Raw genomic sequence first — 115,343 nt, 5'->3', positions numbered from 1 at the left:
AACGATTACAGGTTTGACTTTGCTGGTCTGCGTTCCAAGTTACAGCAGAGATTTCCTTGACCTCTTCAAGCAATCGAAAGTCGGCGCTGTTGGCCTCATCGCGTTGAGCAAGACATTGTTCAGCGTCAGCGAAGCCATCACGCTTTACGCGACCCTCCTGGCGCCGGTCGCATTGGTTCTTCTCGTAAATTCGTTCCAGCCTCTTTTCGTCTTTGCGCTCGGTATCGTGTTGACACTGTTTTTTCCTCACGTGGCCAGGGAATCGCTAGGCCGCATGAGGATGCTACAAAAGGGCGTGGGAATTTGCCTCATGCTCGTCGGTGGTTACTTGATCAGCAGATAACATCTTACCGAGTTAACGATGCCGCTCGACTGCTTCTGGCGTGCAAAAGCGGACATTGGCCAAGCGGCTGGCTGCCAGACATCAACCGCCGCGACCGCGACGTCCGTTCACTCGCCGAATCGGAATCCGATCGACAAGTCTTCGCCAAGCTGAGCCCTTCGAAGGCCGTGGCAGGCTCGGCCGAAATCAACTGCATCACAATTGGCGAAATCCTCCGAGCAATTATGCCCGCCGAATGTCCCATTTCCGAAACTCGGCCCATGCCCAGTCCTAAAAACATCATGCCCTAGTCTTCGTCCGGCTCGCGCACGACCGGCGGTTCGTCGGCGCGGTCCTCTTCCTCTTCGTCCTCATCCTCTTCGTCTTCAGGATCTCGGGGCGGCATCGTGTTGCCTATGATCACGAAGGGACTCCGGTCGATCAACCTGGTGGCAAATTGCTCGGGGATATGTGGGGTCGTGCTGTTGCTCCTCGGGTGTGGACCCTGACGGATTTTACCCCTCTCATCCGGCTTCCGCGTGAGGGGTAGCGCCGCACCGTTTGCAGGGCATGCCATCGATGGTCCGCCTGCGGCCGCTCATATTCGTGATGCGAGCTAAGGGGCGGGCATCTTGGTTACGCCGCCAAAGCGATGACCCTCAACTCTAGTCGGAAGGATGGGACCTTGTCTATGCGGCGCAGACGATGTCCCATCTCACGACGGGCCATCCCCATGAATGACCCCAAAGCCAAAGCATTTGGTGGTAGTATGGAGATAAGGAACTGGGGAAACAGACCCCCAATGGCTCTAGATCAGACCAAACGCAAGCTCGCGGCTATTCTCGCCGCCGATATTGCCGGCTATAGCCGGCTGATGGGTGCGGACGAAGAGGGCACGCTCGCCCGCCTCAAGGTGCTTCGCCGCGAGCTGATTGATCCAAAGAACAAGCAACATCGCGGCCGCATCGTGAAAACGACCGGTGATGGAATTCTGATTGAGTTTCCAAGCGTGGTGGATGCAGTTCGCTGCGCGATCGAGGTTCAGCAAGGCATGGTCGAACGCAATGCCGACGTACCGCTGGAGAAACGAATTGAGTTTCGCGTCGGGGTTAATCTTGGGGACGTGATGATCGAAGGCCGAGACCTCTATGGCGATGGCGTGAACATCGCGGCGCGACTTGAGGCGCTGGCCGAACCCGGCGGCATATGTATCTCACGCACAGTCCTCAGTCACGCCCGCGATAAGGTGTCGTTCGACGTCGAGGACGCGGGCGAGCAAACGCTGAAGAATATCGCCCGGCCTGTCCACGTTTACCGTATCATCGATCCCAGCCAGCGGCCCGCGACGCGCAAACCTGAGGTTCCGGCGCTCGCATTGCCCGACAAACCGTCCGTCGCCGTGTTGCCATTTACCAATATGAGTGGCGATCCCGAGCAAGAGTTCGTCTCCGACGGGGTCGCCGAGGATGTGATCACGGCACTATCGCACTATCCCTCGCTGTTCGTCATCGCCCGGAACTCGTCCTTCACCTACAAGGGGCGCGCCGTCGATGTGAAACAGGTCGGACGCGAGCTCGGCGTGCGCTATGTGCTCGAAGGTAGCGTGCGCAAGGCCGGCAATCGGATCCGCGTCACTGCGCAATTGATAGAGGCGGGAACCAGCAACCACATGTGGGCCGAGCGCTACGACCGCGATCTCGCCGATATTTTCGCGATGCAGGACGAACTCACCGAAGCGTTGACGACCGCCCTGGCACCGGCCATTGCAGACGCCGAGCTGCGGCGCGCGATGCGCAAGCCACCGGAGAGCCTTGATGCCTGGGCGGCCTATCAGCGCGGTCTGTGGCATCTGAGCAAAGCTACCCTAGACGGCGATGCGACGGCAGAGGGTTTTTTTAAGCAGGCAATCGAGCTCGACCCGACCTTCGCCGGCGGCTACAGCGCGCTCGCCTTGTATCAGCTGCAAGCGGCCGCGATCTACCAGAAGCTGGATCTGCCAAGCGCGCAACGCTCGGCCGAGGCCTTGGCCCGTCGCGCGGTCGCGCTCGATGGCGCCGATGCAGAATCCCGTTCATGCCTTGGCTGGGCCCTGCAAGCGCGCGGCGACGCCGACGGTGCGTTGGCGGAGATCGAGCGAGCTCTCTCAATGAGTCCAAATCTGGCCATCGCGCATGGCCACAGGGGCGCGACGCTGATCTTTGCGGGACAGCCAAGGGAAGGGATCACGGCTCTCGAAACCTGTATTAGGCTCGATCCCCGCGATCCGTATCTGGCAGTACGTTTGTTGCACGTTGCGTGCGGACTATATTTCTGCAGCGAATACGAGGCTTCGATCGAAGCCGCGAAACGCCTGATCCGGTCGTTTCCCGATTTTCCGATGATCTACCGCTGGCCCGCGGCGGCGCTGGGCCAACTTGGGCGCACAACGGAAGCAAAGGATGCATTGGAGAAAGCCGTCTCGCGCGCACCGGGGGCATTCGACATGTATGTCCGCAAGAGAGCACCGTGGTTTCGGCCGGAGGACCACGCCCATCTCGTCGAGGGTTTGCGCAAGGCCGGCTGGAAGGGTTGAGGCCGCATTGAAGTCCGTCGCCTTACCCGATCCGGACGGCCCGTGATTTACGGGCGAATGTCCGATATGGGCGCGGCGGGTTCAACTGATCGCTGCAACACATTCCGCGAACTTCTCAGCTGGGGTTTGATATAGCAAGGTCTTTCGGGGCCTTTCATTGAGCTGCCTTGCTATCGCACTGAGTTTGGCTTGGCTATGATGACGCCTGTCGGCGGCGACTACGCCCTCATTGTCGCTAACCGTACTCGAGTTTTACGATTTACTTAGCGTTTGCTGCTGCCACCCTCCGTTGCTCGGCTCTTCCTATCCGCCATGTGATTCAAATACGCCAAGATCAGGTCGAGTTCCTCATCGCTCAGGTCCTCTTCGGCAAAGCTGGGCATCCGCTGCTCGGGCCAAACCCGCACCGAGCGTGGATCTCGGATCAGCGCGCGCAAACCGGCATCGGTGAAGTACTCGGTTGGGTTCATCGGCAGATTCAGATCGGGGCCAGCCGACGCCGATCCTGCGTGGTTCATCGTGTGGCATGTGAAGCATTTGTTCACGAAGAGGGTTTGCCCGTCTCGTGCCGGATGGAGGGCAGGGAGCATGGGATCAACCGCGAGCGAGGGCCACCGCTTGGCTGGCGCGTCTTGCACCGATAAACTGACAAGTTGGTAGGGCCACATCATGGTTGGGACGGATGACGCTTGATCGCCGAGCCATACGACATAGAAGGCGCCTGCGCTCTTATCCTTACCTGGAATTGGCGGCCACGGCCTGTCGGCGGCTTCGATTGCCATATACGCGACGATGCCGTCTTTGGCGTAGACCAGATCGCGAGGGAGTTGCGTCACGAAGCCGTCTTGCGCTACCGCTTCCACCACGGCATCGGGCGGAATGGCAACTCCTTCAAGCAACTTCGCGAGCGCCACGGCTCGATACGTCCGAGGAGTACGGTATGCGACATCACGCGACGTGGTGATTTCGACGACATCCGTGCGGGCAAGCAGCGCGTCCCGATCGAAGATTTGGACGCCGCGATGGGCTGACACCGTCAAAGTCGGACCGGTTGCCCAAACCGATGTTGGCATTGTGAAAGCAACCAGCGAGAAAGCTAGCGTGACAGCGAGCCCGATCGTTGTAGGCATATCCGAAACATACCTCGGAAGCGGCAATGGTAGATGCACAATGCGACTATCGCAGAGTTACACCTATTCCCAACTCCTCCAGCAGCGAAGCCCATCTCTTCGAAAAAATCTCGTCTCATGTGGGCCACTGCGTAAGGGCTCTTGACCAAAAACGTGCCGTTGCAGCTTTGTCAGCTATATCGCGACGATCGTCGAGGTAGCCGTTGACGACAAGGGCAAGCTCACCGTGCCGCGGGTCGATACCGCCATCGATTGCGGAACCTATGTCAATCCGGATCGGATCCAGTCGCAGATCGAGGGCGCCGCCATCATGGGCCTGAGCCTCGCCAAATATGGCGAGATCACCTTCAAGGACGGCAAGGTGCAACAGGGCAATTTCGACGATTTCCCGTTGCTTCGGATCGACGAATCCCCGGCCGTGACGAACGTCTACATCGTACCTGCCGGCCCGGACACGCCGCCGAGCGGCGTCGGCGAGCCCGGTGTGCCGCCCTTTGCGCCGGCGCTGATCAACGCGATCTTCGCCGCGACCGGCAAGCGCATCCGCGCGTTGCCGATCGGCAAGCAATAGGAGGCGTAAGGGGAACGTTAGACCGAACGGGCCGTTTTCCTTGACCTGAGAGGAGATCAGATCGATGAAACCCAACTCAACGGCGCTCGCGGCGTCGCTGCTGTCGAGCGTGCTTCTCTTGAATGCTCAGGCGGCGACCGCTCAAACCACGTCGCCGCCGAGCACAACCGCAACGCGGCCGGCGACGACACCGCCCGGGCAAACCTCCATGCCAAACGAAAGCCCGCCGGCCACGACAACTCAGACCACCGGCGAAGCCAGTCGCGATCCCGTGGTGAAGAAAATGAACGAAGACGAGAAACAGAAGGTCGAGACCAAGGGCAAGTAGCTCCAGCACTGGAAGCCAGGAGCAAGAAAGGGGCGGCGAACAATCGCTGGCCGCCCTTTCTCATCTCTGGTCAATACCAAGCCGGCGCAACGCCTACCAATCATTTCTTGACGGCGAACACCCAAACCACGCCGCCCTGCGGCACGTTGTTTTCCACCCCGACGTTCTGGGTGGCAAGCGCATCCTGGATGCGTTGCGCGTCGACGCCCCAGCCGGACTGGATCGCAATGTATTGCGTGCCGTCGACCTCATAGGAAACCGGCATGCCCATGATGCCGGAGTTGGTCTTCTGCTCCCACAATAGTTCGCCGCTCTTGGCGTCGAAGGCGCGAAAGTAGCGATCATTGGTCCCACCGACAAAGACGAGATCGCCCGCGGTCGCCAGTACCGAACCGAACAATTGCGACTTCGGGAAGTTGTGCGACCAGACTTTCTTGCCGGTTGCGGGATCCCAAGCCTGTAGTTCGCCGATGTGTTTGGCGCCGGGACGGAGCGTCAGACCGATGTCCTCGGGCTTGGTGCCAAGCCAGAGTTTGCCTGGAACCAGCGGCACCTTCTCGCCAGAGAAGCCGCCGCAGGTGTTCTCGTTGGCCGGCACATAGACATATTTCGTCTTCTCGCTGTAGGCCGCCGACGGCCAGTCCTTGCCACCCTACAGTGACGGCAAAACTCGATCCGCTTGCCGACCACCGGCTTGTGCGCGGGGTCGACAATCGGCTTGCCGGTCTCGGGCTCAATGCCTTTCCAGACATCGGTGTGAACATAGGGCCAGCCGGTTACGTAGCTGATCTTGTCCGGCTTGCGCTCCAGGATCCAGAAGATCGCGTTCAGTCCCGGATGGATCAGGCTCTTGACGTGTAACCTCGGCGCTTGGCGGTAAGGTAATAAACCCCGCGTCAGGAAGGCGAGATTACGCTCAGTCGTGCTATACCTCCAGGAGTCTCAGCGCGGCCTTTCACCGCTGCTTGGCGTCCCCGTCGAGGTGCCGGTGGCTGAGCCCGCTGTCAGCGGAGCAGTGTCAGTCCGCCCAGGGGGGTGAGCGGAAGCGCCCGGCTTTTCCTGCTCGCCGACATAGCCTGACTCACCGGACTGGCGGGTCTTGGCGCCCTTGTCCGCCTCCTCCTGCATCTGCTGCATCTGCGGGTTCGGTGTCGTCTGCTGCTGCGCCTGCGCCGGCAGCGCGATCATGGTTCCGCTTGCGATAAGCATCGCAACGATTGTGGTTCGCATGGAAATCCTCCCCATCGTAGCGTCACTTACCCGAATAACGCGCCGGCTCGCGATGGTTCCTAGTTCATCCTCCTATTTTCAAGACAAGGGGATGCGGTAAGGCGCGCAGCCGCGCCGCTAGTGAGATACGCAACATAGAAGGCACAAGGCGCCGATTCGCGTAAACATGATCCCAGCGCCGAACGGCCTTAAGATCGCCTACGCCGCTGGCTACTACGGTCCCCTTGCCCGCGGCGCGTTTCGGTCATTAGGTCAATTTGGACGAGGTTTTTGTCGGCCGCGAAGGCGGCCGGTCGCTCAGGGACGCGAAATGAGCAACGGCTGCACGTTTCGCCGCCTGCCATTAGGGGATTCGACGGCTCGAAGCGCTCGCGCACTTCTCGCTTTTTGACGAGCGAACGCGCAACAACAAAGGCGTCCTTCAGGCTCTTGGCTTGCCGGAATGCTATATTGAAAAACGCGTTGCCGAAATAGGTCCATTTGGCTTTGTCCCGGCAGCCGAACGAGATGGTCGGAATCGGCCGCGGTGATTACCAGCGTATCCCCGGAATAGCAGGCCGAGATGACCACCACCTTGTATCGCATGCCGGTCCGCGCCAGCATGTAGGCGAGATTAGACGGCGTGAGCGTTTGCGTAAGCCGCCCCGCTTTGACTGCAAGGCCGGTGCGGGAGCCGTGCGAGGTGAGAATCAAAAACAGAATGTCGTTGTCGGCGTCCATCCCGTTGGCCGCCGCTTGCAAGGACATGGCCAGGCCTTCAATCGTGGCACCTCCGCCTTTCTTCGAATTGTATTGCACGTTGATCGGGGCACCTCCGAAACGGTCCGCTACGACCCGTGCTGCGCCGGCCGCCTCGCTTCTAAATACGCCCTGATCGCCGAAAAGGCCGAAGGACACCACGCGACAAATAGGGCGTGCGTGGATCAGCTCGGATCAGCCGCGGCGTTCGACATCAATGCCCGCCCGGTCAGCGCTGGACGGTCCAGGGCGACATTGTCACCGCAGAACCAGGAAGTGGACCACCGCAGTCACGGAGCATCAATGGCACGGACAGCGTCAATCCTTTTCCCGCCCATCTCCCTTCACGAAAAGGTCGTCCGGACGATGTGTTCGGACAGGAATTAGATCCGGAGTAGCTATCGACTAACTCGCGCTATCGTCGGCGACGCGCTCTGGTTCGCGCCGCTTTCTTGGCGGCGGCAGAGCGGCCAGCAGCGCCTTTTGTCTTTACGGCTTTCTTGGCTGCGGCAGAACGAGCAGAGGCGGTGCGGCGCGAGGCGGCACGCCGCGTTTGCTTGGAGAGCGCCGCGCGCGACGCCGTGCTGCGCGGTTCGCTCTTAAGGACCCGTGACACGGCGCGCGAGACGCGCGGCCGGCGTCGGGGCTTTCGCTTGCCCTGGCCTGCCTCATACGCGTACTCGGCACTTTTGCGGGTGCTCGCCTTGGCCTTGCCTCTCCGTGGCGGGCGAAGAGCAACGCCCGCACGCCTCGCTTTGGATAGGCCAATGGCAATGGCCTGCTGCGGCGATCTCGCCCCATGTTCGCCGCGGCGAACCTTGCGGATCTCCTCATGCACAAATTCGCCCGCCTGAGTGGTGGTTGACTTGCCCGCGCGCTTGTCCTTCCGGGCCTTCTTCACCGTTCGTCGCTCTGGCATGACTATTCCTCCATCGTGCTCCTCAAGAGTAACGCCGTACCTCGCAAAAGGTCCCTGAATGCTGTTTGCGGGGTGTGAACGCCGCGGCCGCGCCATGGCTAACTTGCCGCAAGGTGCCGATCGGAAGAACATCGAGCAACTCTGGCCGATCCCCGGCAGAATCGGCAGCGCGATCTTGCGCGCACTATTTCTAGCCTTCCAGTCAACGCTTCACGAGATGCTCAGCGAGCTCCGTCCAGGACGCGCGGATCTTGTACTCTACGTTCCACTACCACTAATCGCAGACGCCAAGGGTGTCCTGTCAACCACTTTGAAACTGCTAATAAATCTTGCTTCCTCAATTCAAAGGCCACCGTCTGATCCACGGATAGAGTAGGGCGGAGCGGCACTCCTCTTTTTTGGGTAGGTGGCAGGTGGCCCGGTGCACGACGGTTCCGGACGACACGCGCCGGGCCATTCCGCCGCGCTGTCGTCTACTGCACTGATTACAGGTGCAGCCACTCGATCGAAATGGACCCCGATTGTTGGCCCGACAACCTTCGACTGTCTGGAGCAGTTCGTCTGCAAGGCGTGCGGCAAGCGCGGCGCCGACATCCGGCCCCCTATGGCGCAGCTCCGATGGGCCTTGCTTAAGCCTGCAGTCGCAAAGCCCTTCGCCGTCGGGCTAACAACTCGAAACGAACAAGAATAACTGTGCAAGCGGCTAGCGCGGCCAAGGCCATCAAAAGAACCGTCGTGAGCATGGGAAATCTCCAGCCCGATGATTCGCAATTTCCTAAACTGTGAATTATCTCGGCCGAATGTTTAAGAAAAAGTTAACGCCCCGTCTTCCTGGCGAGCGCAAGCTGAAGAGAGACCAATGACCGTTTTTGTCTGCGTCAACACAAGCAAGCAGGTTGGCGACGCCGATTACGTCAAGGTCTTCGCCACCATGGACGCCGCCGAGAAATGGTTTGAGGAAAACGATCTCGAAGGCGTCGTTTTCGAATATGAGGTCCAGGAATGAACGTACCGGCCGCCTGACCGCATACGCGATGGCTTGTGATCCTGGTGCTGGCAATTGTCTGGCAGGCACTGGGGTCGCTGTAGGACCGCCAACTGAGGTAAGCCTTACTTCTCCTGATCCTCTAGCAAGTTTCCCAATGAGGTAGGGGGTTGCAGTCCGGGCGATCTCAGCCACTCATTGATGTGAGCGGCCGTCTCAGCCTGGCGAGCCCGCCGTAGAAGTAGGTCCCGGGCCGTGCCGTGCGGGAGCTTATCTGCTGCCTCTTTAAAGCGTCGGGCCTCTTCCGCCAGTCGCTCTTCAAACGTCTTCTCATGATTGATGCGTCCCCGTTTTCCCATGGCGCTGCCTCCCTATGAGGCCATTTAAAATTCCCCGCCCTTCGTCCGTCTGTCCGGTATCAGACTGTACGTCGAGGTTCGGGAAAAACCGGAACGGGAGCAGCCGGAGTGCGTTTTAGATACGCGCCGGCTCTGCCGCCTGGCGCATTGGAATGATGGCCCGAGCCATCAGCCCCCTGCTGGGGCCGTTTCTTTTCTCAAACGAAAGCCCGGCTGTTGGGCCGGGCGATTCGCAAACATTCCGAACGTGATAAAACGCGAACATCTTAGATCGGAATAGAACAAACGTCGGTTCGCTTTGTCACCCAGGGATCGGAATTTGGCCCCGTAAGATTACGGATCAGGGGCATAGGTTAGCCGTCCACGCGCGCTCAAAGGAACGGCCCCAGCGGGGAAGACTGGGGCCGTCAGGTGCGTACCTCAGGGCAATTGGGATCAAAGGCACACACGCCACAAGCGGGAACAAGTGGCAGGCTCCCTCCCTTCGCTGTGCGGAGATGCCCGTCAGCGTGAACCGCCGGCGAGTAGAGCAAAGGAACGATATTCACGGCGCAATTTACCCCTGCACTCAAGCCAACGAGGAGCCGCCATGATGATCCGCTTTGCTTGCTTTGGGGCCTTCTTTGTAGCTTTCGCTCTTACTGGGCCAGCCTCGGCTACGGGGGGATGCGGCGTTGGTTGTCGCAGCACGTCACAGGGAGCGTGCGTTCGCGACGGGTGGCAGGAAGGTTTGCCGGTTCGGAACGAGTGCCCGGCCACATCCCGCCCAACTCCCCCCTGCGGCCCATATCACCGATGGAGTCGGCAATCCATGTCGTGCATTGTGCGTTGAACTGCCCGGTTAGCGGCCTGGCCCTCGTCTGTCCGGCTACCGACAAAAGCCAGACTCGCCAGCGTGAACGGCTCCGCGAGAGAGGGGCACGGGACCGAAGCTCCGCGGGTTCGATAATCGTGTTCTTACGGGTCGATATTGGCCAACAACTTGCGATGGTTGCTTCAACTGTTCGGCAACTAATCTCCAGATGTGCCGAACTAAGTCATTCGGAGCACCCAAATGAGTATGCAGCCTCGTTTTGAGACAGCGCGCGAAACTGCAGTGATCAGTAAGATACTGACTGATCTTGTCCGCACCGTTCAACTGATCGAATGCGAGATCGCCGCCCAAGAAGAGCGCGCTAGCGTTTCCAACCGGTCTGATGTCAAGTATCCAATGCTGGCAAGGACCCTGATCGAGCGGCGCGATAATCTCAAGATTACCATTGACGCTCTTGAACAGCGTCTCGCTGAGCGAGCGCCGTACGAACAAGCAACGGCAGCTTAGGCCGGCCACCGGGGTTCTACGGCATTGCGCATCCCATCCGACGCGTGGTTGTGTCTCTCCGCAAATTAAACCATGGGGGACTGGGAATGAAGCAGATCATTTTGGCCGCGGCTTTGACGCTGGCCGCGACCGCCGCCCAGGCGCAGCTTTACGGCACCGGCTCAAATTCTCGCAGCCACACCGTGTCTCCATACGTCAACAGCCAAGGCACCTATGTCGGCGGCTCGCGCGCGACCAATCCGAACAACACGCAGATGGATAACTACGGCACGCGCGGGAATGTGAATCCCTACACCGGCGCTGTCGGTACGCGCATGCCGCGGTACTGACACAGATCTCGGGGCGAAACATGCGAACCTGGGTCGCGTGGTTCCTGGCCATAGCGCCCTTCTTCATCGTTGAGTTTGTCGCTTCGCTAATCGGCGGGGCGCTCGGCGTTCCGACGTCGTTGGATGTTGCTCCATACACCGTCCATTATGGACGCGGCGCTGAGGCCGAAAGTAGCTCGATCACGACGGCCTATGGCTGGGGCATCCACGTACTTGCCCTTCTTGCCGCAACAGGGGTCTGGCATCTGGTCATGGGCAAAGAACTCTCGGCTTCGGCGCGCGCGCAGTTCAAAGGCGTCCTGCTGGGTGCTGTCATCACGACGGCAGGAGGCATCCCGCTAGACGCCCCGCTGCACAATTGCAGATTTCCATCGCCTCACCGCGGCGATGAAGCGGGCCAACCTTGACCCGAGCAAAGCCGAGGACGTCAACACCTTCCTGCAGAGCGCCTATTCCAATAGCAGCGCGCGCGACGTCCTATCGAAGCTGATGACGCAGCGCGAGCAGTACGAGGGCAAGGCGGCTCAGTTCGGTCGCGCCCCCGGTCTGGCCGCTGCCGGTCCGCTGATGGCCAAGGACCCATTCGTCGCCTATGAGGCGGTATTCGCGCAGCTTCGGACGCTCGCCGGCCAGGCGCCGATCATGGACGCCACCGCCGCCGGTTTGAATAAAATATCTTCCGGCATTGTCGGCTTGAACGCTGCGATCAATGAAGGCGCGCAGGAAGGCGGGTGGCTAAATCGTTTCGGCAAGGAAGCCGAAGAGCGCTGGGCGACCACAAAGCGGGAGGCATCGAGCGCTTGGGACACCCTGCAGAAGTTGGACAGGGCGACGGCCATCAATCCGAAATATTTGGGGCTTGGCCGGAACGGCATCTTCAATCCCTACGGTAGCATGTACCCAGAGGCTGAAGATCCGATGGGTTCGGCTTACTCGCGCCGTCAGTTTCGCAGCAAGGAATACTGGGAGGGCTTGGGTCGCGAGGGGGCGTCGGCCGAGAGCGCAGCTAGGCTGAGGCGGGAAGCTGAGCGGTTCGATGCGGCGAAGCCGTTTGTGGTTCCGGGCCTAAGCAAGACGATGACCTACGGGACCGGGGTTAGCGGCGGCGACGAGACAGTCTCGGTGTCGGGAGAAGTGCACGGCGAGGTCAAGCAACTCATTGAGATCACGGCGTCTCAGTACTTCGAGACACTGGTGCAGAACGCGCAAAACGCAATCAAGCTCGCGGGCCAGATCACCAGCAACGGCGTCGGCTCGACCGGCAAGTCGAGCCCGGACGCTGCGGCGCCGGCGACGCCAGCACAGCCCACAGCACCATGAGCAAGAGGCCATATGTTCTGGAAACAGCGACAATTACGCATCGAAGCCCTTGAAGATCGTCTGGATCAGGTCGTGATCCCCAATGCGCGGGTGAGATCTTGCGTCATATCGGCACTTGCTGCAAGACGTCCCCGATCGGGCCGGGAGGGACGAAGACCGGCGGCTGGAACGGTGCCTCGTGAATCGCCAGCAAACCGAGAACCGATACCGCGGCCAGCGTGAAGATGAACAGCGCAGCGATCTGTGGTCGCGGTCCTTCCAGATGCACGACGGAAATTGCCAATTGGGTGACGAGCGCAAGCATCAGGACCGCTGCCCACTTCGACACAGCGGTGCGATCATCGCTGAGCTCGATGCGGTCTTCGTGAGCATTCCGTATCCTCAGCACCATGTCCAGCAGCGCCTTTCGGACATCGGCGTCCTTCGAGACGCCGGTCTGCGCCACTTCTCGCAGCAGGTCGTTCATCGCCGCATCTGTCGTTGCAGACCTCTGCTGCCGCGCCAGTCGAGGCCACTCGTCTTCGACAACGGCGGTCACATAAGCGCGAATCGCAGAGCGCAAGCGACTGTTATCGGCTCCGCTTGCGGCACTTAGGCTGTAAAGTGCGACGAGCGTGTTGCTTTCGATGAGGACGATACGATCGGCCTGCTTGTTGCGATCCCATATGTCGTTCGACAGGAACGCGAGCAGCAGTCCGAAGATGATAGCAGTCGACCCAAAGAACGGGGCAACCACCCCTTTGAAGCTCTGGATGCGTCCGCTGAGCGGTGACCGGAAAGTCAGCCATACCATCAGGGCTGCCGTCGCGAGGTAGAACGCGAATAGGCTCAGGAAGAGCACGGCGACAGGAAGTTCGAGCCACACTATGAACCAGCTTTGCATCACGGCTCCTGGGAACGCTTGCCCCTTAGCACACTAGCGCGTCGGCGGCTTACAGCAATTGCCCAGCGAAGCGCTCTCGATTGCTTTCGTCACCACGAGACCGGCAAGCTCTGCGCCGTGTCCCTGAAGATAAGTAAATGCGCGGGCTCGGTCAAAAGTCACTTATAGGCCTAGTCCGCCCACCAGACCCTCTGGGCCAGCAAGGGCCGCACAGGAGCGTCATGTACGCCGTGGGATAGCAGACCCAGACAGCAGCAGAAGCAGCCTCAGCCTGAGGGAGAGGCTTAGGGGGCCTCTTGGTCGGCGGGCGCGGCTTGCCGCCGACGGGACGACAGCGTATTCGACCGGCGCGACTGTTGAGGCGAGCAACAACTCGTCTGCGCCCGCGACCATTATCGCTGCATTATGCTCATACTGCGGGCGGCGGAACGCAGGCACTCACCGGCACGGCGGCGACTTCGATAGGGCTGAGGTCGACACTTTCTGGAAGCACTGCGCTTGGCGCCGTAGCCGCACTGGAGGTCGGTGTTCGCGCCGACTTGACCAAGCAGTCGTCCCCGACATCTGCGCCTATCCTCATCTCGGGCACTGCAACGGCGTTCAACACGAACACGACGCCGAAGACCGCCACCGGCATAGTCGTGCAGAACGGCGACGTCCTCCTCGCCCACGCGATGATGGAGGCCTCCGGCGGGGCCACACTGAACATTGCAACTACGGCAGGCAGCACTGGGACTTGGACGCTGAGGGCCGACGTCCCTGGCTTTACGGACACCGCACAGCCGTACTTGCGGACATGGTCGCGACCACCGCCACCGCGCCCGGGACCATTTCCAGCCGCATGCAGGCGGATATCTCGCGCACGGCGAAGCTGAACATCTCGGGCATCTGGGATGAGCCGACGACGTCACGCACGCCGCACGCGCGCGGCGCCCTGCAGGACGACAACGCACACAACTGGAACGCCTCCTATCCGTCGGCGAATTTCGATGACGGTCTGGTCGCCGGCGTGCGCAAGGGTGACGTGCTCACCCGCAAGCTGGACGGGGCTGTCTATGAAGTGGTGCGGGTGGTGCCGAACGGCTTCGGGCGCACCACGCTGCAACTGTCGAAGCGCAAGCGAACGCCTTGAGGGTCAGGCGTCTTCTGCACATTGCCGAGTTCACGGGGGCAACCTATCTCAAGGATCGAGCGTCGAGTCTTGGCGGGCCTGCGCTCAACAGCCTAGCCGACGCCGGACGAACGCGCGGCTAGGCTGCACTTTGTCGAGGACGATTGGCAATGAGGACGCTTGCGGCAATTTGTGCTGACGTGGGTGTCGAGATCCTACCAACCACGGCAACGGTACGAGCGGGGCAGACTACAGCGCGGTCGACGCTCCAACAGATCTTCGAGGATCGCGGCGAGGGGCACGTTATCCAACTGTTGCGGACCTTCACTGAGACGGAAAACCACCGCGCCCGCATCGACACATTCGCGCTCCACGCTATTTCAGATATCATGGTCGCCTATCCATCATGGGCCGACTCTGGCCTGCGATGGTTCGATGTCTTTGATCGCGTGGATATCGCAGCGGCGCAACGCCAGGCGAAATTGAACAGGGGTGTCGTGCCGCAGCGCTATGGGGTAGCTGCCGCGATCTTTCCTGCACTCCAGAGCGAATTCGCACCCTCCGCACCTGTGAAGCCAAATAGGAAGGCGCTGGCTGCCGCGGCCCGGGCTGCGCAGGACGCGGCTCGGTTGGCGCATGTAGAGCGTCGGCTCGAGCTGGGCCGCAAGCTAGCGGCGCTGCGGGATGCCACGCCGAACAACAAGCGCTTCGGGCGGGCAGTTCGCGAGCAATTTGACCTTCACGATTCTCTGGAGGTCGCCGAGATGATGCGGATCTCGCGGCGCTACGGCGAACGGCCGGAGATTTTCCGCAAAGTGGGCTGGCGCGGCCTTGTGGAGTTGGCTTCCTCGGCAACATCAGAGGCACAGCGCCGGGAGCTCGAGGCGAGAATATTGGCCGGCGAGCGCGTCAACGGTGCAGAGATAATCCGCCCTAGCGCGACAATTGGAGTTCGCACGCCGCGGAGCGCTAGCGCCGACGCCGCGTGTCGAGCAAAAATACCTGGGCGCATGTTGCCCTAGGCCTCGCTCCGATGTGCGTGCGCGTGCGGATGAAGGGAGCGACGGTTCCAATGTCGACCACAATACATAGCCACCGACTTAGCTGTGGACAGCCGGAACATTTTGCTTGACCGTTACGGCGTTCGATAGCCCCGCAACAGTTTGGAGCGTTGTAAAATGAGTTTTAGTGACGAACTGCTCGCATCGAAGTTTGACGGCATTGAACGCGATATTGGAGACATAATCCAAACCAACAATCGCGCATTACCTTCAATCCATATCGTTCCGAAAGACGACCATCCGCTTCCGAAAGGCCCGTTGCCCGACTACGTCGAACACAAGGAGGGCGTCAATCAGGTCGGCAGACTATCCGCCGAAGTGGTCGTTCGCGAATACGATGCGGCCGTAAAGGAGATCGAATCGCTCGGTGCCGAACTGATAGAGGCTGCCAAGAAGTGCGAGGCCACGGTTGCTGGCGTTCATGCGATGGTCAGCGAGATCAAGGCATTGGCGGCAAGCTATCGCGAGGAAGGCAAGCGCTACTTCTTGCAGATCGAGGAGTGTTCGCTGACCACATCCGAAGTTCGCACGGTCTGCGAAGCGCTCAAGAAGAAAATATCTAAGAGCGTTATCGACGCCTAGTTGTCGGGCGTTTTGGCTGACCGCGACGTCCATCGTCGTGGTCCCGGTTAGCGGTCCAGGAAACGGCCCCAGTCTGCTGAAAGAGAGGCTGGGGCCGCCACTTTCTCCCGGCTTGGCTCCACGATCCGCCGGGAGCGATGGAATCGACTCTCACCGAGATTGGAGGTTCCGAAGGATGGCCCAGCACAGGGCTGGCGGGCTCAACCATTCGCCGCGCTATGTTCACTATTGGGCAGACGTTGCCATCTTTTCCCGCTTCTATTGGCCCACCAGATGGGTACCCACTACTCCATCTGGCAATTTCAAATGGGAATACTTTGGAGGGGCCTCAGCGCACGCCGCGCGCTGGGCCATTTTTATTCACGATAGACATCTCTTATGACGGGCTAAGCGGTCAGGATCGTCCGCCATCCTCATTAAATTTTCTTCAGTGCATTGAGGCTGAGCATCTCTCCCATATCTCTGAAGTTTCTTCGTGAGCAATAATTCAAATGGTTTCATGATCGCCCGGGTGCGTCATGCGGAATGAGTGGGAATCAATGTCGATTGAGGAACTGTTCGAACTGCACCAACAGATGCAGTCAGTTCTCCGCGAAAAACTGCTCGCCAAATGGGCATCGCTAGAAGATCGATTTCATCAGCTCAACCAGCCGCGAAGCGATGCAGCAAGCGCGAAGCCCACTCGACGGGTGAAGCCGTCGACCTAACTAAACCGCCAATCGAGATTCGGTGTACGAAGCGGTGTCGCTCGGTGAAGGTCGGGGACGCCTTTGCGCCGTTGGCGCTTGCAGCGCCTCTGCAATATGGACCGCTTCTCTGAGCTTTTGAAGTTCGGCCATGCGGTGGGAAAGATCGAGGTCTATCTGCGAGAGACACTGCTCCTTTGAAATAAACTGATCCATCTTAATCCTCCTACCAACGCACCTACTCAGGACTTTGCAGGTTATAGGTCTGCCCGCTTTGTTACACATGGCGGGACATGTTCAGTCAGAAGATTTGCGGACAGGGTGGAGTAGGCTTCAATGCCTGGCTGAAGAGAAGGCATTTAAAAAACCCCTCACTAACTATTACTCATCGTTCATTGTGAAGAGGGGCGACGGCGGCTTCAACAGGATTCATCTAATTTGCGAGCCGCACCCGGAGTCTTACGGGCCGTTTTCACTCCAGAACCTCATACTCAAAGGCCACGCCTTTCGGGTCGTTCTCCTTGAACCAGGCTTCGGCAACATCTTGGCTCGCAAAAACCTTGACGTGATCAACGTCGCCAACTTCCTTGCTGGTATCGACGTATATCCAGACCGTCGTCATTGATCCCTCTTCAGCTTGCGCTTGCCCCAATGATGACTCTTGCGATCGGGATCAAAGACCCGCTCGACGTGACGGTTCAACGCCCGCATGACGCCGATCCGGGCCAACATCGTCGGGCCGCCGCTTCAGCAACGAGGATTAGCGCCTCCATTGCCGCTTGCCATTCCGGCGCCGAGTGCTCGGCCTTCGGCAGATTCATGATGTAGGTAGCGGCATCCTTCAACGTCAGGAGCCGGCGGCCATTCGGAAACGGTATTGGATCCTCAAACGAGGCGGACCAGGGCAATAAATTGTTCTCGAGCAATGATCTTGTGTGTTCCGTCCCATGACAGCCCATCGGTAGCGGCTTGTCACGTAGTTCACGTTTTGTACTATCGTGACCATGAAAGGCACCGGCGAGGTCGAAATCCTGTTCAGGCGGCTTCGGCTGTACGACGCGCTTGGGCGCCGCGCCGAACGGTCTCTACCGGATCATCCAGAGAGCATTGAAAGAACGCTATGGGACTAGAGCACGTGCGTTCCGAAATCGAGCACATGCGCGCCCATGTCGGAAGGCAGCGTAAGGAGATACTGCTGCTTCAACGCGCCGGCATCTCGACTGCGTCGGCCGAGTTATTGCTAACGAGGATGCTCGCGAAGATCGAAGTGCTGTGCGCCGAGCGGGACCGGCTGAAGAAAGAGCAGGGTGGGCCGACGAAAGGTCGCGTGCTGGGCGGCCGGATTTGGTGATGGCAGAGCTGCTCAAATGGTACGACGAGAAGGCGGACAACTCGCCGTGGATCAACGCGCTCGCTGAAGTGCGTCACCGCGCGACCCTCGAGGGTTGGTGCTACCAGCACGTCCAAGCGATCACGGTCGCGATCGATCAGTACGCGGAGAAGGCGCTGGGCAACCGCGACTACTTCCTCAACAAGCCCTACAGCATCGGCGGACCCAGAAAAGCCGGCGACGCGCCGTAACCTGCTCCAAAACGACGCGCCCAATTTCGCCAAGAATCGGCCAACCTGAATTCGCCATTTCGGGGGTGACCGCAGTGGCGAGGGGCCCGGCGTGTGCGTCCGGAAGCGTCGCGCGCCGACCCGCTTAGTAGCTGCGCGGATCACCAGCACGTCACTAGCGCATTGACCATGGCCAAGCCGATGACGGTTGCGGTTTTTCCGCTTGCGGCCGGGACGGGGTTGTCGCCGGCTTTTGCGTCTGGGCGACATTGGCCGTCTGCCGCGGGCGCGGCAATGGTATTTTGGGCATCACTTTTGGCTCTTCGGGGCTCACCTTTGGCTGTTCAGGTATCACGTCGGGCTTTGAAGCATCGGCGATGACGCGGCCAAGTTGTTCCTGGCTTGCGTTGAGCCGCTCGGTAAGCGTCCGGCTTTCGCGCGCCATCTGGAGCTGGGTCGCCTTGATCTCGTCGTTCATACTGTTGTTGCGTGCCAATTCTTGCTGGCTAGCCTTGAGTTGGCTTGCGACATTTTCATTGTCGCGGACCAATTGTTCTTGCTTGACCTTGAGCTGTTCGACCGCTCGCCTCAAGGCAGCGAGATCGTGCGTCATCGGTTGGAGCTGCTGCGCCAGTTCGGAAGACACGACGACAGCAGTCGGCGCGGCGCCTGTCGGCCCGATGGCTTGCGGCGTGGGCTGTGTCAGAGGTGCTGGGGCGGGGAGGCCTACCATCGCGTTATGAGCGGAGGACGACCACCACCAAGCAGCGCCACCAATGGATGCGGTTAACAGGGAGCTGGCGAAAGCCACATGGCGCCAACCCGCCGATCGCGAGGCCCGAGACGTCTTCATGGTGGTAGGCGGGGCCGGTGGACTCACTCCCGCTTCGCTTAGCAGCTTCGAAAAACAGCTCTCGATCTGCCCTTCCGCAAACTTGTTATCCGGCGTGGAAACCATTTGGTGCTCCGTAACCAAGCTCTTCCCACAATGAGCATGCAACTGCACGTCGCGTCGTTATCAGCTCACCCAGACTGCCGCTTACGTCTCTTGAAGCCGTCTTCTGTAAACAGTGACGTGGATCAGCACCGCCAAAACGGCCATGAACATAATGGCCACCGTCATCATGCTTCGGAGGGTTATTACTGATTGTGCTTCTATCGGCGTCGCCCTGTTCCGCAATTCTTCATCTGGCCAGCGATCCATGATTGTCAGGATGGGCTCTGCTGGCATAGCCGCCATGATGTTTGCCCAAGAGCGCAAATGATCCGGCGTCAGCGTTCGTTGAGATGTTGGCGCTGGGCTTGCATCCACCAGTTCCTGTGGCAACTCCGGTTTTGGCTTGGTCCAGGGATTGCCCGGCATCGACGCCTGCGCATCCAGCAAATTGTGTTCGCTCGCTGGCTTTCGGGATGCCGCTTGGGTTGGAGTCGTCGGCCAATGCAACAACGATTTTGAAAGCATCGGCTTGCCTTCGTACCAGCATTTTCGGCCGTCGATCAGACGATAGGACCAATACGACCGCGCATTTGCTGGCCGTTCTGTGCTGCATTGTTTCGCATGGGTAGGCGATACCGAGAAGAGCGGAATCATCAGAACGGCAAGGACATCAGCGAGAACAATCAATCGAAACCTGTTCATCCAAACACCTACGCAAATAATGAAATAAAATGCCGTAACATCAGTAGCTTAGGTGTCCAATTGGGACATAAGTTAGGCAGTTTTCCACAGCTTGTGCACAGGGCTGGCCGTCAGATTAATCGCACTGAGAAGGAAGCGGGCCTTCCCCTAGGGACAGACGCGGCCTCTTTGCTATTGGGAGTAGACGGAACAACTGGGGGCCGGCCCCGGCTTGTGTCGTCCGGAAGCGATCACGCGCCGGGCTGCCTAGTGCCCGGACGCATAGGGAGTGGCGGGATGCGTTAATCCGCTCCCCGCGGCCTGGCTGGCGATCCTGGACGGCATCGATGTGCCGGCGCCGGGGCGCTCGTGTTCGGGGCAGGGAGGCCGTGCTACTCGGGTGAAGTCTAAGCGGGGTTATTTGGTCAGGTGCGCAAGCATGGCCTCACAGGCGTTCTCGGCTTCGGCAAACGTCTTAAAGGGTGATCCGCCTACCCTGATGGCAGGCCTGTTGAAATTGATCGGGCGCCAAGAAGCTTCAAAGCCAGGCTTCCCGTGGAGTCCACGGCCACTGCTACTCTCATTACTGATTACAAATGAGAAGCCGCGCTCGCTCGCGCTCCATATCTCTAGCTCCTGCGTCGCGGGAGCAATGCGGCTGAAGTGCATGGCGCCACCCACGATCCAGCGAGCCAAAACGGCCCCAGGGCATACCTCTGGGGCCGCAAACCTGTAAGCAGGTTTTCTTCCGGCCAGGGGGCTTTGGGGCATCGGCCGGAAGCTGGATTCGACGCGTCGCCGAGCCCCCGGTTCCAGCGATTGCAACATTTTCCCAATGGCTGCGGCGGTAGCTTGTGTGACCTGGGTCAGGGTGCAGAAGCCGTCGCTGATTCGACTACGGCGGCGGCTTTCTGTTTGCGCGCTACCGGGAATCCGAACTAGGCTGCCGCCATTGGCTCAAACGGAGTGCGGACGTGGCTACAGCTGTTGTGAAGTGGTTCAATCCGACCAAGGGGTACGGGTTCATCCAGCCGGACAACGGCGGTAAGGATGTCTTCGTGCATATTTCCGCGGTGGAGAAGGCCGGTTTTACCGGACTCGCTGAGGGTGCGAAGGTCAGCTACGAGGTCGTCAGGGACCGCGGCAAGGAGTCGGCCGGAAATTTGCGGATCGGCTGAGCCCAACAGCCCGCCGGTCAGCGCCGGGGCGGGCACTCGGCTCATTGCTCCTGCTCAGGGCGCACAAGCCGTATCTTTTTTGAGGTCAAGGCCCGGTCGATCGCGCGCTCGGCTTCTGCCACCGCCTCCGATTTGGTCGCGGCTTGGCCTGTTCGGGGGTTCGCTTCAATCGAGACCGCCCATTTCCATAATCGCCGTCCAATCCCTTGAACGACGGTGTAATCGACGTCCCGGTATCGCATTACGTTTGAATTACGGCGGGCTCTCTTTGTTCCATGTTGATTATGGTGCCGGTCTGAAAGCTCGAAGAAGCGCGCAACGCCAGGAAAGGCGCGGTGAGGAAACGATCCCAAGTGAAGACGAAGTTGGCTGGCGAGACGGCATGGACCAAGCGCAGCAAAAAGTCCGGAGAGTTTATGGCGCTGAAAAAACAAGCGAAGAACAAAAGCGGCGCGAGAAAATTCAAGGGCGTGCGGTCGAGAAGAAGGCCGGGAAAAAGAAGAAGGCGCGAGCTGGCGGCCGGCATTAAACCTGTCGAACCGAAACGGCCCCGGCGGGGGAGGTGACCGAGGCCGCTGTCACGGGAGTGTGCCAGGGGTGGACCGGCACGGGGATTGAATGCGCAATGTGCTAAGGCCGTTCCGCCTTCTTCCGACTCCAAATTCAATTGTTAGAGTCGGATACCAGACGGAACGCTGGATCCGTTTGCTAGCCTCGGCGTTCTCAGTGAACACAAAGGTCTACGACCCTAATTGAAGGACCCCTAATCGAGAGAGGTAGTCATGCAGCGCTGCGTCCGCTCCAAAGCTCACTCTTTTGAAGATCGAATCGCAGCCGAAAAAGCCAGAATCGAAGAGCAGCTGGCTGGCACTCCGCAAGGGCCTGAGCATGAAGCGCTTGCTACGAAGGTCAGGCAATTAGACACAGCGAGCCGCATCAACGATTGGCTGCGGTCGCCTGGGCTGCAATCGCCGAGGTGAGGAAGGCGCACCCATGCACGCCTATCGAGCTTACATGATCGGCTGGAACGGCCATATCGTCCGTCGCGTGGACATTGAATGCGACGATGACGAAGCAGCTAAAGAGCGCGCCAAATTGCTCGTGGACGGTCACGACATAGAGCTGTGGGACGGTGGGCGGAAGATCGCGGAGTTCAAGATGGCGCACTAAGGTGGTCAGGAAGGTCGGCAGCAGCCGAAAGCGGCGCGAGCGTCCGCTCAGGAACGTGAACTAAGGGTGGTGTGTTGAAGCGAATGGCTGGTGGGTTGAAGCGATGTCGCACCGTGTCCCCCCAGGGTGCGATACCTCAGCCCAAGGAGGGTCCCGGCTCTATCGCTGGGACCCTTCTCCTGTTCAAGCAAACAGCTCAGCGCCGGCCCGCGTGAAGGTCACGAAGGTTCCTGACTCATGCAGCTTGATCCAACCGCGCTCGATCGCGAGTTTGAGGCCCGCGCCGTACTCGGCCGGGCTGCCGCGGTCACGGAAGAGAAACGGCTCGTTGACTTTCTCGATGTGGATGCGCCCTTGTATCGGCTCGACCGCATTGGCGCACCGGAGGTCTGCACTGATGGAGCTGAAGGCAGGCGAGGGATGATCTCATCTGCGGCCTGCCGAGCGCTGCCCCTCCTGAACGACCTTCACTTTGAGAGAACCATCTTCGGCATATGCTCCGAGCATTTTCTCGTTGAGCGTGGCTTGAAGAGTGGCCGTCTCTCCTGCGCCCGGAACTTCGGTAATTTTCATTGGCAGCGCGGCGCGTCCCTGAATGATATTGCTCAGGCCATGCATTATCGCAAGTTGAGCTTGTTCAAGTTCTACCCGGCCCTTCGGATAATAAATGCCGCGACGTAGCTCTTCGGTGGAGAAAGTATAGCCGAGTGCGGTTGACATCGCGGACAGCAAATCCACCAATCGATCGGCGACCCGGTCGTTCCACGCGCGCACCACGTTCAAATCTTGATTGTCGGCGGGTGGACCGTTTCCCAATTCGCCGAACAGTGCTCGCCATGCATCTATCACTTTACGATCTGACCCGCCGACTACCACCGCCGGCGTCGACACCTCTCCCGGCGCCGATTCCTTTCCCAAGCCGCAGCACTAACCGCTGGAAGCGCCGCCCTCGCGACGGCTCTCTCGGTGCCAGGAACGGCGGCAGCCGCTGTGCAAGCCCCTGATCCGATCTTGGCGGCCATCGAAGTGCACAAGGCGGCACACGCCAAATTGGTCTCTTGGGTTGACCGCCACTGCAAACTTGAGAATGAGCTTCCTGAGGAACGACGTTGCTCCAGCATCACCGCCTGGGAGGAGGAGATCGTGGAGACCGACGATCCAAGGTGGATCGAGGCCGAACGGCAGGTTGGCCTGTCCGGGGATGCCGAGGTCGAGGCAGCGTACGCACTGATCGAGGCGATCCCCACCACACGGCTTGGGACGCTGGCCTTGCTTAAGCACGCTGTAAGCCACGACACAGATGGCCATGCCTGGCCGATGAGTGGCGCGAGGGTTTGCTCGAGAACCTCTCCGACGTGCTCCCGACACTCTGGCAAGAGGGGAGGATCTGATGGACACGAACGACATCAGCGACGCCGGAAGACAAACCCCCTTCCATATCGCCAGCGACATGGAAGACGATGTACAATCCCTCATCGACTACGGAAGGGTCATTGCTCGCCTGGCTGATACATTGACGGACGACGATTCGGGCATGATCGCGAGACTCGGCTGGCAAGTCGTCAGCCTCGCTAAAGCCGTAGAACATCGGCGGGGCTTGCTTTTTCGCGTCCTCCATCCCAACCGCGCCGAACTCGATGCGGAGGCCAAAGCGCAATCCGATATAGGGTGAAGGATTGTGCGATAGCCGACCGCTGCCGCTACATACTTGAGCCCGGCCTAACCGCCGGGCTTCTTCATGGAGGCAGACCGCAACTATTGTTAGGATGTTCCGCCGCGACAAACCCGGCGATTCCGATCGATTTATCGTGGCTACGGCAGCCACCCGCTGCCCACCTAGCGGCGCTGTCAAATCGACCCGAATGGAAGCGCAAACTCTGCGCCAGCCGCGCCGTTCTCGCCGTGCGCGGGGCCATCAGGCGCCCGGCCGGGCTTTTATGGGCACCAGGCGACGGCGCTTTTGGGTGAACAGCGACTTCGAGCGCACCAAGGCCCGCCAGTTCGGGCTGACTTGCCACTTATCGACGTTCAGATAACTTCGGTGCAGCGGAGTGTCCCATGAATTGGCGATCTGCGGCAAGGAAGGCAAGCCTATGGATCGTCGGGTCTCTCGGCGTCGGTACATTGATTGCCAAAGCCATTGAAAAGTGGGGGAACCAAACCGGGTATCTCGACGACCCTACAAAGGGTCTCCAGTGGGCGCTCGCCAAAGCTGCTGCAGTCACGGATCACTGGTTCTTCTATCCAGCTTTGACTTTCCTGATCGGATTGGCGATCGGCTTGTGGGTTGATGCGTTGTTTCGCAGCAGAAGCGCCGAAAGGGAAGCGGAGCTTGCACTGCTGGGATACGATCTGAGGGAATTCTCAGACTTCATTGTTGAGCGCGCTGGGCAGATTAACCAACGATGGCCGACGTGCATAAGTGACCGCATGCCAGACCTGCAAGCCTTACTAAATCGGGCGCGTGGCGCCGGGCTACCCGCTCCACCGCCAGAGGTCATGCAGCTAAGCGACGATGGCGAGCACTTTGCCGGTTACCTCCGGGACGTGGGCACCTTTCTGATCAACAATCAGTTTGCGGGAGCGAAGAACGTCGCCCTTCATTGGAATGCAGAGATCGAAAAATACGCCGCCAGCCGTCCGGGCGGCGGCGTTTGACTTCCTGGAGAACGCACAATCAAACGAACTTGCCAAAGCCCGGGCCAATAACGCGTGAATCATCCGTAGTCCTACGGTAGCAAATTGCAGCGCACGCGCACACAATCGCCCCAAATCAAGACAACCTTGACTAGAGCGAGGCCGTCACGGTGACTTATGACAACTCTGGAAGCCGTTGCATTCGGTGCCATGCTGACTTGGACGCCATCGCTCATCATCCTGGCGGCGTCGTGGGACGTCGCGAGCTCGACGGGATGGAATAGCCGGTCACACTTTGCCCAATTCCGTGCGTCGGGCCTCTATGGAAATCGACGCGCGCCAGATACAATCGTGAGTCGTTACATCTCATGATCGTGGGGGCGCGTCATGCAGAGCGAGTGGGAATCAATGACGACCGATGATCTGTTCGCGCTGCGCGAACAGATGCACGATGTGCTCAGCGCGAAGTTGAAGGCTAAGAAGATCGAGCTCGAACGTCGGTTGAAACAACTCAATCAGCAGTCAAAACTAATCGAAACGGTGAAGCCTGGCCTGCCAGGGTGACCTTCGGACACTTCGGCCTCGCTTGGACGCTTCTGCCGCTCGGATCGATTCTTTGAGCTTCTGATTTTCCGTCTTTCGATTGAGAAGATCGGCCGTGGTCTGCAAAAGACGCTGCTCGAAATCGTGGAAAGACTGTTCCATCTGAAATACTCCCTGCCTACAAGACAAATTTTGGTTTCAAATAATCGTAGCTCGGCAAGCAATCATCGTGCCGCGGGCCCCCTGCTAGCACCGTATTTCTACGGTGCCACTATAGGCCGGGTTTGTTACAGGACGTTTTCAACATGTTCGGAAAACGGTTTCGTCGGGCCCGCTTCTAACTTCGGGAATAGTCCATCCGAAGCGGGGTTGACTGGGGTAATGCTAGGCCAGTTGGCGCGTAACTCCACCATGTGGGACAGGGTAGACCGGTTTCGTAGAGAGGCTCAGGATTGCAAGGATCGGGCCGCAGGAGCACGGGACCCGATCGATGGAGATGCGTGGTTGAAGCTTGCTGAGGACTGGCTCGTGCTCGCCAGAGTTAGCGAAGCCGGCGAGCAAAATCCGCCGGCCGTTAACGTCCGCCTTGCATCCGAGTAACGGCAACAAGAAGCTCGGGGCGTTCTAATACTTCGACCAACTTATCGAGGGCTCGGCTTAACTGCCGGGCGTTTTCTTGTTTCCAGGACCGTAGCCACGCTCATGAAGGTAGGAGCGCAGGATCTTGCGGATCGCTTCCGTCCGCGTCAGGCCGACACCTTGGCCGCGTTGATCGGATATGAAGGCATCGAGATCGACATCTCGAACGTCGAAAAACAGATTCTCCAGCCCGGTCACCCCCGCTTGGAGCCGTTTTGACATTTGGATTAGGCCTTCCTCGCTGAGCTTGATTCCCTCTTTCAGCTCGGCGAGTTCGCTTTTGATTGTGGTCTCATCAGGCTCGCCGTCGCGCGCAATATGTATCGCCAACGCGGTGACGACCTCGGCGTTCATCGACTTGCCACGACGCGCGGCCACTTGAGCGAGGTGCTTCCGCATCCCCGCCGGTAGCCGGACAAAGATTTTGTCAGATTCCCTATTTGTGGATGTATCGGTCCGCTTTTTTACTCTGGCCGCCATAGTTTCCCCAGTGCCAGGCGGCTGGCTGATGTCTCTGACCCTGTCCCGCCCGGCATTGTCGCCCCGTGATGCTTCCATCCCGCGGTTTGCCTTAAGGCGGAATGAGGCGGCGGCGTCGGTTGGCGTCTCGCCGACGACTTTTGACGAATGGGTGAAGGGCGGGAGGATGCCGGTCGGGCACAAGGTTGGTGGCGTTGTGCTGTGGGATGTGGGCGAGGTCCGGGAGGCCTGGGAGAGATTGCGCGACAGCGAACCGGCTGAAAACAACCCGTTCGATGGAGTTGTCGCGTGATCAAGACCCGTCTCCGGTACTGCGTGTTTGACCCGGACCGAAGAGGCAATCCGCGCTACTACATCCGTAAGCCGGGCTCCAAGAAGATAAGAATCCGCGAGATCTTTGAGGACAGCAACGGGAACATCAGGCCGGAATTCATGCAGGCATATTTCGCGGCGCTCGAGAGCGTCTCGAATGTGCCGCGATCGCTACAGGCCCCGCCGCGTGAAAAGACATTCTATTGGTTAGTTGATCAGTACTACCGCTCTGAAGAGTTCAAGCGCTTCGATATTTTGACGCAGAACGACAAGCGAGGGGTGCTCAATCGCTTTTGCGAGAGCGCCGGCAATCACCCGTATGACGCCTACCGAACAGAGGATGTGGAGCGAAGCCGAGACAAACGAAGCGCGACCCCGGGTGCTGCCGACAAGCTTGTGAAGTATTTACGACCCCTTTTCAAATGGTCAGTTCGCAAAAAATACGCCAAAAGCAATCCCGCGATTGGGGTCGAGAAAATCAACGAAACCGTTGGTTGGCGCACATGGACTGCCGGAGAAGTCACAACCTACCGAGCACACCATAAAATAGGCTCTAAGGCGCGGCTTGCGCTGGAGATTATGCTCAACATCGGAGCGCGCCGCTCTGATGCATGTAGGGTAGGCCGTCAGCACGAACACGGAGATTATCTGGAGTTCGTTGCTTGGAAGGGCCGCAATAGAGAGAAAACACGGAAGACAATTGTTGCGAAGTTCACGCCTGAGCTGCGTGCTTCTCTCGCCGAGACGCCTGTTGGAGATCTCTCATATCTTGTGAACGACCTGGGGCGTCCATTCACCATTTCCGGCTTCGGCAACAAGATGCGCGAATGGTGTGATGCTGCTGGTCTACACCGGTGCAGTTCGCACGGCCTTCGCAAAGCTAGCGCTGTAACGATGGCAGAAAGCGGGGCCACCGCACCGGAGATGTGCGCCTTGTTCGGCTGGTCGAAACTAGAGACCGCCGAGGTTTACATTCGCGAGGCGAGAAAGCGCGTGATGGTCGACAACGCTTTCGCTCGTCTCGACGAGCATAGGAATCGCAAAAGTGTCTCACTCGGAGGGCTAAAATCAAACGATGAGACAAAACGGAGAAATACGCGTGAGAAATCAAAGCGCAAATAGCCGGATGGTGGGCCCGGCAGGACTCGAACCTGCAACCAGACCGTATGAGCGGCAGGAGAACGAACACGATAGCTGATTTTGCTGCATTTTTATTCCCGCTTGATCGTGTTCGTTGCGCTTTGGTAAAGTCGTTTCTGGTGCGAAGCTGATGCGGTGCGCTCTAAACACCAAGCTGCTGTTAAAACAGTCGAGCTGACAGGTACTCAGAGTGGTGACCCTTGCCTTCGGGGGCAACGCTAAGCGACCGAAATTTGAGATAGTTACGTGTCCCAGCAACAACCGAAGAGCCTTGGTCGAAGCCGATTTTCTGTATGAAGTGCCAACCCCGGAATAACCCCGGCTACGCCAGGAACGAACGGACACAACCAGGGTCGAATGAAGTTAAAACTCCCGACTTTTCAACATTATATGGGCCGATAACCGGGTTCGGGACGCAGGGGTCGCAGGTTCGAATCCTGCCACTCCGACCATTTACGCTTGCCATTCATTTTTCAGGACTTTTTCTGATTGCTGGCGGTTCCCGAGTCAACCGCCGATTCCCCTCCGGAAGCCGGACACAGGTCTGCGTTCCCGCGGCGCATGGCGTCCGGGCTTTTCCAGTGCCACCCTCGAAATCGGAGGGTGCAGGGAATGCCCGGTGCAGCAAATTAGATTTTTCGCGCAATGGATCCTTCAGCGTTTGGCTGAGAGATGAGCCTTGATGACCGCGACCATCCGATCCGAGGGGGTGCCCGGCGGGAAGAACCCGAGATACTTGCCGTCGCGATCCATCAGATAGATGAAACCCGAATGATCGATGGTGTATTCTGCGGCGCCTTCGACCGGGACCTTGGCGTAAAAGACCCGATACAAGCGCGCAGCGTCGCGAATCTGCGCAGCATCGCCTGTCAGGCCGAGCAGGCGCGGGTGAAAGGACGGCACATAGTCGGCGAGATGCGCAGGCGTATCGCGGTCGGGATCGACAGTGACGAACAACGGCTGCACCGCGTCGCCGCCGGGGCCAAGTTTGTCGACGGCCTGCCCGATCGCCATCAGATCGGTCGGGCAGACGTCCGGACAGAAGCTGAACCCGAAATAGACAAGCATCAGCTTGCCAAGGAAATCGGCGTCCGTACGAGGCTTGCCGGTGTGATCGATGAGAGTGAAGGGGCCGCCGATCGGCTCCTTGCCCCACATCACTGCATCCATCAACTCGCCGGCGCTGCGTTCGCTCTGCGCGTGCACCACGGGCACTGCACCGAGCAGTCCCGCGGCTACGACCAAGCCGACAAGCACCCGACTGTTCGTCATGCGCCCATTGTCAAGCGGACGCCGGTTGTCGAAACCAGAAGCTTGTCCGGTAGCTGCGCGCGCACGGCGCGAGCGAAGTTGTCGCCGCTACAATGCATCGGGATAATCACGTCCGGTTCGAGCTTCTTGATCTCGGCGACAACTTGATTGAGATAGTCCTCGGGTGCCGGCCCGAGATGGAAGCCACCGACGATAGCATGGATCTTCTGCACGCCGGAGACTTCCTGTGCCTGCCGGACCGAATTGACGATGCCGACGTGACCGCAGGAGCTGATCACCACGAGCCCGCGGTCTTTTACATTGAAACAGGTCGCGTGCTCGTGGATGTGCTCGTCCGGAACGATCTTGCCCAGCATCTCCGCCGGCAGGTAGTGGCTCGCGTCACAGCCGAGACCGTCCTTCACAGCAAATCCGACGTGCGTATTCGGCAACACTCTTTCGATGCCCGACCTCTTGATCTTACCCGTCGTGAAAGCGTGGTCGGCGACAACCGTCGGGTTTTCCGCCAGAACGACTGATACCTTGTTCGCAGCCAGCTCGCGGCGATCGAGCGCACCAAATTCGGCAAGTGCACCGGGTGCGCCGCTATAGCGCTGGCAGAAATTGTCCTCCCCGCCGGCATAGAGTTTCACATCGGCTAGCAACGCGCTGCGGTATTTCTGCAGGAAGCCGATGAGGCCGCCGTAGTGATCGAAGTGGCCATGGCTCACGACCATTGCATTGATCTTGCCGGGATCAGCGCCGGTCAGTTCGATATTGTTGAGCAGAGCTTCCGGCGTATAGCCGAAGTCGAGCAGGATAGTACGCTGCTCGTTGCCGCGCTGTGACTGCAGGTACAGAGACAAACCCCATTGATTGTGTAGTGCGCGACGATAATCCTGCTGCCGTGGTGCCGGCTCGATCGAGACGTTCCCCACCTTGCCCGGGCGCTCGAAAATATTCTGGCTTCCATCGATCAGCACCCGGATCGAGAGTTTGTCCACCACGGGAATGTCGATCGCGGCTGCTTTGGCGATTTCGATGCAGGTAAAGCTACCGGCGGCGACGGCTCCCCCAATGGCCGCACAACCCCTCAGAAAATCGCGGCGTTTGAACTGCTCGATCATCGATCCCTCCCTGCAATGGAGCCAAGCGGTATCCTTGGCTGGATGACTCCAAAACTGGCGAAGTATGAAGTATAGAGAGCGCAAAATCGCGCCCTCAAATCCAATCAATGAATGAGTAGTGCTTGCCCGCCGAAGGCACTGGTGCTGCGCTCAACTGCAGAACTCCGGCACGTCCCATTGGCAGGTCATCGAAGACTACGCCAATTTCGGTGCAGCCAAAAGAGCAGCTTCACTTCCGCTATCGCACTTGGCGTCGTTTCGCTGCGATGCGGAATTTGGTCCGCTATCGGGCGACGCATTTCGGACATCGAGTAGCAATCAAGCTCGATTTATGGGTACGCGCCTAAAAGTGCCTGAACCGGCAATTGGAAACGTCTGAGTAACAAATTCAGTACCATTCCAATAGTACACCTAGACGTTGAAAGAACTCGGTGCATTGGAAAGGGTCTTGAACGTGAAGATGTGCGTTCCGCCGGTCCTACACGCTAAACTTATGATCACTCGTGCTAACTACCTCCCGGTGTAAGCGAGAGGTCAAGCATATGCTATCCTTAGGTGCAATTTCTTTTTGGGCCGCGGCTCTTTTCGTTGGCGCGTTAGGGATTGTTTGCAGTGAACTCTGGCGGCATGGCTACTCTTCATTAGAAGCAGCCAGAGTTGGCGGCTATCTCTTGTTCCTTATAAACGTTGCCATCGCAGTCTTCGGAATTTGGAAGCAGCAACGCTTAGCGTGGACCGCCTATCTCATTATCACGCTGGTGCTGATGTTATTGATAGGCGAGCCGACGCCGGTCTCGGCAATGTGGACCATGGCAAAGCTTCTCTAGCCGCCCCGGCGCGACAGCCCATAGCGCGCCGCCATCGACGTCAGACCCCACCGAGCCTGCTCTTCGGGCTCGCTAGACTAAGTTCGAAGGACAACGGCGCACAGCGCGAGCCTTCGATGCCGCTACGCCCGCACCACAAGGGAAACGGCGAAGCCGGACCTCTTCGTGCAGTCTCGTGCTGAACTCAGCGCTAGCGTGGCGTGCGGCTGGTCTCGGAACCCTGGCCGCCACCTGTACCAGCGCCTGAACCGGTCGTCGTCTGGCTGCTACTCGAGTCGGGACGCCCGGGCGGATGCGCGGACGCGCCCGAACTTTCCTGTTGCCCCACAAGGCCGGATTCTCCGGAGTCGCGAGTCTTGATGCCTTTATCCGCTTCTTCCTGCATCTGCTTGTCGGATTGCATCTGTTGTTGGCCGGGCGCCGTCGACTGCTGAGCCTGTGCCGGCGCGGCGATGGCAACGCCAATCGCGGCCGTCATGGTGAGCATTGAGGTTCGCATAAGCTATCCTTCCTATTGTTCCTCTCCGCACACAACGCGCGAGGCAGCGATCGTTTCCCGAGAGAGTTTTAAAGGAGGAGAGCGCAGGGACAGCGATCCTGCCCTGTGCGAACGAAAGTTCGCCGCCCTTTATTGCGTGTGGTTGCCAGTTCTGCGGTGCCCACGCAGCCTCTGCGATTATTGTGCGAGTTGCGCCAATCCTTTCCAATCGAAGGCGATTCCGTGGCCGGGCCGGGTCGGCGCTAATGCCATGCCCTGATCGAGGACGAGCGGGTGCTCGATATATCGATCGAGCCCAAATCCGTGCGCCTCGAGATAGGAACGATTTGGGCAGGCCGCGAGAAGGTGGACTGTGACGTCGTGTGCGCCGTGGCTGGTGACCGGAAGATTGAACGCTTCTGCAAGCCGCGCGATCTTCATGAATGCCGTGACGCCGCCGCAATTGGTGACGTCGGGCTCGGGATAGGACACCGCGCCGGCCGCGATATAGTTCTTGAATTCCCAGAGCGAGCGCAGGTTTTCGCCGGCCGCGATCGGCACGCCGCCGGCAGCCATGATGCGGGCGTGACCGGCGATGTCATCGGGAATGATCGGCTCTTCGAGCCAGGTGAGGTCGTAGGGCTGCAGGGCGCGCGCGGCGCGGATGGCTTCCTCGACCGTCCATTTCATGTTGGCATCCGCCATCAGCGGAAAGCCGCTGCCGAGATGTTTGCGCATCGCCTGCACGCGCGCGACGTCGGATGCGAGATCCGGGCGGCCCACCTTCATCTTGATGGCGCGAAAGCCCTTGGCAAGATTATCGTCGGTTTGCTTGAGAAGCGCCTCGACGGAGAGATCGAGGTCGATGCCGCCGGCGTAACAGGGCACGCGGGCGTCGAAGCCGCCGAGCAGACCAAACAGCGGCAGATTGGCGCGGCGCGCCTTCAGGTCCCACAGGGCGATATCGAGCGCCGAGAGCGCAAGCACGGGCGGCCCGCCGCGCCCGCCATAATGCAGGCCCCACCAGATATGATGCCAGATGGCTTCGGTGTCGTCGGCGTGCCGGCCCTCGATCAGTTCGGGGATTTCCCGCCTGAGAATATCGGCAATCGCGCCGCCATTGCGGCCGACGGTGTAGGTATAGCCCGTGCCTTCAGCCCCATCTGAATCGCGAACGCGGCAGGTCACCAATTCGAAGGCTGCGATTTCGCCATGTGTGCTGTCGGAGAGGGTAACCGTCAGCGGGATCCGATAGAGCCCAGTCTCGACCGTTTTGATTGTTGTCATTGGTTTCCACCCGCGTTTCTTCGTGCATGTTCGGTTGGGCGCGCCAATAGGTCGACTTGGCTCCCTTCCTCTTCCGCCCACTTTACCGCGGTCCCCTTTAATGCACTACGTCCGGCACAGCGGCATGCGTTGCGACTGACCGGCTTCGCAGACCTTAAGTTTGTGTAATCTCGTTGCGGCCAGGTGCGGCTGAACCATCTAAGTGACAGGCGGGAGCGTTAAAACCTGCCCTTCAACTGTACCCAGCGGCCCTGCTCAGAAAGGTGAGCTGGGTCCTTTTGAAATATCCAACGTTAGGCCCTGCCTCAGTGGCTCAGAGGCGCCGATGATGTCTACCCCTCAATCTCGAACTGCCCGCTGGTCGGAAGCAGACGACAAGCTCTTGCGTGCGATGTCTGAGGCCGGAAAGAGCCTCACGCTGATGACGGTCAAACTCAACAGGCCGATGGCGTCCATCAAGGCGCGCGCCGCAGACTTGGGAATTGCCATTCCCGGAACCGAGATTGGAAAGCGCAGGCACAGAAAGTCTGCCTGACACAACGTGCGAGCTTCTTCCTCGCCAGCTCTAATCGAAGTGAACCCGATGCCATCCTGAAACGTTAGGTCAGATGCCCAACCAGCGAAGACTTACGTGGAGAGCGTCCAGGCCTACCTAGAGCGGAAGCACAGGGAACTCAGGCTGATAAATGACTGCCTGAGACACCCCTTGCCGTTGACCTGTCCGCGGTCGGTCGGCGAAGTTATCAGGCACAAGTTTCAGCTCGCCGCTGCCCTTAAGGCAGAGCACGCTCAGCATGATTGGAACGTCACCGAGACGGCTTGGGCACATCCCGGCCAACGGCGCATCGGCCCGTTCGAATTCAGATACGACTACCAGCGCGCCGATCTCGACGTGCGCGGCCCCTCGTTCTACGAGCTCGACTGCGGCGCGACCGATACCATCTATACTGCTTCCGGTATGGCTGCGATCTCGGCGCTGCTGCTGGCTTCTGCCCGCGTGATCGGAGAGGCGGATATTCTGGCTCTGCCCGGCGCCTACGGTGAGACGCAGGAGTTCATTGAAAACTACGCCGATCGTTTGCGGATGATTACGCTGAACCGCCCCTCGGAAGAGGCGGTCGGTCCAAGATCGGCGTCGTCGCGGATTATGCTGCTGGATTCCTGCGCATCCGCTTCCGCGTTTGATGCCGGGCTTCACTGCACGAACGCGGCGCCTGATCTCTCGATTTTCGATACCACCTGTTTCTCCAGCGGGTCAGGCCGTATCCGGAGGGTGTTGGGACGTGCTCGCGAATTGGCTATCCCCATCGTCATGGTGCGTAGCCATACGAAGCTGGATTCGCTCGGCGCGGAATATGGTCGACTTGGGTCCGTGGCTTTCGTCGACTGGGAAAAGAACGTAGCCGGCGGATCGAAACTCAAGCAGCTTCCGGCTGAAACACGAAATGCTGTTCGGCTACTGGGCGGCGCGGCGCTGCCAGCGCATTTCCCTCCCTATATCGGCACACCGTCATATCGCGAGCTGACGAACAAACGGATCGCAGCCATGCTGCGCAACAGCCGCCGCGCCAGCCGATATTTTGCGACTGCGCTCTCAGGCTTGACTGCTGAACTCCATTTCGCCCATGGCCTTTATGTCACCGTCAGCAGTCAGCAACCGCTTGATGAGGCAACAGCTAGACGGGCGGCTGCCGAAATGAGCAGCGACCTGGCGCGAACGGGTTTGCCAATCCAGCACGCGGGAAGCTTCGGCTTTGATTTTGCCGCGACAGAATGGTTCCGTAATCCCACAACTGACCGCTATAGCGTCCGCATCGCGGCATCAGATCTTCCCACTGCGATCTGGGATGATCTTACTGAAGCGATCGCCAAGTGGTGGTCGGCGCACCAGCGCAAGATAGAAGAATTCTAGATCCCGGCCGTCATTCCCAGTCGGCCGAGGCCCGGGAGCTTCAACGCGGGCCGGCGAATGTCGAGTCCCACCACCGCGCCGAGGAAATTGAATTCCAAACCTTCGACCCAGCCGACGGTGAGACCGAGATAACCCCCGAGGGAAGCGTATACCCCGGTGCCGGACGGGGTCAGCCCGAACCACTCACCTCGATAAGGGTAGTCCTTTCCAATGGCGGTCGGCGGCAGGACAGTCTTGAGTTCGGGAACTGCATCAAGCGCCGCTTGGACAAAGGTATTGGAGTTCGGTCCCGGCCATGCATTGTAGTCGCCGTGCGCACTGAACTTGTAGTTCTCGATGACGTGACGGATCTTGGGAATTAGACGGCTAGCTTCAGGACCGTCGACGGCGGCAATGGTTTCCGGGACGGCGCCAAACCACCGTGCATCGGCGGTGAATCCGTTGGTGCGAATAGGCGCGCCCCAGGCAGTATAATCGTAACGCGTGTATGTAGCTGCATTCTGCTCCTTGACGACGATCCAGGTGTGGATGGCGAATATCGCCTTCCATCGAACCGTGCGCGCACCGTAAACCCGGATTACTGCGTCAGGATGGTGGGATGGCAACGGCAAGAGGCCAGCGCTGGAGCGGTCTGCAGTTTGCCAATTTCCTCGGGATTCGCCAAACCAGTAGCGCCCGGCCGACACGCCGACCGGAAAAAAGACCAACGCCAGAAAGATTGCGACTGATTTGAGCAAAGCAAACGCGAGGGCATGAAGTGGGGACGGCTCTCATATAGTTCGCGTTGTCGTTGGCGCCAGATCACCCCAGCCTTTTTGATATTGCACAAAGTCGTACGCAACGACGCGCCTTCTCTCGGTCCGAACGCCGCGAATAGGCCTCAATATATTGCCGATCAATTCTGACACGAAGCTGACCAACGGTCTCAACGATGTGCGCGCCCGCGAAATACATTTGTCACAAATCTGCAAGCGCATCTTCGCTCGCGCTGTGTGTCAAGCGCGGGAACCAAAAGCGCATGTCGCGATTACTCCACGCTTGCGCAACTTGGGCTTGAGCTGCTCGAAAATACTTTCATGCCTGCTGACGAATGATCTTAGTCTCTCCACGATTGATAGACAGATTCATCGAGCGACGATGTCGCTTTCTGAGATCGGCTGTCATCGTGATCGTCCGTAACGCCGCACTGCCATTCGATCCGGTCTTCGCAATCCGGCGTTCGGCTGAGCGGGCCTGCATTGTTTCCGGTGGGAGCTGCGCCGAATGCTGATCGAAACTTCAGCGCCGCGGATCTTGTATCAAGCTGCGAAACCCCAAATTCTGATCGCCGACGATGATCCGCAGAATTTGATGGCGCTCGACGCGATCCTGGCGGCTCCTGACCGCGAGGTCGTCCAGGCGCGATCCGGATCTGAGGTGCTGCGCCGCGCGCGCCAGAATGATTTTGCGGCTGTTGTTCTTGATATGCGCATGCCTGATCTTGACGGGCTTCAAGTGGCCGCGCGGATGAAGGCGGATCAACGCACTTCGCGGATTCCTGTTGTTTTTCTCGCGGCTTACGATCCCGACGAACTACAGATCGCGAGCGGCGGTGCCGCCGGCGCAATTGACTATGTCTTCAAGCCGGTCAATCCAGAACTTCTCCGCGCGAAGATCGACATCCTCGTCGATCTCTTTCGAAAGACCGAGGAAATACGCCGGCTTGCCGACCAGGAAAAACGGTTGCTCCTGGAGAATTTGCGCTTTCAGAAGGAAAGGCTCGCTGCCGAGCAGCGGCTGCGTCACCGCGAGGAGCATCAATCGCTTGTGCTGCAGTCGTTGCCGATTGCGCTTTACACGGCAAGCAGCGGCCCCGGTTTGCGACGGCTGCGCTTCACCAACGATAGCATCCGGCGTCTGTCGGGCTTCTCGAGTTCGGATTTCCTGAGACAGCCGAATCTGTGGGAAGCCAGACTCAACCCCGAAGAACACGGGCGGGTGATCCAAGCTTTTGCGAACATCGAAAAGGCCGGCTCCGCGAGCATCGAATACCGCTGGCGTTGCGCGGACGGGACAGAAAAGCACGTCTTTGACCATGCCGTCCTGAGCGAGAGGGACGGCCGCCGCGAGCTCCTTGGGTTCTGGCTTGATGTCAGCGACAGGAAGTCCCTTGAGACGGATCTGCTTCACGCAAGCAAGCTGGAGGCCGTCGGCCGCCTGACCGGAGGCATCGTCCACGACTTCAGGAACATGCTGAGTGTGGTGATCGGCAATCTTGACCTGCTTCATCTGCTCATTCGCGACAACAGCGGCGCCTGCCGCCGCCTCCACTCGGCGCTCGAAGGGGCGCAGACCTGCGCCGAACTGACCGGCCGCCTGCTTGCCTTCGTGCGCCGCCGGGCAATCGAGACCGACGTCGTCGATGTGATCGAGACCGTCGAATCGATCGTGGATCTGCTGACATGCGCTCTCGGCGCCAACATTCGTATCCGCACCAACTATGACAGGGATTGCTGGCCCGTTTTCGTCGACCGGCCGCAGCTCGAAGCCGCGATCGTCAATCTGGCGATCAACGCGCGCGATGCGATGCCCAATGGGGGACAGCTCGGCATTTGTGTGGAGAATATTCGTCATGCGACCGATCACCGAGGTCAGGAGGCGTCGCAGTCGCGCGAATATGTACGTATCACGGTGAGCGATACCGGTGTCGGCATGTCGGCCGAGATCGCGGCGAAAATTTTCGAGCCGTTCTTCACCACGAAGAACGTCGGCAAGGGAAGCGGCCTGGGCCTCAGCATGGTCAGGCACTTCGCCCGGCAGTCGAACGGCGACGTCACAGCGAAAAGCACTCCTGGAACCGGAACTCAAATCCGTCTCGATCTTCCGCGGGCGCAATTGGAGGCTCCGCCGGAAATCGAGCAGACTCTGTTTGATCTATCCGCATGACAGCCACCCGGTCCGAGCATGCCGAACGGGTTCGCCGCGGTGTCTTCATTAGAACGTCACCTAAAAAAGGTTCAACGCTCCTGAAATGCTGAGTGCGCACGTTCGGGGAACCCGCTCAGAAGCAACGATACGCACCGTCCTCCAAGTGCGGCGTGTTCAGTTGCAACTGAGTGCAGGGTTGTCGAACCGATGCGGCACGCAGATGCCTTGGGAGGACAAGAGATGCGGGTGCTCCTGGTCGAGGACGAGCCGAAGGTCGCCGCTGTAATTTCCGATATCCTGAAATTCAACGGCTTCACTGCGGATTCGGTCGGCACCCTGGAGGACGCATCCGAATCCGTCGCGGTAGTCACCTATGACGCGATCCTTCTGGATCGCAAATTGCCTGACGGCGATGGACTCCATTGGCTTCGCCACCGGCGGCGGTCGGGATGGCCGGTGCCTGCGCTGATCCTGACAGCCGAAATGGACAGCGTCGACGACCGCGTCGAAGGCCTGAACGCGGGTGCAGACGACTACATCTTGAAGCCCGTCAACATGGAAGAGCTGATCGCGCGACTGCGCGCCGTGCTGCGGCGGCCTACCACCGCGTTGGGACCGGTGATGCGCGCGGGCAATGTCGAGTTCGATCCCGGCGGAAGGCAGGTGTGGGTCAACGGCACATCGGTCAAGGTGCCGCGGCGCGAGATCTGTCTGCTGGAGGTGCTGATGCGCCGGTTCGGGCGCGTCGTTCCAAAGTCCGCGCTGGAAGAGAGTCTGTTCAGCTATGACAATGAAGTCTCTTCCAATGCGCTGGAAGTCGGCATTTACCGGCTGAGGAGCCACCTCTCGAAGTCGGGAGCGACGGTTTCGATCAGAACGGACCGCGGCATCGGCTACATTCTCGAGCTTGCACGATCAAGTGTTTCCGACACGAAGCCTGCGAGCGGCAAGAGCTCCGAGGTCTCTCGCGCCTGATGTAACAGAATCGTTTCGTTCAGGTGGCGCGAGCATGGCGGCTGAAGGGCGGATTGATGAACGTGTGTTCTGTCGACCACACGTTGTTTCGTTTAGCGCATCTGAAGCACGTCGCGTGATGACGGCACATCGCCGGGTCATTAAGGTCAGGACGTGCAATCCGAAACTCCACGCGCGCTCATTCGCGTCGAAGTTCTGGAACGCATGCGGGGGCTCGAAGCTCATCCGAGCACCAGAAGTTGCAATCGCGCTTACGACGCCCAGTGAAGCGTGAATCTCGAAAAGGCCGGCGACAAGTGCTGATGAAGCTTCGACCATCAAGAGCCCGGACATTGTTGCTCTGCGCTCTTCTTGGCGCTTGCGGCAGCGAAACGTTGGCGGCCGAACAGCCATCGGTGCGCATGGTTCCCTTGCGCAAGCCGGCCGCGCAAGACCAGATGCCCGTCGTCTCCGAGCGTGGCCAGATTCGCCTGGATGTGTCGCGCGGGCAGACGATACGGCTTTCGCAGACCGCGAAGACGATGTTCATTGCCGATCCCGCCATCGCTGATATCCAGGCGCCGTCCAACGACGCGGCCTTTGTCTTCGGCAAGAAGGCCGGTCGAACGAGCTTCTTCGCGCTCGACGACAATCAGCAGGCGATCGCCGAATACGAAGTCATCGTGACCCAGCCGATCAAGGATTTGCGCGAAATGCTCCGCAGCGAGGTCGGCGATTATGCGATCCAAGTGTCCTACACGCCGAATGGTGCGGTACTAAGCGGCACCGTGCCCAATGCCGCTCTGGCGGAGAGTGCAAAATCCATCACGACGCAGTTCCTGGGGCCGGGAGCCATAATCACCAACAAGCTGCGCGTTGCCGGCGCATTACAGGTGAATCTCCAGGTCCGGGTCGCGGAAGTCGCCAGAAATGTCGCCAAGGAGTTCGGATTTAATATCAATGCGACCGCGGAGACAGGCAGTTTCCGTTTTGGCTTTGTGAATGGCCGGTCTGCCGTCGGTCCGGCGGGACAAATCATCCGATCGCCGACGGGAGCCGGCTCCGCATTTTTGGGATTTGGCGCTGGCGGCACCAATATCTCCGCCGTGCTGGACGCACTCGCAGCCGAAGGTTTGGTCGCCATTTTGGCGGAGCCAAACCTCACGGCGGTCTCCGGAGAGCCTGCAAGCTTTCTCGCAGGCGGCGAGTTTCCGATACCGGTCGCGCAGGGGCTGGACCGCTTCAGCGTCGAGTTCAAGCGCTTCGGCGTCAGTCTTGATTTCGTCCCGACGGTTCTTGCAGGTGAAATGATCAGCATTCGCGTGAAGCCGGAAGTCAGCGACATTTCCAGTCGCGGCCAGGTTCAGATCAATGGCTTTACCATTCCCGCGCTTGCGACGCGGCGCGCAGACACGGTCGTTGAACTCGCCAGCGGGCAAAGCTTTGCGATCGGAGGCTTGATCCGCAAGGGCTTCAGCACCGACATCTCGGCATTCCCCTGGCTGGGCGATATCCCAGTGCTTGGCGCGCTGTTCCGGTCGAGCAACTTCCAGAAGGACGAGACCGAACTCGTCATCATCGTCACGCCTTACATCGTGCGGGCGGCAGTCAGCGCGACGCAAACGCAGGCGCCGACCGATCGCGTCGCGCCGCCGTCCGATGTCGACCGCGTTTTTCTGAACAGGGTTGCGTCACCGCCGCCAGGGCGGCAGGCGCCCAAAGCCAAGGTGACGCGGCCGCTCCAGGATGGGTTTATTCTCGAATGACAAAGAGAACCAGGATGCGCATGACCATCATGTTCTTCGCAGTTGGCCTGTTTGCGCCGCAGCCCGCCGCCTGCCAGACCTATATCGAAACGCCGCCGGCCGTCCTGGTCGCACCCGCATCGCACGTCCTTCTGCTTTCCAGCGGCTCGGGCGGCGCCCTGACGTCGGCAGACCGGCGCCGTCTGGAAGACTTCATATACACTGCGAGCCATGGCCGGCTCGATGCGATCCATGTGGACGTCATCGGGATCGATCCGCGCGCACGTTACGCGGTGACGCGAAGCGCAATCCGGATGGGCGTCGCGCCCTTCAAGGTGAAGGAAATCTACGCGCCCGCCGACGAGCGCCACCGCTTCGCGATCCGCGTCGTCGCGGTGCGCTACACTGCACTTGCGCCGGGATGTCCTTCGCTGCAGATCACGGCGTCGCCCAACGACAATCACTTCGAGCCGACGCTCGGCTGCTCGAATCTTGCGAACCTTGCCGCCACCGTCAATGACCCGAAGGATCTGCTCGTAAGTACCGCGGTGCCGCCGTCCGACGGCGAGCGTGCGGCCATCCCGGTGACGCGCCATCGCGGCTTCAGCGGCAACGCCGCGCTCTCGCCACAGACGGGACGCGGAGCAACGGTCATCAGCGTGCCCCCTGCCAACCCCGCGACGCCGGCAGGTGGCGCAGGCACTGCGCCCGCGCAGTAGAGCGCCATCTAGACGAGGCCGGCGGCCAGCATGGCGCGCGCGACGCGTTCGAATTGCTGGCTTGCGATCGCGCTACCGAGCCGCGGCTTGCGCCGCAGGCTGCGGGCAAGCGCCGCTTCCGCGACAACGGGAATGCGGGCTGACACTGCAATGTCCAGAAGCGATAGGGCGGCTGCGCCTCTTGCGCGGCAGACCACGATCGGCACGGATGTTTCGCCCCTGATATAGCGAAGGCCGACCACCACGCTTTCGCCGCGCACGAACAGTGTGGCATGGCGTGGGCCTATCGGAGGCTCCCGGGCCTGCTCCTCGCGGTGACGCCGGCGCGTGCTGCGCACCAGAGGGTTGCCTTCCTGATCCTGCCGCTCGCGCTTGCTCTCCGTGATCGTCATGCGCATCTCGCGCAGGAACAGCCAGCGCTGAAGCAGAATGTCGACCAGGCCGGTCGCGAGGAGGAAGGCAATGCCGATGCCGAGCAGCAGTTGCGCCATGCTGCCGAACACGAAGCCGATGCAGCCTTCGCCGCAGATCGGTAGCCGAACCAACGTGTTCAGCGTGCCCGCCACGACGATGACCAACGTGGTTCCGAGCAGGACGCCCTTGACGACGGTCTTCGCAAGCTCGATCCAGTTCTTGAGACCGAAGATGCGCTTGAATCCAGTGAACGGATTGATGTGCTCCAGACTTGGCGTCATCGGCGCAAGAGAGAACAGAAACCCTCGATTGATGGCGATGTTGGCCAGCATCGCCGCAGCGACGGTGACCGCCAGTAGCGGCAGGACCGTGCGCCAGCACAGCGCGATCAGAGCTGCCCCCAGTTGCGGCAGCGCCACCTGGAACGGCTGGTTTTGCATATCGATGGCGAGCAGCAGGGCTTCTCGCCAAAGGCCGACGATATTTCCCGAAAACGACCACAAATATGCGATCGCCGCCACCGCGCCTACCGCGCTGACGAAGTCGTGGCTGTGGGATATCTGTCCTTTCTCGCGCGCGTCCTGAAGCTTCTTCGCCGAGGCCGGCAGCGATTTCTGTTCGCTGGTGTCGCTCATTGCAGAAACCGCTCGAGCTGGCTCTTGATGCCGTGCGTTCCTGCAAGCTCGCCGCGCATATAGTCCATGAGGTAGGTCGCGTAGATGCCGATGAACACCACGAACACGACGTTCTTCAGGGTGGGCGGCAGATCGTAGGCGTTCAGTTGCGGGGCGGAACGGCTGATCAGCATCACCGAAAGGTCCAGGAGCAGGAACAGCGCGATGACCGGGCCGCCGACCAGCAGCGCGTATCCGAGGATGTGATCGAGCGTCTTGGCAATCGAAAGGGCGCTGTCGAGGGTGAGCCTCGGCGTAAAACTCGTCACCGGCCAGATCGCGTAGCTGTCGTAGAGGGTGCCGGCCAGGATGCGCATGCCATCCGCGGTGACGAAGACGGCGATGGCGCTGATGCCGAGAAAAATGCTCAGCGACGACGCTTGCGATCGCGTTGCGGGGTCGCTGGCGTCCTCGTTGGTCACGCCGCGCTGTTCGTCGATCAATTCGCCCACCGCCTGAATGGCCCAGAACGGCACGCCGAATATGAAGCCGATCAGCGTACCGACCAGCAGTTCCTTCATTGCGATCAGCACAAGCTGGGCGCTCTGGTGCGGTCCCAGCGCGGCGATGCTCTCGGTCGCGTGCCACATCACGGGAAGGCCCAGGGCGAGCGCAAAGCCCATACGGACGACGCCGCCGAGCTCCGCCTTTGTGAACACGGGGAATACCAGCGCAACACCCATGGTCCGCATGGCGGCGATGCCAAGCCCCAGCAACGCACTCAACGCCACGTCGATGAACTGCTGAAAATCCGCCGATGAAAGCGCTGACGTCATCGCGGCCGATTATCCGTCATGAACGTGTGGTGAGTGCTGGAAACTCCGTAAACAGGCGCCGGGCGTGATCGATCAGCGGACCAGCAAGCAGCGGAGAAAGCAGGCCGAGAACGGCGACGACGACGAGCAGCTTGACGGTTTGCGGCAAGGTCTGATCCTGGATTTGCGTGGCGGCCTGCAGGATCCCGACGATCAGCCCGGCCACCAGTGCCGCCAGCAGCGGCGGCAGCGTCAGCACGAGAAACAGGCTGAGCGACGTGCTCATATGCGTTAGAATGCTGGCTTCTTCCATGATGATGCTCTCCCGCTACTGCGCGTAACTCAAGACCAGCCCGTGTATCAGCCGCGACCAACCGTCGATCGCGATGAACAGGAACAGCTTGAACGGAACTGAAATCACCGTCGGCGAGACCAGCGACATGCCCATCGCCATCAGGATCGTCGTTACTACGAGATCGATGGTGATGAACGGAAGATAGAGCAGGAAACCGATCTCGAACGCGCGCTTGAGCTCGGCGAGCAGAAAGGAGGGGGCAAGAATCGAGAGCTCGTCCTCGGTGGCGCGATTGCGCATATCTGCCGGCCATACGCGTTCGGTGGCGGAAAGAAAGAATTGCCGCTCCTCCGGCCTGGTAAAACGCTTCAGATAGTCCCGCACCGGCTCCTGGGCGCGCTTCACCGCAACGCCCCAATCGTCGAAGGTCCTGTACTGCAGGGTCGGGTCGTTGAGTTGCACGTATACCTGCTCGATGATGGGTGAGCTGATATACATGGTGAGAATCAGCGCCGCGCCGTACAGAACGATGTTCGGCGGCACTTGCTGGACGCCGAGCGCGTTACGGACGAGGAACAGCACGACCGAGATCTTCAGGAACGAGGTCGTCGTCACAACGACGAACACCAGCAATCCCAAACCGAAGGTGATTGCGATAAGCGCGAGGATGCCGGGCTGTATGTCAGCCATGGTCGAACAGGCGAATGAGGCGAACGCCCAGACCGTCGCCGACACGCACGATCTCGCCGCGGCCGATGCGGCGTCCGTTGGCGACGATGTCGACCGGATCATTCGGCGATCGCCCGAGTGGAAATACATAGCCAGGCGCTATCATGCGGAGTTGCTCAAGTTCGACCGTCTGACGGCCCAGCTCGAAGGTCAGCTGAATTTCGAGATCGCCAAGATCATCCGTCTCGACGACGCGGGGTGCGCCTTTGCCCTCCATTGCATTGATCTCCTGAATGGACTTGCTGTGCTGAAGCGCGGATCGGACGCGCGCCCCGGTTTCGTCCAGGCGTGCGATCGCCCGATATCGATGGCCAAACATGAGGGCGGCCTCACCGCGCTCGAATGGAAACTCGTCCGGTATCAGCACGTCGCCATGGTGCAGGTCCTGCAGCGTGCTCAGGGGTAGCCGCACCGCGCCCGCACAGAGAATCGCGACGACCGGCACGAATGTCTCCGCGAGCGGCAATCGCGCCGGTGCGGCATGTTGCAGGACTCTTACGAAGTCTTCGAGGGCCGGGCCGTCCAGTTCAAGCCCAAGCTCGAAAGGAACGCCGTCCAGGGCGCCGTGGAAGACAAGCCGGTGCAACTGCGGACCAGGCGTCGTGAGATCGCGCGACGCGCGGCGGGACGATGACTGAAGCCTGAAGGACGCGCCGGTCGCAATCTCGATCTTCTCGAACAACGGGGCGAGCGCAAGCTCGACGAGCATGGACAAGGTCGGCTCGTCCGGAGGATCGTCGGAAAGCCCCGGCTGAATCCGGTCCAGGAGACGGCGCACGGTGGCGTATGCAAGCGTGGCCTTTGCGCTGGATTGGCCCCAGTAGCAGCTCGCTTCGAAGCAATCACTGTCGGCCGGGACGATTTCCGTCGCGTAAGCGGGGGACAGGTCGATGTCGATCGGCAGACCTTCGATCGACGCTTTGAACGGCGCGCGCCGGACGGAACAGGCGTTCAGGACAGCCAGGTCCGACGGCTCGCACAGCATTCGCGGCTGCCATGGCGCGACGTCGGCGTCGTGCGGCTGTTCTTTATGGGACGCACGCGCGCCATAGGCGTCCATCACGGCCGTTCGCTCCGGCCGCCGGGGTTGTTCGCATGCCGGATGCTGCCTTGCTCATCCGTATCCAGCTCGTCGATCAGCTCCATGTGAGAGCGGACGGCATTCTCGAGCTTTTCCTGCAGCAGGCGCGTTTTCCTGACTTCGCGAAATCGCGCGCGATGCTCGGCGGCGGATCGGAGCAGCGCCTGTTCGCAAAGTACGAGCTTGGCGCTCGCCGTCTCGGCAAGGCGGTTCGCGCCCGCCACGGCTTCGGCCAGCCGGGCCAGTTCATCGTGCCTGCGATACAGCATCTCGATCGTAACGCTCGCGCTGCCTGCGAGATCGCGGTAGTAACGCCGTTCGCCGCGGCTTCGATCGTTCTCCGCGCAGGCAAGCGCGACCGCCGCCGCCTCACTTGCCTCGCGCGCCCTGTCGCGCGCCGCGGCATCCGCCTGCATGAGGCGGCAGGCCTGCTGCTCGCGCAGCGCGCGATAGCGCGACAGCGCGTGCACGTTTGTCATGCTCATGAGGCGAGGCGCGCCATCCATCGTCTGGTTTCCTCGAAGGTTGTCCGCTCGTCAGCCGGCTGCCGAAGGAACGATCTGATGTCGTCGATCTTGGCGACGGCTTCGTCGGCAACTTTGTCAGCGCCTTGCCTGTACTCGCCGACCTGGATCAGAAATTCGATCTCGGCGTAGCGGGCGAGCAGGGCGCGCAGCCGCCCCGCTTCGATGCCATGTTCGCGGGAGATCACCGCCTCCATCAGCCGGCTGCGGCTTGCGAGAATGTCGATGGCCGGAAAATGGCCGGAACTCGCGAGCGCGCGCGATAGAACAATGTGGCCGTCGAGAATGCCCCGCGTCTCTTCCGCGATCGGGTCGCCGGTGCCGTCGCCTTCGACGAGCACCGTATAGAAAGCCGTCACCGAGCCGCGCTCACCCATGCCGGCGCGCTCGATCAATTGCGGCAGGGTCGCGAAGATCGACGGCGGGAAACCGCGACGGGTGGGCGGCTCGCCTGCAGCCAGACCGATTTCGCGCGCCGCACGCGCAAAGCGGGTGATGCTGTCGATCAGCAGCAGAACGCGACGCCCGTCGTCGCGGAAATGCTCGGCAATTGCGGTCGCGACATACGCCGCCTTGAGCCGTTCGATCGGTGACCTGTCCGACGTGGCGACGACGAGGACGGCCCGCTTCAGTCCGTCTTCGCCGAGTTGCCGCGCAATGAACTCCCGCACCTCGCGCCCGCGTTCGCCGATCAAGCCGATGACCACGACATCGGCCTCGGCATTCTTGACGATCTGGGCGAGCAGCCAGGACTTGCCGCTTCCCGGTTCTCCGTAGATGCCGACACGCTGGCCTTCGCCGCAGCTAAGCAGGCCGTCGATGGCACGTAATCCAACGCGGAATGAGCGATCGATCAGTTGCCGCGACAGCGGATTGGGCGCCGGACCATGCAGGGAACGCACGCTTTCGCGGCGGTTAATCGCTGCGCCACCGTCGAGCGCACGCCCGAGGCTGTCGATAACGCGCCCAAGAAGGGCATCGCCGACCGGTGTCGTCATGCTCCGGCCGGTCGGTATCACCTCGCTGCGCATCGACAGCCCATGCAGCTCGCCGATCGGCGTGAGCAGGACGCCGTTGCCGGTGAAGCCCACGACCTCGGCGGTGATCGAATGCCCGGCCTGCGCATCCGCTATCGTGCACAATTCGCCGATGCGGACGTTGGGCACGACCGCGTGGACGAGCGTGCCGACCGCCTTGGTGACGCGGCCCCTGACCGGTCGCGTGTCGATCTGCTTGACCGCGTCATGCAGCCTCGGCAGTTGCGACGCGAAGCGAATCGATAGCCGTTCCTCTGTCATGAGGCGCGTTGCCAATTGGCGCCGGCGATCTCGATCGCGCTCAGCCGTTGCTGCAGGTCGTTCCGCAGCGCCCGGCTCTGCGCGGCAAGGCCGACGTCGATGTTGCCGCTCTGGGTCACGATCTGGCAGTCGCCGGGCTTGATGCCGGCGTCAGCCTCCACGCGCAGCAGGCGGGCGTCACAGGAGCCATCTTCGTCAAGCGACCGGCGCAGCGGCTCCACCATCTCCGGCGCGACGCGCAGGCGTATATCGGTTCCCACCAGCGTCGTTACTGCCTGTCGGACGGCGCGCGTCACGAACTCGGTCTCGTCGAACGCGCCGAGAATGCGCTCGACAATGACGATGATCATGGACGGAACGGTGCGCTCGAGTTCATTGAGATAACGCGCGGCTTCGCCGGCCAGATTGGTCGCGACTTGCGCGGCCTCGCTGGCACCGGCCTCGCGACCCTCAAGAAATCCCCGCTGCTTCTCCTGCTCGTATGCAGCCTGGGCCAGTTCTTGCATCGACTTCAGATACTGGTGTGCGGCATCGACCGCGCCTGTTGCCTCGCGCCAATGATTGAACTCCTCGGCTCGCACGACCGGGCCGCATGGTTTCAACTTGGGACGTGCCGGCGGCTCATTCGGAGGCATTCGTCGACCCGTCGAGTTCTGACAACACAGGATCCATCAGGCCAAGCGCCAGTTTCTGCTCCGCGTCGCTCCATTCGGGATACGAGGCGCTTTCGGGCGGAAGCCGAACATGCAGTTGCTGTCGCATTGGCGGCGGGAAGGACGAAAACCAGACGTGGAGGCACGCATAGCCATCGCGTGCGATGCGTTCAGCCAAAATGCCGGGTGCAACGGAACGCAGCGCAGGCACGACGCCGTCGCGGCGCAACCCGAATGCATGGGATCGCTGCCCGATTTGAGCGATCAGATCGGCGACGTCGCGGCCGCGGATCATTTGGCGAAGGGACTGGGCATGCCAGGCCGCGCCGGCGAACGACGATGCTTCCTTCAGATCGGCCAGGAACAGACGCTCGAATGTCGCTCGCCGCTCCGCAAGGGCGGTCGCATTGTCTGCCGGCACATCGTTTGAGCCGCCGGCTTGCTGCTGGATCAGCAACGGCGCAATTCGGTCATGCAGGCGCGCGCAGCTTTGCAGGCGGCGGACAACGGGCATGGAAAGCCGGCTATCGAGCGTATCAGCCAGTCTGCGCGGGTGGGCGGCGAGGACCATCCTCGTGGCATCATACGAAGGCAATTCCCTGGATTCGGAGCGTAGGGTCGATGTGGTCGACATGGAGTCCTCTGCCGGAAGCGCCAACCTCAGGCAGCGCGCTGCGTAACCGTCCGATCGGCGTCACGATCATTCGGGGAGAGACGATTGATTCTTGGCGGGTCATTTCGGGCCGCGCCGGGCACCGGTGACAAACCGCCGGGCGCATGCCGTTCGTGGCGGCGACCGAGCCAGAACGCCAGGGCGCCGGTCAAGAGCAGCGCGGGGAGGGCCGCGAGGGAAAGATAGAGCGCCTGAGACGAACCACCGGCCGTCCGTGGCGCCATCAGCCCGGCTGGAGTTGCTGCGCCAACCGTCCCTGGCGCGGCGGGCTCGATGGAAGGACGTTCCACCGGAACGAGCACCACCGATACCTTCTCGTAGGACAGCCCTTCGATGCTGTTCGCCACCAGCATCTTGACATGCGGAAGCAATGATTTCAGCGGCGCGCGCGAGTCATGACGAATGAACACTGATGCAGATGATGGCGTCGCATCCTGGCGTAACAGATCGTTCTTCGGAAGGACCACATGAATTCTGGCCGATAGAACGCCGTCGATATCGGAGATCGTCCGCGACAGTTCTTCGCTCAGCGCGTAGATAAAGCGCGCGCGTTCCTCCGTCGGTGACGAAATCAGGCCGCTGCTCTTGAAGACCTCTCCCATGTTGGTGAACGTCCTGCGCGGCAGGCCGTTCGCCTTGAGGAGCTCGATCGCTTGCGGTAGTTGGCGTTCCTCGACGCTGATCTGGCTGGTTCCGTCCTTGGCGAACGAGCGCTCGGCAGCGACGCCGTATTTGTGCAGGAGCGCAATCATGTCGTTTGCTTCACGCTCGTCCAGTTTGGAGTAAAGCTCCGTCTGGCATCCCGCCAGCGCGCAGAGCACGAGCGCGAGCGCAGCGAGTTTCACCATTTTATGGACGGCGATCATGTGCGTCTCCGCTTGAGATCTGGGAAGTCCCGGCGGCAGCTCACGCCGAGGACATCAGTTTGTTCATTGAGGTGGTGAAGGCGCCAGTGCTCTTGGTCATCAGGCCGACTTGAATGGACTGTTGATAGACCTGCTCGAAGTTGCGAAGCATGACGTTGAAGGCATCGGTCGAGTTGGCGGCTCCATTCAGCGGCGCGGCAGCGGGGCCGCGCGGTAGTCCGGCGCCGGCGAGCGCAACTGCCGGGGAGTCGGTTGCGGAATGTGCATTGGGCGTGCGCAGCCGCTGATCACCGCGATAGAGCGTTTCCAGCCGGTCCAGCACGTGGTGCCCCACGTCGTCCTGCGGATTTTTCGGCAACGAGGTGAGCTGATACTCGCGTACCGCCGCCACGCGTGTAGCCTCGTGCCTGCTTTCCTGCGCGCGCGCCGATGCGTGCGATGTCGCCACGTTGTTCGCGTCCGACGATGCGTTTGCGAGCACGCGGGAAAATGCGCCGGCGGCATCGCCGGTTGGCGCGGCGCTGCCGGACATGGGCACCGTGTTGGAAACCGCGCCGTTGATGGCCGTCAGCGGATCAAGGGTCATGTGTCGGCTCGGCCTGACGTCTTAAGGATTGTCTTCGTATCGCTCACGATGCGGGAAAGGCTATTGAGGCTAGCTGACCGGAAAGTGACGAAGTCATCGGCCGCTGTTCGGCCGCTCATGCCATCGAATCGACGCATGTCATCGATTCGATATGTACGTCGGATAACGATCAGACGACGAGCTTGCGTAAACGACGGACATATGACGCCAACAGCAGCCCTCGAGCAGAGTTCCAGCGCCTCGCGTCACAGGGCAGGCCGTTTTGTTGCTGCTGGTCTTGCTGTTGCAGGTTTGGGCGCATCGGCGACGCTTCTGTTGCCTTCGGCGACGCTTGCGGCGCAGCTCAAACTGCCCGACACCACCTATACCTACACGATTATCAATCAGGATTTGTCGGCCGCACTTCAGGAGTTCGGCAGCAACCTCAATATTAAGGTCAATGTGAGCCAGGAGGTCCGCAGCCGTATTCAAGGCCGGCTTCCCGATCTCCCGCCGCTGGCCTTCCTGAACCGGCTCGCCTCGCTTTATAATCTCGAGTGGTACTTCGACGGACAGGTGCTGCACGTCACCTCCGCCCGCGAGTCGCAAAGCAGACTGCTTGTTCCGGGCCCGGTACCGTTTGAACGACTTGCTTCCACGCTTGCGGCGTTCGACGTCGCCGACGAGCGATATGCCGTGCGGCCGGCTCCGAACACCCAACTGGTGCTGGTGACCGGGCCGCCGCGATTTGTGGCCCTGGTCGAGCAAACGCTCAACGGATTGATCGCCGAGGAGCAGGCGCGCCCAAAGCCGGCCGAAGCGCGCGTGGGGCCGCCGCCGCTTCCGCATGATACGGTCTTGACCGTTTTTCGCGGCTCTCAGACGACGATCCTTCGCAACGGACGACTGGAAGCTGGCTTCGGCTCGAACGAACCCCCCGATGCGTCGGCCGGACGCGAGCAGCCTGGCGGACGTGACGGCGATCCCAATACGCCCGGCCGGCGCGAAAATTCGCGCTAAACTTCTGTCCGCGCGTTATCTATCTCTCCTTCCTCAAAAAGTCGACCTCTCGTCAGCTTCCTGAAAGCTGACGCCCATAGCGTCATGCCAGATGAGCGAAGGAGAATTCGTCATGGGTGTACTCGGAGCGATTGGACAGATCGCGGGCGGTATTTTCGGTGGCCCGGTCGGCAGCATGGTCGGCGGCGCCGTCGGTGGCGCGATCGACGGCAACGGCGGCGGTGGCGGCGAGGCTTCGCAAGCCTTTGAGGCGGAGCTGCAGAAGGCCATCGGGATGATGTCGGTGCAGCCGCTCATGGATATCATGGACATGGGCCGGGAAGCGCTGGAGGAAGAAGAGGATTCATAGGGTTAGGGCGTCGTTCGCAAAAGAACATGCGCTCGGACAGGTGCAATTCGAACGGCAGGATGCCTTCGGAGCACAAGGCGTCAGGTTGCCGCGTGGCAACCTGGTGGCGTTGCGCTGGCTATAGACATCGATCGAAGCCATGGCGTGACGAAGACGCGAAGACATCAAGGACCAACGACAGGAGATTGAACTATGGGCGGAATACTTGGTGCTGTCGGCAACGTTGTGAACACGGCTGCAGGTGCAGTCGCTGGCGGCGGTAACGGCGGTGGCGGAGCGGCCGGCGGCGACTTCCAGGGGATGATGGACCAGCTCAAGCAAACGTATCAGGAATCGATGCAGAAGAGCATGGAACTGCGTCGCCTGCAGGTCGATCAGAACACGCAGAAGAAGGTGGCCGACGAACGCGTTCAGTAATCATCGGCTTCAACATCGCGGTGCGCGCGTCACTGCGCGCACCGCGCACGCGTCTCTTTCCCGTCGCGGAACGGCCGTGCAGAACGCAGCCTTGCAGAACGCCTGGCTTCCAGCCAAGAAAATTCGGAGCGAACGATGTCATTGCCGTCCAATTGCCTGACGATGTCAATTGAGTCCGGGCTGTATGCCGGTTCGTCACACGAATTCGCGCCGGGGCGTTATACGATCGGGAGCTCGGTGGACGCCGACATCGTGCTGATGGAGGCGGATGTCGAGCCGATTCATGCCCTGATCGATGCCACCGGACCCGAAATTCAGGTCGAGGCGCTGGCCGGCAGGATTTCGGTCGGCGCGCAGAAACATCTCGCAACCGGCGCGCGGCAGATCGTTGCGACGCCGCTGCGGATCAACATCGGCGCCGTGCAGTTGCATTTCAGCCGTGCCGACGATTCGAGCCCGCAATCGCGAAGCGGTTTGCTCGGCGCCTCGATGCCGCGGTCGCGTCTAGTGATGGGTGCGGGACTGGTCGGCATCGTCTCGATCGGTCTGATGATGCACTCGATGGCGGACGTGCCGATCTCGCAAACGACGGGTGCGTTTCACGGCGGCGTGCGGCAGGTGTTGCTCGCATCGACGGCGAACGTGCCTGACATCTCACCGGCTGAAGTCGCCAGGGAAGCTGTGCCGCGTGAGCGGGAAGGCAGCGCAAACGTTCCCGATCTCGCATCCGATAGGGTCAAGGCCGCAGCCGACGCCATGCGAGCGGAAGTCGAGCGCATCGGCATTCTGAATGTCCTGATCGAGCCTGGCATCGGGATCGTCGCAGCGACCGGGACGATCGATCCGAAAGCCGCGGCGCAGTGGCAGACCGTTCAAAGGTGGTTTGACGAACGCTTTGAAGGCGACATCACGCTGGTGAACGGCGTCAGCATCAAGACGGAAAAAGTGCCGGTGTCGTTGTCCATCGAAGGCGTGTGGCGCGGAGATCATCCCCACCTTCTGATCAGAGGCCAGAAATACCTCGAGGGCGCCATGCTCGATGGCGGGTGGGCGATCGAACGCATCGAGGCCGAGAAAGTGCTGCTGCGGCGCGAGGGGAAGCTTGTCGCCGTTCGCTACTGATGTGATGCACACCTTGACCGGAACCGGGTGCGGACGATGCCCAAGCTGACCAGCCTGCCACCTGGTGTACGCCTCGACGCGGCGATCGAACGAACGCTCGCCGCGCCAGGTCTTGATGGCGTCACCCGCCGGCATCTGGACGAAGCGCAAACCATTGTCTCGCGAGCCGATCAGTCCGGCGCCGTTTCCGGTTTCGCGGGCCGGAATCTGGTCGACGCGTTGATGACGTTCGTGATGCCGCGGTTGCGCAATCCCCACGTGCTGCAGGCCGAGCGCTATCGCATGTTGCTCGAGCAGTTGCAGTCCGACCTGGCCGGCAGTGCGGACGATCGAATCGTTCGCGAGGGGGTGTTGACCATCCGGCGCGAACTCAAGCGGCTGGCGCAGTTGCGCCAGAACAGCAACAGCCTGGTCGAAGGTTAGCCTGCGATGCGCGGCGTGATGCGGAAGCCAGACCCCTCCGATGATCCGCTGCAGCAGCGATCCGGCGCGATAGTCGGAGCCGATCAGCGGGATCTGCTCTGCGCGCTTTCCTATGTCTACGTGGTGTGCGGACAGTGCCGCCGCGCGCTTGCCCTGCTGCGCCTCGTCGAGCGGGCACGGCCGGACGATGTCGAAGCGATCAGGCTGTTGGCGTACGCGCATCTTGCAAACAAGGACGGGGCGGCCGCGCTCGCGGCAATCGATCGGCTGGAGACGCTGGACCCCGATCCGGCGTCAGAAGCGCCGCTTCTGCTGCTGCGAAGCCACGCGCTGCGTCTTGAGGGGCAGACGGCCGACGCACGCCTGCGGTTCGATCAGTTTGTGTTCGCCCGGTCGCAAGGAGGCCGCGCATGATGGAAAGATTGAAGACATTGATCGCGCGGGCTCCAGGCAGCCCGGATCTGATGATCGCGCTGGTGCTCGTGCTCACCGTCGCCATGATGATCTTGCCGATGCCATTGCTGCTGGTCGATCTATTGATCGGCTTCAACCTCGGATTTGCAGTGCTGCTGCTGATGGTGTCGCTCTATGTGCTGAGTCCGCTCGAGTTCTCCACATTGCCGGGCATCATCCTGCTGTCGACGGTTTTCCGGCTGGCGCTTACCATCACCACGACGCGCCTCATTCTCACCCAGGCCAATGCAGGCGACATCGTCCGAACATTTGGCGAGTTTGTCATCGCCGGCAGTGTTCTCGTCGGTCTGGTGGTCTTCCTGATTGTCACGGTCGTGCAGTTCATCGTGATCGCGAAGGGCGCGGAGCGCGTCGCCGAAGTGGGCGCGCGCTTCATTCTCGATGCCTTGCCGGGAAAGCAGATGGCGATCGACGCCGAACTGCGAAACGGCGACATCGACCAGACCGAGGCGAGGCGCCGGCGCGGCCGCCTCGAGCAGGAAAGCCAGCTCTACGGCGCGATGGACGGCGCAATGAAGTTCGTCAAGGGCGACGCCATCGCCGGGCTGGTCGTCATTGTGGTGAACCTGATCGGCGGCATCGCGGTCGGCACCTTGAGCCGCGACATGCCGTTCGTGCAGGCCGTGCGCGAGTATGCGTTGCTGACGATCGGCGATGCGCTGATCTCACAGATTCCCGCCTTGATGCTTTCGATTACCGCGGCGACCGTCGTCACGCGGGTCACCGGCGATAGCAAGCTGGATCTCGGACGCGATATCGCCGGTCAGCTTTCCGCAGACCGGCGCGCGCTACGGCTCGCTGCGATCGTCCTGCTTGCCATGGGCCTGGTCCCCGGATTTCCGACCGCGGTATTCGTGGTGCTGGCACTCGCATTCGGCGCGGCAAGCCTGGTGGCAGGAACGAGATCGAATGCGGGCGACGAAGATGCTGCGATCTCCAGGGACGGCATGGGGGCAGGAGCCGATGCGCGCGCGGGCACCCCACAGCGCATGCGTGAGATACGCCAGGCCGCGCCGGCAGAAGCGCCGCCGGTCGTCATACTGCTGTCGGATAATCTGCGCCCCATCGCAGAGACTCAGAACTTGCGGAAGAAGATTGATGAGTCGCGTGCCAGTCTGGCCGATACGCTGGGCATTCTGATGCCGGACGTCGGCATCGTTTTCGATTCCTCGCTTGGCCCATCACGATTTCGCATCGAGGTGGAAGGTGTGCCGGTTGAAGAAGCTTACGCTGATCCGCAGCGATTACTGTTGTGTGACGATCCCGTGAATTTGGAACTCGCCGGCATCCCGGCGCAGACAGATGGCGATGCCAAATCTTCCGGGCAGATCTGGATCGATACCGCACACGAAAGCTCGCTGATGGCGGCCGGCATCGGTTACCAGAACTGCACGGATGTCGTTGCCGTCCGTGCGCGGGAAGTGCTTGCGCGCAATGCTGCCCGATTTATCGGCATTCAGGAAACCAGGGCGCTGCTCACGCGGCTGGAAGGCCGGTATGGCGATCTTGTGAAGGAAGTGATGCGGACGACGCCGGTACAGAGGATGGCCGATGTGCTGCGGCGCCTGGTCGACGAGGGCGTTTCGGTTAGCAATCCACGGCTGGTTCTCGAAGCGCTCGCCGAATGGGGCGAAAGGGAAGCGAATGTCGTGCTTCTGACGGAATACGTGCGCGCTGCGCTCAAGCGACAGATCTGTCATAAATATGCCAATGCCCACAGGATCGTGCCTGCTTACCTGATCGAGCGTGCTGCAGAGGACACTATTCGTGGCGCAGTTCGCGATACCGCCGTGGGCCCCTATCTCGTTCTCGATGACAAAGTGTCGGAAGGGCTGCTGGACAGGGTTCGCCGCATCGGAGCGAATGCGCATTCGGATCACAATCGGCCGGTGATTTTAACGTCGATGGATATCCGCCGCTTCGTGCGCGGATTTCTCATACGCAACGGTCTGGACATTCCGGTGCTTTCGTATCAAGAGTTGGCAGGCGACTTTACCATTCAACCGATCGGTACGATCGGGCTCGCTGGCAGCTTTGGTTCCGATTCGGCTCCGCGATCTGGATCGTTTCCGCAAGGTGTCGTCCCGGCCGTCGGCTGACCGCATGGCTGGATAGCCATGAGGTGCGCGTTGAGTAACGGTCCGCAGCCGTCGGGATTGCGCGCGGCATCGAAGTGGCTGCGCTCGCTCGCAGCACCGTTGCTTGCGCTCGGTGTAGGCGCCTGCGCAGGAGCGCAACTCGGCACTGTCGCCGGATCGGCAGACCCTCCGACTGCCAGCGCTGATCTCGACACCGCGGCGCTGACGCGGCTGGCGGAGGCGGCCGAAAGCAACGGCAACGCGCTCAACGCTGCAAATATCTATCGCCGGATTGCGGAACGCCAGCCGTCCGCAGCACAGCCCAAGATCGATCTCGGGCGCGCGCTGATGCGCAATGGTGACTTCGACGGGGCAGACGCCGCGTTTCGCCAGGCGCTTGCGATAGCCCCCGGCAATGTCGATGGTCAGGTCGGCCTCGCGCAAGTTTTGCTCGCGCGACAGCAGCATGCGGAAGCCCTCGCTGCGTTCGGCGCCATTCTCGAACAGCATCCAAAAAACATCAAAGCGCTCAACGGCGCCGGAATTGCATTGGACGCTGTCGGTCGGCACGCCGAGGCGCAGGAACACTACAATCGCGCTCTCGCGGTTGCGCCTGAAGATCGCGCGGCGCGCAACAATCTTGCGCTCTCGAAGACGCTGGGGAGCCCGAACGTCCGGTAGTTCGTCCGGCCCTCTGGTGTCAGTTTCGCATCAGCTTTGAACGCTAGCTTTCGTGCGACTGTCACGGTCGCCGGTCCGTGCCTATCGATCGGCAAGCCCGGCCGTGGCGTAAATTGATCGACACTCCGCGCACACACGGAGGCAGTATGTCGCCACGAGCCAGTGCCGTCGCAGCCGATCGGCGCGATGTACCGCAGAATGAAACTCGACCGGAAGCGTCAGGCGCGGCGTTTCAAAACGCCATCGACGCGGCGCGGGTGTCCTCAGAAGAATCGATACCGCCTGTCAATGCGGGCGATACACCGATCCGGAGCGCCAACGACAATGCCGCAGATGTCGCAGCGGCGGCGCGGGACGTCTCGCCGCAGCGGCAGCAACAAATTGCAGATTGGGTCGAGCGGCAGTCGGACCCCAGTGGAGGCTTCCTCGGGATCGGTCAGACGGCGACGACCGAGAAGGTCATCGGTGCGCTGCGCGGCCAGTCCGAGCTCGGAGCGCTCGACCAGCAACAGCAACGATTGCTGATGGACCGCATGCTCGATCGTTGGACTGCGGGCCGCGGCGAGGGGCCGGGCAGTGCTTCCCGTCTTTCGCGCTCTCTGGACGACGCGCCTGAGCTGCGGTCGGTCGTTGCCGAGCGCACGGCGCTGGAGGCGGCCGAGCTCGCGCGCGACCCCGCGATCGCCACCGCACAATCCGGCGAGCAGTGGCAGCGCCGAATGACGGCTGCGTCCTACGCCGTCTCCGCCATCACCGCCGTGTCGGGCCCGGCGGGTGGCGCGCCCGCGGATCTCGAGCCGCTGCGGAACATGCTGAACGGGCTGCGGCCTGAGGATGCGGCCGGCTTCGCGCGTGCGCTCTCGACCGATGCATCGGTTGGCTTCGCCGGACAGATGACCGCGTCGATGCGCGAGCGCGCATTGTCGGCGCTCAATCAGGGACCTCAGTCGGAAGCGGCGAGCGCGTTCGTGCAGAATGCGTTCGCCGGAACATCGGCGGCCGACTACAGCAGCATGCCGACCCTGCGCCCGGCGATGGCGCATGCGCTCGCACGCGAGTGGCATCCCGATGATCTGGCCCGGCAGCGTGCAGAGGCTGGGCGGCTTGGCGGCATTCTCGAGACACGGCAGGGGCGTCAACTGCTGGGCTCGCAGGGCGCCGACAAGGCGCCGCTTGCGGCACGCGTGAACGCACTCGCGACCATCCGCATGAATCCGGCGATCACCGCCGACACGTTGCGGCAGACCGACGATCCCTGGACCAATCGCGCGATCGTCGAACCGCAGGCACAGGCGTCCGCCCAACGCCTGCTTTCCACGCGTGGCGACGCGCCACAGCGCCTGCGCGGAACGGATCTGGACAACACCATCGGTTTTGCGATGGGCATGCCGCCGGTGCTGCCGCCGGGCACAAGCTTTGCGCAAGCTCAGGCCGGCGCCTCGCGAGGCGAACTCTCGCTCTATGCCAGCGGCGAACATGCTGCGGCGGTTCGGGCCGTCACCGACCAAATTCGCGCAGTCGGGGGCGCCGACGCACAGGTGACGGTTCTGCCGGTCACCTATTCGAGCGCGGAGACCGGCCCGGTTCAACTGCCGCTCTTTCGTGTTGCCGGCGCGGATGGGCGCGAGCGTTTCGTCGACAATGTCGGACGCGCCTACGATAGTTTCGATGATTGGCGGGAGAACAACCAGCTTCCGCCGGGATCGACGACCTATCCATCCGGCGGACATCTGACCGCCCGTCCTGATGGAAGTGTCGCGCTCGAGCATGGCAACACACCGAAGACCGTCGATAGTTTTGGTGAGCACTTCAGCCAGGTGGTCGACAAGGTCGCGCTGGTTGGCGGTATCGTCGCCGGCGGCGTTCTGATCGTCGGCACCGGCGGCCTCGCAACGCCGATCGTGATCGGAGCTGGCGCGGTTGCCGTTGGCGCCGGCGCGTGGGGTGCATACCGCAGCGGCAGTGAGCTTGCAGACCGCGCCGATCATGGCCAGTCGATCGATCCCTTCAGCGACGAGACAGCACGCGGGCTGTGGCTGAATGTCGGGGCAAGTGCGTTGTCGATTGGCGCATTCGGCAGTGCCGCCCGACTGGCCCAGCTGGGGCGCGCCGGCCGGGCGATCGCGCCGGTTGAATCATCGCTTCATGGTTACGTGCAGGCGGGCGCGGCGATCGTCGATACCGCGGCGATCGCCAACGAGAGCATCTATCTGTCGCGCCACTGGAACGGGATGTCGGGCGAACAGCGCGCCCAATCGCTGTTGTCCATGGGGTTCTGGGCTGCCGGCACCGGTGCTGCCATGCGCGCCGGCGGCTTGCGGCCGGGCGACATGTTCAACCCCATTGCCGTGCGTGACGGGCTGCTGCGCAACTTCGCGCCGCAAGTCGCTCCCGACGGCTCTCTGCAGGGGAATGCGGTTCAGATCGATTACGATCCGGCGACGGGCGCGGTCCGGGGCATCAGGCATTCTCCGCAGGCAACGGCGGCCGATATCGAACTGCATGTCGCGACCGCGCAAAACATTCAGCGAAGCCTCACGCTCGAGGGCCAGCTCCGAACTTTCTTTACCCAGCATGGTGAGCCCCGGGCCGGCACGGTCGGCTGGGCAGCGCGGATCGATATCAGCAAGATCCGCGAGCGAATGGAGATGCGATCGCGCGAGCTGGCCGATCCTGGCCTCACCGCCCAGCGACGGGCTGACATCGTCCGTGCGAACGCCTTCGATCAGCAGCACCTGGATCAGTTGGCCGAAGATGTCAGCTCGTTCGTGCGCGATCCCGGCCGCGCGGTGATCGAAGCACGAAACACACGCAGCCAGCCCGGCGAGCGCCCACGCATCGTGCTCGAGCCGGGGAACAAGGCCGACGGCTGGAACCAGGCGCTGAACGGCGAACTCGTCCCCAACACCGACTATGTCGTGGGACGCTACACCTATACGACGGATGAGGCCGGCCGGGTGGTCGAAGCCGGGGGGCGGGTCCGCCTGAACCGCCACGACCGCAACACGCATCAGCAGGGCAAAGCGGCGGAGGTCGGCGGTATCAAGGACGCCGTTGACGGCGACCAGGGCGGACACCTGTTCGCGGCGATGTTCGACGGCCCCGGCGAGCAGATCAACTATCACCCGATGACGCGTGAGTTGAATGGAGGCGGCGGCGACTGGTATAATATGGAGCAGGAGTGGCGGACCGCGCTTGAGCAGAACAGGACGGTCGATGCGCGAATCCGTGCCGAATTCGATGGCGATTCGAAACGGCCGGCGGCGTTCCGGGTGACGTTCTGGATCGACGGCAAGAAGCACACGCGCTTCTTCGAGAATGCGTCCGAATAGACTAGACGACACCGACGGGAGCAGATGCGATGGCTGAATTGAATACCGTCGAGGAAATCTACGAATTCGTGGCGAACGCGCTGGCGGCCGCGGTCGACGAGCCGTGGAAGGAAATACGGCTGCAGGCCGAAGTCTGGAAGACATCAACGGGATTTACCGGTGACTTCACGCGCGATCCTGAGGAGCGCGGCGTTGCCGATCTGGACGTCGATCGTCTCGACTATGCGGTCGCCAAAGCCATCAAGAAGCTGCAGACGATCATGACTTCTAGCGCGCACGAGCCGTGGAACAAGGCAACGTTTCGGGTGACGCCGGACGGCGAATTTTTCGTGAATTTTGTATACGACGCCGAGCTGTCGGCGCGTCTGGACGAAGCGGCCCTACGGGCGCGCCAACAATGAGCGCGTGAGCCCTGTAGCGGCGGGCGGCAGTTGCCGGCTCCGTCGGACGTTGCAGCGGCGCGACAGCCATATAATTTCAATTGCGCTCAATCGCGCTGCGCCGAGCGTCACGTCGGCGCGAGGTCCGCCGCGTGTTTCCGTGCTGGCTGGCGGCGCCCGCCGAAATCCGTATCCCCGTCAGGTTCTCGAAAGCTTGCATGCCTATCGTACGACCATGAGCCGGCGTGCAGTACGTTAACACTGCCCACGCTTTCAAGGTTCATCGATCCAATTGATCCGCGGCCTGCACGGAACGGCAGGTCGGGTAGGAACCACGTTCGGTCGTTTTTGCGATTGACCAATCACGGGATGCGAAGGAGCAAGCAAATGATCACAGACGTTGCACAGCATATGATCGGGAACGCCGATCGCCTCAGGCAACTTGCGGGCGGAGGTGTCCAGCAGAACGAGCAGCAGGACGTGGCGTCGATCTTCTCGAATATCCTGAAGAGCGCCGGCCAGTCCGGCGATCAATGGAGCGATGGCGAGCGCGTTCGATTGATCACGGGAGCGCTCGATTTCGTGTCGGCGGGCCAGGATCCGAATGCGCAGGGTTCGGCGCTCCAGAGCTTCTCCGGCCTCGTGCGCAGGCTGGCCAGCGACGATGTCCTGGGTCGCGGCGGGCGTCGGCCGGATGATCATTGCGGCTGCAATGGCAGCGGCGGGGCCGAACCGACCGAGCCGACCACGCCTCCGAGCTCCGGCGGCTCGTGCGGCGGCTCATCCGGCGAGCCTTTCAAGGTCAACGGCAACACGGTCGACACCGGCCGCTACTGCATCACCGCCAGCAACGAACATAAGGGCCAGCTTGAAGTCACTGACAAGCAGACCGGCAAGAAGTTCAAGGTCTGGGGTGATCCCCACATCGAGACTGGCGACGGTGATAAGACCGACTTCCATAAGAAGGCCGCAACGTTCGAATTGCCCGACGGCACCAAGATCACGATCGATCCGACAAATGGCGAAGGCAAGACCTATATCGAAAAGGTCGCCATTACGCGCGGCGATCAGGCTGCCGAAATGACCGGCTTCCGCGGCGATCTGAAGACCGAGCTGAAGTCCGGACAAGGACAGGCGCTCGATCAGCAGTATGAAGACGGCACCGTCATGAAGACGAAGAACGGCGAGATCGATGATCTCGTGCTGCCGAACGGCCAGGAGATCACCGGAAACAATATCAAGGACATCGACGGCTTTGCAGGGACCGGACCGACCCAGGGCGCTGGTACTGACGATCAGATACTGCAGAATCTCAACGGTGTGATCGACGGGTTGAACCTCTCGCCGCAGGAAAAGGAAGCGCTCAAGACGGTAGTGTCGCTGCTCGGCCGTGTGATGAACGGTGCCGGCAGCGTCGGCGGCGGCCAGCAGCCGCAGCCCATCGCGGCCCCGCGGGCCGACGAGGGAGGTGAGGCTGCCCCGACCCAGCAGCAGGACGGCGCAGGCGGTGGTCCGTTCGACCAGATCATGAGTGCGCTCTCGTCGTTGATCGGTCGCCTCAACCTGCCGCAGAACGAAAAGGATGCCTTGAGCACGGTCGTTTCGCTGCTTGGGCGTCTGCTCGGCGGAGCGGGCGGTGGAGAGCACGACGTTCCGCAGGCGGCGTAATTTCGCCCGACTGATGTGAAGTGATTGGCCCTGACGGTCTGTTCCGTCAGGGCCAGCGCCGTTTCTTTGAATGCGTTTCTGTGAGGGGCGTGATGGTTTTGCGGCGCTCGATTCGTGCGTGTCTTAGTGTATGTCTTGCGCTCGCGCTGATAGCACCAGCCACGGCCGAGCCTTTGCGCGATGAAAGCACCGGGCTGGCGATCGATCCTCCTGAAGGCTACATCGCCCGCACCATCGCTCCGACGCCAACCTTTGTTGTGCGGTTCGAGGTCAAGAAGCCTTCCGACCGCGACACGGGCTGTCAGGTCGCGTTCACGCCGCTTCCGCAAAACGCTGAACTCAAGCAAAGCGACATCAACGACATCGTCGAAGGGCCGCGCTGGATCGATCTCGCGCGGGCGGCGGTAGCCATCAACTATGATGTGTCCGCCACTGAACGTTTCAATGTCAACGGGATTGGCGGCCTTGCGATGATCGGAGATTTCAAGTCGCGTCCCGGTCTGCCGGCGCGGGCGCACGACGTTCGAACCCTGTTCATGCTGGTCGAGACGCCGAAGGGGCGAACGACCACGATCTGCGTGGGCGAAAAGCAGAACTTCGACGCGCGACGGGTTGAATTTGAACTGGTCGCGCGCTCGGCCTCGCCGCCGCGTTGACCGTGCCGCGGGCGTATTCCCGACGTCAGCTTGTCATCAGCTTCATTGGCCAAAAATCCGCTGATTGATCGGCATCGGCCGAATGTCGATGCCGGCAGATGCCGCTGCGTCCTAGTGCCCTAATTTTGGTTGAAGACCGGAGCGAAATCGATGTCTGGTGCGAGTCCTGCACGAAGTGTCGCGGAAAAGCAGCGAACGCCTCCTGAGCAAGCTACTGCAGATGATCGACGGGCAGCTCCGGCAAACACCAACCAGGTGCAACCGGGCGCCACCCGCAACGACCGCGTCGCAGCTAGCGGGCAACCGGATCCAGAGTTCGACGCCGCCCTGCAGAAGACACAGCGGGAGCGCAGCCGCGTCGATGGAAATCCGCAGCGCGTTCGAGGAAACGAGATCCCGCATGAGGTGAAGCCTGGCGACACGCTTTACGGGATTTCGCAGGAATATCGCGCCCCGTTCTCAGATGTTCTGAAGGCCAACAGGCAGTTTCGCGATCCCGACCGCATCAAGCCCGGCGATGTCGCCTTCGTGCCGAATGCAGATCCGCGCGTGATAGACGCGCGCGAACAGGTGGCTGGCGCCCATCGCGCGGAGGAAAACGTAGCGTCACTGGAACGGTTGGCGCGCGATCCCAATTCCACGCCGTCGGCGCGCAAGCTTGCGAGCATCGAACTGGAGGGTGCGCGCGGCGAGGTGTCGAAGCGCTGGGGCGACATTCAGCGCTCGGTGGAGAATGAGTTACGCGAGGCAGGGCGCAACGCGGCGCTTCCGGACGTCGCGACAGGTCCCGCGCTCGATGAAATACGCGGCCGGGTTCCCGACGATCCGAAGTATCAGGAGACGGTGGAGAGCGCGCGCACAGCGGTCGACAAGGAATGGCGGCAGGCCGGAACGACCCAGGCCGAAGTGAATGGACTGGTCCGCGATGCGCAGGCGGCCGACCGCTCGGTCGCGTCGTTGGAAGCTGTGGCGCATGATCCGAATGCAACGCCGGGCGAGCGAAAGCTTGCCAACATGGAATTGCAGGAGGTGCGCAGCGCCGCAGGCACGGCGTGGGGCAACGTCCGAACGGAGGTCGAGGGGCAGCTTCGCCTCATCGGGACCGGCAAGCCTTATCCCGAGGAGGCCGTCCGCCCGCAGATCGACGCGCTCAAGCGAAGCCTGCCCGATGATCCGAGGGTTGGAGAAACGATTGACGCCGCCTACCGCAACGTGACCGATGATTGGCGCAAACAAGGTTGGACGCGCGACACGCTCGGCACTATCGTGGACAAGTATGGCGCGGTCGCGCAGGCGCAGCGCGACGTCGATGCGGCGCGGAGCGCCGGCCCTGCCGGGCAGGCACAGCTTGCTGGCCTCGAACAGAATCTCGCAACACAGCGGTCGGCGCTGCGCGAGGAGATCGAGCGGCAGCTCGACAGTGTGGCCGGGCAAGTGCCGCCTGAGCAGCGCGAAATGGCCATCGGTGCGCGCGCCGCCTTGATCCAGGAGCACGGTCCGGACGACGCAGCATTCAAGGAGATCGTCGACCAGGCGACCTACAACAAGACCGTGCAGCCTGGTGTCGACGCCGTACGTAACGCTTACCAGACGCGCGGCGCGAAGGCGGCAGCCGAGGCATTGCGTCAGCAGACGGAAAACGTCTCGCCGGAGACCGCGGAGCGGATCGTCGCGGCAAGCCTGCCGACGATCGACAGCGTCGCCGCCGACATGCAGCGCAGCCTCACGGAAGGCGGTCCGATCGCGTATCAGGACGTCGCCGGCGTCTACAAGGATATCGCCACGGCGACGGACTACGCCGCGCGCGGCAACGATGGTGCTGACGTGACGAGGCAGATCGCCGACATCATGGTGCGGCACCTGCCGAGCGAGAAATTCCAGCCGCACGTCCAGGACAGTCCGGCATATCCGCTGCCGGCCTACCAGGAAGCCGTGATGCAATCGGTCAGCGACGGCACCGGCGCGACGCTGGCGCTGGAGATGGCAACGCAGCTCAAGGACGCCGGCCGGACCGGCGAGGCCGATAGCCTGCTCAGTGCTACCCAGGTCGGGGTCGAGGTCCTTAAAGGCAGGATCGAAGCCGACGTAAAAGCCTTCGGCGATGCGACGGCTGAGGTGAGTCGCCTGCGCGCCGACTGGTCGGGCACGATGTCGCCGGAGCAGCTCGATCGCGCCACCGTCGAATACGTCGCCAACCGGCCGGATCTGCTGCCCAATTTCGATCGCACATACAACGCGGTCGATGGGCTTGGCTATGGCGCGGTGCGCACCAGCATGGCGTTGAACAACGCATTGCCGCGGCTGCAGGGCCTGCCGACCACGGAGCGGCTGACCGAGACACGCAACGAGTTCGTCGGCAGCAAGGAAGCGCAGTTCGCGATGGGGCTGAGCGACAAGGGCAGCAAGGAGGTGCTGCGCATCGTGCTCGGACAGGAGGCGGGAACGTTGTCACCGTCAGCCTCGCCGAACTCATCGGTCAGCGGCACCAGGGGCTTCGTCAAGGAACTTGGCAATGCGTTGATGACTTCGCAGCCGTCCTCGTCAAGCGCGGTCGTCGATCTCGGCGCCGGCACAAGCGCCGCCATTCCATCGGCGGGATCGACAACTTCGAATACCGTCCGCGACATTTTCGGAACGGGCCAGGACGTCAAGCTCGATCCGAAGAAGGCATCCGCCTTCCTTGGCAGCATGAACGGCCTCGGTGCTGCCTTCAACGGCTATCAGGCGGCGCTGGCCTGGGACAAGTTCGCGAAGGATCCCGGCCATCTGCTCAACATGACCAAGGCGGTCTACTATTCGATCGGCACGGGCAAGGAGACGGCCGAACTGCTTGCCGTCGGCGCCCAGCGCGGCTGGCTCGGTTTGGGCGCCGTCCCGGGCGCCGAGCGCCTCTCGACATCCATCCTCGCGAAGGCAAACCGCACCGGGCTTGCGCTCGAGCCGGGATGGGTCAAGTTCAGCACTTACTTCAAGATCGGCGGCGGATTGATCGACAGCGCCTTCGCCATCGATGCGGCCGCCCGCGGCGACTGGATTGCCTCGGGCCTCTATACGACGAGCGCCGGCGGCGGCTTCCTGATGGCGGCCGGCTCGGTCGCCTCGAGCGGCGGCTGGCTTGCGACCTGGGGTGGCCCGGTGGGTGCGGGCCTAGTGCTCGCATCCGCAACCGGTCTCTATTTATACAACGACTCAAAGGACAAGGCCCGGTTCGAAGGGCCGAGCCGCGAATTCCTCGAGGCGGCCGGTTATCGGCCCGAGATCGCCGCGGCGCTGTCCGACTACAGCAACAATGATGGCGGCAGTGCCGGGCCCGCCCTTGCGGCCACCGCTAGGCAGTTCGGCGTGAAGCCCGAGCAGTTGATGGAGCGGCTCAATCGCATGGATCCCGAGAAGGTGCGCGACCTCGTCGACCAGGCGCACACGGTCGATCAGGATGATTCGGGCCGCTTCCCGCTGACAGCCTCCAACGATCGCAATGTGTGGGCGCCTCCGGGCAAAGATCCGGAGTTCGGCGGCAGCTACCTTTATGACCCGCAGGATCACCGTTTCCGGGGTGAGTATCGTGCCGCGCCGGGAAGCTGGTACCCGGCACGAATGGAGGATCCCAATCCACGAAGCATGACGGCGCTCCGCGACTATGCACGGGTGCTGTTCGGTGAGGCGATTCTGGGCTGAGCGTGAATCGGCCGTCTTGAGTCGTCAGGTCGATGTCAGGTCAACGCGCTATTCAATGCACAAGAGCTGGTGGCGTAGCCACCTGCGGGTTCGTCGAAGCGGCGAACAGCGTTAGCAACTGGCGGATTAGACAATGGCGAAGGTCATCGACAGGCCTCTCGCCGCCCGCGCGCAGCGGCCGGCGAAGAAGGAAGAAAGCAGCGACGCACAGGCTTGGTCGGAGAGCTTGCAGCGCGCGACCCAGCCAGAGCCCTCTCGCGTTGACGCTTCCCGCGTTGACCGCGCATCGGCAGCCCAAAACGGGCCGGCCAGGTCCAATGCCGCCAACGACAACATCATCGAACACCGCGCCAAGGAAGGCGACTCGCTCTGGAGCATTTCGCGCCAGTACGACCGTCCCTTTCCCGACGTGCTCAAGGCCAATCCGCAGTTCCGCGATCCGGACGTGATCCGTCCGGGCGAGACCGTGCGCGTGCCGCTAGGTTCGCCGCCGCAACCAAGCGCGCCGCATCCCACCAGCACGCCGAGCGTGCCGCCTCCCACCGGCGCCCCAAGTGTGCCACCCGCCACCGGGGCGCCGAGTGCACCGCCTCCTGGCGGCGCGCCAAACGCCCAGCCCGCGTCGGGCCCGGGCGTGCCGTGCGGCATCGATGCGAGCGCCGGCGCAGCCTGTGCAGTAAATGCAACCACGCCCTGCGGCTTCGATGTGGGTATCGGCACCGCCTGCGGCGCGAACGCATCGCCCTGCGTGGGCAAGCTCAGCGAAGGCACTGTGTGCGGAGCCAAGGGAGGCGGCTGTGCCGCCGTTGCGGGGATTGGCACGGTTTGCGGCGCCGATCTTACCGCGTGTGGTGCGGCGGCGGGCGGCGCAGCGGGGTGCGGCGCGAAGGCGAGCGCCTGTGCGGCGAATGCCAGGGCCGGCGCGGTCTGCGCCGTCAACTACGCGACCTGCGGCGCCAAGTTTACGGAAGGAAAAGCCTGTGGCATCGACGGAAGCTACTGCGGCTCAAAGTACAGCGGGCCGAAGCTCTGCGGGGTCGATGGCAACCTTGCCTGCGGCGCCAAGGGCAGCGCCGGCGTGTGCGGGACGGATGGGAACGTCTGCGGGACCGACGGCACTATCCAGGCCTGCGCTGCCGACGGTGATGTTTGCGGAACCAACGTCGGGGCGGACGCCTGCGGTGTTGATGGCAATGCCTGCGGCACAGATGCGACCGTCGAAGCCTGCGCGGCTGATGGCAATGCTTGCGGCGTCGACGGCGGCGTGGATGCCTGCGTCGCGGACGGCAATGTGTGCGGCGCAGATGCGACCGTCGAAGCTTGCGGAGCTGACGGCAATGTTTGCGGCGCTGATGCGGGCGCCGAAGCCTGCGCGGCGGACAGCAACGCTTGCGGTGCCGATGCGGCCGTCGAAGCGTGCGCTGCAGACAGCGCCGCCTGCGCGGCCAACGCGGTCGCTGAGGCCTGCGCAGCGGATGCCGATGCCTGTGCAGCCAATGCGTCTGCCGACGCCTGTGCCGCCGATGCCGATGCCTGCGCGGCCAACGCGACGGTCGACGCCTGCGGGGCCGATGCGGATGCCTGCGCTGCCAAGGCCGGCGCCGACGCCTGCGGTGTCGATACCGGTGTCTGCGCCGCCAATCTCGGCGGCGTCTGCGGCGTCGATGCGCCGGTGCTCGATCCAATTTCGTTCTGCGCGGTGAACGTCATCCCGGTGTTGCCGTCATGCTGATGATCGACATGCGCAACTCTACCGCGCGCATCACCATGCGCGAGATCACGGCGGCGGGCCGCCGCTACGCGTCGAGCCCGATCGCGCTCGCGAGCTTCATGGCGGGCGTGCGGCTTACACCGGAGGTGCTGCTGGAAGGAGCATGGCGTAGCTCGGCTGGAGCGGCGGGAAACTTCGCGTTCTTCCGCAATCTCATGCTCGGATTGCTGCCGCAGCTCTACGACGTACGCCATCTGGAGGCGCTGGGCGGCCGCTTCGCCCTGCGTGTGACGGGAATCGGCCGCCATGGAGATTTCACCACCATGGCCGTCAACAGGCGCGTGGTCACGCTGACCGGGTTGCCGCTCGATGAGGCCTCCGGCGCCGCCATCGCCGATGCCTCGGTCCGAGCGGACGTGTTTCTCGCGTTGTGGAACGACATGCTTGCCGATCTGGCGGAAACGACACTGGCGCACATCGCGGCGGCACGATCCGCCCCGTCGCGGACGCGCTAAGCAGGACGGGACAGTTCATGCCAGATTTCGAATGCCAGGTTTCCCAGGACGGTGAGCAGCAGGTCGCGTTGCTGGCGCAGGATTCCGCGCGAGCCGGCGCACTGGAGGTGGCGGCCCGGCAGGCGCTGTCGACCGTTCATGGCCGCCAGCGAGAGGCAACGGCGAGCCGCTACAAAGTCTCTCGCTACGACATTCCGGTCAAGCTTGCCGATGGCGCCGCGCTGCTTTTCAATTCGCGGACACGGTCGCTCATCCTGCTGTCCGATGGCGAGGCCGAGATCTATCGCGGGCTTGCCGAACGATCGGCCTTCTCAGGCGGACAGGTCAGCGACCGATTGTTGCTCGAAGCGCTCGTCGGCGGCGGCCACGTCGTGGGCGCGATGGTCGACGAGCTCGCCGTCGTGCGCGACAGCTACGAAGCGACACGGGGCGCCAAAGGCAGCCTCACGCTCACGATTGCGCCGACCATGGCCTGCAATTTCGCCTGCGGGTACTGCTTCCAGGGCCTGAACAAGCCGACCACGAAGATGAAGCCTGACGTTCAGAACGCCATCGTCGATTTCGTCAAGGCGAAAAAGGACCTCAAGTCGCTGAGTGTCGTCTGGTACGGTGGCGAGCCCCTGATGGGCAAGGATTCGATCTTTCGCCTGTCAGATCTGCTGATTTCCTACTGCGATAAGCACAAGATTGCCTACAGCGCCGGAATCGTCTCCAACGCCTGGTTCCTGAACGGCGAAATGGCCGCTCAGCTCTACACCCGCAGAGTCCGTTGGGTGCAAGTGACCGTCGATGGCGATCGCGGGACGCACGACAAGATGCGGCCCCTGACGTCAGGGCACGGCACCTTCGACCGCATCCTCGACAATATCGCCGAGGCGCTGGACCAGACCGCGATCTCGATCAATGCGCGCGTCAATGTCGGTCAAAGCAACGTCGACAATGTGAATGCCATGCTCGATTGTTTCGTCGAGCGCAATTTCGCCAAGCGCGGCAATTTCAGCGTCTACTTCGCACCGATCGAGGCTTCGACGCCTGAAAGCGGCAGCGCCTACGAGGAGAGACTCTCCCGCGCGGAATTCAACCGCAAGGTCCTCGCTCTGGAGGAGCGCGCGAGGCGTCTCGGCTTCGCGTCCATCCAGGCGCCGTCGAGTGGCTTCGCCGGGATGTGCGTGGCCGCCTCGAATGGCGGTTACGTCGTGTCGGGCGAGGGGGACGTGCATAAATGCTGGGAGACGGCGCACGATCCCAGCAAGCGGACCGGCAGCATCTTCGAGCCGGATAAGCTGCACGACAGCGTCAACGCCAGCCTGTGGTCGCAATGGACGCCCTTCGACAATCCGGTTTGCGCTTCGTGCAAGATCTTGCCGATGTGCGGCGGCTTCTGTGCACACCGTTTCATCTACAGCAATCCGGCCGAAGCCGCGCTGCCCTGTCCAAGCTGGAAATGGAACACGGCCGAATACATCTTCAGTCGCGCCAAGGATCTCGGCGTGGTCTCGGCCGACAAATGGCTCCCTGAGGAAGCAACCGTCGAGGCCAAGCAATCCGGCGAGCGTCATTCGCTTGATACGCTGCAGGCAGCGCAAGTGCGCGTGCTGGAGAAGGTGAGCGTGCTGCACGGACGGCAGATCGACAGCGCGATGCTGTTTGCCGGCGAACCGGCGCTGGAGGCTGTGCCTTCGCACGCGCCGACCGAGGCAGACCGGGCGCTGGAAAGCACAGAGCCGTGAACGCGATCCCTCCGGCCAGCGCCTTCGATCTGACCGCCGACAGGTTCGACAGCCTTGTCTCCAACAGCTTTGCCGCCAGCAAAGAGAGCCGCCACGTGCGCGACCGCCTGATTGCGCAGGTCGACGGGGGACGCCTCGACCACATGCTTTTGCGCGCGCGCAGCGGCGTGGTCGTGTCTGACGCGGTCAACCGGAAAGCCGCGCTGAACATTATTGATTTCGCCTTTGAGCCGATCGTGATGCAAAACATGTCGACGGATCAGGCGATGAGATATTTAGGGGCGGTGGAGAACACGCTCCATGTTCGCGAGGCGGGCGGGCTCGACTGCTCTGGTCCGCTTTGGGTCGACACGATCCACCATGTCTGCGTCTTCTCTGTGCTGTTTCAGCTTGCGGCATTCCTTGGCAAGAACCGGAAGTTCAGCCAAGTGGTCCTTTTGCATCAGGGTCAACGGCCGGAGCCTCGGCTGCGCATCATCGCCGACCTGCTGCGCCGAGCGCACGGCGTTGTTTTGGTGCCGCTTCCGCTCCAGGGAAACTGGTTCGCGCGCCTCGGGCGCCTGACGACGCCGGACACCGTCATCTACTATCTGACCGACATGCCGCCGGAGGCGTTCCCGCAGGCGGCGCGAAAAGAGCGGGGCCGATCGCGTCTTCTGCTCACCCATGGGCCGGGGCCGGCGCTTCAGGTCGAAACGATCTCCGGCTCGCAGAGCTTTGCCCGTCGGCTCGGAGCGCCGCGCATCGTGCTCGACTATCCGTCGACGGACAGCCTGCGCATCCGGCCGATCGGCGCGGACGAGGCCGCTGTGTCCCTCTGTCCGCTTGAGGATTGGGTGTTCTGGCCGCTGCTTGGGACAGCACGACAGCGGGCCGCGGCACACAATGACTTCGTATCCAGTTGAAGGGGAAATCGTCGGATATGCAGCGAGAGGCACAGGCACTCGTCGATGAATGGGCGCAGACATTCAACACAGGAAGGGTCGCCGATCTGGCCCGCTTCTACACGGCGGATGCGCGGATCGTGCCGCCCGGGCGATCAACCCTGGTCGGCGCTGAAGCGATCTGCATGTTCTTCGCCGACATTCGCGCACAAGGCTTTCGCGACTATGCCGTAGAGGTTGGTGACGTGTTCGCAAAGGACGCGTCTCTGGTCGTGTCGGGCCGATGGGAACTTCGGGGACCCGATGCAGGCGGTCTGCAGCTCTACAAGGGCAACTGGATGAACCTGCTCGCGCACGGGAGTACAGCCCGCCTCATCGCCGTCCACATGTGGAACTGATCCAGGTCCGATTTGAGCGACGGGGCGGGCCTCCACATTCAGGAGTCAGGGGCGATGTCCAGGGAGATCCCGGAATGACTTTGATGCGGTGTCCGGATTGTGGCCGGGAGATCAGCGACCATGCGACGGCCTGCCCCGGATGCGGCAGGCCATTACAGGAACGCGGTCCCGCTGCGAGCGGGGAGTGGGCAGGGCGGCCGCCTTACTTCTACGAGTACAAGTCTCAGATCATTCTGTTCGGCCTGCCGCTCGTCCACGTCATCTTCGGCCCGACATGGCTCATCGGCTTCAAGCCTGCCCGCGGCATTATTGCGGTGGGCAATATCGCCATCGGCTTCATCGCGTTCGGCGGCGTCGCGATGGGTCTCGCGGCATTCGGCGGCATCAGCCTCGGCCTCGTATGCGCAGGTGGAATGGCGCTGGGGCTGGGGCTGGGCGCGGGCGGAATCGCAACAGGCTATTGGGCTCTAGGCGGCATCGCGATCGGCGTCTACGCGCTCGGAGGGCTCGGGATCGGCGCTCACACCCTGCAGAACGACCCCGATATGCTCCGCTTCCTCAGCGCCCCGTTCGGCCGAGGATCGAGCTAGCAGGGCTGCGCTCTCAAGAACACCAGCAGGCGTCTGCTCGCGAGCGCGCTGACAAATTTCTTCAGGCATATCAGCGGTACGCCTCGGCGGACACGCCGCCAGAGGTCTGCGTTGGACAACGCATAATGGTTAATAAACCGTCACCTCGCTGTAATTTACGCCAGTCTATATTCCCGCCGCTGGATGCCCCACGTCCCCTCTTTTCAATGCTGCGCGAGCCCTTCGTGCCGCTGCGGCAGGTCTTTGTCTTTTTTGCAATGGAGATCATAAATGGCTCTCGGCCCGGGTTCGATTGCTTTCGTCGGTTTCAACGCGGACGGTCAGGACAACATCGCGTTTGTCGCGCTGGAGGCAATTGCTGCAGGAACGGCAATCTACTTCTCCGACAACGAGTGGGATGGTTCGGCCTTCAACACGGGTGAAAGCTATACGCGCTGGACCGCGACCGCCGACGTCGAAGCCGGCACCGTAATCAGCATCGATAACTTCACGAACAACGCCAGCAATCCGATTTCGACCAACCGCTCCGATCTGGGCACCGTCGGCACGGTAACGGTGAGCGGCAGCTCCAACCGCGGGTTCTCCAATGGAGGCGAGACCGTTTACGCTTATCTCGCGCCTGCCGCCACGCCAAATCTGCCGACAGTATTTCTCGCTGCCGTCGCCAGCAACGGGTTCACCGACGCTACGACTACAGGACTTCTTACAAATACCGGGCTTGCAGCCGGTACAACGGCGCTTCAGTTGACTGGCGGCATCGATCTCGCCGTCTTCAACGGTTTGCGCAACAACCAGGCGAGCTTTGCCGACTATCTGCCAATCATCAATAATCCGGCAAATTTCACCCAGCTGAACAACAGCGGCGACGATAGTCCAGGCAACATTCCGTTCTCTGCGGTGGATTTCACCACCGAGGTCGGCACGCCGCCGCAAACGGTCGCCTTCGCCACCGGTTCTGTCCCGATCTCCCATGTGGAAGGCAACACCGGAACGACGGCCTTCACTTTCACTGTAGAGCGCACCGGCGGCACGACCGGTGACGTCAGCTTTAGCGGCCAACTGACCTCGGCAGCGGCCAATGCCGCTGATTTCAATGGGGCTGCGGCTGTCCCGTTCACGTTCAACGGAACGATACCCGCCGGCCAGGCTTCGGCAACCGTGACTGTCCAGATCAATGGCGACACAACGGTCGAGCCTGACGAGAGTTTTACGCTGACGTTGCAGACGGCGACCAACAATGCGGCGGTTTCCACCTCGCTCGGCGCCCAGACCACCGCAATCGGTACGATTCAGAACGACGACGCGCCCACAGGCAATGTGATCGGCGGCATCACGATCCTGGACCAGGCGCAGTCGCTGCAGGGGTCGGCCACGACGCCGAATGCAACCAACCCAGTTCAGCTCGTGCGGCTCGACAATTTCACGCCGGCCGCCGGCACCAATGCCGAAGTGGTATCGTTCGATCCTTCGACCGGTCGCGCCTACGTGCTCAACACCGCTGGCAATCAAATCGACATTGTGGCCATCAGCGCCAGCGGCGCGGTGAGTCTCGTTTCCTCGATCGACTTGACCGCCCTCGACGGCTTTGGCGGAGCAAACTCGGTCGCGATCAAGAATGGTGTTCTCGCCGTCGCCTACGCCAGCGATCTGCCGGGCACCAACGGCTCTGTCGCATTGTTCGGCGCAAACGGCGCGCTCATCAATACCGTGGAAGTGGGCGCTGGCCCCGACCAGATCGTGTTTAACGCCGATGGATCCAAGTTGCTGGTAGCGAACGAAGCCGAGCCGGTGTCGATCACGCTCCCCGGAGGCGGGTCGCAGCTCGTAAACCCGGAAGGCAGCGTGTCCATCATCAATCTTTCGGGTGGCACCGCCAACGCAACCGTGTCCAACACGATTTCGTTCGAAGGCCTCGACGGCTTCGAGGCGGTGCTGAAGCAGGCAGGCGTTGCGCTGCTCAACGGCCAGTCTGCATCCGCGGACATCGAACCGGAATACATCACGGTATCGCCGGATGGAACCCGCGCCTATGTGACATTGCAGGAGGTCAACGCAGTCGCCGTGATCGATCTCACCGACGCCGGCGCGACCAAGCCGCTGGCGATTTTGCCGCTCGGCGGCATCGATCGCAACCTGGCCGGCAACGCCTTCGACGGTATCGACCGTGGCGGGATCAATATTCAGAATGCCGACGTGATCGGCCTGCTTCAGCCTGATGCGATCGCGAGCTTTGCTATCGGGGGCGAGACCTATTTCGTTACTGCCAACGAGGGCGATGCGCGGGTGGGACTTGATGACGAGTCCAATCTCGCACAGGTGACGCTTGATCCGACGGCCTATCCGAATGCGGCGGCACTCCAGGACAGCACCACCGGCCTTGGCCGGCTTCGTGTCCGTTCCGACCTCGGTGACACCGACGGTGACGGCGACATCGACCAGGTCTTCGCATACGGCGGCCGTGGCATTTCGATCTTCAAGCAGAACGCCGACGGCACCATCACCAAGGTTCGCGAGACTGGCGGTGAGTTCGAGGCGATCATTGCACGCGATTTTGCGACGCGCTTCAACATCGACACGGCTGAGGGCGGTGCCGTCGACAATCGTTCTGACAACAAGGGTTCGGAGCCGGAGGGCGTCGATATCGGCGTCATCAATGGGCGTACTTACGCCTTCGTCGGCCTCGAGCGCGTTGGCGGTGTCATGGTCTATGATGTCACCGATCCGGCCAATGCGTCGTATGTCGGCTACCAGCCGCCGCTGGCTGGCGAGGGTAATGCGCCCGAAATGACGAAGTTCATCAGCGCCGCAGACAGCCCGACCGGTACGGCGCTCGTGCTTACCGCCAACGAAGGCAACTCAAGCGCCGGATATGCGGGCGCAGGGCTGACCGTCTATGCGGCCCTGCCGCAAAACTACACCCAGGAGATTCGTGTCGCCTCGTCCTCGACCAGCGTGTCGCAGGTGGAAGGCAACACCGGCACCACCGCGTTCACCTTCACCATCGAGCGCACCAATGGCACCATCGGCGCAGTCGATGTGACACTGCAATTGGCGGCGGGTGCGAGCAACGGCGCCAACGCGCAGGATTTCGCGGGTGTCATGAACCTGCCGAGCAACGTCACTGTCACCATTCCGGCCGGTCAGGCGTCGGCGACGGTCACGATCAACGTAGCCGGCGATACCGCATTCGAAGCGAGCGAGAACTTCACGGCCACCATCACTGGTGCGACGACGACGCAAGCGGGCGTTACCGCCGCGGTAAGCGCCACCCAGGCGGTCGCGACCGGCACGATCCAGAACGACGATGTGGCGCATATCTACGACGTCCAGGGCGCTGGGCACCGCTCGGAATTCGTGGGCCAGCAGGTGACCGTCCGCGGCATCGTCACCGCGATCGACGCGTCCGGCACGGAGAATGGCAGCAACAACCCGGTCGGCTATTATATTCAGGATGCGGTCGGCGACGGCGACTACCGGACCTCGGATGCTGTCTTCGTTTTCCTGGGTACGGGTGCCGACGTGACGATCCCAAGCGGCATCGTTGTTGGTGCGGAAGTGCAATTGACCGCAACCGTCAGCGAGTTCGCTGGCACGAACCAGCTTTCGGTGACGCAGCTCAATCCAGTGGCAGGCACGACGAGCGTGCTGTCGACCGGCAATGCACTGCCGACGGCCGTCCGCGTGGGCGATGTCGATAACCTCACAACCGGCCTCGAGCGCAAGCCGGCCCTGGTGTCGCTCGGTGACGATGATGTCGATACCGCTCCCCCGGCTGGCACATATGACCCGGTCAATCAAGGATCGGATTTCTGGGAATCCCTGGAAGGTATGCGCGTCACGCTTGAAGATGTGCGGGTTACCAGTCCCTTCCACTCGAACTTTGACGAGCAGTTCGTCACCCCGAACGTCGGCGCCAACTCCTCAAGCAATTCGCGTGGCGGCCTGACCATCAGCGACACCACACCCGGAACGACGCAGCCGGCCGACAAGGTGTTCGACTTCAATCCAGAGCGCATTCAGTTGGATGACGAGGCAGGCGTGGCGCTGCCCACCGGCCTTCAGACCGGCGATCGCCTGGGTGATGTGACCGGCGTCGTCAACTACGCGAACGGCCAGTACGAGGTCAACACGACCGAGGCCTATGGTCCGGTGACGGCCGCGAACCTGGAAAAGGAAACCACAACCATCGTGGAGAACCTGGACCGGATTCGCGTTGCGACCTTCAACGTGGAAAACCTGGCGCCGGTTGGCCAGCCGGTGGATGGTGTACCGACGCCGCAAAGCAAGTTCGACGGTCTTGCGGCCGCCATCGTCGGCAACCTCAAGGCGCCCGAGATCATTGCGCTCCAGGAGGTGCTGGACAATGACGGTGCTACCAGCTCGAGCATCACAAGCGCTTCGCAGACCTTGTCGCAACTCATCGACGCCATTGTTGCTGCCGGTGGACCGCGTTATGTGGCTATTGATTCACCGCCGATCGACAACATCGGCGGCATTCCGACCGGCAATCAGCGTGTGGCCTATCTGTATGACCCGCTGGCGGTTTCGCCGACCGCGCGCAATGGCCTGACGGACATTGTCAGCGACGCTGATGGCGTGAAGGTACAACAGTTCGCGAGCGCCAACCAGATCGGGCAGGGCAATACCGACTTCACCGCCACGCGTAAGTCGCTGCCGATGGAATGGTCGCCCGTTGGTTACACCGACGATCAGGGCGGCACATTCTGGACTGTCAACAACCACCTCTCCTCGAAGGGCGGTTCAGCGCCGCTTTACACCACGTTGCTGGACCTGCCGCTTTACGCCGACCCGATCAACGGATCCGCGCAACAGACCGGCACTTCGAACGAGCGTGAAGGGCAGGCCGAAACGATCAACGCGTTCGTCGATGGGCTACTGACCAACGCGTCGGCGACCGACGACCGTATTGTCGTGTTGGGTGATCTCAACGACTTTCAGTTCTTCCCGGTGGTTGATCTCATCACGGGACAGCTCACTCGCACCACCGCGGGCCCGGATGGGACTCCCAGCATCTTCGCGCCCGGCACCGCTGTGCTTTCGGAACTGATCAGCAAGCTCCCTGAAAACGAGCGCTATTCCTACAATTTCGACGGCAACGCGCAGGCGCTGGACCACATCCTGGTTTCCAACAACCTGTTTGACAGCGCTCAGTTCGATATCGTGCATATCAATTCGGAGTTCATCGACCAGCTCTCCGATCACGATCCGTCGGTGTCGTCGCTGGTGATGTCCCGTTCAGCTGCGATCGCAACCTCAGGCAACGACGTGTTCGACCAGGCCGCATATACGGCGAAGTTCGGCGTGCGCGGCAGCCTCGCCGGCAACGACACGATCGACGGCCTTGGCGGCGATGATCGCATTGCCGGTGGTAGCGGCAATGATGCCATTAACGGTGGCAGCAACGGCGCGGCGGGTGACGTTGCGGTGTTCACCGGTGCGCGCAGCAACTACACGGTCACTGTGCAGGGTGGCTCGTTCGTCATCACCGATACCCGCGCGGGCTCTTCAGACGGCATCGATACCATCACCAACGTCGAGAGGTTCGAATTCGCGGACCGGACGCTCACGGCCGCTGAGTTGACCGATGCAACGGGGCCCGTGCTCACCGCTGCGACGCCGGCGGACAATGCGACTGCGGTCGCGGCTGGAAACAACATAGTGCTCACCTTCGACGAAGCCGTCGCGGCGGGTACCGGAAACATCGTCATCAGCAACGGTGCGGGAGACACGCGGACGATTGCGATTGGCGATGCGTCGCAGGTCACGATCTCCGGCAATACCGTCACCATCAATCCGACGGCCGATCTGGCTGCCGGTGCGACCTATGATGTCACGCTGGCGTCGGGCGTGATCACCGACGTCGCCGGCAACGCTTTCACGGGCCTCGCGCAGAACGATCTCGACTTTACCGTCGCGGCGCCGCTGACCTACAAGCTGCAGATCCTTCACGCGTCGGATTTCGAGGCAGGCCTGAAGGCGATCGACGATGCGCCGCGCTTCGCAGCCATCGTGGACCGGCTCGAGGATACGTTTGCCAACTCGATCACCCTGGCGTCGGGCGACAATTACATTCCGAGCCCGTTCTTCAATGCAGCCAGTGATCCGGCGCTGGCGTCGTTCTTCCCGCCGAGCATCGGCCGGGCCGATATCCGCATCCTGAACTCGATCGGAATCGAGGCCTCCGTCATCGGCAACCACGAGTTCGATCCAGGGCCGCGCGATGTGCAGAATCTCATCCGCCCCGCCGCGGATCCCGACGGGGCCGGTCCGCTGAGCGGCTACGAAGGAACCCAGTTTGCCTATCTCGCCGCCAACCTGAACTTTGCCGGCGAGCCCGACCTGGCGCCCAACGCCCAGACCACGCCGCTGACTGAAGCGACGTTTGGTGTCGGCGCAAGCGGTGGCCGCCGGATCGCGCCGTCTACCATTCTTGAGGAGAACGGCGAGAAGATCGGCGTTGTCGGCGTCACGACCCCGGTGTTCGAAGACATCACGACGCCGGGCGGGGTCCGGATCGTGGGCCCGCGCACCCTGGAAACCGATGCCGACTTCATCGCGCTTGCAGCGATTATCCAGCCGGCGATCGATGCCGTCATCGCTCAAGGCGTGAACAAGGTCATCATCGTTTCGCAGTTGCAGGAGCTGAAGAACGAGCAGAAGCTCATTACCTTCCTGAAGGGCGTCGACGTTGTGATCGGCGGCGGCTCGAACACGCTGCTCTCCGACAGCAACGACGTTCTCCGTCCGGGCGATGTCAGCGAAGGCGAATACGCCCAGATCATCACCAACGCGGAAGGCAAGAACACGGTTCTCGTCAACACCGACGGCAACTACAAGTATGTCGGTCGGCTGGTGCTCGAGTTCGATGCCAACGGCGACATCATTCCCGGCAGCCTCGACCCGAGCATCAACGGCGCTTATGCCACCGACGATGCGGGCCTGGCCCGTGTTTATGAAGGCTCCGGCATCGATCCGTTCGCCGAGGGCTCGCGTGGTGACACGGTGCGCGATATCACCACCGTGATCGACGGCATCATTACCCAGAAGGATGCCGTTACCTTCGGCCGCACCGATGTATACCTTGAAGGCCGACGTGGCGAGGTGCGCTCGCAGGAAACCAACCTCGGTAACCTCTCCGCCGATGCCAACCTGTGGTACGCCAAGTCCGGCTACGACGACACCGTTCAGATCTCGATCAAGAACGGCGGCGGCATCCGCGACTCAATTGGGTCGATCAGCTCCGAGGGCGACGGCGCGGAACTGCCGCCGGCTGCGAATCCGGAAGTTGGCAAGGAAGCGGGTGAGGTCAGCCAGCTCGACATCGAGAACTCGCTGCGCTTCAACAACCCGCTCAGCCTTGTCACATTGACGCCGCAGCAACTGCTTGAGGCTCTTGAAAACGGTGTTTCCAATCCGGGCGGTATCTTCGCCCAGGTCGGTGGCCTCCGGTTCAGCTATGATCTGACGCGCCCTGCGGGGGATCGGGTTCGCTCGGTCACGCTGGTCGATGAAAATGAGCATGTGATCGCGGTTATTGTCGCCGACGGTGAGGTGGTTGCGGATGCGCCTGCGGCGATCCGCATGGTGACGCTGAGCTTCCTGATCGGCGGAGCAAATCCCAACGCTCCGGGCGGGTTCAACCGGCCCGACGGCTTCCGGTTTGCCGAGTACATCGCGGCCAACCCGGCGTTTGCCAATCGCGTCGACCTGTCTCCGGATAATTTGCCGGCAGACGACGTGGCGGCCCGTACCGGCGCCGGCAGGTTCACCGACGACGGCTTCGAGCAGGACGCACTGGCCGAATATCTCGCGGCGAACTTCTCGGATACCCCGTTCGGGCAGGCGGATACGGCTCCGGCCCAGGATCAGCGCATCCAGAATCTGGTCGCAAACGGTGGCAACGACACCGTTCTGCCGATCATGGGAACCGACGGTGAGGACGACCTCTCCGGTACCGCCGCGAAAGACTCGATCTTTGCCAAGAACGGCGACGATCGCGTTCGTAGCCTCGGCGGCGACGATCTCGTGCTCGGCGGCGGCGGTGACGACGTCATCGAAGGTGGCGACGGCAATGACCGTCTCGAGGGCGGCGAGGGCAATGACTTCGTCTTCGGCGACGCGGGTAATGATACCGTGCTGGGCGGTGCCGGCGATGATCGCCTTCGCGGCAATGACGGCAACGACATGCTGGCCGGCGGCATTGGCGACGATAATGTTAACGGCGGCGCGGGCTCGGATGCTTATGCCTACAAGCTGGGCGACGGCTCCGACATCATTGCCGAAGCGGCCAATACCCCGGCCGATACCGATACGCTGGCGCTGGTTGACATCAATGCTGCGGACGTCACGTTCCGCCGGTTTGGTAACGACACCCGGATCGAGCTGTCCAACGGCAGCGTGATCACGTTGAAGGATCAGCGCGCAGGCGGCGGCGTCGAGAAGGTGACCTTCGCCAACGGTCAGGAGCTCGATCGGAGCGGCATCAACAGCGCGATCGTCAATCGCGGGCCGGTGGCAGTCGACGACACGGCAGCAACCGTTGCGGAAGATGCGGCAGCGTTCGTCATCCCGCTCGCCGACATACTCGGCAACGATACCGATGCCGATCTTGACGCGCTCTCCATCACGGCTCTCGCCAATATCGTGGGCGGCACGGCCGAAATCGTAGTCGGTGGCATCCGGTTCACGCCGGCTGCCAACTTCAACGGTGCCGCTTCGTTCGAATACACCCTCAGCGACGGCAACGGTGGTTCGGATATCGGCAAGGTCAGTTTCACGGTGACAGCCGTGAACGATGCGCCGGTGCCGACCACGCCGGTTGCGGTTCAGACCAACGAGGATACTCAGCTCGTTGGCCAGATCGCAGTGACCGACGCCGAAGGCGACACGCTGAGCTACGCGGTCAGTACTGCCGCCCAGCACGGCACGGTCAGCGTCAATGCGCAGGGCCAGTACACCTACACGCCGGCTCTGAACTTCAATGGCAGCGACAGCTTCATCATCAAGGTCAGCGACGGCATTGCGCCGCCGGTTGACGTCGTGGTGAACATGACGGTTGCACCGGTGAACGACGCGCCGACGGCGATCTCGCCGGTTGCCGCGAACACGAACGAGGATACCCAACTGGTCGGCCAGATCGTCGCAAGCGATGTGGACGGCGACGCGCTGAGTTACCAGGCTGGTACTGCCCAGCACGGCACGGTCAGCGTCAACGCGCAGGGCCAGTACATCTACACGCCGGATCTGAATTTCAACGGCAGCGACAGCTTCATCATCAAGGTCAGCGACGGCATTGCGCCGCCGGTTGACGCGGTGGTGAACGTGACGGTCGCCCCGGTGAACGACGCGCCGGTCACGGTGGACGATGCCGCAACCGTCGGCGAGAACCAGTCGAAGGCCTTCGCCCTCACGGCGAACGACTCCGACGTCGAGGATGGCGTTCCGCCAACCTTGACCGCCTTTGAGGTGACGGGGGTATCTGGCATCAATCTGAGCAACGCGAACGCGCAGTCCGCTTTCACGATCAACCAAGGCGGCCAGCTGCAGTTTACGCCGGGCAACCTGTTCGATGGCTTGAATACGGGCGAAAGCGCCACCATCTCGATCAGCTACACGGCGCGAGATGCCGCCAACGCTCCATCGACCGGAAACTTCACGCTGACCGTCGCCGGCGAGACCGACGCCAACGTGATCAACGGCACAAACGGCAGCAACCTGCTATTTGGTACTGAAGGCGTCGATCTCATCAACGCAGGTGGCTCGACTGACTTTGTCTTCGCCCAAGGCGGCGACGACGTCGTCAATGCCGGGACCGGCAATGATTTCGTGTTTGGCGGCGCTGGCAAGGACATCCTGCGTGGTGAAGCTGGCCGGGATATCCTGTTCGGTGAGAACGGAAACGATACGCTGGCTGGCGGCCGGGGCAATGATCAGCTCTACGGCGGTCTGGGTAACGATGCCTTCGTGTTCCAGCGAGGGGACGGACGCGATCTCGTGTTCGACTTCCAGTCTGGTGCCGGCTCGGATGACGTCATTCAGCTAGATGCCGCTGCATTTGCCGATTTTAATGCGCTGATGCAGTCGGGCGCGGTGTCGAACACCCAGATCGGTGCGGAGATCGAGTACAGCGACGGGTCCAGCATCACGCTCGTCGGGGTCAACAAGGCCACGCTCACGGTGGACGATTTCCGCTTCGCCTGACGTCCATCGCGGGTTTGATCCTTTAAATGGGGGCGCACGCGCCCCCATTTTGTATTGTCAGATATCTGTAACAATTCTCGGCTACCGCCAAAGTGGGATGAGTGAGCGCAGCCATTGACAGCCAGTCGGCAACGATCCGGAGGTGCCCGCGGGGAGCTGGATACCGCGCTCGCGCTTTGTCGCTCGGCGTTCCTGGCCATCGCCGGCTTCAGCGCTATCCTCAACATTCTGGCGCTGACGGGCTCCATGTTCATGATGGAGGTCTATGATCGCGTTCTGCCCAGCCGGAGCGTGCCGACGCTGCTGGGTCTGCTTGCGCTGGTGCTCACCCTCTACGTCTTTCAAGGCTTGATGGACGCCCTGCGCGGCAGGCTGCTCGTTCGGGTCGGCATCCGCGTCGACCAGGCCATGTCGGATCGCGTCTATGCGACGGTGATGCGTTTGCCGATCCAGGCGCCAAAGCGCGGCGAGTCGATCCAGCCGCTGCGCGATCTGGATTCAGTGCGCGCTTATCTGTCAGGCGCTGGACCAACTGCGTTCTTCGATCTACCCTGGGTGCCTCTCTATCTCGCGATCTGTTTTGCCTTCCATTTCTGGATCGGCGTCACGGTGCTGGCGGGCGCGCTGATCCTGGTTTCGCTGACGCTGCTGTCGGAGCTGCTTGGCAGGCAGTCGACGCTGGACGCCAATCGTATTGGCAACCAGCGCGCACGCTTGGCAGAGACGAGCCGTCGAAACGCCGAGGCTTTGACCGCGCTCGGCATGGTCAGATGGATTTCCCGCCGCTGGCAGTCATTGAACCGGCAATTCCTCACAGGCCATGCCGATTCGAGCGATCTCGCCGCGGGCCTTGGCGCCATGGGACGGACGTTCCGAATGATGCTGCAGTCCGGCGTGCTTGCCGTCGGCGCCTATCTTGTGATCAACCAGCAGGCCACCGCCGGCGTCATTATTGCGTCGTCGATTCTATCGGCGCGGGCGCTCGCACCTGTCGATCTTGCGATTTCCCACTGGCGCAGCTTCGTCGGCGCCAGGCAGGCTCGCGCGCGTCTGAACAAGCTGCTCGTGCTACTGCCCGAACAGAGAAACCCGACGTCACTGCCAAAGCCGCAACGCGGACTCACTGTCGATAATGTCAGTGCGGCGCCGCCGGATGTCCAGCGTGCGGTCGTGCACGAGGTGACCTTCTCCCTGAAGGCCGGCAATGGGCTCGGCGTGATCGGTCCGAGCGCATCGGGGAAGTCGTCGCTTGCCCGGGTTCTGGTCGGTCTGTGGACGCCGGCGCGCGGCGCCGTCCGGCTTGACGGCGCAACGCTTGACCAATGGGTGCCCGACGAACTCGGGCGCCATATCGGCTACCTGCCGCAGGACGTCGAACTGATCGAAGGGACAGTTGCGGAGAACATTTCACGATTTGACCCCAACGCCTCGTCGGACGCGATCATCGCTGCGGCGAAGGCTGCGGGAGTCAACGAGCTCGTGCTTTCGCTGCCGCAAGGCTACGACACCGAGATCGGCGAACAGGGCTCCTCACTATCGGCCGGACAGCAACAACGCATCGCGCTGGCACGTGCGCTTTATGGCGATCCGTTTCTGGTGGTGCTCGACGAGCCGAATTCCAACCTTGACGTCGAAGGCGACGAAGCATTGACAAAGGCCATTCTCGGCGCGCGGGCGCGGGGCGCGATCGTCGTCGTGGTAGCGCACCGGCCGAGTGCGTTGTCCGGGGTCGATCACGTGCTCGCGCTGAATGGCGGGCGACAGCAGGCCTTCGGCCCCAAAGACGAAGTGCTGGCAAAGGTGCTACGGCGTGACAGCGTCGTCAGCGCACCCAAAGTTGTCGCGGGCGCTCAAGGGTAAGGCGATGTCCGACGCGGATTTAATTGACGCGCGCCCGTCGATCAGGCGCCATATCGTGGCGGGCTTGGCTGCCATCATGCTCATTGCCGGCGGAATTGGCGGATGGGCGGCAACCACCGAAATCTCGGGCGCCTTGATCGCTGCGGGGAGCGTTGTCGTCGAGTCGAATGCCAAGAAGGTTCAACATCCAACCGGCGGCGTCGTTGGCGAAATCGCAGTGACCAATGGGATGAACGTGACGGCCGGGGATATCCTGATCCGTCTCGACCAAACGATGACGCGGGCAAATCTGCAGATCGTGTCAAGGACCCTGGACGAGATGACGGCGCGGCGTGCGCGGTTGCGGGCCGAACGCGATGGCGCATCGGAGGTGCCATGGCCCTCTCCGTTCAGCGGCAGACGGCACGAAGAAGGTGTTGTCGAGCTGATGGCCGACGAGCAGCGCCTTTTCGAACTGCGCAGCACGACGCGGCTCGGCCAAAAACGACAGTTGCGCGAGCGGATCGCTCAGCTCAACGAGGAAGCCAACGGGATCATTGCGCAGCAAGCGGCGAAAGCCCAGGAGCTTGTTCTGGTCAATAATGAACTGGAAGGAGTGCGGCAGCTCTGGTCCAAGCAGCTCATCCAGATGAACCGGCTGACGGCGCTCGAGCGCGAAGCGGCGCGGCTTGATGGCGAGCGGGCGCAGCTAATCGCGGCGGCGGCGCAGGGCCGAGGAAAAATATCCGAGATCGAACTTCAGATTACCCAGATCGATCGCGAATTGGCGAGCGAAGTCGGCCGCGAAATGCGCGAGATCGACGGCAAGGCAGGTGAATACGCCGAGCGGAAAGTGGCGGCCGAAGATCAGTTGCGGCGAATCGACATCCGGGCCCCGATTTCGGGCACCGTCCACGAAATGAACGTCCACACGGTCGGCGGTGTGGTTAGCGCTGGCGAGCAGTTGATGCTGATCGTGCCCGCATCCGATCGCTTGACGGTCGAGGCGAGGGTGACGCCGCAAGACATCGATCAGGTGCGGGTCGGCCAGGCTTCTGCATTGCGATTTTCCGCCTTTAGCCAACGCACGACCCCGGAAATCAACGGAGTCGTCAGCCGGGTTTCGGCCGACGTGACGACCGAGCAGCGCACCGGCCTGACCTATTATACGGCGCGCATTGCCATCGGGCCCGACGAACTCGCTCGCCTCGGCGATGTCAGGCTTGTGCCCGGCATGCCGGTCGAAGTGTTTATCAAGACGGCAGATCGGACGGTTGGTTCCTACCTGACCAAGCCGCTATTCGACCAGGTTGCCCGCGCATTTCGCGAACGATAGCAGAACGTGGGGTGAATCGAGAAGTCCAGGAAAATCTCACGAGCCGACTTTTCGTGCCGAGTTGACCGCTTGAATGTCCGCGGCGGGCTGAAGTCGGTTTCGCCTTGCTGCGGCCCTAGAGAGCAGCGATAGCAAACGCATTGAAAACCGGATCGGGGCTATCAGGATATGCGAGCATTCCGGCAAAAATCTATTGCACGGTTTATCGTTATCGCACTCTTCGCGTGCATGGTTGGGTCGCCTTGCCAAGCCAACCCCCAGGAAATGTTGACCCTGATGCGCCGTATTACGGCGCTCGCTCAGGAAGGGCGATACGGCGAAGCGATAGCCCTGGCAAGAAAGCTTGCAACTGAAGCTGAAAGAACCTCGGGTCGGCAGTCAGTTTTAACGGCAACGACCCTTGTTGTGCTTGCTCAGACTCTGCAGGCCCAAGGCGAAATGGCCGAAGCCGAAAGGGTGTTAAGAAGAGCCCTCGCCATCCGCGAGAAGGCGCTTGGCTCCAATCACCCCGATGTTGCCGCTGTCTTATCTACGCTTGGCCAGATAGCGCTTAACCAAAACCGGCTGAAAGACGCCGAACGCGACACTTTGCGCGCGATAGCCATCGATGAAAGCGCTCTCGGCCAAGACAACCTGAATACGGCGTTGGCGCGTATGCAGCTCGGCAATCTTCGTCACCGTCAATTGAGAGAGGCGGAGGCGCTCGATATCTTTAGCCGCGCACTGGAAGTCTTCAAAAATGCACCGGGCCAAGCAGATATCATGGTCCCGGTTGCCCTCAACAACATCGCAGAAGTTTATAAGACGCAAGGCCGATTGCAACTTGCCGAGGAGCGATTTCTTGAAGCGCTTGGCCTTCAGGAAAAGCGACATGGCCGCGATAATCTTTATCTGACGTCAACGCTGAACAATCTTGGAGAGCTCAGGCGCCTGCAGGGACGGCTCCAGGAGGCGGAGCAGTTAGCGCGGCGGACGTTGGTTATCAGAGAAAAAGCACTGGGGCCCGATCATGCCGATGTCGCCGCCAGCCTTAACAACCTTGCGCTCGTTTTCTCAAGACAAGGTAGAGCTCCGGAAGCCGAAGGTCTGCTTGTTCGTGCGCTTGCCATCCAGGAAAAGGCTTTCGGACCGGATCACCCCAATATAGCGATTGCGCTAAACAACCTCGCTGATGCAAAGGCCCACTCCGGCCGAAAGAAAGAAGCTGAAGGGCTGTTTCGCAGGTCGCTGGCTATTCGCGAAAGAAGCCTCGGTCCGAACCACCTTGATGTCGCCGTCTCCCTCGACAATCTTGTGGTGCTGCTTGGCGACGATGAGCATTACAGCGAAGCGGAAGGGCTGGCGCGCCGCTCTCTGGCCATACGCGAGGAAGCGCTCGGTAAGCTCCACCCGTTGGTGGCAAGCAGCCTCAACAATCTGGCTGTTGTCCTGGACAGTGTCGGACGACCAAAGGACGCTGAACCGCTCCTGAAACGAGCGCTGGACATTCGCGTAAGTGCGCTTGGCGAGGTGCACCCGGACGTCGCCAACAGTTTCAACAATCTCGGCGCACATTATCTGGATTCAAAGGATTGGCAGCAAGCCCACGATGCGTTTGCTCGCGCTTCATCGATTTTGATCGGCCGCAATGCCAAGGAATCAAGCGAGGGACAGACAGCAGCGGATCTCAAGGTCCATGGCGCCACGAATCCATTCCCCGGAGCCATCATTGCCGCCTACCAGCTAGCGGAGACGTCCGACAGCCAAAGAGCGATCGCGTTGCGATCCCAGGCTTTCGAAGCTGCGCAGTGGATTAGTGACGAACAGGCGGCACGCGCCATTACGGGAATGTCCGCCCGGATTGCGGCGGGCAGCGGCGATCTATCGGCGCGCGTTCGTGAGCGGCAGGACTTAAGCGAACAGGCGCTTGCCATCGATAGATTGCTCATCTCGGTCATTTCACAGCCGAATGCCGCGCGCAACCAGCAGACGGAGCAGGCGCTTCGAGCCCAGGCATCTGACGTTGCGAACCAGATAAGAGGGCTTGATCGCTTGATCGCTACCCAATTCCCTGATTACGCCGGGCTCGTTGCCAAGATGCCCGTTTCCATCGAAGAGGTTCAAAGGCGGCTGAACCCGAATGAGGCATTGTTACTGTTTGCCACGACTTCACGCTCCACCTTCGTCTGGACAGTCACGCGCGCAGGCGTCCGTTGGCACGCCGCGTCGATCGGCGCAAAGCAACTGGCAGAAACGATCAATATTCTGCGCTGCGGTCTTGACGCGGAAGCGTGGACCGAAACGTCCCACGCTTGCGCCGAAAAGCTTGGCCGCGATCGTGCGCCGGCTGCCGGTGATCAATTGCCGTTCGATCTGGACCGGGCGTTCGGGCTTTATCAGGCGCTTCTTGAACCGGTCGCAAAGGACATTGAAGGCAAGGAGCTTATTCTTGTTCCATCTGGCCCGCTGGCCACGCTGCCGTTCCAGGTTCTGCTGACCGAGAGGCCGGCGCCGAACACCGGCCGGCAGGATCTTGCCAAAGCACCCTGGCTGGTCAAACGCTTTGCAACGACCGTATTGCCGTCCGTCTCCAGCCTCAAAAGGCTACGTCAAGTCGCTCAAAGGAGTAAGGCGCCGAAGCCGTTCATCGGCTTCGGAAACCCGCTGCTGAGCGGAAATGCCCGGAGCGCTTTCGATGTCGACCGCGCCGCGCAGGCCCGCCTTCGTCAGAGTTGCGCCCCAAGCCCGGAGCCGCGAACGAACCAAGTAGCTCAAAGAGAGCGACGTTCGGTCGTTGCTCTTTCAGGCGGCACGGCCGATGTTGAGCAACTCAAGCACCTTGCGCCGTTGCCCGAAACCGCCATCGAACTATGCCTGGTGGCGAACAGTTTTTCGCCCATCAAGGGTGATGTTTATCTCGGCAAGGAGGCGACCGAAGCCGCGATAAAATCGCTCAGCGAAAGCGGCCGACTGGAACAATATCGTATGCTCCACTTTGCAACACACGGAGCGCTTTCGGGTCAGGTGCGTGGCTCTATCGAGCCAGGACTGGTCCTGACACCACCGGCGACCGCCACACCGGCCGATGACGGCTATCTCTCCACATCGGAGATTTCGGGACTCAAGCTCAACGCCGACTGGGTCGTGCTTTCAGCCTGCAACACGGCCGGCAGCGAAGCGTCAAATTCGGAAGCATTCTCCGGCCTTGCAAGAGCGTTTTTCTACGCCGGCACGCGCGCCCTGCTGGTCTCCCACTGGCCGGTCAATTCGGAAGCCGCCGTCACCATCACCACTGGTGCAACCAGTGCGATGACGGCACATCCCGGTATAGGCCCCGCCGAGGCGCTTCGCCGCTCGATCTCGGCCTTGACGGCTAGGGGCAGCGAGAATGCGCATCCCAGTGTTTGGGCGCCTTTTGTGCTGGTCGGAAACGGCAGCCCATAGCGTGCGAGCTTACGCCTGCTGTTGCCTCTCGTTGGCCCACGAATGAAAGGGGGCGTGCTGTTAGCGGGCGCAGGTGATCACGCGCCCGGCATGCGCGTCAGGCGTGCTTGTCGAGGCGGCGCTTGAGCAGGGTCAGATGTTGCAGCAGGTCCGACTGCGCGACATGTGACAGTTCCCCGATCAGGGCGATCACCCATTCCTCATGCCGGCGCGCCATGCGGCCGAATTCCTTTGCGCCTTCCTGCGACAGGCGCAGACGGAACGTGCGGCGGTCCTCGGAATCGACCTCGCGATGGATCATGCCGTCGGCTTCCAGCTTCTGCACCAGCGCGGTGATCGCGCCGTTTGAGACCATCAGGAGTTCCGAGACCTCGGACATGGTCGCGCCCGCGGGTTTGCGCGCGAGTTGCGCCAGCAGATCGAAGCGGGCCAGCGTAGTATTGAACTCCTTGCGCAGCCGCGCGTTCAGCGCCTTCTCGATCCGGGTGGCGCAGGAGAGCAGCCGCAGCCAGATGCGCAATTCGAGATGCGCGCCGTCGGATTCGTGCGCCGGCTCGGCCGGTCGCGACGGTTGCACGCGCGCCCCCTTCGGGGATCTGGCCTTTCGTTTGACTGTGGCATCCATGGCTGGGATCTCACCGGGCTAGATGGAAATCGATCCGATGCTGGCTCCGCCGCAGACATACAGCGTTTGCCCGGTGATGAAGTCGGCATCCGGTGAACAGAAGAAACTGACCGCGCGCGCGACGTCAGTGGATCTGCCGAGGCGGCCGAGGGGGATCAACTGCGCCAGCTTTTTCGCGCGTTCGGATTCCGGCGACATCACGCTCTCGAACATCTCGGTATCTCCGATTGGGCCGGGGGCTACGACATTGACGGTGATACCGAAGGGGGCAAGCTCCAGCGCCCAGGTCCGCGCCATGCCGATGATGCCGGCCTTGGTGGCCGAATAGACCGTGCGTGTGGCAGCCCCCAGCGCGGCGCGGGAGGACAGCAGCACGATGCGGCCGAAGCGCGCCTGCTTCATGCCCGGCAGCGCCGCCTGTGCCAGCGCAATCGCGGCGCCGAAATGCAACTGGGCCAATGCGCCGACATCCTCGTCGGCGACTTCTTCCAGCGGCTTGGGGCGGATCGCGCCGGCATTGTGAACGACGTGGGTGATCGCAACCTTCGCGGCGATCTCAGACGCCACCTGTCGCGTCGCAGCCGCGTCGAGCAGGTCGACCTCGCGCGAGGAGAGCTTCGGATGGCTCCAGTCGGGCTTTCGCCGTGACAGCGAGATCACGTCATATCCCTCGGCGAGGAGACCGCGCGCGATCGCAGCGCCGATGCCGGTATTGCCGCCGCTCACGATCGCCGTGTGATGGACCACGCTCATTCTCCGTCACATAAAGAGCTGGATGTTGCCGAAGGCAGCATCGCAATTGATCAGGTCGACGCGCTTGAGCTTGATGCGCAGCTTGCCGTCCTCGACGCTCAAATGATGCGTGACCCAGGCCGCATAGAGCGCCTGCTCGTCCAGGCGGGTCTCCACATAATGTATCGGCGTCCAGGTCACGTAGCGGTTGGCGGCGGTGTCGCGCGAATCCACCTGCGGCGTCTGCAGGACGTGGTGGCAGCGACTCTTCGGCTTCTGGCTGAAGGTCCGCGCGCCCTTGAGCCGCTCGACCCGGATCGAGAGCAGCAGCTTGTCCTCGTACATCAGCGAGCACGTCAGCCGCGGATCGGTCTGATTCCATTCCAGCGGCATCCAGTAGAAGGCGTCGTCAGCGTACAGTTCGAGCCATTCGTCGAAACGCTGCTGGTCGATCAGGCGCGCCTCGCGGACGACGAAGTCGATCAACTCCTGGTCGGTGGGAACCGCATTCTTGAGGGGAGCCTCCGCGAGCATGCTCATGTCACATCCCCATCGTCATGAACTTGGTCCACGCCCGGAACTGGTGGCGCATCGGCCACTCGCTGGTCCCATTGATCGCCACGTTGGTCTGTTCGGCTTCGTCGGGGCTGTAGAGGCGCTGGAGGTTCACCCATTCGTTGCCGTTCGAATGCAGGCCTTCCTGCGCGCGTTCATACATTTCGAGGTCGTCGTGTCCGACGATGGAAGTCGGCGCATTGATCAGCCGGTTGTACATCAGCGTGCGCTCGAGCAGCATGTCGGGTGCATCGACGAGCTGGAACGTCCAGGACTCGACCAGCGTCTTGTTCGCCGCGATCGGCTTGAAGTGCCGCAACAACTGGATCGGTCCCTTGATCATGATGTTGGGGAAGTAGACCGTGTTGTGCCGGTTCTCGTCCAGGATCGCCTTGGCGCGTTTCTCGCCATAGGCGGCTTTCATCTTCTCGAAATAGCCAGGCACTGCCGAATAGTCGGAATGAATTGAGTGATGCACGCCGGTATGACCGTGGCCGTTGTCCCAGATCCGGATGCCCATGTTCTCGAAGAACTCATACGGGCTCATGAAGGGGGCGATGATCTCGACGGCCATCGGCTTCCTGGTGCCGGGCGGCGCCTTCTTCCAGACTTCGACCACGGTCCCGGCGGAGGATTCGTGTGCCACCATCGGATGGCAGGTGTCGGTCTGGTTTTCGACCAGCATCTTCCAATTGCAATTGTGCATGTAGCGCAACACGCCCCCGGCGACCTTGAGCTGGCCGACGGGCGAGCGGTCGATCATGTTGTCGAAGCTCGACAGGCTTTCGCCAAAGAACTCCTCGAAGTCGAGGCCGCCACCGTTGATCTTGGCGAACACGAAACCGCGATAGTTTCTGATATGGCGCACCGGCGCCATTCCGGTCGCGGCGTGGCTCTGCTCGAAGCCGGTGTTCTCGTAACCCTTCTTCAAGGGGATCGCGAGGAGCGAGCCGTCGGTCCTGAAACTCCAGGCATGATAGGGGCAGCGGAAAAACTTTCCGGCATTACCGCAGGTCTCGGACGTGATGCGCGTGCCCTTATGCGGGCAGCGATTGTGCAGTACCTTTACCGTCCCGTCAGTGTGGCGGACCAGCAGGATCGGCTGCGTGCCGATCGTGGTGCCAAAATAATCGCCGGCATTCGGCACCTGGCTGTCGTGGCCGACATAGACCCAGCTATTCGGGAACATATGCTCCATCTCGAGCTGGAAAACTTCCTCGCTGACATAGACGTCCCGGTGAACCTCCTGGTCGCGGATCAGGGCGCGAATGGCCGCGACGTTGCCGGCATATCGGATCATGCGTTCCTCCATCACAGGTCGAGCACGAGTCTCTTGGTTTTCGCGCGCGAAACACAGATCTGCATCACCTTGTTCGACGCCCTCTCGCTTTCGCTCAAGATGTAGTCGCGATGATCGGGAATGCCCGAGATCACCGTGGTCTGGCAGATCCCACAATCGCCTCGCTTGCAGTCGTGCATTGGGTCTTCGCCGGCCTCGAGCAGTACGTCCAGGATAGTCTTGCCGGCGGGAATTTCATAAATGCGCCCGCTGCTCTTGAGTTCGACCTCGAAGGCGGAGTCTCCGGACTTCTCCTCGGGCGCAGTGAAGATTTCGAAATGCAGCCGTCCCTGCGGCCAGTTCAGCCGCTTCGCCAGCGCGATGGCTGCTTCGATCATCGGCAGTGGTCCGCAAAGATAGAGCGGCACTTCCGGCGCGAGCCGCGTCATCAGGGCCTCGAGGTCGAAGAAGCGGCCGACCTCGTCGTCGGCGTGGATGGCCGCGCTTGCGCTGGTCAGCCGCTCGATGTCGCCGAGGAAAGCGAGTTCGCTGCGGCTGCGGCCGGCGTAGTAGAACGAGAACGGCCGCTTCCCCGCGCAGAGTTCGCAGGCCATCGTGAGCAGCGGCGTCACGCCGATGCCGCCCGCGACGAGCGCGACTTCGCCTGCGCCGGCGCGAAGCGGAAAATTGTTCGCCGGCGGCGAGATCGTCAGGCGATCGCCGGTCTTGAGACCGTGCATATAGCTGGAGCCGCCGTGGCTCTTGCTTTCCTGCAGCACGGCGATGCGATAGGCGGCCGGATGTTCGGCGGCCGCGCGCGGTGAATTCGTCTCGATCAGCGAATAGGAGCGCCGGCCGACATCGGGCAGATGGACGTCGATATGGGCGCCCGCGGCCCAACCCGGCATCGGCGCGCCGTTGGGGCGAGCCAGCACGAATTCGCGGATGCGCGGCGTGACCGCCTCGGCCTTCGACACCACGACTTCGAACTGGTCCATCCTCAGGCGTCCTCGAACAGGGTCTCGACGGTGCGCAGCGCGCCGTCGAGCTCAGTGCCATCGGCGTCCTTGAGCGCCACCTTGATCAGCCGCTGCACCCATTCGGCGGCGTCCGGCCGGCCGGCCAGGCGCTCGGACGCCTGCATGACCTTGTCGAACTTCGATTCGCCGCGGGAATGCGTGTCCGAATAGCCGCCGACGAGACGGCGCGCCTCGCACACGGCGGTCGCGAGCGCGGGATCATCAGCGGCGAATTTTCTGACACGCTGCGCCCAATCGTCGAGATGGCGCATCTCGCGAGCATGCCGCAGGGTGCCGCGACGGAATCGCCGCAAGCCTGCCACGCAGTACAGCAGCAGGAACGACGACGGCGCAGTGGTGCGCAGTTTCCGTCCGCGATCAATAAGCCGGGCGAGCCGCTCGCTGCGCTCGACCTTTTCACCGAGACGCGGCGGCAAGAGTCCCGCCATTTCCTCGATCCGCGGATGGAAAAATTCGGTGATCGCGAGAACCTGTTCGTCACTGGCCCGCACCTCGCGGCGCACCCGGTCGAATCGCCCCGCGCGCGTCTTGAGGTCCGCGACGCGAATGACGTCGTCATAGGCCATCGCAATCGCGAGATACTTGGCAAAGGAATGCAGCAGGCCGGTCGTTTCACGCGGCATCGCTTCCAGCCGGTCGAGATATTCGCTGCCGTAGGTGACGTCCTGAAAATCGACGACGCGCTGCAGGCCGGCGGCGATGATGCCGTGCAGTTCTTCCGGCAATAGCCGAGCCCGCGCGACCAGTGCGTCGTAATCGGCGTGGCCGATCGGCTCGAGGCGCGGAAAGCGTTTGGCAAGCGGCGGCTTCGCCGCCGGCTTGATCTTTGGATCCTGCTTGAGCTCGGCGACTGCCCGCTCGCGGCCGGCGGTGAAGGCGCGCAAGCTGGCATCGACGCCGACGCCCGCCACCCGGATCGTGGCTTCAAAATCCTCGCTGGCAAAGGGCAGGGCGCCGGAGCCCGCGAGCGCGCCGAAAAGGACAGCGGAAACCACGCTGCCGGTGGCATCCGCAATCTCGGCCATGTCGAACGCGATGAAGCGGTTGGCCGCGACGTTCGCCGCATCAAAGACCTGCGCCGCGTCGGCGGTGCCGTCGCCGGGCGCGGTCTTCTCGATCACGGCCAATGAGCGGTGGGACGACCCTATCAGCAGCGTGCGATCAGGCGAGACCAGCCCGCGCAGGATGGCCCGGCCAGCTTCCATCAATTCGGCGCCAATCACGATGTCGACCTTGCCCGGCGCCGGCATCAGCGACAGCACGGGATGACGGCCGGGCTTGCTGGCATCGGGCGCGATCATCTCGATGTAGTAGATCGTGGCACCGGTGCGCTGGGCGACGCCGGGCACCGAGGTCGATTGCGCGAACCAGCCGCGCCGCTCGGCCAGCGCCACGATCCAGTCGACCAGCACGCCGCCGCCCTGGCCGCCCATCGCGAGCACTGCGACGGTGATCGGTCGCGCCTGACTGAGCGCGATGGAGGAGGGCGCGAGCGAGACGTTCATGCCGCCTCCTGCTCAAACATGATCCGCCGTCCCGCCCGCCGGCGCTGCAACGCGCCGATCAGCCGTCGCCAGATGCGGTCGAGCCGCGCTTCGAACGCGCTCGGATTGGAAACGACGTCGGCGCGATAGAAGGAAGGACACAAGACGGCGGCATCCGCGACCTCGCCGCAATGGCCGCAGCCGACACAAGTATTGTCGACGGCCGCGACCGGGTTGTCCTTCAGCGGGTCGGTTGTCGGTTTCACCGACAGCGAAGGGCAGCCCGACAGGCGGATGCAGGCATGGTCGCCGGAACAAACGTCTTCATCGACGCCGAAGCGCTCGCGCACGATGCGCTCGCCGCGCTTGGCGGCAGCCGCCACCTGCGGCTTCACGCGCCGCTGCTTGTTCAACATGCATTCCGACGAGGCGACGATGATCTTCGGGCCTTTCTCCTCCGTCGTCAGCGCCTCGCGCAGCGTGTCGCGCATGCGCGTGACGTCGTAGGTGCGGTCGATCTGGCGCACCCATTTGGCGCCGACGCCCTTTACCGCTTCCACGATCGGATGCTTGGTCGACCGCGACCGATTGTCGGCGCGCGAGGAGGGTATGTCCTGGCCGCCGGTCGCAGCGGAATAATAATTGTCGACCACGACGATCACGCCGTCGTGTTGGTTGAAGACGGCGTTGCCGACGCCGCTGGTCAGCCCGTTATGCCAGAAGCCGCCGTCGCCCATCATCGAGATCGAGCGCTTTCCCGCCGGAACGTTGAAGGCGGAAGCCGACGCCGGGCCGAGCCCATAGCCCATTGTGGTGGCGCCGATGTTGAACGGCGGCAGGATCGAAAACAGGTGGCAGCCGATATCGGCCGCGATGTGATGCGGGCCGAGCTCCTTCTCCACCAGCTTCATCGCGGAAAAGATCGGCCGCTCCGGACAGCCGGTGCAGAAACCCGGCGGGCGCGGCGGCACGACGTCGGCCAACGCGCGGATCTTGTCGTCGACCTCGACGCGGTCGATGTTCGGCGCACGGGCGGAATCGGGCAGCGCGTCGGATCGCCAGCGGCGGATGAAGGCGCCGATCGCTTCGCCCATGACCTGCGCGGTGTACTCGCCGGCCATTGGAAACAGGTCCTTGCCGTGCAGCTTGGCCGGGATATCCGCATTGCGCAGGATTTTGTGCAGCGCCTGCTCGATGAACTCGGGCTGTCCCTCCTCGACCATCAGCACTGCCTTCTTAGTCCGGCAGAAGTCGATCACCTCGCGGTCGACGATCGGGTAGGTCACGTTCATCACATAGAGCGGGATGCGCGTCTCGCCCCAGATATCGGCAAGTCCTGCCTCGCGCAGCGCGGTGATGACGCCGTTGTACATGCCGCCCTGCATGATGATGCCGATATCATCAATATCGCCGTCGAACGTCTCGTTCATGCCGCGCGCATGAATGAATTCGACCGCCGCAGGCCAGCGGCGCTCGACCTTTTCCTTCTCGTGCAGGAACGAGGCCGGCGGCAGCACGATGCGGTTAGTGTCGCGCGACGGCTGATCGAGCGCGCGGGCCAGCGGAAAGGCGGGGCGGACGTTGTCGCGGGTGGCGAAGCGGCCATGGACATGGCAGGCGCGGATCCGCACCTCCAGCATCACAGGCGTATTCGACGCCTCGGATAGCTCGAAGGAATCGTGCACGGCCTTGACGATCGACGCCACGTTGGGCCGCGGATCGACCAGCCAGAGCTGCGACTTCATCGCAAAGGCGTGCGAACGCTCCTGCATGATGGAGGAGCCTTCGCCGTAATCCTCGCCGATGATGACGAGCGCGCCGCCGGTGACGCCGCCCGAGGACAGGTTGGCGAGCGCGTCGGAGGCGACGTTGATGCCGACCGGCGCCTTGAACGTGACCGCGCCTCGGATCGGGTACATCACCGAGGCGGCAAGCGTCGCCGCCGCGGTTGCCTCGCTGGCGCTCGATTCGAAATGCACGCCGAGGTCGGAGAGAATATCCTGGGCATCCGACAGCACGTCCATCAAATGCGAGATCGGCGCGCCCTGGTAGCCGGCGACATAGCTGACGCCGCATTCGAGCAATGCCTTGGTGATCGCGAGGATGCCTTCGCCGCGAAACTCCTGGCCGGCGCCGAGCTTTAAGTCTTCCACCTCGCGCGCGAAAGAGCGTTCTGCCATGCTCGTCTCCTCGGCCTTGCGGGGAACTCTGGACGACCGAATATAATTTTAGACATCAAACAAAAATGATGTCAATCGAACTTGCGGGTCTGCGCGCGGCAAAACGCCGTGCGCGCATTTCAATGCATTCTGCAGCCTATTTCGTAGGCTTCATGCACAGGCGTCGCGTTCTGGGCGAGGGCTGGCTCGCTTGACAGGATATTTTAGCCATGAAACATTATTGATGCGCGTTGCATTTAGCGGCGTGCGCAAAAGCGGCCTTTGCGGGAGACTGACATGACCCCGATTTCGCCATTGCGCGGGCCGTCGCGCGAACATCTCGGGTGGCCGTTCTTCGATTCCCGCCACGGCGAATACGTAGCTGCGCTCGATGCATTTGCAGCCGATCTTGGCGATACGCACGGCGGTGACGTCGACGAGACCTGCCGGTCGCTGGTTCGTAGGCTTGGCGCCGCGGGATTGCTGGAGGCATCGGTCGCGGGCGATCGGCCCGATGCGGTGATCGATTCCCGGCTGATTTGTCTGGCCCGCGAGACGCTGGCCTGGCACAGCGGGCTCGCCGATTTCGCCTTTGCGATGCAGGGACTTGGCACCGGCGCGGTGGCGATTGCCGGTTCACCCGAAATGCGCGCGCTGGTGCTGCCGAAGGCGCGGCGTGGCGAGTGGGTCGCGGCCTTCGCGCTGTCGGAAAAGGAAGCCGGTTCCGACGTCGCCGCGATGGGGTGCACCGCCCGGCGCGAAGGGGATCATTATATTCTGGATGGCGAGAAGACCTGGATTTCAAACGGCGGCATCGCCGACGTCTACACGCTGTTCGCTCGGACCGGCGAGGCGCCGGGGGCGCGGGGCATTTCGGCTTTCGTGGTGATTCCGGACGATCCCGGCTTTTCAATTGCCGATCGTATCGATGTGATGGCGCCGCATCCGCTAGCGACGCTACGTTTCGACGGCTGCCGGATTCCGGCCGCGCGGCTGTTGGGCTCGCCGGGCGAAGGCTTCAAGATCGCGATGCGCACTCTCGATATCTTCCGCGCCTCGGTCGCAGCGGCAGCGCTTGGTTTTGCCCGCCGCGCGCTGGATGAGGCAACAGTGCATGCACGTAGCAGGCGGATGTTCGGCGGCGTGCTGGCCGACCAGCAATTGACGCAGGCGGCCCTCGGAGACATGGCCGCGGGTGTCGATGCCAGCGCGCTCCTCACCTATCGCGCAGCCTGGCGGCGCGACGTACAGAAAGCTTCCACGACGCGTGAAGCGGCGATGGCGAAGATGGTCGCAACCGAAACCGCGCAAGAAGTGATCGACCGCGCCGTGCAGATGTTCGGCGGCCGCGGCGTTCGTTCGGGCGAAATCGTCGAGCAGCTCTACCGCGAGATACGCGCGTTGCGCATCTATGAAGGCGCGACCGAAGTTCAGAAACTCATCATCGGGCGCGACGTCCTGAAGGCCTAGCCGCGTGGCCCGGTCGCCCTGCTACGGGAGTACGAAATGTTCGAAGTCTTGCAGCCGCCCGGTTGGGCCAAGCCGAGCGGTTACGCGAACGGCGTTGCCGCCCGCGGCAAGATGATCTTCGTCGCAGGCCAGATCGGTTGGAACGAGCAATGCAAGTTCGAGTCGGATGACCTGGTGGAGCAGATCGGCCAGACGTTGAGAAACGTCGCAGCCGTCCTGCGCGCCGGCGGCGCCGCATCCGAGCATGTCGTGTCGATGACGTGGTTCCTGCTCGACCGCAAGGAATATTCGGCGCGCCTGAAGGAAATCGGCGTGATCTATCGCGACGTCATGGGCCGGCACTTTCCGGCCATGACGGCACTACAGGTCTCGGGGCTGGTCGAGGATCGCGCCAAGGTCGAAATTCAAGCGATTGCGATGATACCCGATCAGATGAACTGACAACGCGACGCCGGACACGGCGCTAACTCACAGGAGAGCGGCATGTCAACGAAAGCTCGTGAGAATCACCGGGAAGACGTGGCCGGACGGGCCAATGTCGAGGACACGCCTGAACTGCTCGCCTATTACGACGAACTCGAACGGCTGGAGGCCGGCGCGCTCTGGACGGTGGCGAACAAGATCGAGCCCTGGCAGCCCAAATCCTCCTCCATTCCGGTGTTGTGGCGCTACGAGGACCTTCGCGCGCATGTGTTGCGCTCTGTTGAACTGGTCTCGCCCGAAAAGGCCGGCCGGCGCGTTGTCTATCTGAACAATCCCGGCCGGCGCGAGCACGCCGCCGCGGTCGGCTGGCTGTATTCGGGCCTGCAGGTCATGCATCCGGGCGAGGTCGCATCCGCGCACGCCCATTCGGCTTCCGCCCTTCGCTTCATCATGGAAGGCGAGGGCGCCTACACGATCGTCGACGGCCACAAGATGACGCTCGGCGCCAACGACTTCGTGCTGACGCCGAACGGCACCTGGCACGAACACGGCGTCTCCAGCGACGGCACGCCCTGCATCTGGCAGGACGGCCTCGACATTCCCCTGGTCAACGCGCTCGAAGCCAACTTCTACATGGTTCATCCCGACCTGCAGCAGAGCGTCGGCTATCCCGTCGACGACATGACGCACACCTGGGGAAGCCCCGGCCTGCGTCCGGTGGGCGCCGAATGGTCCAAGGGATATTCGCCGCTACTGAAATATGAGTGGGGGCCGACCTACGAGGCGCTGCAGCGTTACGCCAAAGCCACCGACGGCTCGCCGTATGACGGCGTTCTCATGAACTATGTGAATCCGGTGACCGGCGGTCCGGTGATGCAGACGATCGGCGCGTCGATGCAGATGCTGCGGCCGGGCGAGAGCACGCGCGCGCATCGTCACACCGGCAGCTTCATCTATCAGGTGGCGAAAGGGCGCGGCCACTCGATCATCGACGGCAAGCGCTTCGACTGGAAGGAGCGCGACATCTTCTGCGTTCCGTCCTGGGCCTGGCATGAGCACGTCAACGCCTCCGCCAGCGACGACGCCTGCCTCTTCACCTTCAACGACCTGCCGGTCATGCACGCGCTCGGGTTCTATCGCGAGGAAGCTTTTGGCGACAATGGCGGCCGGCAGCCGCTCGTATCCTAGGAGACAAGCAGTGCGTCTAGTTACTTACCGCAGCACCGTTGAGGCTGCCGCTCGTCTTGGCGCTGTTGTTGACGACCTCGTTGTGGACGTCGAGAAGGCGGGCCTGCATGCAGGAGCTTCCCTTCCGTCATCGATGCTCGATTTCATCGATCTCGGGCCGCCGGCGTTGGCGGCGCTCAAGAAGATATTGAACGAGGGCGAGGACCATTGGCCTGTAGGCGCGGCATTGCCGCTGGCGAATGTCAGGCTGCTCGCGCCGATCCCGCGTCCGCGCAAGAACATTTTTGGCATCGGCCTCAATTATGTAGAGCATGTCACGGAATCGTCCCGCGCCCTCGACACGGCAAAGGACCTGCCCAAGCAGCCCATCATCTTCTCGAAGCCGCCGACCAGCGTCATCGGGCCGGACGAAGCCATCCATCACAACAAGGCGATCACGCAACAGCTCGACTGGGAAGTCGAGCTTGCCGTCGTGATGGGACGGACCGCGCGGCGGGTGCCGGAGGCGGAAGCGCTCGGCTTCGTGTTCGGCTACAGCGTGATGATCGATGTCAGCGCCCGCGACAACCGCCGCGCCGGCCAATGGATCTACTCCAAGGGGCAGGACACCTACGCGCCGTTCGGGCCGTGTATCGTCACCGCAGATGAAATCGCCGATCCGCACGCGCTCGATCTCTGGCTGACGGTGAACGGCGTCGAGAAGCAGCGCTCCAACACGCGCCATATGCTGTTCAAGGTGCCGCATCTGATTGCGGACATTTCGGCGGCGATGACGCTGGAACCCGGTGACATCATCGCGACCGGCACGCCCGAGGGTGTCGGCGCCGGCCGCTCGCCGCAGGAATGGCTGTGGCCAGGCGACGTGGTGGAAGCGGAAGTGGCCGGCATCGGCCGGCTGCGCCACCCGGTGGTGGCGATCTGAGGGGCCGACATGATCTTCGACATGGAGACGCTGGAAGCGCAGAACCGCTACAAGATCCTGACGGCCACTGTGACGCCGCGGCCGATCGCATGGGTCACCACGATCTCCGCGAGCGGCGTGATCAATGCCGCGCCTTTCAGCTTCTTCAACGTGATGGGGCATGAGCCGCCCACCGTCGCGATCGGGCTTCTGGCGGGGTCAGAACGCTTCAAGGACACGGCGGCGAATATTCTCGATACCGGCGAGTTCGTCGTGAACCTTGTCGCCGAGCGCAACGCCGAGGCCATGAACATCACCTGCATCGACGCGCCGCCCGATGTCGACGAACTGGCGCTGGCCGGATTGACGCCGGTTGCCTCGAACGCGGTGCGCCCGCCGCGCATTGCGGAATCGCCGGTGTCGTTCGAATGCCGAGTCCTCACTTCGCTGGTGACGGGGCCACGGCAGACTGCCGTCATCGGCCGTATCGTTCGCGCCCATGTCGACGATGCCGTGATCCTGGACAAGGAGCGCTGTCATATCGATACGCAAGCGCTGCGTCTGATCGCCCGCATGCATGGAAGTGGCTGGTATGCGCGCTCCAGCGATCTATTCCAGATCGATCGACCGACCTGGGCGGCGTGGCGGGAAAAGAACGTCAAGGCTGAACCGGTTTAGCGGGAGAAGCGGAGGACACCGTGAAGATCGCAGTGTTGGGTGGAGGAAACGGTTCGTTCGCAGCCGCGGGCGACCTTGCGTCGGCCGGTCACGAAGTCAGGCTGTGGCGGCGCAATCCCGCGGATGTTGAGGCGCATCGTGCCCACGGCGGCGCGATCACCGTCATCGACCGCGCCGGCCGCCGCGATATCAGGCTCGCGACGATCACGTCTTCGATCGCGGAGGCGATCAACGCGGCCGATCTTGTCCTGTGTCCGGCGCCGGCGTTCGCGCAAGCAGCGATCGCAGAACTGGCCGCGCCGCATTTGCGCGACGGCCAGGTCGTGTTCCTGCCGCCCGGCACGTTCGGCTCCTACATCTTCGCCCGCGCCGCGCGGGATGCCGGCAACCGCGCCGAGATCGCAACCGCGGAGACCGGGACCCTACCGTGGCTGGCGCGCAAACAGGGTCCTTACGCCGTCCGCATTTCGGGCAGGGGCGCGCGATTGCCGACCGGCGTGTTTCCATTGCGTCTTGCTCCGCACGCGCTTGGCGTGATCGAACGCGCGTTTCCGAACGCCATCGAGCCATGTGGCGATGCGCTGTCGGCCGCGCTGATGAATGCCGGTCCGATCATTCATCCACCGCTGATCACCATGAACGCCGGTCCGATCGAACATTTCGACAAATGGGACATTCACAAGGAAGGAACGCAGCCGGCGATACGCCGCGTGACGGACGCGCTCGATGCCGAACGCATCGCCATCCGCGAGGCACTTGGTTATGGAAAGCCGCATTTTCCGCTTGCCGACCATTATTCGAAGGACGGCGAGCCCTGGATGTATGCGCGCGATGCACATGACGAGCTCACGGAATCAGGCGATTGGTCGGAACGCCTCATTCTCGCGGAGCACCGCTACATGCTGGAGGATGTGCGTCTCGGCCTGTCGTTCCTCGCATCGGTGGCGGGCCGCCTCGCGGGCCTGCAAGCGCCGCTCGCCAAGGCGTTCCTGGCGATCGGCTCCGCCATCACCGGCGAGGATTTTGCGGTGACCGGCCGGACCTTGTCTTCGCTCGGTCTCGGCGATTTCGACCGGGCGGCTTTGCAAAATCATCTCGCCGAGGGCTTTCGATGAAACCGGTTATCGGATGTCTTGGCGCCGGCCGAATGGGCCGCGGCATCGCGGTTGTGTTCGCATTCGCCGGTCATCAGGTTGTCGTCGTCGACTTCAAGGAACGCGAAGCGCCGGCTTTCGACGCGCTCGCGATCGAGGCGCGGGCTGAAATCCGTTCGACACTCGAAATCCTCTCGCGCATCGGCCTGCTCTCGCCAGAGCATGTGGCTACGATTGCCGAGCGGATCACGATCGTGTCCCGGCAGGAGGCGGCAACAGCGCTGCCGCGCTGCGATGTCATCTTCGAGGGGATGCCGGAGGTTCTCGCGCTGAAGCAAGCGGCGCTGGCCGAGGCGTCGCGGCTGGCGGGCGAAGGCCCGATCATCGCTTCGACCACGTCGACGATACTGGTCGACGATCTCGCAGAAACGATCGAGCATCCTGGTCGTTTCCTCAATGCGCACTGGCTCAATCCCGCGTATCTCGTGCCGCTGATCGAATTATCTCCGGGGCGGCTCACCGCGCCGGAAGTCACAGCGCGACTGAAGACGTTGCTCGAAGGCATCGGCAAGGTGCCGGTCGTCTGCGCGGCGCGGCCGGGCTTCATCGTTCCCCGAATCCAGACGCTGGCCATGAACGAGGCCGCCCGGATGGTGGAGGAGGGTGTCGCCTCCGCGGAAGATATCGACAACGCCGTGATCTATGGCTTCGGATTCCGCTTCGCGGTGCTTGGCCTGCTCGAGTTCATCGACTGGGGCGGCGGAGATATCCTGCATCACGCCAGCCGCTATCTGGTCGAGGCACTCGGCGACAGCCGTTACGCCGCGCCGCCGATCATAGAGGCAAACATGCGCGAAGGACGCATCGGCATGAAGACCGGGCATGGATTCATGAACTATGAAGGCGTCGACCAGGCCGCCTACCGCGAGCAGCGACTTGCGGCCTTTGCTGCGGCGCTGCGGGCGATGGGGCTGGCGCGCGAACCCGTAGCGTAGCGCGCTGTCCTAGCTAGATTTGGTGTGTTCGGATGATGCGAGGCCCCATCTCTACTTTGCATGGGGTTGTTTTCGTAGTTTTTGGTCCCGCTCTTGGTCGCTCTAATGCCCGCCGAGATAGGCCGCGATCAGTTTGGGATCGTGGATCAGAGTTTCCGCCGGACCGGACTGGATGATCTCGCCGGTCTCCAGCACATAGCCGAAATCTGCGGTCTCGAGCGCGGCGCGGGCGTTCTGCTCGACGAGAAGGACCGAAACGCCGAGGCTTCGGAGCGAGGCGATGGTGCGGAAGATTTCGCGGACGATGAGCGGCGCTAGGCCGAGACTGGGTTCATCGAGCACAAGAAGTTTCGGCTTCGCCATCAGCGCGCGGCCGAGCGCCAGCATCTGCCGCTCGCCGCCCGACAGCGTGCCGGCCGCCTGCTTGCTGCGCTCCTTCAGCCGCGGGAAACGGTCGAACACATCATCGAGGCTTTTGCGCGTCGTCGAGCGATCGCGCAGGCTGTAGGTGCCGAGCAACAGATTGTCGGCGACCGACATGTCGGCAAATAGTTCGCGCTTTTCCGGCACCAGGCAAAGGCCGCGTTCGACGCGGCCCTCGACATCGATCCGCGCAAGATCGGTCCCCTGAAAGACCATCCGCCCCGTGGACTTCAGCAGCCCGATCGCCGCCATCAGAAGCGTCGTCTTGCCGGCGCCGTTCGGCCCGATCACGGTAACGATCTGTCCTTGCTCGACGGAAAGCGAGACGTTCCGCACAGCTTCCACCTTGCCGTAGGCGACCGATACATTCTCGATCGAGAACATCTGCGTCACGCAACACCTCCAAGGTAAGCCTCTTGGACGCGGGCGTCACTGCGGATCGCCGCCGGCTCGCCTTCGCAGAGCTTTGAGCCGAAATCGAGCACGACGATGCGGTCGACCAGCGACATCACGAACTCCATGTCGTGCTCAACGAGGAGAATGGTCAGGTGATCGGCGCGCAGCGACCGTAGCAGCTCGGCGAGCTTGAGCTTTTCCTGGCGACGCAGGCCGGCCGCCGGTTCGTCGAGCACGAGCAGCGTCGGATCGGCGGCGAGAGCGCGGGCGATCTCGAGCACGCGCTGATTGCCGAGCGGCAGGTTGCCGGCGAGCTCGAATGGCTTGTCGCCGAGCCCGACCCGTTCGAGCTGCTGCAGCGCTTCGTAGCGCGCGCTGGCCTCTTCCGCCTGGTTGAGGCGCAGGGCGCCGGTCAGCAGGCCGGTCCTGGTGCGCGAATAGGTGCCGAGCAGAACATTGTCGAGCAGCGTCATGCGCGGCCGTAGCTTGACGTGCTGGAACGTGCGAGAGATTCCGGACCGGGCGATGTGAAATTGCTGGTCGCGGGTGATCGACCGCCCCGCGAACGTGATCTCGCCGCTGTTGGCGCGCAGCGCGCCCGTGAGCAGGTTGAACATCGTGGTCTTTCCGGCGCCGTTCGGCCCGATCAGCCCCAGGATTTCGCCGGACTTCACGTCGAAGCTGACGTTGTTGACGGCGACAAGGCCGCCAAATCGCCGCTGCGCCTCGCTCACTTTAAGAAGCAGCGTGCCGGGCGGCGGTTGCTCGCGGCGCGATAACGGGGCCGCCGCTTGCGGGCGGGACAGCTTAAGGTCCGGGAGAAAACCAGCGAGGAACGGGACGATGCCCTGACGGGCCCGTTGCAGGAACAGAATGAACAGCGCCGAGAACGCTACGATCTCGAGCTGGCCCGAGGCGCCCCTCGCGATCAGCGGCAGGTAGTCCTGCACGGAATTCTTCAGAAGCGTGACGATCGCAGCACCAACCACGCCGCCCAAAATACTGCCGGCGCCGCCGACCATCGCCATCATCAGATATTCGATGCCCATGCCGGCCTCGAATGGTCCGGGGCTGACGAAACGGCCGAGATGGGCATAGAGCCATCCGGACAGCGCGCCGAGGAAGGCGGCGATGACGAATGTCACCAGCTTGATCTGGAATGCGCTGATGCCGAGGCTTTCGACCAGGGTATTGCCGCCGCGGAGCGCGCGCATCGCGCGGCCGATCCGGGAGTCGAGCAGGTTGTAGCAGACGAGCAGGACCGCGACGACGATGGCCCAGATCAGGAAGTAGATCTGCCGGCTCTCAACCAGGGCGACCGGGCCGATCGAGATCGGCGGAATGCCCGAGATGCCGTTATGCTGACCGAGGCCATCGATGTTGCCGAACAGGAACGCGATCGCCAGTCCCCAGGCGACCGTGCTCAGTGACAGGAAGTGGCCGCCCAGGCGTAGCGTCACAAAGCCGAGGATCGCCGCGATGCTGCAGGTCAGGATGACCGCAAGCACCAATCCGAGCCAGGGCGAATAGCCGTTCAGCGCTGTTGCCCACGCCGTCGCGTAAGCCGCGACGCCGACGAAGGCCGCCTGGCCGAACGACACGATGCCGCCGACGCCGGTCAACAGCGCGAGTCCGATGGCGGCAAGCGCATAGATGCCGATGTAGTTCAGCAAGGTGATGCTGAACGGATTGAGCACGAAGGGCGCCGCCGCGAGGCAGGCGATCGCCGCGGCAGCGATGAGGCGGATCTGCTGCAGTGTCATTCCTCGACTTCCTCCTCGGAATGCTGCGAAGCAAGCGAGCGCCAGAGCAAGACGGGTATCAGCAGCGAGAACACGATGACGTCCTTCAAGGTGCTGCTCTGGAACGAAGCGAAGCTCTCGATTATGCCGACGCCGAACGCGCCGAGCGCCGCGCCGGGATAGCTGGCCATGCCGCCCACGATGGCGCCGACAAAAGCTTTCAGACCGAGCAGGAATCCGGAATCGTAGAAGATCGTGTTGACCGGAGCGATCAGGATGCCGGAGACGCCCGCCATCAGCGAGCCCAGGAGATAGGCGATGGTTCCGGCGCGCGCAGGCCTGATGCCCATCAGCCGCGCGCCGGTCCGGTTCAGCGCGGTCGCGCGCAGCGCCTTGCCGATCAGCGTGAAGTCGAAGAACAGAAACAACAGGCCGCTGAACACCAGCGCCGCGGTGAGGATCAGCACCGTCTGTCCGGAAACGTGCACGCCGGCGATCTCGATCGCCATCGACGTCAGCGGTTCGGTCCGGACGCCTTCGGGACCGAAGAACAACAGGCCAAGCCCGACAAGCGCGAAATGAAGCGCGACCGAGACCGTCAGCAACAACAGAACGGAGGCGTCCGCGATCGGGCGGAACACGATGCGGTCCAAGAGCGGCGAGATCGGCATGATCAAGAGCAGCGCCAGCACGATCCTGACCGGCATCGGCGGATTGAAGCGCATCGTCAGCCAGACGATCCCGACCACGATCAGGGGCAACACGAGATAGCCGAGGACGGCCTTTGGCACCGCGCGAAGCTCGCCGGTGCGCGCCAGCGAGGCGACTTCCATCACGCAGGCCATGCATGCCAGCACGACAACCAGCCCCACTGTGCCGGGAAGCTGCTTGGCATCGAGTGCTGCCAGCGTCAGCGCCGTGAAGGCGGCGATGTCGCCGAACGGAATGAAGATCACCCGCGTCACGGTGAAGATCAGCACGGTCCCGATCGCGACCAGGGCGTAGACCGCCCCGGTCGCTATTCCGTCGATCGCAAGGATCGCTGCGATGTCTGCCGTCATGCCGTCGGCCGTCCTTCCGTGTTACCCTTTGGGATCGCTCAGGGCTGGTAGGTCCAGGCGCCATTGTTCAAGCGGACGATCACCAGCGCGCGCTCGTCGACGCCGTGATAGGCGCCGGGCTTGAAGTTGTAGACCGCGTGCACGCCCGAAAGCTCCTTGGTGTTGAGGATCTCGTCGCGCAGCGCCTTGCGGAATTCGACGCTGCCGGGTTTCGCAGTCTTCAGCGCGCGCGCCGCGGCGGAAGTGAAGATCATCCAGCCGTCGAAGGAGTAGGCCGAGAAGCCGTCCGTGGTCGGCAGATTGTTGGCTTTCTGGAAGGCGGCGCGGAATTCGAGCGCGAGCTTCTTGGCGAAATGGCTGTCGGGAAGCTGCTCGGCCACGATGACCGGGCCGGCGGAGACCTGAATGCCTTCCGCGGACTTGCCGCCGACGCGCACGAAATCGGGATTGACCAGCGCGACCGTGCCGTAGGTCTTGCCTTTGAAGCCGCGCTCGCCGAGCGCGAGCAGCGGCAGCGCGCCCTGCGTGCCCGATCCGCCGATCAGCACGGCATCGGGGCGCACCGCAAGAACCTTGAGGATCTGGCCTGTGACCGACGTATCGACGCGCGCGTAGCGCTCGTTGGTCAGTACCTTGATGCCGTCCTCGGCTTCCACGGCCTTGGCGCCGTTATAGACGAGATCGCCCCAGGCGTCGGAGAAGCCGATATAGCCGATGTTCTTCATGGCATCGCGCTTCATGCGGTCGGCCACGACCTTGACCAGCAGCGAGGCGGGCTGCGGAACGGAAATGCCCCACTGGTCCGCCGGGTTGGGCTGTCCGATCACCGGGGAGACGGCGATCATTGGCACCTTCAGTTCGGTCGCGACCGCCATCATCGCAATCGTCGACGGCGCGGTTGCGGTGCCGATCAGGAGATCGACTTTCTCTTCCTCGATCAGCTTGCGCGCGTTGCGGGTTGCGGCGGAGGGATCGGAGCCGTCGTCGAGCTGGATCAGGCGGATTTTCTCGCCGTTGACTTCGCTCTTGTATTCCATGGCGGCCTGGATGCCGCGCCCGTACGGGATGCCGATCGAGGAGCCGGGTCCGCTGAGCGACGTTACGAATCCGACCGTGATGTCGGCCTGTGCGGTCGAGGCTGCTACGAGGCAGCCGATGAGTGCAGTCAAACTCAACATCTTGCGCATTGCATTCCCCTTGGTTGAAAACAGCCGCGACCTGAGCGAGATGTCAGCATGGATCGAGGTCGGACCAGCACGATCGATGCCGCAATTGCCGCCGAAAGCCGGCGCGGGCATGGTCCCCGCGTCCGCATGGAGTTATGAAATGAGCGCTGCCAGAGCCGGTTCCGACGTCGAGCGCCGCTTTGTTACGACGCTTCTTGGGCGCATCCATGTCGCCATAGCGGGAACCGGCTTTCCCGTTCTCCTGCTGCATCAGACGCCGCGCTCGTGGGACGAATACCGCGACGTGCTGCCGCTGCTCGGCCGCGATTTCCGCGCCATCGCGATGGACACGCTCGGCTTTGGGAATTCCGATTCCCCCGCCGGCGATCCTTCGATCGAACTGTGGGCACAAGGGGCATTCGCGTTGCTCGATGCGTTGGAGGAGCCGCGCGCCGCGATCGTGGGCCATCACACCGGGGCGGTGATCGCGGTCGAAATGGCCGCTTCGGCGCATGCGCGGGTGAGCGCGCTGGTGCTCTCGGCCTGTCCCTTTGTCGATGCGGCGCGCCGGGCCAAACACGAGGGCATGCGCGTCATCGACGATGTGGAGGCACGTGCCGACGGCTCCCATCTGATCGAGCTCTGGGCGCGCCGGCAGCCGTTCTATCCCGCTGATGATATCGATCTGCTGCAGCGCTTCATGATCGACGCACTGCGGGCCGGTGAGATGGCGGCGGAAGGCCATCGCGTGGTGAATCGCTATCGGATGGAAGACCGTCTGGGAAACATCCATTGTCCCACGCTGGTCATTGCTCCAACGGGCGATCCGCACGTTCATCCGGTGGCTCCAAAAGTCGCCGGAGCGATCGAGGGCAGTATCCTGCGTGAGCTCTCAGGAGGCATGGTGCCGCTTCCCGATCAGATGCCGGAGGCTTTCGCCGGCCTTGTCCGCGACTTCGTCGCTGCGCAGGTGGCCAGGAGCTGAAATGCCAGATGCAACGCACGGCCCAATCGCGGCGAATGCGAATCTGCCTGGAGCCCGTGCTGTTCCAAGGTCGATAATCTCAGCCACGATTGATGAGCCTTTATCAACGCAACTACCAGTGCGACATGCGCCTGCACAGGCTCCGGTGCCTGCCAATTGTTTAAAGCCTAAAGTATTTATCGGCTGAAGGTCAATACGCCAGTTTCGCGCCCCTGCGGAAAAGTTTGCGGCGGCGTGTGCGGCCGCGAAAGCTGAATTCGCCTGTGCAAAAGGGTGAGGCGCAATTTGCCTGTGCTTTCGGCAACGCGATCTTGTCGTGTGCAGCAGCATCCGCGCGCGGTTCAATTGACGTCAAAATTATTTTGTGGTTGAAATATTTCGGTTGATGGAATGGCGCTACGCTTCGGCGCGCCTTCACAACGAACGGCTTGTGCGTGTCGTTAGCCTTCTCACTGCGGAGGCTCAAAGATCGGCACGCCCCGCCTGTGAACGGGATATCCGCTGTGCGCATCTTCTGGCAGAGCTTCGTCGACCAGGCTACGAGCGCGCCCTACATGGCGCGGCTTGCGGCCTATCTGAACGAGATCGCGGCGCCCGGCACCAGCGTCCATGTCGAGGGCATCACGCCCGCCGATCGCGACTTCGGTCGCCTCAGCGAATTCCGTTGCGCAATCCAGGCGGTCGACAACGGGCTCGCTGCGCAGGAGAGCGGCTTCGACGCCTATGTCATGGGGCACTTCCAGGATCCCGGATTGTACGAACTGCGTTCGGCGCTCACGATTCCGGTGATCGGCGCCGGCGAAGCCACGCTGCTCGCGGCCTCGCAGCTCGGCCGCCGCCTCGGCCTCGTCACGCTCGATTCAGCGTTCGAGGTCTGGCACTACGAGCAGGCCGATCGTTACGGACTTTCCGGCCGCGTGGTGCACGTCACCGGCATGGGTTGCCGTCCCGAGGATTTCAGCGCCGCGTTTGCAGGCGATGCGGCGGCGAGGACGCGCATGCTGAGCGACTTTGCAGCCTGCGCGCAGCCGTTGGTCGATCGCGGCGCCGACGTCATCATTCCGGCCGGCGTGCTGCCGGGCCTGCTCATTGCGAGCGAGCATGGCTTCAAGATCGGTTACGCGCCAGTGGTGAACTGCGCGGCGGTTGCACTGAAGAGCGCCGAGATGTGGGTGCAGTTGCAGCGCCTCAACGGCACCGGGCCGAGCCGGGGGCCGAGCTTCGCGCTGGCCAATGACCGCGCCCGCCAGGATTTCCGCGCGCTGGTGGCGCGCACGCAAGCCGACAAATCTTGAGGACGAGATATGCTGCAGCCAGACAAGATTCTGTATGAGGCCGAGGTGACAGCGACCGGTGGGCGCGACGGCAAGGCCGCGAGCGACGACGGTCTTCTGTCGGTATCGCTCTCGCTGCCGAAATCGCTGGGCGGTCCGGGCGGGCCCGGCACCAATCCGGAGCAGCTTTTTGCAGCCGGCTATGCCGCGTGTTTTCTTGGCGCGGTGAAACTCGTGACGCGTACGCGCAAGATCACGCCGTCGGCGGAGCCGACCGTCACCGCCAAGGTCGGCATGGGGCCGGTCGCGGTCGGCTACGCGCTTACCGTCGAGCTCAAGGTGCTGCTCCCCGGGCTGGAGAAATCTGTCGCCGAGGAAGTGGTTGCCGGCGCCCATGAGCGCTGCCCTTATTCCAACGCGACGCGGGGCAATATCGACGTCAAACTCACCGTGCTCTAGACGGCTCACAGGAATCCGGCAGTCCGATGCAGAGCTCCATCCGAACACCTTATGACCGGGTCGTGATGGCGGTGCCGGTGACGATCCCCTATATGCGCTACTCGATCGAGAGCGCACAGTGGTGGATCGGCCGCGCGCTGAAGGCGCTGGTCGATGGTGCCGGGATCACGCCGCGCGATATCGACGGGTTCTGTGTTTCGAGTTTCACGGCGGGGCTCGATAGTGGCATCGGCCTCACCCAGCATTTCGGACTGTGCGTGCGATGGCTCGACACCATCCCGCTCGGGGGCGCGAGCGCGATTGCCGCGCTGCGCCGCGCCGCGCGGGCGGTGCAAGCGGGCGACGCCCGGATCGTGGCTTGCGTCGCCGGCGACACCAACCATGTCGATTCCTTCCGCTACACGCTGGAAAATTTCTCGCGCTTCAATCAGGACGCGGTCTATCCCTATGGGGCCGGCGGTGCCAATGCGAGCTTTGCACTGATCGCGCGCAATTACATGCGGACGTTCGGCGCGAAGCGCGAGGATTTCGGCAGGATCGCCGTCGCCCAGCGCAGCAACGCACTTCGCAATCCCAATGCCTTGATGAAAACGCCGCTGACGATCGAGCAGTATATGTCGGCGCGGCCGATCGCCGACCCGATCCATCTGTTCGACTGCGTGATGCCGTGTGCCGGTGCGGAGGCGTTCCTCGTGATGAGCGAGGATGTCGCCGCATCGCTGAATCTGCCTGCGGCCAAAATTCTCGCCACGATCGAGCGTCACAATGCGTTCGGCGACGATCCCGTTCAGGTGCGGGGCGGATGGGCAATGGATATCGATGAGCTCTACGCGATGGCTGGCGTCAAGCCCGATGACCTCGATTTCGTCGAGACCTACGATGATTATCCCGTCATCTCGATGATGCAGTTCGAGGATCTCGGCTTCTGCCGGAAGGGCGAAGGGCCGGACTTCGTGCGGCAGCACGATCTCACGATCGACGGCAGCTTCCCGCACAACACCTCCGGCGGCCAGCTCTCGGTCGGGCAGGCCGGTGCGGGCGGCGCCTATCTCGGAGTGGTCGAGGCGCTGCGCCAGGTGCTCGGGCAGGCCGGTCCGACGCAGGTTAGGGATGCGCGTATCGGGTTGGCGTCGGGCTTCGGAATGATCAACTATGATCGCGGCCTCGCCTCGGGCGCGGCGATCCTTGCGGGACCAGGCGCATGATCGAGCCGATCGCAAAACCGCGCCGAAAGAATCCGCTAAAGCGGACGCGGCTGCCGACGTTGCCGCCGCGCGCGCGTAGCCGCGCGTCGCACGGTTTTACGCGGGCCGCCGCCGAAGGCCGCTTCATGCTGCAGCGCTGCGGCGCCTGCGGGACCTTCTGTTATCCGGCGCGCGATGCGTGCCCTACGTGTCTTTCCGCCGATCTCGTCTTTGCGGACGCGCCGCGGCGAGGCATGCTGTTGTGCGAAACCACGCTGCACGTCCCGGCCGACGTGCACTTCCGCGAGCGCGCGCCATGGCGCGTCGGCCTGGTCGCGATGGAATGCGGGCCAAGGCTGGTGGCGCACCTGCATGCGGACTGCGAAGAGGGCGGTCCGGTCGTGATGTCGTTTCAACTGGACAAGAGCGGGCAGGCGGTAGCCTTCGCGCACCCCGAACGAGAGACCCCCAACATGACGGACGACAGGCAGTGGCGTGAGATGACGGCCGATCCAAAATTCCGGCGCGTTCTCGTGACGAACGGGCGGAGCATCGTCGGTCAGGAAACGGTGGCCGCGCTGAAGGCGGCCGGCGCGTCGATCGTGTTCGTCGGTGTCGCCGAGCCGTGGAAGCCATTCCACGGCGAGGATACGCTGAGGACGCTGGAGGGCGTCGAGATCGTACCGCTCGATATCGGCGACGAGAAGTCCGTCGCCGATCTGGCGGCCGATATCGGCGGCAAGGTCGATATCCTCGTCAACACGACCGAACATGTTCGTGCCGGCGGGCTGCTCGATCGCCAGGGCACCAGCATCGTGCGTGACGAGATCGACCAGGCCTATCTCGGCTTCGTGCAGCTGGCGCAGGCGTTCGGGCCGGCGATGCGGATGCGGGGATCTGACGGCGTCAACAGTGCGGCTGCCTGGGTCAATATCCTCTCGGTCTATGCGCTGGCGAACTGGCCGGTGTTCGGCGCGTATTCGGCGTCGCAGGCCGCCTGTCTTTCATTGTCCCACTCGCTTCGGGCGGAGCTTCGGCCCGGCGGCGTCAAGGTGGTGAACGTGTTTACGGGGCCGCTCGATATCGAGTGGTTCCAGACGGTGCCGCCGCCGAAGGTCGCGCCCCGTGCGGTCGCGGCCGCGATCGTATCTGCACTCAAGCGCGGACTTGAAGACGTGTTCGTGGGCGACGTCGCCGAGGACATTCGCCAGCGCCTTATCGCCAATCCCAAGGCGGTCGAGCGCGAGCTTGGGGCGTAGGCGGGCTTGTTGAAAACGGGAGAGGTGCAATGGACAGCAATGGTCTCATGCAGTTTGCCGGCGCAGTCGCATCCGGCGCGGTGCGCGTCGTCGATCTGACCTTCACGCTCAGCCCGGACTTTCCGGTTATCGTGCTGCCGCCCGAGTTTGGCCAGGCCGCGCCGGTGCGCATCCAGCAGATTTCGCGCTACGACGCGAGTGGTCCCGCCTGGTACTGGAACAACCTGACTTTTGGCGAGCATACCGGTACGCATTTCGACGCGCCGATCCATTGGTTCACCGGCAAGGACCTGCCGAACAACGCGGTCGACACGCTGCCGGTGCGCGACATGATCGCGCCGGCCTGCGTGATCGATTGCTCGGCGCAGGCGGCAAAGGATGCGGATTTTCTTTTGACGATCCCGGTCATCGAAGCCTGGGAAAAAGGCCACGGGCGGATTCCGGAGCGACACTGGGTGCTGTTGCGCACCGACTGGTCGAAGAAAGGCTGGCGCGACTACGCCAACCTGAAGGATGACGGCGCACATACGCCGGGGCCGGATGCCGCCGTGATGCGCTGGCTTGTCGAGGAGCGCGGCGTCATCGGCTTCGGCACCGAGACGATCGGAACGGATGCCGGCCAGGCCGGTCATTTCGATCCGCCCTATCCGGCGCACCATTTCCTTCACGGCGGCGGACGTTACGGCCTGCAATGCCTGTGCAATCTCGATCAGCTTCCGCCGACCGGCGCAGTGATCTTCGCTGCGCCGCTCAAGATCCAGAACGGCTCCGGCAGTCCGCTGCGTGTGCTTGCGCTGGTACCAGGGCAGGTTTGAGCCCATTCGTCCACATCGAGTGAGATCATGAAAAACAGGAAGACCTTGTTGATCGGCGCCGCGCTCCTGCTCGGCGCGGTGGCGCCGGCGCGTGCCGACATCCTCGTCGGCTTCGTCACCGGCCTGAGCGGGCCGGTGTCCTCGATAGGCGTGCCGAACGCCAAGGGATTGGCCGCGGGCCAGGCCTATGTCGGCGAGATCGATGGCGAAAAAGTCCGCGTCATCCAGCTCGATGACGGCTCGGATCCGGCCGCATCGACACGCAACGCCCGCAAGCTGGTCGAGCAGGAAAAGGTCGACTTCCTGATCGGCACGTCAGGCGCACCGCAGACGCTCGCGATGGCCACTGCGGCCATCGAGATGAAGGTCCCGATGGTGGCGGTCTCGCCGATCGCACCGGTGCCGGCCGGGGAGGGCGGGCCGTGGGTGGTGCAAACGCCGCAGCCGACGCCGCTTCTCGTTCAGGGCATCGTCGATCACATGAAGAATCGCAACGTGAAGACGGTGGCGTTCATCGGCTTCTCCGACGCCTTCGGCGACCTGATGTACAACTCGCTGCTGCAAAGCGCTGATCCGGCCGGCATCAAGGTGATCGCGAACGAACGCTATGCGCGCTCCGACAACTCGGTCACCGCACAGGTGCTACGCGCGATTTCCGCGCGCCCCGATGCGATCATGCTGGGCGGGACCGGAACGCCAGGCGCACTGCCCGTGATCGCGCTGGCCGAGCGTGGCTACAAGGGCCCGCTTTATGGCAATCACGGCATGATCAGCGCGGACTTCCTGCGGCTTGCCGGCAAATCCGCCGAGGGCATCATCTGCCCGACCGGCCCGGTGACGGCGGGCGAACAGCTTCCCGAGAGCAATCCGATCCGCAAGGTTGTTCTCGCCTTCCGTGCGGCCTATGAGAAGGCCAATGGCGAGGCGCCGGCCGATGCGTTTTCACCCTATGCCTTCGATGGCTGGCTGGTATTCACAGATGCCGCCAAACGCGCAAAGGCATCCGGCGCGACATCGGGGACGCCGGCATTCCGCAACGCGCTGCGCGAGGCTTTGTTCACGACCAAGGATGTCGTCGGCGCGCACGGCATCTACACCTATACGCCGGCCGACCGCCATGGCGTCGACAGCCGCGCGCGCATCCTGGTTCAGATCGAAAACGGAAAATACAAGCTGCTGCCCTAGTCTTACTGCGTCACCAGTTCCTCATGGTGAGGAGCGCGAAGCGCGTCTCGAACCATGAGGCCCGACTGTGGCCTTCATCCTTCGAGACGGCCGCGTTGCGGCCTCCTCAGAGGGTGTGAATCTTTGTGCACGATTAGGATTGAATTTGCACGCGCGGAGTGATTCCTGCTGCTGTACTGTCGGAGAGGTGCAGCGATGTCTGGCGACGAACTCTTTGCCGATCTACCGATACAAACAGATGGGCGGGTGACCGATCCGGGACAACCACGGATGCGGGAACCGGTACGCGATCAGATCGAGCTTCGGGCAGTCGATCTGGAGGCGCTGGTGGCCGCCGATCATCCGGTCCGGGTGATCTGGGCTTACGTCGAGAAACTTGATCTGCGCGAGC

The 115,343-nt window shown here is 62.2% G+C and carries 101 protein-coding genes and 4 pseudogenes (1 of these 105 running past the window's edge); 65 read left to right on the top strand and 40 right to left on the bottom strand.

Translation table 11 applies throughout. From position 1 onward, the window contains the following. Positions 1 to 343, top strand: partial view of an EamA family transporter gene (locus GWE18_RS14710; protein WP_275186448.1) — the final stretch only. It extends 569 nt beyond the left edge of the window; the window shows 343 of its 912 coding nt (coding positions 570-912); the start codon falls outside the window, past its left edge; it ends in the stop codon at positions 341 to 343. A 712-nt stretch (positions 344 to 1,055) separates the two neighbouring features. Then, complete coding sequence (locus tag GWE18_RS14705) at positions 1,056 to 2,894, top strand: adenylate/guanylate cyclase domain-containing protein (protein WP_275186447.1); 1,839 nt, start codon at positions 1,056 to 1,058, stop codon at positions 2,892 to 2,894. Positions 2,895 to 2,975: 81 nt separating this feature from the next. Here the strand turns inward: GWE18_RS14705 and GWE18_RS14700 are convergent. After that, positions 2,976 to 3,092 (bottom strand): annotated as a pseudogene (locus tag GWE18_RS14700) (IS30 family transposase); the annotation flags it as partial. 65 nt (positions 3,093 to 3,157) lie between these two features. After that, positions 3,158 to 3,928 carry a cytochrome c gene (locus GWE18_RS14695; protein WP_275186446.1) on the bottom strand — a complete coding sequence of 257 codons (771 nt, stop codon included), beginning with the start codon at positions 3,926 to 3,928 and terminating at the stop codon, positions 3,158 to 3,160. 259 nt (positions 3,929 to 4,187) lie between these two features. Between GWE18_RS14695 and GWE18_RS14690 the strand changes: the two are divergent. Then, positions 4,188 to 4,595: pseudogene (locus GWE18_RS14690) on the top strand (molybdopterin cofactor-binding domain-containing protein); the annotation flags it as partial. A gap of 64 nt (positions 4,596 to 4,659) precedes the next feature. After that, on the top strand, positions 4,660 to 4,923 hold the full coding sequence (locus GWE18_RS14685; protein WP_275186445.1) for a hypothetical protein: 264 nt from the start codon (positions 4,660 to 4,662) through the stop codon (positions 4,921 to 4,923). Between the two features lie 100 nt (positions 4,924 to 5,023). Here GWE18_RS14685 and GWE18_RS14680 read toward each other — a convergent pair. The 3 genes and pseudogenes from GWE18_RS14680 to GWE18_RS14670 form a co-directional block, all read right to left on the bottom strand. Further along, a pseudogene (locus tag GWE18_RS14680) lies at positions 5,024 to 5,778 on the bottom strand (PQQ-binding-like beta-propeller repeat protein); the annotation flags it as partial. Positions 5,779 to 5,865: 87 nt separating this feature from the next. Next, a complete protein-coding gene (locus GWE18_RS14675; protein WP_275186444.1) occupies positions 5,866 to 6,153 on the bottom strand; it encodes a hypothetical protein in 288 nt (95 codons plus the stop codon). 297 nt (positions 6,154 to 6,450) lie between these two features. Further along, the gene (locus GWE18_RS14670; RefSeq protein ID WP_275186443.1) at positions 6,451 to 6,951 is read right to left on the bottom strand and encodes a C13 family peptidase; all 501 of its coding nucleotides are present in this window, start codon (positions 6,949 to 6,951) and stop codon (positions 6,451 to 6,453) included. Between the two features lie 1,718 nt (positions 6,952 to 8,669). On the opposite strand from GWE18_RS14670, the gene GWE18_RS14665 reads away from it, so the two are divergent. The 5 genes from GWE18_RS14665 (at position 8,670) to GWE18_RS14640 (ending at position 12,124) form a co-directional block, all read left to right on the top strand. Continuing rightward, positions 8,670 to 8,816, top strand: a complete 147-nt coding sequence (locus GWE18_RS14665) for a hypothetical protein (RefSeq protein ID WP_275186442.1) — start codon at positions 8,670 to 8,672, stop codon at positions 8,814 to 8,816. 1,392 nt (positions 8,817 to 10,208) lie between these two features. Continuing rightward, a complete protein-coding gene (locus GWE18_RS14655) occupies positions 10,209 to 10,475 on the top strand; it encodes a hypothetical protein (protein WP_275186440.1) in 267 nt (88 codons plus the stop codon). A gap of 86 nt (positions 10,476 to 10,561) precedes the next feature. Then, positions 10,562 to 10,804 carry a hypothetical protein gene (locus tag GWE18_RS14650; RefSeq protein ID WP_275186439.1) on the top strand — a complete coding sequence of 81 codons (243 nt, stop codon included), beginning with the start codon at positions 10,562 to 10,564 and terminating at the stop codon, positions 10,802 to 10,804. Positions 10,805 to 10,824: 20 nt separating this feature from the next. Next, positions 10,825 to 11,211, top strand: coding sequence for a hypothetical protein (locus GWE18_RS14645; protein ID WP_275186438.1), 387 nt, complete (start codon positions 10,825 to 10,827; stop codon positions 11,209 to 11,211). Further along, positions 11,192 to 12,124: a hypothetical protein gene (locus GWE18_RS14640; protein WP_275186437.1), complete on the top strand. Its 933-nt coding sequence runs from the start codon at positions 11,192 to 11,194 to the stop codon at positions 12,122 to 12,124. Before GWE18_RS14645 ends, GWE18_RS14640 begins: the two co-directional genes overlap by 20 nt. A 103-nt stretch (positions 12,125 to 12,227) precedes the next feature. Here GWE18_RS14640 and GWE18_RS14635 read toward each other — a convergent pair whose 3' ends face one another. Continuing rightward, the gene (locus GWE18_RS14635; RefSeq protein WP_275186436.1) at positions 12,228 to 13,007 is read right to left on the bottom strand and encodes a DUF4239 domain-containing protein; all 780 of its coding nucleotides are present in this window, start codon (positions 13,005 to 13,007) and stop codon (positions 12,228 to 12,230) included. A gap of 796 nt (positions 13,008 to 13,803) precedes the next feature. On the opposite strand from GWE18_RS14635, the gene GWE18_RS14630 reads away from it, so the two are divergent. The 3 genes from GWE18_RS14630 (at position 13,804) to GWE18_RS14620 (ending at position 15,761) form a co-directional block, all read left to right on the top strand. After that, entirely contained in the window at positions 13,804 to 14,139 is a 336-nt protein-coding gene (locus GWE18_RS14630; RefSeq protein WP_275186435.1) for a hypothetical protein, read from the top strand. Positions 14,140 to 14,288: 149 nt separating this feature from the next. Beyond that, positions 14,289 to 15,140: a hypothetical protein gene (locus GWE18_RS14625; RefSeq protein ID WP_275186434.1), complete on the top strand. Its 852-nt coding sequence runs from the start codon at positions 14,289 to 14,291 to the stop codon at positions 15,138 to 15,140. A 156-nt stretch (positions 15,141 to 15,296) separates the two neighbouring features. Then, on the top strand, positions 15,297 to 15,761 hold the full coding sequence (locus GWE18_RS14620; RefSeq protein WP_275186433.1) for a hypothetical protein: 465 nt from the start codon (positions 15,297 to 15,299) through the stop codon (positions 15,759 to 15,761). A gap of 707 nt (positions 15,762 to 16,468) precedes the next feature. Here the strand turns inward: GWE18_RS14620 and GWE18_RS14615 are convergent. Together GWE18_RS14615 and GWE18_RS14610 are read right to left on the bottom strand one after the other, a co-directional pair. Next, positions 16,469 to 16,663 (bottom strand): hypothetical protein, encoded by a 195-nt coding sequence (locus GWE18_RS14615; RefSeq protein WP_275186432.1) that lies wholly within the window; start codon positions 16,661 to 16,663, stop codon positions 16,469 to 16,471. A 256-nt stretch (positions 16,664 to 16,919) separates the two neighbouring features. After that, entirely contained in the window at positions 16,920 to 17,069 is a 150-nt protein-coding gene (locus GWE18_RS14610; protein ID WP_275186431.1) for a hypothetical protein, read from the bottom strand. Positions 17,070 to 17,603: 534 nt separating this feature from the next. On the opposite strand from GWE18_RS14610, the gene GWE18_RS14600 reads away from it, so the two are divergent. Both GWE18_RS14600 and GWE18_RS14595 read left to right on the top strand, forming a co-directional pair. Continuing rightward, positions 17,604 to 17,798 (top strand): hypothetical protein, encoded by a 195-nt coding sequence (locus GWE18_RS14600; protein ID WP_275186430.1) that lies wholly within the window; start codon positions 17,604 to 17,606, stop codon positions 17,796 to 17,798. Further along, the gene (locus GWE18_RS14595; protein ID WP_275186429.1) at positions 17,798 to 18,028 is read left to right on the top strand and encodes a hypothetical protein; all 231 of its coding nucleotides are present in this window, start codon (positions 17,798 to 17,800) and stop codon (positions 18,026 to 18,028) included. Before GWE18_RS14600 ends, GWE18_RS14595 begins: the two co-directional genes overlap by 1 nt. 154 nt (positions 18,029 to 18,182) lie before the next feature. On the opposite strand, the gene GWE18_RS14590 is transcribed toward GWE18_RS14595, so the two are convergent. Continuing rightward, the gene (locus GWE18_RS14590) at positions 18,183 to 18,620 is read right to left on the bottom strand and encodes a hypothetical protein (RefSeq protein WP_275186428.1); all 438 of its coding nucleotides are present in this window, start codon (positions 18,618 to 18,620) and stop codon (positions 18,183 to 18,185) included. A gap of 426 nt (positions 18,621 to 19,046) precedes the next feature. Beyond that, a complete protein-coding gene (locus GWE18_RS14585) occupies positions 19,047 to 19,646 on the bottom strand; it encodes a hypothetical protein (RefSeq protein WP_275186427.1) in 600 nt (199 codons plus the stop codon). A 953-nt stretch (positions 19,647 to 20,599) separates the two neighbouring features. Between GWE18_RS14585 and GWE18_RS14575 the strand changes: the two genes are divergently transcribed. Beyond that, complete coding sequence (locus GWE18_RS14575) at positions 20,600 to 20,803, top strand: cold-shock protein (RefSeq protein ID WP_275186425.1); 204 nt, start codon at positions 20,600 to 20,602, stop codon at positions 20,801 to 20,803. Positions 20,804 to 21,044: 241 nt separating this feature from the next. Here the strand turns inward: GWE18_RS14575 and GWE18_RS14570 are convergent, their stop codons facing one another. Beyond that, positions 21,045 to 21,329, bottom strand: a complete 285-nt coding sequence (locus tag GWE18_RS14570) for a hypothetical protein (protein WP_275186424.1) — start codon at positions 21,327 to 21,329, stop codon at positions 21,045 to 21,047. Between the two features lie 467 nt (positions 21,330 to 21,796). Between GWE18_RS14570 and GWE18_RS14565 the strand changes: the two genes are divergently transcribed. Then, positions 21,797 to 21,973, top strand: a complete 177-nt coding sequence (locus tag GWE18_RS14565; RefSeq protein WP_275186423.1) for a hypothetical protein — start codon at positions 21,797 to 21,799, stop codon at positions 21,971 to 21,973. Positions 21,974 to 22,399: 426 nt separating this feature from the next. On the opposite strand, the gene GWE18_RS14555 is transcribed toward GWE18_RS14565, so the two are convergent. Continuing rightward, positions 22,400 to 22,891, bottom strand: coding sequence for a DUF6680 family protein (locus tag GWE18_RS14555; RefSeq protein WP_275186422.1), 492 nt, complete (start codon positions 22,889 to 22,891; stop codon positions 22,400 to 22,402). Positions 22,892 to 23,363: 472 nt separating this feature from the next. On the opposite strand from GWE18_RS14555, the gene GWE18_RS14550 reads away from it, so the two are divergent. The 3 genes from GWE18_RS14550 to GWE18_RS14540 all read left to right on the top strand — a co-directional run bounded on the left by GWE18_RS14550 (position 23,364) and on the right by GWE18_RS14540 (position 25,174). Then, positions 23,364 to 23,645: a hypothetical protein gene (locus tag GWE18_RS14550; RefSeq protein ID WP_275186421.1), complete on the top strand. Its 282-nt coding sequence runs from the start codon at positions 23,364 to 23,366 to the stop codon at positions 23,643 to 23,645. Positions 23,646 to 24,031: 386 nt separating this feature from the next. Beyond that, the gene (locus tag GWE18_RS14545; RefSeq protein ID WP_275186420.1) at positions 24,032 to 24,631 is read left to right on the top strand and encodes a hypothetical protein; all 600 of its coding nucleotides are present in this window, start codon (positions 24,032 to 24,034) and stop codon (positions 24,629 to 24,631) included. 387 nt (positions 24,632 to 25,018) lie between these two features. Beyond that, positions 25,019 to 25,174, top strand: a complete 156-nt coding sequence (locus tag GWE18_RS14540; RefSeq protein ID WP_275186419.1) for a hypothetical protein — start codon at positions 25,019 to 25,021, stop codon at positions 25,172 to 25,174. A gap of 636 nt (positions 25,175 to 25,810) precedes the next feature. Here GWE18_RS14540 and GWE18_RS14535 read toward each other — a convergent pair. Beyond that, on the bottom strand, positions 25,811 to 26,272 hold the full coding sequence (locus GWE18_RS14535; protein WP_275186418.1) for an Arc family DNA-binding protein: 462 nt from the start codon (positions 26,270 to 26,272) through the stop codon (positions 25,811 to 25,813). Between the two features lie 28 nt (positions 26,273 to 26,300). Between GWE18_RS14535 and GWE18_RS14530 the strand changes: the two genes are divergently transcribed. Together GWE18_RS14530 and GWE18_RS14525 are read left to right on the top strand one after the other, a co-directional pair. Next, positions 26,301 to 26,564, top strand: a complete 264-nt coding sequence (locus GWE18_RS14530) for a hypothetical protein (protein WP_275186417.1) — start codon at positions 26,301 to 26,303, stop codon at positions 26,562 to 26,564. Beyond that, positions 26,561 to 27,706, top strand: coding sequence for a tyrosine-type recombinase/integrase (locus tag GWE18_RS14525; RefSeq protein WP_275186416.1), 1,146 nt, complete (start codon positions 26,561 to 26,563; stop codon positions 27,704 to 27,706). The genes GWE18_RS14530 and GWE18_RS14525 overlap by 4 nt, the downstream gene beginning before the upstream one ends. A 672-nt stretch (positions 27,707 to 28,378) precedes the next feature. Here the strand turns inward: GWE18_RS14525 and GWE18_RS14520 are convergent. Both GWE18_RS14520 and GWE18_RS14515 read right to left on the bottom strand, forming a co-directional pair. Beyond that, entirely contained in the window at positions 28,379 to 28,996 is a 618-nt protein-coding gene (locus tag GWE18_RS14520) for an SCO family protein (RefSeq protein ID WP_275186415.1), read from the bottom strand. Continuing rightward, the gene (locus GWE18_RS14515; RefSeq protein ID WP_275186414.1) at positions 28,993 to 30,102 is read right to left on the bottom strand and encodes an MBL fold metallo-hydrolase; all 1,110 of its coding nucleotides are present in this window, start codon (positions 30,100 to 30,102) and stop codon (positions 28,993 to 28,995) included. The genes GWE18_RS14520 and GWE18_RS14515 overlap by 4 nt, the downstream gene beginning before the upstream one ends. A gap of 542 nt (positions 30,103 to 30,644) precedes the next feature. Between GWE18_RS14515 and GWE18_RS14510 the strand changes: the two genes are divergently transcribed. After that, positions 30,645 to 30,929 (top strand): hypothetical protein, encoded by a 285-nt coding sequence (locus GWE18_RS14510; RefSeq protein ID WP_275186413.1) that lies wholly within the window; start codon positions 30,645 to 30,647, stop codon positions 30,927 to 30,929. Between the two features lie 190 nt (positions 30,930 to 31,119). Here GWE18_RS14510 and GWE18_RS14505 read toward each other — a convergent pair whose 3' ends face one another. Further along, on the bottom strand, positions 31,120 to 31,416 hold the full coding sequence (locus GWE18_RS14505) for a hypothetical protein (RefSeq protein ID WP_275186412.1): 297 nt from the start codon (positions 31,414 to 31,416) through the stop codon (positions 31,120 to 31,122). A gap of 189 nt (positions 31,417 to 31,605) precedes the next feature. Continuing rightward, positions 31,606 to 32,694, bottom strand: coding sequence for a mandelate racemase/muconate lactonizing enzyme family protein (locus tag GWE18_RS14500; RefSeq protein ID WP_275186411.1), 1,089 nt, complete (start codon positions 32,692 to 32,694; stop codon positions 31,606 to 31,608). A gap of 631 nt (positions 32,695 to 33,325) precedes the next feature. On the opposite strand from GWE18_RS14500, the gene GWE18_RS14495 reads away from it, so the two are divergent. Then, on the top strand, positions 33,326 to 34,606 hold the full coding sequence (locus tag GWE18_RS14495; RefSeq protein WP_275186410.1) for a hypothetical protein: 1,281 nt from the start codon (positions 33,326 to 33,328) through the stop codon (positions 34,604 to 34,606). Here GWE18_RS14495 and GWE18_RS14490 read toward each other — a convergent pair. Then, positions 34,603 to 35,343, bottom strand: coding sequence for a DUF3750 domain-containing protein (locus tag GWE18_RS14490; RefSeq protein ID WP_275186409.1), 741 nt, complete (start codon positions 35,341 to 35,343; stop codon positions 34,603 to 34,605). The genes GWE18_RS14495 and GWE18_RS14490 overlap by 4 nt on opposite strands. A 526-nt stretch (positions 35,344 to 35,869) precedes the next feature. Here GWE18_RS14490 and GWE18_RS14485 point away from each other — a divergent pair. The 4 genes from GWE18_RS14485 (at position 35,870) to GWE18_RS14470 (ending at position 40,931) form a co-directional block, all read left to right on the top strand. Next, entirely contained in the window at positions 35,870 to 37,531 is a 1,662-nt protein-coding gene (locus GWE18_RS14485) for a response regulator (RefSeq protein WP_275186408.1), read from the top strand. 222 nt (positions 37,532 to 37,753) lie between these two features. Continuing rightward, positions 37,754 to 38,488 carry a response regulator transcription factor gene (locus tag GWE18_RS14480; protein WP_275186407.1) on the top strand — a complete coding sequence of 245 codons (735 nt, stop codon included), beginning with the start codon at positions 37,754 to 37,756 and terminating at the stop codon, positions 38,486 to 38,488. Between the two features lie 374 nt (positions 38,489 to 38,862). Further along, positions 38,863 to 40,233 (top strand): type II and III secretion system protein family protein, encoded by a 1,371-nt coding sequence (locus GWE18_RS14475; protein WP_275186406.1) that lies wholly within the window; start codon positions 38,863 to 38,865, stop codon positions 40,231 to 40,233. A gap of 14 nt (positions 40,234 to 40,247) precedes the next feature. Further along, positions 40,248 to 40,931, top strand: coding sequence for a CpaD family pilus assembly lipoprotein (locus tag GWE18_RS14470; RefSeq protein WP_275186405.1), 684 nt, complete (start codon positions 40,248 to 40,250; stop codon positions 40,929 to 40,931). A gap of 8 nt (positions 40,932 to 40,939) precedes the next feature. Here GWE18_RS14470 and GWE18_RS14465 read toward each other — a convergent pair whose 3' ends face one another. From GWE18_RS14465 to GWE18_RS14415, 11 genes are all read right to left on the bottom strand, one after another. Continuing rightward, positions 40,940 to 41,980: an EscU/YscU/HrcU family type III secretion system export apparatus switch protein gene (locus tag GWE18_RS14465; RefSeq protein WP_275186404.1), complete on the bottom strand. Its 1,041-nt coding sequence runs from the start codon at positions 41,978 to 41,980 to the stop codon at positions 40,940 to 40,942. Next, positions 41,977 to 42,795 carry a type III secretion system export apparatus subunit SctT gene (sctT, locus tag GWE18_RS14460; RefSeq protein WP_275186403.1) on the bottom strand — a complete coding sequence of 273 codons (819 nt, stop codon included), beginning with the start codon at positions 42,793 to 42,795 and terminating at the stop codon, positions 41,977 to 41,979. Before sctT ends, GWE18_RS14465 begins: the two co-directional genes overlap by 4 nt. Before the next feature lie 16 nt (positions 42,796 to 42,811). Further along, positions 42,812 to 43,087, bottom strand: coding sequence for a flagellar biosynthetic protein FliQ (locus tag GWE18_RS14455; protein WP_057854893.1), 276 nt, complete (start codon positions 43,085 to 43,087; stop codon positions 42,812 to 42,814). Positions 43,088 to 43,102: 15 nt separating this feature from the next. After that, on the bottom strand, positions 43,103 to 43,759 hold the full coding sequence (gene sctR / locus GWE18_RS14450; protein ID WP_275186402.1) for a type III secretion system export apparatus subunit SctR: 657 nt from the start codon (positions 43,757 to 43,759) through the stop codon (positions 43,103 to 43,105). Continuing rightward, positions 43,752 to 44,858, bottom strand: coding sequence for a type III secretion system cytoplasmic ring protein SctQ (gene sctQ, locus GWE18_RS14445; RefSeq protein WP_275186401.1), 1,107 nt, complete (start codon positions 44,856 to 44,858; stop codon positions 43,752 to 43,754). The genes sctR and sctQ overlap by 8 nt, the downstream gene beginning before the upstream one ends. Then, the gene (locus GWE18_RS14440) at positions 44,858 to 45,349 is read right to left on the bottom strand and encodes a hypothetical protein (RefSeq protein ID WP_275186400.1); all 492 of its coding nucleotides are present in this window, start codon (positions 45,347 to 45,349) and stop codon (positions 44,858 to 44,860) included. The genes sctQ and GWE18_RS14440 overlap by 1 nt, the downstream gene beginning before the upstream one ends. An 11-nt stretch (positions 45,350 to 45,360) precedes the next feature. Further along, positions 45,361 to 46,701, bottom strand: a complete 1,341-nt coding sequence (gene sctN / locus GWE18_RS14435) for a type III secretion system ATPase SctN (RefSeq protein WP_275186399.1) — start codon at positions 46,699 to 46,701, stop codon at positions 45,361 to 45,363. Continuing rightward, a complete protein-coding gene (gene sctL, locus GWE18_RS14430; protein WP_275186398.1) occupies positions 46,698 to 47,336 on the bottom strand; it encodes a type III secretion system stator protein SctL in 639 nt (212 codons plus the stop codon). Before sctL ends, sctN begins: the two co-directional genes overlap by 4 nt. Beyond that, positions 47,323 to 47,925: a hypothetical protein gene (locus tag GWE18_RS14425; RefSeq protein ID WP_275186397.1), complete on the bottom strand. Its 603-nt coding sequence runs from the start codon at positions 47,923 to 47,925 to the stop codon at positions 47,323 to 47,325. The genes sctL and GWE18_RS14425 overlap by 14 nt, the downstream gene beginning before the upstream one ends. 89 nt (positions 47,926 to 48,014) lie before the next feature. Then, a complete protein-coding gene (gene sctJ / locus GWE18_RS14420; protein ID WP_275186396.1) occupies positions 48,015 to 48,893 on the bottom strand; it encodes a type III secretion inner membrane ring lipoprotein SctJ in 879 nt (292 codons plus the stop codon). Positions 48,894 to 48,933: 40 nt separating this feature from the next. Next, entirely contained in the window at positions 48,934 to 49,479 is a 546-nt protein-coding gene (locus GWE18_RS14415; protein ID WP_275186395.1) for a nodulation protein NolB, read from the bottom strand. Positions 49,480 to 49,770: 291 nt separating this feature from the next. On the opposite strand from GWE18_RS14415, the gene GWE18_RS14410 reads away from it, so the two are divergent. From GWE18_RS14410 to GWE18_RS14300, 23 genes are all read left to right on the top strand, one after another. Further along, positions 49,771 to 50,478 carry a nodulation protein NolW gene (locus tag GWE18_RS14410; RefSeq protein ID WP_275186394.1) on the top strand — a complete coding sequence of 236 codons (708 nt, stop codon included), beginning with the start codon at positions 49,771 to 49,773 and terminating at the stop codon, positions 50,476 to 50,478. 112 nt (positions 50,479 to 50,590) lie between these two features. Continuing rightward, positions 50,591 to 50,827 (top strand): hypothetical protein, encoded by a 237-nt coding sequence (locus GWE18_RS14405; RefSeq protein WP_275186393.1) that lies wholly within the window; start codon positions 50,591 to 50,593, stop codon positions 50,825 to 50,827. 192 nt (positions 50,828 to 51,019) lie between these two features. Beyond that, complete coding sequence (locus GWE18_RS14400) at positions 51,020 to 51,244, top strand: hypothetical protein (protein ID WP_057854885.1); 225 nt, start codon at positions 51,020 to 51,022, stop codon at positions 51,242 to 51,244. A 135-nt stretch (positions 51,245 to 51,379) separates the two neighbouring features. Then, entirely contained in the window at positions 51,380 to 52,366 is a 987-nt protein-coding gene (locus tag GWE18_RS14395) for an FHA domain-containing protein (RefSeq protein ID WP_275186392.1), read from the top strand. 36 nt (positions 52,367 to 52,402) lie between these two features. Next, the gene (locus GWE18_RS14390; protein ID WP_275186391.1) at positions 52,403 to 52,789 is read left to right on the top strand and encodes a hypothetical protein; all 387 of its coding nucleotides are present in this window, start codon (positions 52,403 to 52,405) and stop codon (positions 52,787 to 52,789) included. A 6-nt stretch (positions 52,790 to 52,795) separates the two neighbouring features. After that, complete coding sequence (locus tag GWE18_RS14385) at positions 52,796 to 53,203, top strand: histidine kinase (RefSeq protein ID WP_275186390.1); 408 nt, start codon at positions 52,796 to 52,798, stop codon at positions 53,201 to 53,203. Further along, the gene (gene sctV / locus GWE18_RS14380; RefSeq protein WP_275186389.1) at positions 53,200 to 55,362 is read left to right on the top strand and encodes a type III secretion system export apparatus subunit SctV; all 2,163 of its coding nucleotides are present in this window, start codon (positions 53,200 to 53,202) and stop codon (positions 55,360 to 55,362) included. The genes GWE18_RS14385 and sctV overlap by 4 nt, the downstream gene beginning before the upstream one ends. A 30-nt stretch (positions 55,363 to 55,392) precedes the next feature. Further along, a complete protein-coding gene (locus GWE18_RS14375) occupies positions 55,393 to 56,022 on the top strand; it encodes a tetratricopeptide repeat protein (protein ID WP_275186388.1) in 630 nt (209 codons plus the stop codon). Positions 56,023 to 56,168: 146 nt separating this feature from the next. Then, on the top strand, positions 56,169 to 59,354 hold the full coding sequence (locus GWE18_RS14370) for a DUF4781 domain-containing protein (RefSeq protein WP_275186387.1): 3,186 nt from the start codon (positions 56,169 to 56,171) through the stop codon (positions 59,352 to 59,354). 29 nt (positions 59,355 to 59,383) lie between these two features. Next, the gene (locus GWE18_RS14365; protein ID WP_275186386.1) at positions 59,384 to 59,755 is read left to right on the top strand and encodes an immunity protein YezG family protein; all 372 of its coding nucleotides are present in this window, start codon (positions 59,384 to 59,386) and stop codon (positions 59,753 to 59,755) included. A 366-nt stretch (positions 59,756 to 60,121) separates the two neighbouring features. Beyond that, positions 60,122 to 61,402, top strand: coding sequence for a DUF1521 domain-containing protein (locus tag GWE18_RS14360; protein WP_275186385.1), 1,281 nt, complete (start codon positions 60,122 to 60,124; stop codon positions 61,400 to 61,402). A gap of 173 nt (positions 61,403 to 61,575) precedes the next feature. Further along, complete coding sequence (locus GWE18_RS14355; RefSeq protein WP_275186384.1) at positions 61,576 to 62,058, top strand: hypothetical protein; 483 nt, start codon at positions 61,576 to 61,578, stop codon at positions 62,056 to 62,058. Between the two features lie 150 nt (positions 62,059 to 62,208). After that, the gene (locus GWE18_RS14350) at positions 62,209 to 65,733 is read left to right on the top strand and encodes a LysM domain-containing protein (RefSeq protein WP_275186383.1); all 3,525 of its coding nucleotides are present in this window, start codon (positions 62,209 to 62,211) and stop codon (positions 65,731 to 65,733) included. 133 nt (positions 65,734 to 65,866) lie between these two features. Then, positions 65,867 to 67,465, top strand: a complete 1,599-nt coding sequence (locus GWE18_RS14345) for a LysM peptidoglycan-binding domain-containing protein (RefSeq protein WP_275186382.1) — start codon at positions 65,867 to 65,869, stop codon at positions 67,463 to 67,465. Beyond that, a complete protein-coding gene (locus GWE18_RS14340) occupies positions 67,459 to 67,959 on the top strand; it encodes a hypothetical protein (RefSeq protein WP_275186381.1) in 501 nt (166 codons plus the stop codon). The genes GWE18_RS14345 and GWE18_RS14340 overlap by 7 nt, the downstream gene beginning before the upstream one ends. 17 nt (positions 67,960 to 67,976) lie before the next feature. Beyond that, positions 67,977 to 69,689: a radical SAM protein gene (locus GWE18_RS14335; RefSeq protein ID WP_275186380.1), complete on the top strand. Its 1,713-nt coding sequence runs from the start codon at positions 67,977 to 67,979 to the stop codon at positions 69,687 to 69,689. Next, a complete protein-coding gene (locus GWE18_RS14330) occupies positions 69,686 to 70,594 on the top strand; it encodes a hypothetical protein (RefSeq protein ID WP_275186379.1) in 909 nt (302 codons plus the stop codon). Before GWE18_RS14335 ends, GWE18_RS14330 begins: the two co-directional genes overlap by 4 nt. A gap of 17 nt (positions 70,595 to 70,611) precedes the next feature. After that, positions 70,612 to 70,971, top strand: coding sequence for a nuclear transport factor 2 family protein (locus GWE18_RS14325; protein WP_275186378.1), 360 nt, complete (start codon positions 70,612 to 70,614; stop codon positions 70,969 to 70,971). A gap of 74 nt (positions 70,972 to 71,045) precedes the next feature. After that, entirely contained in the window at positions 71,046 to 71,561 is a 516-nt protein-coding gene (locus GWE18_RS14320; RefSeq protein WP_275186377.1) for a zinc ribbon domain-containing protein, read from the top strand. 270 nt (positions 71,562 to 71,831) lie between these two features. Next, complete coding sequence (locus GWE18_RS14315) at positions 71,832 to 81,782, top strand: choice-of-anchor I family protein (RefSeq protein WP_275186376.1); 9,951 nt, start codon at positions 71,832 to 71,834, stop codon at positions 81,780 to 81,782. Between the two features lie 114 nt (positions 81,783 to 81,896). Next, complete coding sequence (locus GWE18_RS14310; protein WP_275186375.1) at positions 81,897 to 83,642, top strand: type I secretion system permease/ATPase; 1,746 nt, start codon at positions 81,897 to 81,899, stop codon at positions 83,640 to 83,642. 4 nt (positions 83,643 to 83,646) lie between these two features. Next, positions 83,647 to 84,957 (top strand): HlyD family type I secretion periplasmic adaptor subunit, encoded by a 1,311-nt coding sequence (locus GWE18_RS14305; RefSeq protein ID WP_275186374.1) that lies wholly within the window; start codon positions 83,647 to 83,649, stop codon positions 84,955 to 84,957. Positions 84,958 to 85,233: 276 nt separating this feature from the next. Beyond that, on the top strand, positions 85,234 to 88,380 hold the full coding sequence (locus GWE18_RS14300; protein ID WP_275186373.1) for a CHAT domain-containing tetratricopeptide repeat protein: 3,147 nt from the start codon (positions 85,234 to 85,236) through the stop codon (positions 88,378 to 88,380). 97 nt (positions 88,381 to 88,477) lie between these two features. Here the strand turns inward: GWE18_RS14300 and GWE18_RS14295 are convergent, their stop codons facing one another. From GWE18_RS14295 to GWE18_RS14265, 7 genes are all read right to left on the bottom strand, one after another. Then, a complete protein-coding gene (locus tag GWE18_RS14295; RefSeq protein ID WP_275186372.1) occupies positions 88,478 to 88,957 on the bottom strand; it encodes a MarR family transcriptional regulator in 480 nt (159 codons plus the stop codon). A gap of 66 nt (positions 88,958 to 89,023) precedes the next feature. Then, positions 89,024 to 89,758, bottom strand: coding sequence for an SDR family oxidoreductase (locus tag GWE18_RS14290; RefSeq protein WP_275186371.1), 735 nt, complete (start codon positions 89,756 to 89,758; stop codon positions 89,024 to 89,026). Between the two features lie 6 nt (positions 89,759 to 89,764). Further along, on the bottom strand, positions 89,765 to 90,277 hold the full coding sequence (locus GWE18_RS14285; protein ID WP_275186370.1) for an aromatic-ring-hydroxylating dioxygenase subunit beta: 513 nt from the start codon (positions 90,275 to 90,277) through the stop codon (positions 89,765 to 89,767). Between the two features lies 1 nt (position 90,278). Beyond that, entirely contained in the window at positions 90,279 to 91,592 is a 1,314-nt protein-coding gene (locus GWE18_RS14280; RefSeq protein ID WP_275186369.1) for an aromatic ring-hydroxylating dioxygenase subunit alpha, read from the bottom strand. Positions 91,593 to 91,603: 11 nt separating this feature from the next. Further along, on the bottom strand, positions 91,604 to 92,569 hold the full coding sequence (locus tag GWE18_RS14275; RefSeq protein WP_275186368.1) for a PDR/VanB family oxidoreductase: 966 nt from the start codon (positions 92,567 to 92,569) through the stop codon (positions 91,604 to 91,606). A 2-nt stretch (positions 92,570 to 92,571) separates the two neighbouring features. Continuing rightward, entirely contained in the window at positions 92,572 to 94,116 is a 1,545-nt protein-coding gene (locus tag GWE18_RS14270; RefSeq protein ID WP_275186367.1) for an indolepyruvate oxidoreductase subunit beta family protein, read from the bottom strand. Continuing rightward, positions 94,113 to 96,275 carry an indolepyruvate ferredoxin oxidoreductase subunit alpha gene (locus GWE18_RS14265; protein ID WP_275186366.1) on the bottom strand — a complete coding sequence of 721 codons (2,163 nt, stop codon included), beginning with the start codon at positions 96,273 to 96,275 and terminating at the stop codon, positions 94,113 to 94,115. The genes GWE18_RS14270 and GWE18_RS14265 overlap by 4 nt, the downstream gene beginning before the upstream one ends. Positions 96,276 to 96,551: 276 nt before the next feature. Here GWE18_RS14265 and GWE18_RS14260 point away from each other — a divergent pair, with 276 nt between their 5' ends. From GWE18_RS14260 to GWE18_RS14230, 7 genes are read left to right on the top strand one after another with little or no spacing between them, the layout of a single operon-like run. Continuing rightward, on the top strand, positions 96,552 to 97,724 hold the full coding sequence (locus GWE18_RS14260; RefSeq protein ID WP_275186365.1) for an acyl-CoA dehydrogenase family protein: 1,173 nt from the start codon (positions 96,552 to 96,554) through the stop codon (positions 97,722 to 97,724). A 36-nt stretch (positions 97,725 to 97,760) separates the two neighbouring features. Beyond that, positions 97,761 to 98,165 carry a RidA family protein gene (locus GWE18_RS14255; protein WP_275186364.1) on the top strand — a complete coding sequence of 135 codons (405 nt, stop codon included), beginning with the start codon at positions 97,761 to 97,763 and terminating at the stop codon, positions 98,163 to 98,165. A 42-nt stretch (positions 98,166 to 98,207) separates the two neighbouring features. Then, positions 98,208 to 99,335, top strand: coding sequence for a cupin domain-containing protein (locus GWE18_RS14250; RefSeq protein ID WP_275186363.1), 1,128 nt, complete (start codon positions 98,208 to 98,210; stop codon positions 99,333 to 99,335). Between the two features lie 10 nt (positions 99,336 to 99,345). Further along, positions 99,346 to 100,257 (top strand): fumarylacetoacetate hydrolase family protein, encoded by a 912-nt coding sequence (locus GWE18_RS14245; RefSeq protein ID WP_275186362.1) that lies wholly within the window; start codon positions 99,346 to 99,348, stop codon positions 100,255 to 100,257. A gap of 9 nt (positions 100,258 to 100,266) precedes the next feature. After that, entirely contained in the window at positions 100,267 to 100,914 is a 648-nt protein-coding gene (locus tag GWE18_RS14240; protein ID WP_275186361.1) for a flavin reductase family protein, read from the top strand. Positions 100,915 to 100,934: 20 nt separating this feature from the next. Continuing rightward, positions 100,935 to 102,029 carry an NAD/NADP-dependent octopine/nopaline dehydrogenase family protein gene (locus GWE18_RS14235; protein WP_275186360.1) on the top strand — a complete coding sequence of 365 codons (1,095 nt, stop codon included), beginning with the start codon at positions 100,935 to 100,937 and terminating at the stop codon, positions 102,027 to 102,029. Further along, on the top strand, positions 102,026 to 103,003 hold the full coding sequence (locus GWE18_RS14230; RefSeq protein ID WP_275186359.1) for a 3-hydroxybutyryl-CoA dehydrogenase: 978 nt from the start codon (positions 102,026 to 102,028) through the stop codon (positions 103,001 to 103,003). Before GWE18_RS14235 ends, GWE18_RS14230 begins: the two co-directional genes overlap by 4 nt. A gap of 102 nt (positions 103,004 to 103,105) precedes the next feature. On the opposite strand, the gene GWE18_RS14225 is transcribed toward GWE18_RS14230, so the two are convergent. From GWE18_RS14225 to GWE18_RS14210, 4 genes are read right to left on the bottom strand one after another with little or no spacing between them, the layout of a single operon-like run. Further along, a complete protein-coding gene (locus GWE18_RS14225) occupies positions 103,106 to 103,819 on the bottom strand; it encodes an ABC transporter ATP-binding protein (RefSeq protein WP_275186358.1) in 714 nt (237 codons plus the stop codon). Beyond that, entirely contained in the window at positions 103,816 to 105,585 is a 1,770-nt protein-coding gene (locus GWE18_RS14220; protein ID WP_275186357.1) for a branched-chain amino acid ABC transporter ATP-binding protein/permease, read from the bottom strand. The genes GWE18_RS14225 and GWE18_RS14220 overlap by 4 nt, the downstream gene beginning before the upstream one ends. Further along, positions 105,582 to 106,625, bottom strand: a complete 1,044-nt coding sequence (locus GWE18_RS14215) for a branched-chain amino acid ABC transporter permease (protein WP_275186356.1) — start codon at positions 106,623 to 106,625, stop codon at positions 105,582 to 105,584. Before GWE18_RS14215 ends, GWE18_RS14220 begins: the two co-directional genes overlap by 4 nt. Positions 106,626 to 106,663: 38 nt before the next feature. Beyond that, on the bottom strand, positions 106,664 to 107,812 hold the full coding sequence (locus tag GWE18_RS14210) for an ABC transporter substrate-binding protein (protein ID WP_275186578.1): 1,149 nt from the start codon (positions 107,810 to 107,812) through the stop codon (positions 106,664 to 106,666). 139 nt (positions 107,813 to 107,951) lie between these two features. Here GWE18_RS14210 and GWE18_RS14205 point away from each other — a divergent pair, with 139 nt between their 5' ends. From GWE18_RS14205 to GWE18_RS14170, 8 genes and pseudogenes are all read left to right on the top strand, one after another. Further along, positions 107,952 to 108,776, top strand: coding sequence for an alpha/beta fold hydrolase (locus tag GWE18_RS14205; RefSeq protein WP_275186355.1), 825 nt, complete (start codon positions 107,952 to 107,954; stop codon positions 108,774 to 108,776). 503 nt (positions 108,777 to 109,279) lie between these two features. Next, a complete protein-coding gene (locus tag GWE18_RS14200; protein ID WP_275186354.1) occupies positions 109,280 to 110,071 on the top strand; it encodes an aspartate/glutamate racemase family protein in 792 nt (263 codons plus the stop codon). Positions 110,072 to 110,080: 9 nt separating this feature from the next. Beyond that, positions 110,081 to 110,509 (top strand): organic hydroperoxide resistance protein, encoded by a 429-nt coding sequence (locus GWE18_RS14195; protein ID WP_275186353.1) that lies wholly within the window; start codon positions 110,081 to 110,083, stop codon positions 110,507 to 110,509. 26 nt (positions 110,510 to 110,535) lie between these two features. After that, the gene (locus tag GWE18_RS14190) at positions 110,536 to 111,714 is read left to right on the top strand and encodes a thiolase family protein (RefSeq protein WP_275186352.1); all 1,179 of its coding nucleotides are present in this window, start codon (positions 110,536 to 110,538) and stop codon (positions 111,712 to 111,714) included. Further along, entirely contained in the window at positions 111,711 to 112,952 is a 1,242-nt protein-coding gene (locus tag GWE18_RS14185; RefSeq protein ID WP_275186351.1) for an SDR family NAD(P)-dependent oxidoreductase, read from the top strand. Before GWE18_RS14190 ends, GWE18_RS14185 begins: the two co-directional genes overlap by 4 nt. A 29-nt stretch (positions 112,953 to 112,981) precedes the next feature. Next, on the top strand, positions 112,982 to 113,767 hold the full coding sequence (locus tag GWE18_RS14180; RefSeq protein WP_275186350.1) for a cyclase family protein: 786 nt from the start codon (positions 112,982 to 112,984) through the stop codon (positions 113,765 to 113,767). 27 nt (positions 113,768 to 113,794) lie between these two features. Further along, entirely contained in the window at positions 113,795 to 114,952 is a 1,158-nt protein-coding gene (locus tag GWE18_RS14175) for an ABC transporter substrate-binding protein (protein ID WP_275186349.1), read from the top strand. Between the two features lie 195 nt (positions 114,953 to 115,147). Beyond that, positions 115,148 to 115,343: pseudogene (locus tag GWE18_RS14170) on the top strand (IS5/IS1182 family transposase); the annotation flags it as partial.

It is taken from the genome of Bradyrhizobium sp. CSA112 (assembly GCF_029051645.1).
Lineage (GTDB): Bacteria > Pseudomonadota > Alphaproteobacteria > Rhizobiales > Xanthobacteraceae > Bradyrhizobium.
This window is presented reverse-complemented; position numbering and strand designations above follow the sequence as displayed.

Coding starts and splice junctions, on each gene's coding strand:
- GWE18_RS14650 (WP_275186439.1), top strand. CDS start 10,562: ATGAAGCAGATCATTTTGGCCGCGGCTTTGACGCTGGCCGCGACCGCC.
- GWE18_RS14305 (WP_275186374.1), top strand. CDS start 83,647: ATGTCCGACGCGGATTTAATTGACGCGCGCCCGTCGATCAGGCGCCAT.
- GWE18_RS14190 (WP_275186352.1), top strand. CDS start 110,536: ATGCAGAGCTCCATCCGAACACCTTATGACCGGGTCGTGATGGCGGTG.
- GWE18_RS14635 (WP_275186436.1), bottom strand. CDS start 13,007: ATGCAAAGCTGGTTCATAGTGTGGCTCGAACTTCCTGTCGCCGTGCTC.
- GWE18_RS14340 (WP_275186381.1), top strand. CDS start 67,459: ATGCTGATGATCGACATGCGCAACTCTACCGCGCGCATCACCATGCGC.
- GWE18_RS14240 (WP_275186361.1), top strand. CDS start 100,267: ATGATCTTCGACATGGAGACGCTGGAAGCGCAGAACCGCTACAAGATC.
- GWE18_RS14625 (WP_275186434.1), top strand. CDS start 14,289: ATGAGGACGCTTGCGGCAATTTGTGCTGACGTGGGTGTCGAGATCCTA.
- GWE18_RS14320 (WP_275186377.1), top strand. CDS start 71,046: ATGACTTTGATGCGGTGTCCGGATTGTGGCCGGGAGATCAGCGACCAT.
- GWE18_RS14655 (WP_275186440.1), top strand. CDS start 10,209: ATGAGTATGCAGCCTCGTTTTGAGACAGCGCGCGAAACTGCAGTGATC.
- GWE18_RS14285 (WP_275186370.1), bottom strand. CDS start 90,277: ATGAGCATGCTCGCGGAGGCTCCCCTCAAGAATGCGGTTCCCACCGAC.
- GWE18_RS14290 (WP_275186371.1), bottom strand. CDS start 89,758: ATGAGCGTGGTCCATCACACGGCGATCGTGAGCGGCGGCAATACCGGC.
- GWE18_RS14550 (WP_275186421.1), top strand. CDS start 23,364: ATGGACACGAACGACATCAGCGACGCCGGAAGACAAACCCCCTTCCAT.
- GWE18_RS14210 (WP_275186578.1), bottom strand. CDS start 107,812: ATGCGCAAGATGTTGAGTTTGACTGCACTCATCGGCTGCCTCGTAGCA.
- GWE18_RS14620 (WP_275186433.1), top strand. CDS start 15,297: ATGAGTTTTAGTGACGAACTGCTCGCATCGAAGTTTGACGGCATTGAA.
- GWE18_RS14480 (WP_275186407.1), top strand. CDS start 37,754: ATGCGGGTGCTCCTGGTCGAGGACGAGCCGAAGGTCGCCGCTGTAATT.
- GWE18_RS14570 (WP_275186424.1), bottom strand. CDS start 21,329: ATGCCGGCCGCCAGCTCGCGCCTTCTTCTTTTTCCCGGCCTTCTTCTC.
- GWE18_RS14350 (WP_275186383.1), top strand. CDS start 62,209: ATGTCTGGTGCGAGTCCTGCACGAAGTGTCGCGGAAAAGCAGCGAACG.
- GWE18_RS14585 (WP_275186427.1), bottom strand. CDS start 19,646: ATGAACAGGTTTCGATTGATTGTTCTCGCTGATGTCCTTGCCGTTCTG.
- GWE18_RS14705 (WP_275186447.1), top strand. CDS start 1,056: ATGAATGACCCCAAAGCCAAAGCATTTGGTGGTAGTATGGAGATAAGG.
- GWE18_RS14595 (WP_275186429.1), top strand. CDS start 17,798: ATGGCAGAGCTGCTCAAATGGTACGACGAGAAGGCGGACAACTCGCCG.
- sctV (WP_275186389.1), top strand. CDS start 53,200: ATGATGGAAAGATTGAAGACATTGATCGCGCGGGCTCCAGGCAGCCCG.
- GWE18_RS14520 (WP_275186415.1), bottom strand. CDS start 28,996: ATGACGAACAGTCGGGTGCTTGTCGGCTTGGTCGTAGCCGCGGGACTG.
- GWE18_RS14615 (WP_275186432.1), bottom strand. CDS start 16,663: ATGGATCAGTTTATTTCAAAGGAGCAGTGTCTCTCGCAGATAGACCTC.
- GWE18_RS14530 (WP_275186417.1), top strand. CDS start 26,301: ATGTCTCTGACCCTGTCCCGCCCGGCATTGTCGCCCCGTGATGCTTCC.
- GWE18_RS14265 (WP_275186366.1), bottom strand. CDS start 96,275: ATGGCAGAACGCTCTTTCGCGCGCGAGGTGGAAGACTTAAAGCTCGGC.
- GWE18_RS14465 (WP_275186404.1), bottom strand. CDS start 41,980: ATGAGCGACACCAGCGAACAGAAATCGCTGCCGGCCTCGGCGAAGAAG.
- GWE18_RS14535 (WP_275186418.1), bottom strand. CDS start 26,272: ATGGCGGCCAGAGTAAAAAAGCGGACCGATACATCCACAAATAGGGAA.
- GWE18_RS14260 (WP_275186365.1), top strand. CDS start 96,552: ATGACCCCGATTTCGCCATTGCGCGGGCCGTCGCGCGAACATCTCGGG.
- GWE18_RS14515 (WP_275186414.1), bottom strand. CDS start 30,102: ATGATCGAGCAGTTCAAACGCCGCGATTTTCTGAGGGGTTGTGCGGCC.
- GWE18_RS14665 (WP_275186442.1), top strand. CDS start 8,670: ATGACCGTTTTTGTCTGCGTCAACACAAGCAAGCAGGTTGGCGACGCC.
- GWE18_RS14275 (WP_275186368.1), bottom strand. CDS start 92,569: ATGGACCAGTTCGAAGTCGTGGTGTCGAAGGCCGAGGCGGTCACGCCG.
- GWE18_RS14415 (WP_275186395.1), bottom strand. CDS start 49,479: ATGACCCTTGATCCGCTGACGGCCATCAACGGCGCGGTTTCCAACACG.
- GWE18_RS14180 (WP_275186350.1), top strand. CDS start 112,982: ATGGACAGCAATGGTCTCATGCAGTTTGCCGGCGCAGTCGCATCCGGC.
- GWE18_RS14405 (WP_275186393.1), top strand. CDS start 50,591: ATGGGTGTACTCGGAGCGATTGGACAGATCGCGGGCGGTATTTTCGGT.
- GWE18_RS14600 (WP_275186430.1), top strand. CDS start 17,604: ATGCGCGCCCATGTCGGAAGGCAGCGTAAGGAGATACTGCTGCTTCAA.
- GWE18_RS14675 (WP_275186444.1), bottom strand. CDS start 6,153: ATGCGAACCACAATCGTTGCGATGCTTATCGCAAGCGGAACCATGATC.
- GWE18_RS14230 (WP_275186359.1), top strand. CDS start 102,026: ATGAAACCGGTTATCGGATGTCTTGGCGCCGGCCGAATGGGCCGCGGC.
- GWE18_RS14510 (WP_275186413.1), top strand. CDS start 30,645: ATGCTATCCTTAGGTGCAATTTCTTTTTGGGCCGCGGCTCTTTTCGTT.
- GWE18_RS14205 (WP_275186355.1), top strand. CDS start 107,952: ATGAGCGCTGCCAGAGCCGGTTCCGACGTCGAGCGCCGCTTTGTTACG.
- sctQ (WP_275186401.1), bottom strand. CDS start 44,858: ATGGACGCCTATGGCGCGCGTGCGTCCCATAAAGAACAGCCGCACGAC.
- GWE18_RS14390 (WP_275186391.1), top strand. CDS start 52,403: ATGCCCAAGCTGACCAGCCTGCCACCTGGTGTACGCCTCGACGCGGCG.
- GWE18_RS14590 (WP_275186428.1), bottom strand. CDS start 18,620: ATGACGCACGATCTCGCTGCCTTGAGGCGAGCGGTCGAACAGCTCAAG.
- GWE18_RS14540 (WP_275186419.1), top strand. CDS start 25,019: ATGACGACCGATGATCTGTTCGCGCTGCGCGAACAGATGCACGATGTG.
- GWE18_RS14485 (WP_275186408.1), top strand. CDS start 35,870: ATGCTGATCGAAACTTCAGCGCCGCGGATCTTGTATCAAGCTGCGAAA.
- sctT (WP_275186403.1), bottom strand. CDS start 42,795: ATGACGTCAGCGCTTTCATCGGCGGATTTTCAGCAGTTCATCGACGTG.
- GWE18_RS14640 (WP_275186437.1), top strand. CDS start 11,192: ATGAAGCGGGCCAACCTTGACCCGAGCAAAGCCGAGGACGTCAACACC.
- GWE18_RS14185 (WP_275186351.1), top strand. CDS start 111,711: ATGATCGAGCCGATCGCAAAACCGCGCCGAAAGAATCCGCTAAAGCGG.
- GWE18_RS14335 (WP_275186380.1), top strand. CDS start 67,977: ATGCCAGATTTCGAATGCCAGGTTTCCCAGGACGGTGAGCAGCAGGTC.
- GWE18_RS14395 (WP_275186392.1), top strand. CDS start 51,380: ATGTCATTGCCGTCCAATTGCCTGACGATGTCAATTGAGTCCGGGCTG.
- GWE18_RS14195 (WP_275186353.1), top strand. CDS start 110,081: ATGCTGCAGCCAGACAAGATTCTGTATGAGGCCGAGGTGACAGCGACC.
- sctL (WP_275186398.1), bottom strand. CDS start 47,336: ATGCCTCCGAATGAGCCGCCGGCACGTCCCAAGTTGAAACCATGCGGC.
- GWE18_RS14300 (WP_275186373.1), top strand. CDS start 85,234: ATGCGCCGTATTACGGCGCTCGCTCAGGAAGGGCGATACGGCGAAGCG.
- sctR (WP_275186402.1), bottom strand. CDS start 43,759: ATGGCTGACATACAGCCCGGCATCCTCGCGCTTATCGCAATCACCTTC.
- sctJ (WP_275186396.1), bottom strand. CDS start 48,893: ATGATCGCCGTCCATAAAATGGTGAAACTCGCTGCGCTCGCGCTCGTG.
- GWE18_RS14400 (WP_057854885.1), top strand. CDS start 51,020: ATGGGCGGAATACTTGGTGCTGTCGGCAACGTTGTGAACACGGCTGCA.
- GWE18_RS14215 (WP_275186356.1), bottom strand. CDS start 106,625: ATGACGGCAGACATCGCAGCGATCCTTGCGATCGACGGAATAGCGACC.
- GWE18_RS14610 (WP_275186431.1), bottom strand. CDS start 17,069: ATGACGACGGTCTGGATATACGTCGATACCAGCAAGGAAGTTGGCGAC.
- GWE18_RS14175 (WP_275186349.1), top strand. CDS start 113,795: ATGAAAAACAGGAAGACCTTGTTGATCGGCGCCGCGCTCCTGCTCGGC.
- GWE18_RS14545 (WP_275186420.1), top strand. CDS start 24,032: ATGAATTGGCGATCTGCGGCAAGGAAGGCAAGCCTATGGATCGTCGGG.
- GWE18_RS14685 (WP_275186445.1), top strand. CDS start 4,660: ATGAAACCCAACTCAACGGCGCTCGCGGCGTCGCTGCTGTCGAGCGTG.
- GWE18_RS14565 (WP_275186423.1), top strand. CDS start 21,797: ATGCACGCCTATCGAGCTTACATGATCGGCTGGAACGGCCATATCGTC.
- GWE18_RS14315 (WP_275186376.1), top strand. CDS start 71,832: ATGGCTCTCGGCCCGGGTTCGATTGCTTTCGTCGGTTTCAACGCGGAC.
- GWE18_RS14505 (WP_275186412.1), bottom strand. CDS start 31,416: ATGCTCACCATGACGGCCGCGATTGGCGTTGCCATCGCCGCGCCGGCA.
- GWE18_RS14370 (WP_275186387.1), top strand. CDS start 56,169: ATGTCGCCACGAGCCAGTGCCGTCGCAGCCGATCGGCGCGATGTACCG.
- GWE18_RS14645 (WP_275186438.1), top strand. CDS start 10,825: ATGCGAACCTGGGTCGCGTGGTTCCTGGCCATAGCGCCCTTCTTCATC.
- sctN (WP_275186399.1), bottom strand. CDS start 46,701: ATGACAGAGGAACGGCTATCGATTCGCTTCGCGTCGCAACTGCCGAGG.
- GWE18_RS14325 (WP_275186378.1), top strand. CDS start 70,612: ATGCAGCGAGAGGCACAGGCACTCGTCGATGAATGGGCGCAGACATTC.
- GWE18_RS14280 (WP_275186369.1), bottom strand. CDS start 91,592: ATGATCCGATATGCCGGCAACGTCGCGGCCATTCGCGCCCTGATCCGC.
- GWE18_RS14360 (WP_275186385.1), top strand. CDS start 60,122: ATGATCACAGACGTTGCACAGCATATGATCGGGAACGCCGATCGCCTC.
- GWE18_RS14270 (WP_275186367.1), bottom strand. CDS start 94,116: ATGAACGTCTCGCTCGCGCCCTCCTCCATCGCGCTCAGTCAGGCGCGA.
- GWE18_RS14500 (WP_275186411.1), bottom strand. CDS start 32,694: ATGACAACAATCAAAACGGTCGAGACTGGGCTCTATCGGATCCCGCTG.
- GWE18_RS14385 (WP_275186390.1), top strand. CDS start 52,796: ATGCGCGGCGTGATGCGGAAGCCAGACCCCTCCGATGATCCGCTGCAG.
- GWE18_RS14425 (WP_275186397.1), bottom strand. CDS start 47,925: ATGGTCCTCGCCGCCCACCCGCGCAGACTGGCTGATACGCTCGATAGC.
- GWE18_RS14630 (WP_275186435.1), top strand. CDS start 13,804: ATGGTCGCGACCACCGCCACCGCGCCCGGGACCATTTCCAGCCGCATG.
- GWE18_RS14455 (WP_057854893.1), bottom strand. CDS start 43,087: ATGGAAGAAGCCAGCATTCTAACGCATATGAGCACGTCGCTCAGCCTG.
- GWE18_RS14255 (WP_275186364.1), top strand. CDS start 97,761: ATGTTCGAAGTCTTGCAGCCGCCCGGTTGGGCCAAGCCGAGCGGTTAC.
- GWE18_RS14345 (WP_275186382.1), top strand. CDS start 65,867: ATGGCGAAGGTCATCGACAGGCCTCTCGCCGCCCGCGCGCAGCGGCCG.
- GWE18_RS14220 (WP_275186357.1), bottom strand. CDS start 105,585: ATGACACTGCAGCAGATCCGCCTCATCGCTGCCGCGGCGATCGCCTGC.
- GWE18_RS14470 (WP_275186405.1), top strand. CDS start 40,248: ATGCGCATGACCATCATGTTCTTCGCAGTTGGCCTGTTTGCGCCGCAG.
- GWE18_RS14365 (WP_275186386.1), top strand. CDS start 59,384: ATGGCTGAATTGAATACCGTCGAGGAAATCTACGAATTCGTGGCGAAC.
- GWE18_RS14250 (WP_275186363.1), top strand. CDS start 98,208: ATGTCAACGAAAGCTCGTGAGAATCACCGGGAAGACGTGGCCGGACGG.